Raw genomic sequence first — 115,343 nt, forward strand, 5'->3', positions numbered from 1 at the left:
TTTCATTAGGGCAATAATGAATATATTTAGAGCGGTCGCTAATCATCCAATCAGACATATCAAGAACACATTTTTTTTTGTTTTTCATCCTTATTACATCTATTATATTTGTTTTTGAATATTTTCTCGCTTCATAAGCAGCATGAGATGACCAATACCCAGTATTTATATAATCTGTCTCTTCATAAAAATTTTTTAATAAGTTCATAGGTATTGCTGAAAATTGACCTCTAGCTCCACCATGTAAAAACAAAATCTTATAATCATTTGAAATAGATAACAATTTTCTAATATTTTTTTCTATAATTTCAGTCATTTTCATAAATATTGTACTTCTATGACTAATTTCTAAAACTGACACTCCAGAATTTTTCCAATTTAAAAATTCATTTTTTGCTATTTTCATTACATCTTTTGGTAACATTGATGGACCTGCACTAAAATTATAAATTTCACGCATTTTTTAACAATATAGATTTATATATAAAAACTTTTTATTAATTTTTTTTATTATACAAATTCTAATCCTCTCATATAATTGTTTCTTAAAATTTTAGGTACTTCTACTAAACCATCTTTATTCTGGTAATTTTCCATTATTGCAGCTAAAGTTCTTCCAATTGCTAATCCAGACCCATTCAATGTATGAACATATCTATTATTTTCTTTTTTATCTAAAAATTTTATATTTATTCTTCTAGATTGAAAATCTTTCATATTAGAACAAGAAGATACTTCTATATATTTTTTCTGCGAAGGAAACCATACTTCTAAATCATAAGTTTTAGAAGAAGAAAATCCTATATCATTAGTACATATAGACATTTTTCTATAAGGTAAGTTTAACAACTTTAAAATTTTTTCTGCATGATTTGTTATATTTTCCAATGCAACGTTTGAATTATTAGGATGAACAATTTGTATAATTTCTACTTTATCAAACTGTTTAGTTCTAATCAAACCTTGATTTTTTACTCCATAAGAAGTAGGCTCGTTTCTAAAGCATGGAGTATTTGCAGTAAGTAACAAAGGTAATGCATTATATTTTATTATGTTGTTTTTAAACAGATTGGTTAAAGGAACTTCTGAAGTTGGTATTAAAAAATGATTATTTTTTCTAATATCACCTTCCAAAAAATTTTTACACAATTTAGTAGAAATTAAATCTTTATAAAATTTAGGCAATTGTCCTGTTCCATATAAACATTTTTTATTCACTAAATAAGGAACATAAACTTCTGTATATCCATGATCATTAATATGTACATCTAACATAAATTGACCTAATGATCTATACAGTAATGCTAAATTACCTTTTAAAACAAAAAAGTTAGAACCAGAAATTTCTGAAGCTGAAAAAAAATCTAATTTTTTTTCGTATTTTCCTAATTCTATGTGATTTTTTATTTCAAAATTACTTCTCTTTATAACGCCCCATTTGCAAACTTCTACATTATCGTTATAATTTTTACCTATAGGGGTATTTAAATCAGGAATATTCGGTAAAGTTAAATAATATTTATAAATTTTTTTTTCTAAAGTTTTTAAAAATATTTTTTTTTTTATTATACTTTTATTATAACAAATTACTTTTTTTCTTAATTCTTGATAATCTATATTTTTTGATCTTAGTTCTCCAATTAACTTTGAGGTTTTATTCCTATAATATTCAAAATTTTCTTTTTCTAATTTTACTCTTTTTATTTCTTGACTTATTTCTTTAACATAGTCTATATTCAAAATAAAATTTCTTAACTTTAGTTTATTATAAACCATGTCAATATCATTTTTTAATAAATTTATATCTAGCATATTATATTTTTTTATATCAATGTTATATAATTATTTTATTCTTAAGTATATAATTTAATTTCTTTAAAAAATAAATTAAAATAATTATTAAAATTTAATTAATATAAAAAAATAAATTTTATATACTTATAAAATATAATTATAATATAATATTTTAAAAATATACGCAAAATTTATAACTTTATTTTAAAGATTTTTATATAAAAAAAATTTATGAAAAAAAAAATTATAAAAAGTGATTTAGCAATATTAGGATCAGGACCTGCTGGATATACTGCATCAATATATTCTTCTAGATCTAATTTATCTACAATATTAATTACAGGCAATCACATTGGAGGACAGTTAACTCAAACATATAAAGTAGAAAATTGGCCTACAGAATACAATGCTATACCTGGACAAACTCTAATGAATAATTTTTATAAACATTCTACGAAACTAGGGACAAAAATATATAAAGAAAATATAATAAAAACAATCTTAAAAAGAAATCCAATAAAATTATATAGTGAAGAATTAATATTTGAAACTAAAGCATTAATAATAGCAACTGGATCTAAACCTAAAAAATTAGGTATAGAATCAGAAAAAAAATTTGAAGGAAGAGGAATATCTACATGCGCCATTTGTGACGGTTTTTTTTACAAAAATAAAGAAGTAGCAATAGTAGGAGGGGGGAATTCTGCAATAGAAGAAGCACTACATTTATCAAAAATGGTTAAAAAGATATATCTAATACATAGAAGAAAAAAATGGAAAGCAGATAAAATATTAGTAAAAAGACTGTTAAAAAAATCTAAAACTCACAATATAAAAATACATTTAGACTGCGAAGTTATAGAAATATTTGGTAACTGTAGTGAAGTAACTGGAATAGTTATAATTTCAAAAAAAGATAGAAAAAAAATTAAAATTGCTGTTTCATGTTTGTTTATATCTATAGGTCACGTTCCTGAAACAAATTTATTTAAAAATGATTTAGAGATGGAAAATGGATATATTAAGATAAAATCAGGCAGACATGGAAATTTTACTACTACTAACGTGCCCGGAATATTTGCTGCTGGAGATGTTACAGATCATGTATATAAACAAGCTATTACAGCATCTGCGTCAGGATGTATGGCAGCCATAGATGCATCAAAATATTTAGAAACTATTAAATTAAAAAAATAAAATAAAAGGCTATTATGATAAAAGAAAAGCAAATAGAAACACAAGGAACTGTTATAGAAACTTTACCAAATACGATGTTTAGAGTAAAATTAGAAAATGGACATAAAATAATTGCTCATATATCTGGCAAAATGAGAAAAAATTATATAAGAATACTTACAGGTGATAAAGTTACTATAGAAATGACCCCTTATGATATAGATAAAGGAAGAATAATTTTTAGAAGTAGATAAAATTGATCAATTATATTTATAAAATATGTATATATCAGTTTTTTTAAAAAATGTAGAGAAAATTATGAGAACAGAATATTGTGGGAAAATTTCTAAAAAATATATAAATAAACAAGTATCTTTATGTGGATGGGTTACAAAAATAAAAAATTTTGGACATTTTTTGTTTTTTTATTTTGAAGACATAAAAGGAGAAATACAAATAATATTAAAAGAAAATTATAAAAAAAATGTTCATAAAATAAAAAATGGATTTTGCTTAAATATAGTAGGAATTGTAAAAAACAGATCTACAAAAAATATAAATAAAAACATCCCATTGGGAGATATAGAAATACACATAAAGAAAATAAAAATCTTAAGCAAGTCTAAAGAAATGCCTATAGATATATTACAAAGAAACAAAAGTAAAAGAACATTAAAATATAGATACCTAGATTTGCGAACAAAAAAAATACAAAAAAACTTACTTATTAGAAGTAAAGTTATTTTAATAATACATAAATTTATGCAAAAAAAAGATTTTATACATATAGAAACGCCTATAATAACAAAATCTACCCCAGAAGGAGCTAGAGATTATATAATTCCTAGTAGAAATCATATAGGAAAATTTTATGCTTTACCTCAATCACCTCAAATATTTAAACAACTAATAATGATATCTAGATTTGATAAATATTATCAAATCGCTAAATGCTTTAGAGACGAAGACTTAAGAACTAACAGACAACCAGAATTCACACAAATAGACATAGAACTATCATTTTCAAATGAAAAAAAAATAAAAAAAATTATAGAAAGCTTGATATATACAATTTGGAAAAAAGTTTGTAAAATAAAGCTAAAAAACTTCCCTGAAATTACATATAAAGAATCTATAAAAAAATATGGTACTGATAGTCCAGATATTAGAAATCCATTAGAAATTACAGATTTTACAAAATTTTTTACACACAGTAAAATTAAAGAAAAAATACTAAATAGAAAAATTTTAGGAATACATATATCTTATAAAATAAAATTAAACTTAAACTGTATAAAAAAATATATAGAATTAATAAAAAGTTATAATATAAAAAATGTATTGTATATTGTAGTATCTAAAAAAAAAATTAATAAAATTAAAATCAGCAAAAATATAACATTAGATAAAACAATTTTTAAAAATATTATTATACACATGAAACTTTTAGAAAATGATATAATAATATTATCAAATAGTAAAAATGATAAAATTTATAAAATATTTGGTATAATTCTTAAAAAAATTGCTACAGATTATAATTTAATAAACAAAAATTCTTATAAGCCTATATGGATTAAAGAATTTCCTATGTTTAAAAAAGATAAAAAAGGAAACCTTACTTCTGTACATCATCCATTTACATCACCAAAAGAAAACTCTATAAAAAAAATACAAAAAAATCCTGAAGCAATTTTTTCAAGATCTTATGATCTTGTAATTAATGGAAAGGAAATAGGAGGAGGGTCTGTTAGAATACATAATGTTAAAACACAAAAACTAATATTTAAAATACTAAATTTTTCTAAAAAAAATCAAAAAAGAAAGTTCGGTTTTTTTTTAGATGCATTACAATATGGGCCTCCTCCACACTCTGGAATAGCTTTGGGACTAGATAGAATAATAATGATGTTAACAAAAAGTTCTGATATAAAGGATGTAATTGCATTTCCAAAAACTGCATCAGCTGCATGCAAAACAACTAATGCACCAGATAAAATAAGTAACAAATTTTTAAAAGATCTACATATAAAAATAGAAAAATATAAATAAAAATAAAATTTCATATTTAAATAAAATAATATATAAATTAAACTTTTAAAATTTTAATTGAAAATCTTTGGTCTTCTTTCAATCCGAATCCTGATTTAAAAATTACAATTAAATCTCGTTTCTTAACAAACTTTTTTTTTAACAATATTTTTATAACTTTTTTTTCTAAGTGTACTTTATAATATTTTTTTTTTAAATAAATTGGAACGATACTTTTATAAAGAGAAATATAATTTAAAACTTTTTTATTATTAGAAAAAGAAAAAATAGGTGTTTTAGAAAAAGTTCTTGAACTAATTAAAAATGCATTTTCAGATTCAGATATTGTTGCTACTGCAGAAACATACTTAATATTATTTGCAATATATATTGCAGAAGAAGATATAGTCTCATTAATATCTTTTTCTTTTTTTAAAATTGCTTTAAAAAATTTTTGTTTAAATATTTTTTCTGTACCTATACATATTTTGTTCATTTGAAACACAGTTTCTAATGGATATTTACCTGATGCAGTCTCAGCTGAAAGCATCACTGCATCAGTACCATCTAAAATTGCATTAGAAATATCCATTACTTCTGCTCTAGTAGGATTTGGCTCAACAATCATAGACTCCATCATTTGTGTTGCAGTAATAATAACTTTATTTAACTTCATAGAATTTTTAATAATTTTTTTTTGGGCTATAGCTAATTCAGAGTTGCATATTTCTACACCTAAATCTCCTCTAGCGACCATAACAGCATCTGAAGAAGCAATTATTTTATTCATTACTACAGAATTGTTAACTACTTCAGCTCTTTCTATCTTAGCAATTATTTTTATTTTTGCACGATAAGCATTAACTAAATTTCTTACTATATTTATATCTTTATAAGATTTTGGAAAAGATACAGCTAAATAATCTAACTGCATTTTAGAAGAAAATATTATGTCTTGTTTATCTTTACTAGTTAACGACTGAGCAGAAAGCCCACCACCTAATTTATTTATACCTTTATTGTTAAGTAATAAACCTCCTGTTATTACTTTGGTAAATATTTTATATGGTCTAATAAACTTAACTTCTAAAGAAATTTTTCCATCATCTAACAATAAAGTATCTCCTATAGATACATCTTTATACAAATTTTTATAGTTAAATCCTACTTTGTGTTCATTTCCATGTTTGTTTTTTAAACTATAATCTAATGTAAAAATACTATTTTTTTTTAAAAAAACTTTGTGTTTAAAAAATTTTGATATTCTTATTTTAGGCCCTTGTAAATCACCTAAAATACCTATATTACAATTTGTTTTTCTTCTTAAGTAAAACAACATCTTTATTAATTTTAAATGTTCTGTGTTATTACCATGAGAAAAATTTAATCTAAAAACATTTACACCATTAATAATCATTTTTTCTAAAATTTGTATATTACTTGTAGCAGGACCCATAGTTGCTATTATTTTAGTTCTTTTCAACATATTAAACATATAATTCCTTTATATAAAATTAAAGTATATTATGTACTAATGTTATATTATATAAACAAAAAATTTAAAAATATTAAATAGGAAAGTTTAGATCTAATTTTTTCCATACTATTTAAAATATATTAAAATTATATTTTTTATAAAAACGATAAAACGTAAAAATATTACTATATTAAAATAAATAAAATTTTAAATTTATATTTAAAATAATATAATAGAAATAATTATAATTATATATTAATTATAATATTATTAAAGTATTTAAAAATTTGTTAATATAAAAAATAGGAAAAAATTACTTATGAATTATGAAAATTGCGATTTTGTAATTTTTGGAGCTAAAGGTGATTTATCACAAAGAAAGCTTATTCCCGCATTATATAAGTTGGATAAAAAAAAAATTTTACACAAGGAAACCAAAATTATTGGTGTTGGCAGAGCAGAATGGAGCCAAGAAAAATTTTCTAAAATTATAAAACAGTCTTTAAAAAAATTTTTAAAAGAAAACATAAAAAAAACTATTTGGAAAATATTTAAAAAAAGACTTTCTTTTTGTAATCTCGATGTAAATGATACTAAAAACTTTTTAAAGTTAAAAAAAAAATTAAATAATAATAAAATTATAATTAACTATTTTGCAATACCATCAGACTCATATACTAAAATTTGTAGAGGTTTATTTAAATTTAGTCTAAATTTAAAAAATTCTAGAATAGTTTTAGAAAAACCAATAGGAAATTCTTTAAAAACATCAAGAAAAATAAATAAAAAAATTGGAAAATATTTCAAAGAATCACAAATATTTAGAATAGATCATTACTTAGGAAAAGATACAATAATAAACTTATTATATTTCAGATTCGCAAATTCAATATTTTATAAATATTGGAACAATAAAGGTATAGATCATGTTCAGATTACTATAGCAGAAAATATAGGAATAGAAGGAAGATCAAAATACTTTGATAACACTGGACAGATGAAAGATATGGTTCAAAACCATATGTTACAAATACTTAGTATAATAACTATGAATGAGCCTAAAAAAATTGATTCTAATAGTATTAGGCAAGAAAAAATAAAAATATTAAAAAGTCTAAAATATATTAAAGAAAACGAAATAAATAAAAAAACCTCAATTGGTCAATATTCTAATGGTAAAATAAATAATATAAAAGTAAAGTCTTATAAAAAAGAAATTGTAGATAAACCAAATAGTAATACAGAAACTTTTGTAGCAATAAGAGCTGATATAAATAACAAAACTTGGAATGGAGTACCTTTCTACTTAAGAACTGGTAAGAGGCTCCCTAAAAAATGTTCTAAAATAGTAATAGTATTCAAAAACACAACAGCAAAAATTTTTAAAAATTTATCTAAATCTATGAATAATAAACTTATAATATATTTAGAGCCAAATGAAGGAATATGTTTGAAATTTATTAACAAAGTTCCTGATTTAAACAAAAAATGTATTTTAAAAAAATTAAAAATGAATTTTACATATTCAGAAAACTTTGAAAAAAAAACTATTCCTGATCCATATGAAAAGCTACTTTTAGAATGCATTATAGGTGACCAATCTTTATTTGTACACATAGATGAAGTGGAGCAATCATGGAAATGGATAGATAATATAACTAAAATTTGGAAAAAAAATTCTAAAATATCAGAATTATACGAATCAGGAACATGGGGTCCTAGTAAGTCAAAAAAAATTATTGAAAGAGATGGAAGAAAATGGATTTAAAAATATTAAAAATAATACAAAAAGTAATATTTTTTTTAATAATTAGTTATATTTATAAAACAATATTATTTTTACTTTAAAAAGACCATATGTAAAAATTAATATTTTATGTTATTCTAAATATTATATAAGTAAGCAATATAAATTTTTTTATTATTAGTATAATATTATACAAATAACTTTAAGTATAATATATTGTTAAATATTTAAAAAATTGTGTTATGAAAATGTTTTAGTTATAAAATGTAAAAAATTATTTAAACTTTTTTTATACAAATAATAGTTATAAACTATATTTAAGATCTTAAATAAATAGTAATAAAAATTATATTAATATACTAGTACAGAAGCTTTTATTTCTATAATAATATTTTTTTTAACACAAATATTCTACTAATATTAAAAAAATATATTATATAATTTTATATAATTAATAAAATGAATATTAAATTAATAATATTAAATTTTTTAAAACATAATACAATTAAAAAAATATAACATTTTTATGTAATTTTATATATAAACATTATTTTTTCTAATTATAAAAAAATATAAATAAAATATACAATTATAACATAATTTATGTTTTTTACATTTTTTATAAAAAATATAAAATTAAAATTTTATTTAATTTAAAATATACTTTTTAAATACAGTATAATTATTTTTTTTAAAAATATACATAAAATTATGTGTTAAAAAAAATATTTATGTAAAATAAAACTAAAAAATTAATATAATATAATATTAAAATAATATTTAAAACATAAAGCACTAAAAAAATAGTATTTTTATATTCAATTTTTATGTATAAATTTATATATAAAAAATATAAATAGTTTTAAAAATATTAATAATATATGTTTAAATATCGCTTTTTATGATATTATATAAAATAATTGTTATTATTTAAAAAAAATATAAAATTAAAAATATTATTTATATATTTTATGTATAAATATTTTATTTATATTTAAAATATGTTATTATTTATAAAAAATTATATTTTATTTAAAATAAATATTTATTTTTATATCGTGGTCGATACCACGTTAGGTAAGACAAGTTACAGTTCTGTTTATGTATGGCATTTTTAAATTAAAATTTTTAGAATAAAGTAGTTGCAATTACTTATCTTTTTTTGAATCTTAAATTCATGCCTCATGCAGTAATGTTTCTAGTTTATCTCAACGTTATATGTTCAGACCTATATAAATATATAAAAAGGAAAAGTTACAAAAATGGCAAAGATTAAAGGTCAAGTTAAGTGGTTCAACGAATCTAAAGGTTTTGGTTTCATTACACCGGAAGATGGAAGTAAAGATGTATTTGTGCATTTTTCTTCTATACAAAGTGAAGGATTTAAGACTTTATCAGAAGGACAAAATGTAGAGTTTGAAATTCAAGATGGTCAAAAAGGTCCAGCTGCTGTTAATGTGTCTTCGATATAAAGTAGAGATAAAACAAAATATATATATATTTTATATTTATGTTTTTTTAATTTCTTTAATTTCATATGTGCCTTTACAAAAAGTTGTAAAGGCGCTTTATTTATTTTTATATTTTTTTTGAAAATATAGCAAATTTTTTTAAAAATCATAATACTAAAAATTATAAAACTTTCAACTAAATATGTTTTTTTTTATTTTATGAGGTTATTTAATGGAGATAATTTTAGATCCGTCTAATTGGGCCGGTCTATTAACTTTAATTGTTTTAGAAATTACATTAGGTATAGATAATTTATTATTTATTACAATTATATCAAACAAATTACCTCCACAACAACGAGATAAAGCTAGAATAATAGGACTAAGTATAGCATTATGTATAAGATTAATGTTATTATGTTTAATATCCTGGATTACTACTTTAAGTCATACTATTATACAAATAAGAGGATATTGTTTTTCAAGTAAAGATATAATACTATTTTTAGGAGGAATTTTTTTACTTTTTAAAGCAATAACGGAGCTACATGAAAGATTGGATCACAAAAAAAATATTAAAATAGAAAATAAAACATACACTAGTTTTTGGTTTGTAATATTTCAAATAATTTTATTAGACGTAATATTTTCTTTAGATTCAGTTATTACATCTTTAGGAGTAGTAAATAAAATATCTATGATGATATTATCTATGATAATTGCAATGATAATAATGTTATATGCTGCTAAAGTGATAACAAAATTTATAAACAAACATCCAACAATAGTTCTGTTATGTATAAGCTTTCTGTTGATGATTGGATTAAGTCTAATAGCCGAATCTACTGGTTTCATTATACCTAAAGGTTACTTATATACTGCTGTATCTTTTTCTATGTTAATAGAATTATTTAATCAAATAGCTAGAAGAAATTTTTTAAAATATCAATCTAACTTACCAATGAGAAAAAGATTAGCTACAATAATAATTAAACTAATGACAAAAAAACAAAAAAATAAGTTTAATTTTACAGATAGTAAAAAACAAAATAATTATATCATTCAGAACAAAAAAGAAAACGAAGTATTTGAAGATGAAGAAAGATATATGATGCAAGGAGTATTAACTTTAGCAGGAAGATCAATAAGAAGCATAATGACTCCAAGAGGAGAAATTTCTTGGGTTAATTCGGAACAAAAAAATAGTAAAATTAGATCTAAATTATTAAAAAGCCCTCATAGTCTTTTTCCTGTATGTAAAGGAGAATTGGACAAAATTATTGGAGTTGTAAGAGCTAAAGAAATGTTAATAGCTTTAGAAAAAAAAAAAGACATATTAGAATTTTCTTCTAAAACTTCTCCTATAATAATACCAGACACTCTAGATCCAATAAATTTATTAAAAATATTAAGAAAATCTAAAGGAAATTTTGTAATAGTAACAAATGAATTCGGTGCAGTACAAGGATTAATTACTCCTTTAGATGTATTAGAAGCTATTGCTGGTGAGTTTCCAGATGCAGATGAAACACCAGATGTAATAGAAGAGAAAAATAGTTGGTTAGCTAAAGGCAATACTGATTTACATTCTTTAGAACAGCTTTTAAATGTGAACAAATTAGTAGATAAAGAAGCAAAATGTGCATCTTTAGCTGGACTATTAATATCAAATACAGGAAATATACCTAACCCAGGAAAAACCATTAAAATAAATGAGTTAAAATTTACTATTCTTAAATCAAACAGATATCAAATAAAATTAGTACGAATAAAAAAAATAAAATAAAAACAATATTTTTGAATAAAAATGTAAAAAAAATATGAAAAAAAAAACTATTTTATCATTAGATAGTTCTTATAATAGCTGTTCAGTCGCTTTACAAATTAATAAAAAGTTAGATTTTATATTTGATAAGTGCGAAAATAATTATGAAGAGAAAATATTTCCAATGATAAAAAAAATAATAAAAAGAAATTATATTACACCATATAATTTAGATATAATTGCATATTCAAATGGTCCAGGTAGCTTTTCTGGAATAAGATTATCTGCTAGCATATCGCAGAGTTTTTTTTTTAATAAAAAAGTACAATTAATATCTATATCTTCATTAAAAATTATAGCAGAAAATTGTTGGAAAAAATACAAAAAAAAAAAATTGATAATATTAATTAAAAAAAAAAATAAAAACTTTTTTTATGGAAAATATTATAGAAAAAAAAATGGTATTTGGAAAAAAAAAAACTCAGAAAAATTAATTAATATAAAAGAAGTTATAAGAAAAATTCTTAAATGTAAAAATATTACTATATCTGGAAATTTTTGTAAAAAAGAATTAAAAAAAGAATTATACAAAAAAAAATATAAAATAAAAATATGTTATTTTTTAATAAAATTTCCAAATGCAAAATATACAATTAGTATTGTAAAAAAAATTTTGAAAAATACAGTATATAGAAAAAATTTAGAAAAAAAATTATTATATCTATAAAAAATATAAATTATCTTTTTTTAAAAAATTTTACATTAAATTCTAGTATATAAAAACTTTTATTTTTTTTTTCGTTTACTTCTATATTACAAGTTTTAGAATCTACTTTCAGATATTTTCGTACAACTATTAAAATATCGTTTTTTAAATTATTTAAATAATTTATGTGTAAATTATTTTTTCCATCTTCAGAAATAACATAACTAAGTCTTTTTTTTGCAATATTAGCAGAGTTTTTTTTATTAGAATAAAAAAAATATAAAAATGACATAAAATTCTATCTCCAAAATAACCATTTTAAAAAACTTTTTTCTTCCTTATAAAATTTCATAGAAATTTTTTCTCCTAAAAATCTTCTTACGGTATCTTTATAAGATTTACCAGAAATAGATCCTTTATCTAAAATTACTGGAATACCTTTATTAGACGAATTTAATACAGAAATGTCTTCTGGTATTATTCCTATTAAAGGTATTTTTAAAATCTCTAATACATCTTCTATACTTAGCATCTGTCCTTTTTTTACTCTATCTCGATCATATCTAGTTAATATCAAATGTTCTAAAACCGGTTTTTCTCCAGATTCAGATCTTTTAGAAGTAGAGGAAATTATTCCCAACATTCTATCTGAATCTCTAACAGATGAAATCTCTGGATTAGTAATTATAATAGCATCATCAGCAAAATATATAGATATCATAGCTCCGTTTTCTATTCCTGCTGGAGAATCACAAATTACAAATTCAAAATTCATATTCGACAACTTTTTAAAAACTGTATACACAGATTTTTTTGTTAGAACACTTTTGTCTCTAGTTTGAGAGGCGGGTAATATATACAGATTATTTATTCTTTTATCTTTTATTAACGCTTGTTTTATAGAAATATCATTATTCAATACGTTTACAAAATCATATACTACCCTTCTTTCACAGCCCATAATCAAATCTAGATTTCTTAATCCTATGTCAAAATCTATAACTACAGTTTTATATCCAAATTGTGCTAATCCTACAGCAATAGAAGCACTAGAAGTTGTTTTTCCTACACCGCCTTTTCCTGAAGTAACTACTACTATTCTAGTCATCAAATAATTTCCAATATTGTAAAAAAACATTTTATAATTATAACTTTTTTGCACACAAACTATTATTTTTTAAAAAAAAATAAGAAGAACATCCTATAATTTCTTTAGGTATTTTATCATACAGCCAGTAATTACTATAAATAGCTATTAATTCAGGAAAACAAATTTTACAAAAAATTTTAGAAGATAAATCACCTAAAGATCCAGCTATAGCTTTTCCTCTCAATATTCCATATACATGTATATTACCATTAGATATTATTTCTGCTCCATGACTAACATTATTTATTATTACTAAATCAGAATTTTTTGAATAAATCTTTTGTCCAGATCTAATTGGATAACTTATTGTTATTGTTTTAACATATTTATCTTTACAAGAATTAACATATTTTTTATTACTATTTTTTCTTAAATCGTGAAAAAACCCTTTATTTTTAATATTTAAATAAGGTATTCCAGAATTAATTATATAATCTTTAAGATTGTTATTTTTGCAACCAGAAAATCCTATAATTTTAAACTTAAAAAATAATACTAAATCTTTTATTAATAACCAATCAGTAAGTTGTATGTTATAAATAATATTTATTACTATAGGAGATTTTTCAAGAATATTTGGAAACTCTTGAATTTTTTTTTTTAAATAATTTTTAAAATATTTTAAATTATATCGATATAGATTTAACACCAATAAAGTAAAATTTTTACCATAAAATTCCAAAATATGTTTATTCATATAAATTTTTTAAATACTACAATAAAAATGATTAATAACATTAAATATTAGTTTAATAAAAAATAAAATACACCCTTAACTAATACATAAAAAGTATATTACCCAGAGCGGGAATCGAACCCGCAAAGCTAAAAAAGCCGAGGGATTTTAAGTCCCTTGTGTTTACCTATTTCACCATCCGGGCATATAAAACAAATAGTATAACAAATATAAATTATTATAGACGTATCCCGGAATCGAACCGAGCTATTCGGATTTGCAATCCGATACATAACCACTCTGTCAATACGCCATTATTTAATAAATATTTTTTTTAAAAAAATAACTTATTTAAATATTATCATAAAAAAAAAATAAATCCAATTGTTATTTTTAAGAAAAAGTTTTACATTTTTTGTAACAAAATGTATAATAAAAATTTATTGATATTTTTCATAAAAATCCGGAGGAGTGGCCGAGTGGTTTAAGGCAGCGGTCTTGAAAACCGCCGATGAGAAATCATCCGAGAGTTCGAATCTCTCTTCCTCCGAAATGTATATTAGTATTCTAATCATATTCAATATTTTTTATAACTTTATAAAATTTATAAAAATTAAATCCAAATATAAATAAAGAAAAAAAATACGAAAAGAATGAAACCAAAAAAAAGAATAGTAAATACAATATTCTTATTAAAATATTATAATATAAGTATATATTGATAAAAAAAATTCTCATGAAGTACATAGACAACATCATAGAAATCATAGAAAACATTAAAATTAAAGAAAATTTATACCAACCTTTTTTTAAAGTAAATATTTTATTTTTTTTCAAATAAAAAAACAGAAGAAATAAATTTATCCAACATCCTATACTAAAAGATAATGCCAATCCTACATGCTGCAATTTACTAACTAAAAAAATGTTCATTATTTGAGATGCTATAATACTAAATACAGAAATTTTCATAGGTGTAGAAGCATCTTGTCTTGCGTAAAATGCTGAAACTAAAACTTTAGTCAATATCATAGGCACCAAGCCAAAAGCATATGCAATTAATGTTTTTTGAGTCATTAAAGTATCTATAAAACTAAAATTACCATATTGAAATAAAGTAAAAATTATATATTTTGCAAAAAAAACTGTAAATAAAAAACTAGGAATTGATATTATCAAACTTAATTTTATTCCCCAATCAAATAAATCATAAAATTTATTTGTAAGATTTTTATAAAAGAAGTTAGATAAATATGGTAAAAGTATAGTAGACAATGTGGCACCTAATAAACCTGCAGGAAACTCAATTACTCTGTCAGCATAATATATCCAAGACACTGATCCAGAAATTATTAAAGATGATATTATAGTATTAAATAATAATGAAATTTGATTAGCTGAAACTCCTAACATTGCCGGCATCATTTTCTTTAAAAATATAAGTATAGGTTTATTTCGTAAAGTAAAAGATGGTAAACATAATCTTTTAATTCTATATAAATTATAAATTTGTAAAACAATTTGTATAAATCCACCAAATAACACACTATATCCTAAAGATACTATACTAGGATTAAAATATTTAGATAAAAAAGCAGCAAACAATATCATACTAACATTTAAGAAGATAGGCATAAAAGATGCCGCTAAAAAATAATTCCAAGCATTAAGCACACAAGAAGATAATGAAACTAAGCAAATAAAAAAAATATATGGGAAAATTATTTGTAGTAAAAAAACCGTTATATTATATTTTTCATTATCTTTTAAAAAACCTGGAGCTATTAAACAAATAATTTTAGAAGCAAAAACTACTCCAATAAAAATTAACACAAATAATATTAAAATCATTAAACCAAATATGTTAGAAATAAATTTATTAACTTCTTTATCACCTTTAGTTTTTTTTAACTTAATTAACATCGGCAAAAAAACTTGCGAAAAAGCTCCTTCAGATAATATTTTTCTAAAAAAATTAGGTATTTTAAAAGCTATAAAAAAAGCATCTGTATACATAGAAACACCAAAAAATTTAGCAATATAAATATCTTTCATAAATCCTAGAAATCTAGAAAAAAAACTTATCAAACCAATAGACAATATAGATTTCAAAAAAGCCATGATATACTACCTTTAATTACTTATTTCAAAATAAAGTATTATTTTATTAAATTATTTAATTAAAAAATAAAATAATTAAAAATTATAAAAAATTTTTAATTATTTTATTAAATAAATAAAAAAATATTAAAAAACTAAAAGAATAAACTATTATTTAAAATTGTTTTTACTAAAAATAAATTATTTTATATTATGTAAGATAAAAATATTTTAACATAACATGTTAAAATTTATAAATTTTGTAAAATAAAATTATCTAAATTAGTATAAAAACAAAAAAACAAACAAAAAAACAATTAGCAACAAAAATATACTAATATCATTAAAAAATTTTTAATTACAAAAAGATCTTAAAAATTTAAATAAATTTTTATAAAAAATAATATATTTATGTATATTTTTTTTATAAAAAATGTTTATAATCCTAATTAATAAAATAATATTTTTTAAATTAGTATAAAAAATATATTATAAAATAATTATATAGATAATATGCTATGTTAAATAATATAAATGATTTTTTTGAATTTAATAAGATAATATTAAATTCTAGAATTTTTAAACAAGAGTCTATTGCATCAAATATTGCAAATTCTGAAACTCCCAATTATAATAGAAAAGATATAGATTTTAAAGATCTTTTGAACAATACAATATTAAGTAACAGAAAAAACGATCTTACAATTACTTGTAATTCACATATTAAAAAAAAAAATAAATATTTTAATATAAACAATTATATAAAGATCTTAGAAAAAAAGAACAAATTTAAAAAAAATAAAAGTGTAAATATAAACGAAGAAAAAATAAAATTTTTAAAAAATAGTCTAGAGTATGAAATAGATATTGCATTAATAAACAACAAAATAAAAAATATATACTTAGCGATACAAGGATAAAATCTACAATGTCTTTAACTAATATATTGAACATATGTAATACAGCTTTAAATGTAGAAGAAAAAAGAATTGAAATATCTGCTAATAATCTAGCAAACTCTGAAAGTACAGATTATAAAAATGGAAAATTCACTCCTTATACAGCCAAAATAGCAATATTATCAACTTATAAAAAAGATAAATATGGTTTAGAAGGAGTTAAAATAAAAGAGATAGTAAAAACAAAAGACCCTTATAAAAAAATTTATAATCCAAATCATCCTTTATCAGATTCTAAAGGATATTTAAAATTGTCTAATGTAAACGTATTGAATGAAACAGTTAATTATTTAAATGCATCCAGAAGATATGAAGCAAATTTAGAAATGATAAAAACTATAAAATATATGTTATTAAAAACTGTATCTATATGCAAATAATATAAATTTTTTTTGAAAATTATGTTAAAATATATTATAAAAATAACATAGTATCATAAAAAAAAGTTTAAAATATAATGTTTTTTAATGTTGTTAATATATAATAGTATAAAATTATATATTTGATATAAAAATTTGGAGATAATATGTTAATAAACACAGTAAATGGTTACACAAAAGATATAGAAAATAAAATAATATCCAAAAATAAAGAAAATAAAAAAGTTGATTTTACAAAAAGTAAAGAAATAAATACAATAACAAAAACTGATAAAGATCCAGTAGATATATATAAAGTAAAAAGTAAAAATTTAATTACAGAAATATTTTTTAATATACAAAACAAAAGACAAGCTCTAAATTATGGAGTATTTAGATTAGTAGACAAAAGTGGAAACGTATCGTTTAGTTCTAAAAGAGATTTTACTATGAACGATGAACTGAAAATAGTAAATTCAGAAGGAAAATACTTTACTGGTCATTTATGCGATGATAATAATATTTCCGGAAGTGCATCAAAACCTGAAATAATAGATTTTTCTAAAAAGTTTGTACCTATAATAACTAAAACAAAAGAAATAAAAATAGATGCAAATTTAAATGAAAATGAAGATATTAAAAGAGAAATTGATTTTGATCCTAAAGATCCGTTCACTTATACTAGAAAGCGCAGTATAAAAGTATATGATAAAACAGGTCATTATAATGATGTAGATATATATTTTCTAAAAAATGCACAAAATTCATGGAGAATAATATCAATAAATAGAAAAAACAACGAAAAATATGATCAAAATTACATATTTTATAATAGATATAATAAAAAAGTACATATAATGGGGTCTGGTATAATAGTACGTTCTGATTTTGATCAAAATTCTAGAATTAGAGTGTTATTTAAATGTAATGATATCACTACATACAAAAATGCTCCTACATCTTTTAAAAATGTTCAAGCTGACGGAGAACCTCTAAAAAGTTTAAATCATTATGATATATTGCCTAGTGGAGATATTATAGGAGTATTTTCAGATGATACAAGAGGAAAGTTAGGATCTGTGAGAATAATACCATTACCAGCAGATGTGATACAATGTTTTATAAACGGCTATATACGTAACGACAATAAGAGTTTAATAAATTTTATAAAAACAAATGAAGTAAAAAAGACATTTTAATAAAATTTTTAAAAAAAACATTTTTTCTTAAAAACCAAAAAATAAATATAATGTTATAAATAAATAATATGCAATCTAAAATTAATTCTTGTATAAATTTTGCAAATCAAATACTTGATAACCAAAGTATAATAAATAACAATTTATCTAATACATCTACTGTAGGGTTTAAATCTAAATTTAGTTATTTAGTACGAACATATAGTAAAAATAATAAAAATGTGACAAATAAATTTGTTACATATCGCGATAATTCATTAGGACAATTTAATACTACTAATCAACCATTAGATATAGCTATAATTCATAAAGATAGATGGCTAATTGTAAAAACTAATAAGAATAAAATCTATTTGACTAAAAATGGTAGTATTAAAATAAATAAAGAAAATTTTTTTACTATAAATGGTAACTTATTAATTGGAATAGATAAAAAACCAATAAAAATTCCAAAAAATAATGTTCCAAAAATACAAAATGATGGAACAGTAATAGTAAGAAATAGTGTAAATTTAACAAGTTATAAAAAGAAAATAGGACAAATAGGATGCAAAAAAATTTCAATAAATAAGTTATTAGAAACATCAAATGGACTATTTAAAATTAAAAAAGAATATTTAAACAAATATCGTAATAAAATAAATACTATAGAAATAAAAACAGGAGTATTAGAAGGAAGTAATGTAAATCCTATCACTAACATAACAAATATAATGTCTCAATCAAGAACATTTGAAATGTTAATGAAAATAATATATACAAAAAATGAAAACGAAAAAAGAACAAATCAAGTATTAAACATAAATAGTTAAATTGTAAAGGAGTAATATTTTATGATGCCGTCTATGTGGATTGCTAAAACAGGATTAGATGCTCAGCAAAACAATATGAATGTTATTTCTAATAATTTAGCAAACGTAAATACAAATGGATTTAAAAAATCTAGAGCTGTTTTTGAAGACTTAGTATATAAAGCAAATAATTGTAAAAATGAAGAATATAATGGAGAAGAAAATTTAGATAATTATTATGATGCTGGAGCTGGAGCCGGAGCAAAAACTATAGAAATACAAAAAAATTTTAGTCAGGGTAATTTACTAAAAACAGATTCTAGTCAAGACATTGCAATAAATGGAGATGGTTTTTTTCAAATACAAATGCCAGATGGAAGTTTAGCATATACTAGAAATGGATCTTTTCAAATTAATAAAAATAGACAATTAGTAAATCATAATGGGCTATTAGTTCAACCTAATATAACTTTGCCAGAAAATTTTACAGAAATTTATATAAATAAAAATGGAGAAGTTAGCGTAAAGTTAAAAGATTCTAAAGAAAAAGTATCAATAGGACAAATTGGCTTAGCTATATTTTCTAATAATTATGGTCTAAAAAGTATAGGGCAAAATCTGTATAAAGAAACTCAAATATCAGGCAAAGCAATCGAAGTAGAACCAGGAATATATGATGTAGGAGAGCTACAACAAGGATATTTAGAAACTTCAAACGTAAATATAGCAGAAGAATTGATTAATATGATACAAACACAAAGAGCATACGAAATAAACAGTAAATCTATAAATGCATCTGATAAAATGTTACAGAAAATATGTGAATTATAAACAATGTATAGAATAAATTTTATAAAATAACTTTTAAGAAACTAATAAAACATAATAAATTTTATTTGTATAATAAAACATGAAAAATACAAAATTTTTAATTCCTATATTAATATACATATTATTTAAAATGTATTCTCTAAATCATGCAGAAGTAAAGAAATTACCAGAAAAAAAAAATAGTATATTAAATATTATAAAAAAAGAAAATAATGGATCTGTATTTATAGATGATATAGATAAAGAAAAAAAATATATTTCTTTTTTTGATCAATATAAAAAATATAAGCCTGGAGATTTAATATCAGTTTTAATAGACGAAAATACTATAGCAAACAATAGAACTGCAGATCGGATGAAAAGATACGCATCAAGTTTATTAGAAGATCAAGAAAAAAAACCAGAGCCAAACAAAATTGCTAGGTTTATAAAAAAATTTTTTAAACTTAATCAGCAATCTGAAAATAATTTATTAGGATCAGGACAAAATTTTTCAGAAAACTTTTTAGCAGGAACGATTACTGTCACTGTAAAAAAAATTTTACAAAATAAAAATTTAGTAGTTTCAGGAGAAAAAAATATAATTATAAATCAGGGAAATGAACTCATTAAATTATCTGGTATAATTGATCCTAATGATGTTAATTCTGAGAATAAAATTTTTTCTACTAACATAGCAAATGTTAAAATAGAATGTTTAAGAAATGATTATATTAAAGATGTACAAAAAATTGGATGGTGGCAAAGATTTATTTTACACGTAATTCCAATATAAAAATTCGTGTAACTTTTTCTAATAAAACCTTAATATTAATAAAATAAAAAATTATTTGATATTATTAATATTGTTTTATATAAAAATATTTATATAAACATATAAAAAAATAAATGAAAAAAATATTAAATGTAAGCAAGCTTTTTATATTTTTGTTATTAATCTTTACTAATACTTTTACATTTGCTGAAAAAATTAAAGATATAACAAATATAGACGGAACCAGAGATAATCAATTAATTGGATATGGATTAGTTGTAGGATTAAATGGAACTGGAGATATATCTGAACAAGTTCCATTCACTACAACTACTTTAAAAAACATATTGTCAAAATTAGGAGTTACAATTACTCAAAATAAAAATATGCAACTAAATAATGTAGCTTCTGTCATGGTAACAGCAGAACTTCCTTTATTTTCTGAAATAGGAGAAAAAGTAGATGTAGTTGTTTCTTCGATAGGAAATTGTAAAAGTTTAGAAGGGGGAACTTTAATACTAACACCATTAATAGGTATAGACAATAAGATTTATGTAGTAGCACAAGGTAAAATATTGACAAAAAATAATAGTAATATGAATAATAAAAGTTTAAACGTGTATGCAAACAAATTTTATAATACCGGAAAAATATTAAATGGTGGAAATATAGAGAAAATAGTAAAAAATGACTTTAAGAACAAAAAAACAATAAATTTACAGCTAAAGAAAGAAAATTTTATATTGGCTAAAAAAATTAGCGACGAAATAAATAAACATTATCCTAATACTGCTGTACCTATAAATTCTAAAAAAATTACTATATTAAACAACAAAAAAAATGCAAGTAATATAGTAGACATAATATCCAATATACAAAATATAAATATAAAAGTTCCAACAGAACCTAAAATAGTAATAAACAAAAATAATGGATTAATAATTACAAATTATAAAATAGTATTAGAACCTTGTACTATAAACTATAAAAATTTATATATTAATTTGCAAAAAAATATAACAAAAACAAATAAACAAACTACAGAAAAACAAATAATAATACATAGTAATCTAATTTTAAATGATATGTTGCAAATATTAAAAAATTTAAATCTAGAAACTAATGAAATAATAGAAATATTAAAAATATTAAAAGAATCTAAATGTCTATCAGCGGAAATAAAAATTTCATCATGAAAATATTAAATATAGAAAAGAATATTACAGGTTATGAAAAGCTATATAAAACAAACACACAAAACAATAATATAATAAAAGAAAAAATGGAAGAAATATTTATAAAAATGTTATTAAAAAATATTAGATTAACATCTCCTAAAAATGAATTGTTTAACGAAAATAAAAATGATATTTATCATGAAATATATGATCAAACAATATCAGAAATTATAAGCAAAAGAGGAATAAATCTAATAAATATGATTAAAAACCAGAAAAAAATTGTACAATAAAACTATACTTACAAAATATAGCAGGAGAAAATGTATATATTGAAAATATAATACTCCTGCATGTTAAATAATATATCTATCTTATAAAAAGATAGTTTTTAAATTTATTAAAAAAAAATAATGTTTTTCTAAACAATACTATTAGCATTGTATTCTTTTATTAATTTTTTTAAAATAAGATTTTTTTTTTTATTTTTACATAGACTAAAAATTAAAAAATTTGGTGATTTAATTTTTTTACTAAAAAAAATAACAATTTTTTTATCTAGATATCTTTTTTTAATATTATTAATACAATCCATTTTTTTTTTATACAAATATGAACAAATTTTAACAGGCAAAATTATATTTACTTGATAAACATTATATTTAAACAGTTCTTCTTCTAATAATCTTAATATTGATCTAGATAAAGATTTTTTATCTACTAAAAACCCATGACCATCACATTTAGAACAAAAATAATAACTATGTTCTTTTAAAATAGAATTTATTCTTTGCCTCGACATTTCTAACAAACCAAATTTAGATATTTCACCAATCTCAATTCTCGCTCGATCCTGTTTAACAAGCTTGTTTAATCTATTTTTTAATATTTTTTTATTATTAGAAAATTCCATATCTATTAAATCTATTACTATTAGACCACCAACATCTCTAATTCTTATTTGACGAAATATTTCATTTATAGCTTCCATATTAGTGTTAAATGCAGTATCTTCTATACTATTACATTTTTTAGACTTAAAAGAATTTATATCAATAGCTGTTAATGCTTCTGTACTATCTATAGTAATAGATCCTCCAGATTGTAAAATTATCTTTCTATTAAACAAAGTACGAATTTGCGATTCGATTTTATAAAATGAAAATAATGGTATTTTTTTGTTATATATTTTAATTTTTTTAAAAAATGATATATCACTTGTGTAAAAAAAATAATTATAAATTTTATCTAATATTTTAGGGTTATCGACAACGATTTCATCTACATCTTTATATAAAAAATCTCTAAATGTATTTATTATAATATCACTTTCTTTATACACTAGTTTAGGATATTTTATTTTTTTATATTTATTTTTTATATATTTCCATAATTTTACTTTATCATCTATATCCTTTTGAATAGCTCGTATAGATGCTTTAATACTAGCCGTTCTAATAATAAACCCCATATTTTTAGGGATGTTAAGCAAAGAAACAAATTTTTTTATTTTAGCTCTATCAATCCCAGTAATTTTTTTTGATATACCTTCTTTATTGATATTGTAAGGCATTAATACCGAATATATTCCAGGTAAGCTTATATATGTAGTCAAAAAAGCCCCCTTATTAATAGTCTCTTCTTTAGAAATCTGAACTAATACACATATTCCAACTTTAATTTTTTTTTTTTTAACTTTCACACGATTTACATAATAACAATCATTCTTTGTATGAAAATTATATATTTCTTTTATAGGCAAAAACCCATTTCTTTCTACACCGTAGTTTACAAAAAAAGCAGCTAAACTTTTCTCAAATTTTACTATTTTACCTTTATATATATTAAATTTACTTTTTTTATTTATATTATTTTCTATATTTAACTCACAAAGTTTATTATTATCTAAAATAGCAATTCTTACTTCTTCTTTTATAATAGAGTTTATTAACATAATTTTCATAAAATTAAATCTTATACCTATATAAATTACAAAAAAATATTTTTTAACATAAATTTTCATATTCTGTAAAAAAAAATCTTTTTATATTAAAATTTATATAAATAGTATACAAAATTTAATGTATAATAAAAGTTTTAACTATAATAAAAAAAATGCAAAAACAGTATACTAAAGTAAAAAAAATATTAGTAGAAGAAAAATCTATCGGGCAAAGAATAGATAATTTTATTATAAACATGTTTAAAAAAATTTCAAAAAATACAGTATATACTATAATAAGAAAAGGAAGAATTAGGATAAACAAAAAAAGAATAAAAGCTAAATACAAATTAAAAAAAAAAGATATAATTAGAATACCTCCTATATATTTAGAAAATAAAAAAAAAAAAAAGATAAATGTAAAATATTATAAAAATCTAATACAAAAAAATATTTTATATGAAGACAAATACTTTATAATAATAAATAAACCTCAAAAAGTAGCGGTACATGGTGGAAGTGGAATTAGCTTTGGAATAATAGAAATAATAAGAAGATTATATTCTAAAGAAAAAAGTTTAGAATTAATACATAGATTAGATAAAGATACTTCTGGAGTATTACTAATATCAAAAAAAAAATTTATTTTGAAATCTTTGCATGATCAAATAAAAAATAGAAAAACAAAAAAAACATATATTGCTATAACACATGGAAAGTGGCCAGAAAAAATTAAAAAAATACAACTTCCATTATTAAACACTAAAAATATATATGGAAAAAAAATAGTATTAGTAAAAAAAAACGGAAAAAAATCAGAAACAAGATTTAAAGTTATAAAAATATATAAAAATGTAACATTATTAAAAATATATCCAATAACTGGTAGAACGCACCAAATAAGAGTTCATACGTCATCGGTTGGACATCCAATAATAAATGACACAAGATATGGAAATAAAATTTTGGACAAAAAAATTAACATAAATTATAAAAATTTATGTTTACATGCATTTAAATTTACATTTCAACATCCTAAAACAAATAAAAAAGTTAATATAGTTGCTGAAAACTTTAAATTTAAAAATTTTAATATAAAATCTATTAAATAAATAGGATAAAATCATGGCTGTACAAAAAAGCAAACATTCTAGATCAAAAAGAGATATGAGAAGATCTAATGACAAATGTAAGTTGATACAAATGTCTATAGACAAAAGCTCTAAAGAAGTACATATAAGACACCATATAACCAAAAAAAAATTTTATAGAGGCAAAAAATTTTTTTAAAAAAAAAGCGATATAAAGAAAATCTAAAAAATTCTATATATTAATATATATAGAATTTGTTTTAAAAAACGTAAACAAATAATTTAGAGAAATTAAATGAACTTTGCAATAATATTTCCTGGACAATATAAATATAGTATAAGAAAAATTGTTAATCTATATAAACACAATAATATAATAAAAAATATATTTGAAAAAGCTTCTGACATAATAAAATACGATATTTATCACAATATATGTAATATTCCAATAGAAAAAATAAAAAATAGATATTTGCAACCTATAATAGTAACTATTTCAATAGCTATATATAAAATGTGGAAAAAAAATGTAATATACACACCTAAAATTATAGCAGGTCATAGTTTAGGGGAATATACAGCATTAATATGTGCAAATTCTATAAATTTAGAAGAAGGATTACTCATAACAAAAAAAAGAGGAGAATTAATGGAAAAGTCTTCTAATAAAAGAAAAATTTCTACAGAAATAATATTTGGACTGACAGAACAAGAAATTTCAAAAATTTGTAAATGTTGTTCTACTAAAAGTATAGTAGAAATAGCTAGTATAACTTCACAAAATATAATTATAATATCTGGTGATGAAAGTGCAGTCAATATGGCAATAAAGTTATGTAAACAAAAAGGATCTACAAAAAATATATCGCTTCCAATATCTGTACCAATACATTGTAAAATTATTAAATCAGTAAGAAAAGAATATTTAAAAATGTTATCAGAAATAAATTTTCTTACACCAAAATATAATATAGTAAATAATATAGATGCAAAAGTTATATATACAAAACAAAATATTATAAAATATTTATATAAACAATTATATAAAACAGTAAGATGGAAAGAATGTATTGACTATATAATAAAAAAAAATGTAAAATTATTTTTAGAAATGAGCACTAACAAAATTTTTATCAATACATGCAAAAATTTTGCACAAACAATAACTATAAATAATATGAAAAATATACTATATTCAAAAAAAAAAATAAAGACTTTAAAAAAAAAGTAGCAATAGTTACAGGAGCATCTTCAGACATAGGTAAAGATATATCTAAAAAATTATATAAAAAAGGAATAGTAGTAGTAGGTACTACTACAACAGAAAAAGGATTAAAATATATGTCAAAATATATAACAAATTCTAATCAAAGAATACTTACAAATACTATAAAATACGAACAAATTAAAAAAAATATTTCAAAAATATATGAACAATTTGGTTCTATAGATATTTTAATAAATAATATAGGTCATAGACAAGACGATATAATATTGAATATGTCAGAAAAAAATTGGACAGATATAATTAAAATTAATTTAACATATACGTTTTTAATAACAAAAAGTGTAATAAAATATATGATGCAAAAAAGATATGGAAGAATAGTAAGTATAGGCTCTATAATAGGTAATATAGGAAACATAGGGCAGGCTAATTATTCTGCTTCTAAATATGGCATCATAGGATTTAATAAAACTTTAGCATTAGAAACAGCTAAATATGGAATAACAGCTAATGTAATTTCTCCCGGTTTTATAAAAACGAACATGACAAAATTTTTAACTTCTAAAATAAAAAATATGTATATAAAAAAAATACCAATAAATAGATTTGGAACAGTACAAGATATTACAAACGCCGTTGTATTCTTAATTTCTAGTAAATCTTCTTATATAACAGGGCAATCTATACATGTAAATGGTGGTATGTACATGTATTGATAATATTATAAATATTTATAAAGGAATAATGTGAAAAATATAAAATATAAAATAAAAAAAATACTATCTAAACAATTTAGAATAAAAATAAAAAATATTACAAAAAATTTTTCTTTAAAAAAAGATGTCCAAATAGATTCTTTAGAAAAAATAGAGTTAATAATGAGAATAGAAGAAAAATTTAATATAAAAATAAAAGACAATGAGATTGAACAATTAGAAACAGTAAACAACATAAAAAAGTATATATTAATAAAAAAAAATGAAAAAAAATAAATATAATAATTCTTTATACACAAAAAATAACTTTATTGTTTTAGAAGGAATAGAAGGGTCTGGAAAAACAGAAATAATTAGATATTTAAAATTAATATTAAAAAATCAAGGCATAAAAAAAATTATGTCTGTAAGACAGCCAGGAGGAACACCTATATGTGAAAAATTGAGATCAATTCTAAAAAAAGATATAATAAATGATCAAATACATAGCAAAACAGAAATACTATTATTCTATGCATCTAGGATGCAGCTATTGGAAAGTAAAATACTTCCAGCGTTAAATAAAGACACTTGGGTCATCTCTGATAGACACAATTTATCTACATTAGCATATCAGACTGCATTTAATAAAAATAATAAAAATTTAATAAAAAAGTTAACAAAAATATTATTAAAAAACATAGAACCAGACTTAACTATATATTTAGATACTATTCCAATATTAGGATTAAATAGAATAAATGAGAGAAATAAAATAGATAGAATAGAAAAAAAAGGGTTATCTTTTTTTAAGGAAGTAAGAAAAAATTATTTAAAAGAAATAAAAAAAATATCTAAAAAAATAATTATAAATTCTTCATTAGAAAAAAAGATTGTAATGAAATCTTTAAAAAAGAAAATTATATTATGGTTACAAAAATATGCAAAATAAATTATATCCATGGCTATTAAAATATTATGAAAAAATAATTACAATGTTAAAAAATAGAAGACACCATTCTATTTTAATAAACTCAAGCAAACATATTGGAATAAACAATCTAATATTTAAAATAAAGACATGGTTTTTTTGCAAAAATATAGTAAACAAATATTCTTGTAATACATGCAATACATGTGTTTTAATAAAAAAAAATAAATATTCTGACATATATAATTTAAACTTATATAAAAAAATCGGGGTACAACTTCTAAGAGAAACAATTGAAAAAATACTTCTAACATCTAAACATGGTCTAGAAAAAATAGTATTTATAAAAAATTCTGACCTATTAACAGATTTAGAAAGTAATATATTGTTAAAAATTATAGAAGAAACTCCAAAAAATACTATTTTTATTTTACAAACATACAAAGTTAAAAATCTTATGTTGACATTAAAAAGTAGAATGTATATTGTTAGAATATTTGATCCAGAAAAAAAAACTAGTGTTAAATGGTTATTAAAAACTACTAATTTTAGTTATAAAGATTGTAGTAACGCATTACAATTAAGTAATAACAGACCTATATATGCTAAAAAAATACTATTAAACAACTTATTAAAGATTAGAAAAAACTTTTATAAAATCCTATCTATATCAATAGAAAAAAATAATCTAATAATTCTTATAAATACAATAGAAAAAAACTCAATATGTTTTTTTTTAAATTTAATTTATACAATATTTTTAGATGCAATAAAATATAAAAATAATATAATGAAACATATAATTAACAACGATCAAAAGAAGTTAATAAAAAAAATTACAAAAAAAATAAAAAATAAAGAAATATATCATATTATAAAATCATGGATGCAGTTTGAAAATAATGTTACTAATATAAAAAGAATAAATTATGAATTAATACTTTTAGAACAAATTTTGAAATTTGAACAAATTCTTAAAAACAAAATTAAAAATTATCTACTACCAAAAACATAAAATATGATATTAATAGATTCTCACTGTCATTTAGACAAAATAAATTTTAAAAAAATTAACAAAACTATAGAAGATGTCATGGAAGAGTCTGAAAAAAAACATGTAAAATATTTTTTAAATGTCTCTACATCAATAAAAAATTTTGATAAAATGAAACTATTTTTAAAAAATAGAAAAAATATTTTTTATTCATGCGGTATACACCCATTTTATTATGAAAAAAATATACGATCAAATCAAATAATTAAAAGATTAAAAGATACAAAAGTAATAGCAGTAGGTGAAACGGGTTTAGATTACTCTCATAAAAATATAATAAGCAAACAAAAACAAGAGAAATTGTTTATACAACAAATAAAAATAAGTAAAAAAGTAGAAAAGCCTTTAATCATACACACTAGAAATTCTATTCAAGATGTTATAAAAATATTAAAGAATTTTAAAATAGATGAAAGTAAAGTAATTATACATTCTTTTAACGAAACTAATATAGAAATTGTAAAAAAAATAATTGAACTAAACTTTTATTTTTCAATATCCGGAATAGTTACATTCAAAAATGCTAAAAATCTAAGAAAAATTATAGAATATCTGCCATTAAATAGAATTCTTATAGAAACTGATTCCCCGTATCTCTCTCCAGAACCAAATAGAGGAAAAGTAAATACACCCTCTAATTTATATTATATAATTAAGTGTATTGCTAAAATAAAAAAAATAGATTTACTAGAAATTTCAAAAATAATGATAAAAAATTTTCAAAAATTATTTAATTTAAAAATAAAAATTTAACCATAATATAGACAAAAAGGTCTAATAATTGTTTTATAAAATAAAAAATAGAGATTAAATATGTTTAAAAATATTTTTTCTAATTTACAAAAGATAGGAAAATCTTTAATGCTACCTGTTTCGGTGCTACCAATAGCCGGAATATTACTAGGAATAGGATCAGCACAATTTTCTATTATACCAAAATTAATGTCTAACGTAATGATAGAGTCAGGGAGCTCAATATTTGAAAACATGCCATTAATTTTTGCTATTGGAATATCATTAGGTTTTACAAAAAATGATGGTGTAGCAGCATTAGCTTCTGTTATTTCATATGAAATAATGTCAAAAACTTTCTATGTAATGATTCCTATCTTTTCACATTTTAATTTTTTTTCTATACAAAGTTCTAATTTAATTGATACAGGAATTTTAGGAGGAATTTTATCAGGATCTATGTCAGCATATTTATTTAATATGTTTTATAAAATAAATCTTCCTGAATATTTAGGATTTTTTACAGGAAAAAGATTTATACCAATAATATCAGGACTGTTTTCAATAATATTAGGTATTTTTTTAGCATTAATATGGCCACCAATAGGAAAAATGATACAAAATTTTTCCATATGGGCAGCATATCAAAATCCTATATTAGCTTTTTTTATATATGGATCTGTAGAAAGATCTCTAATTCCACTAGGACTACATCATATCTGGAATGTTCCGTTTCAAATGCAAGTAGGAGAATATATAAATAGCTCAGGGCAAATTTTTCATGGAGATATAGCTAGATATATGGCTGGAGACCAAACAGCAGGAAAATTATCTGGTGGTTTTTTGTTCAAAATGTATGGATTACCAGGAGCAGCATTAGCAATATGGTACTGTGCTAAATCAGAAAATAAAAAAAAAATAGGAGGTTTAATAATATCAGCTATATTAACATCTTTCATAACAGGTATCACAGAACCGATAGAATTTTCATTTATGGTTGTAGCACCTATATTGTATGTAATACATTCTATTTTAGCAGGATTAGCATTTCCAATATGCATATTATTAAACATGAGAGCAGGAGCCAGCTTTTCCCATGGGTTTATTGATTTTATGATATTAAGTGGTAATAGTAATAATATTATTTTATTTCCTATAATAGGTACATTATATGGACTATTATATTTTCTAATTTTTTGTTTCACAATACGATTATTTAATTTAAAAACCCCTGGAAGAGAATTACAGAAACATAAATATTACAAAGAAAGACGCATTGCAAAATTATTAATAAAATATTTAGGAGGAAAAAATAATATTTCTAATTTAGATGCATGTATAACCAGACTTAGAATTACAGTTAATAATATATCTGAAGTAGATAAAAACGAAATAAAAAAATTAGGAGCATCTGCTGTCATAATCTCTGGCTTGGGTATACAAGCAATATTTGGAACAAAATCAGACAATCTAAAAAATAAAATGGAGAAATATTTAAAAAAATAATAAAATAATTTTTAAAATGTATTGTATAAAACCTAAAAAGTGGGTTTTACAACCCACATATATTAAAAAACAACAAATCATAACAAAATTAGTAGGCAAAATAATGAACTATGAAAATATTTTCATAAAAATAATAAAAAGAGAAATACCCTCAGAAATAATATATCAAGATAAACAAGTAACTGCATTTAAAGATATTAATCCACAATCTCCTATACATATATTAATAATTCCTAATAAAAAAATACGATCTACAAATAAAATAAATAAAAAAAATAAAAATATTATAGGAAATATGATTTATATAGCAGTAAAGATAGCAAAAAAATTTCACTTTCACAAAGATGGATACAGAATAGTAATAAACTGTAACAAAAATGGTGGACAAACAATACCACACTTACATATGCATTTACTGGCAGGAAAAATATTAGGAAAATTTAATTAAAGTTATAGTATTAAAAAAAAGATATTTTTTATAAAAATTAATATTTATCACTAAAAGTTTTAACAAAAAAATTTTTAATAATAAAATTTTCTCAGAGTTTTAGGAAATGGAGATGCATCTCTAATATTGTCTATGCCAGTAAAATAGCATAATAATCTTTCAAAACCAATTCCAAAACCTGAATGAATAACAGTACCATATTTTCTTAAATCTCTATACCACCAATACTTATCTTTTCCTAAATTAAATTTTTTTAACTTATTGTCTAATATTTTTAACCTCTCTTCTCTTTGAGAACCCCCTAAAACTTCACCAATGTTTGGCAAAAATATATCCATAGAAGCAACAGTAACATTATCTGGGTTGTCTCTCATATAAAAAGCTTTAAGATTTTTGGGAAAGTTTTTTACTATTAAAGGCTTACAAAAATGTTTATTTACAACATATTTTTCTTGTTCTAAAGATATATCTTCTCCAAATGAAATTGATTTTCCTAATACGTTTAATAATTTAATTAAATCTTTATATTCTATTTCTACATAATCCAAATTTATTAAATTTTTTAAATTTTTAATTATATTTTTACTAAAATATTTTTCTAAAAATTCTATTTCAAAAATACATTTTTCCAATGTATGTTCAGTTATATATTTTAAAAAAATTTTAGATAAATGTACTATTTTTTTTAAATTGAAAAAAGCAACTTCAACTTCTAACATCCAAAATTCAGATAAATGTCTTTTAGTATTAGAATCTTCAGATCTAAACGTTGGCCCAAAATTATATACTTTAGATAAAGCTAATGCGTAAGATTCCAAAGTTAACTGACCTGAAACTGTTAAAAAGTTCTTATTTTTAAATATATTTTTAAAATTAGATAACTTTTTAGCTTTATCATTGTTACTTGAAAACACGCTAAACATAGCTCCTGAGCCCTCAGTATTTAATCCTGTAATAATAGGAGTAGGAACCCAAGTAAAATTTTTTTTATACAAAAAATTATTTATAGTACTAAATAAAACATTACGAATTTTAGAAATAGCACAAAAAAATTTTGTTCGTACTCTTAAATGAGCAAATTTTCTTAAGTATTCAAATGTATGTTTTTTTAAAGAAATAGGATATTTATCAGGATTGTTAATCAACCCTAAAACTTTTAATTTAATTATTAATAACTCATACTTTTGTTCTTGTCTTCTAGAAAAAATTATATTGCCTGTTACAACTAAAGAACAACCACTTGTTAACTTTATAATTTCTTTTTCATAATTTTCTAAATTAGATTTAGCAACTGCCTGTAAAGTAAGTAAGCATGTACCATCAAATATATCTATAAAAGATATTCCTTTTTTAGAATCTCTTTTACTTCTTACCCACCCATAAACTTTTATTTTTTCATTTATTTTAACTTTATTAGAATATATGTCTTTTATAGAAAAATTTTTCATGTTTATTTAACCTATAAAATTTAAATATATTAAAAACTATAAATGTATACAAGAAAAAAATGATTACAAATAAATTTACCAAATTTATAAACTATTTTAAAGATAATTAATTAAGATTATATATTTTTAATTTTTTTAACAAATAAAATTCTTTCTTTTTCTAATTTTTTTATTTTACATTTTTCAAAATTTACAATATAATTTGGCGCTTTTTTTATAAAATTTTTATTAAAAAGCATATTTTTTGATATGTTTATTTTATTATTTAATTGTCTAATTTTTTTTATAAAATTTTTTATACTAGTGCAATTAATTTTTTTCTTTATAGAAAGAATTACTATATCTATCTCATCAAGAAATTCAATAAAAAAATTCTTGTAACTTTGTAAACTTTTAATAAAAATTATATTTTTTAAGTTAACCATTTTAATAAAAAAATTCAAATTTAAAACAAATATTTTTTTTAAATTTATATTATTAAACTTAACTGCTATAGAAATTTTTTTAGAAAAATTTATTTTTGTTCTATTTCTTATTGCTCTTATACTTACTAAAACCTTTTTTATAAAAGAAATATATTTTAACACTTTTATATCTATCAACTTCTTTCTATAAATAGGAAATTTTTTTAATAAAATACTATTACATTTATTTTTAGTAAAACATTTAATATTTTGCCATATTGATTCAGTAATAAATGGTATAATTGGATGAGCAGTTATTAAAATTAATTCAAACATTTTTATTAAATTATTTTTAGCACAAAAAACTAATTTCTTAGAAAAAGATTTAAATATTATTTTTAAAAATTCTAAATACCAACAACAAAAATCATTCCAAATAAACTTATACAAAATATTAGAAGCTTCATCAAATCTAAAATTATCTATACAATTTCTATATTTTTTTATCATAATATTGTATTTAGATATTATCCATATATCTACTATGTTCATGTTAGTCAAAAAAAGATTTTCTCTTATATCATTTATAGATATGTTAGTAAAAATAAAAATACTAATATTCCATATTTTATTACAAAAACTCTTATATCCCTTTAACCTTTTCATATCCCAATTTATATTTCTAGTTGGAGAAGCTAAAGAAGCTAATGTAAATCGTAAAGCATCAGTTCCATAAGCGCTAATACCTTTAGGAAAACTTTTTTTAGTAATAATACTAATGTACTCTATCATAGAATTTTTAAACATATTATTTGTTCTTTTTCTCAGCAGCCTTGGTAAAGAAATTCCATCAATTATATCAATTGGATCTATAACGTTTCCTTTTGACTTAGACATTTTATTACCAATCTCATCACGTATCAAACCAGTAATATAAACTTTTTTAAAAGGTATTTGTATTGGAAATTTTTTGTTTCCTTTTAATAAAATTGAAGTAAGCATTATCATTCTAGATATCCAGAAAAATATAATATCAAATCCACTAACTAGTACATCAGTAGGATGAAACATTTTTAGAACACTTTTTTTTTTAGGCCATCCTAATGATGAAAAGGACCAAATAGATGAAGAAAACCAAGTATCTAACACATCAGATTCTTTTTTTAAAAAGAAACTTTTAGGAAGATTATATTCTTCTCTGACTTTACTTTCACTCATTCCAACATATATATTTTTGTGATTGTCATACCACACAGGAATTCTATGTCCCCATAATAATTGTCTTGATATACACCAATCATCTAAATTATTCATCCAAGAAAAAAAAATATTTTTATATTTATCTGGAATAAATTGTATTGTTCCATTTTTAACTAGTTCCAATGATTTTTTAGAAATTTTCTTTACTTTTAAATACCATTGATTAGTTATTCTAGGTTCTATTATAGATCCAGTTCTATCACCTAAAAAAATGTTTATATTAACATTTAAAACTTTTTTTAACATGTCGTTTTCTTTTAAAAAGCTTAAAATTTTTTTTCTAGCATTTTTTCTATCCAAATTGTGCAAAAATTTAGGACATTTTTTTTTATAAATTTTATTATTATGATATATTGTAAGATTTTTGCAAATTTTACCAGACTTTGTCAAAATATTTATTAAAGGTAATTTATTCAGAATTGCAATTTTATAATCATTAAAATCATGTGCTGGAGTAATTTTGACGCAACCAGTACCTTTTTCTGGTTTAATATTTTTATCAAAAATTATTGGAATAATTCTATTAACAATTGGAACTAAAACACTTTTACCCATTAATTTTTTATATCTTTTATCATTTGGATGCACTGCAATTGCCACATCTCCTGGTATAGTTTCTGGTCTTGTGGTAGATACTACTATATAACTATTATTAGACTTATTTTTGTCTATTAAATAATATTTTATATTCCACATAAAACCTTTGTAAACTTTCCTTTCTAACTCTATATCTGAAACAACACTCTTACAACTAAAATCCCAGTTAACTAAAGTTTTTTTTCTATATATCATATTTTTTTTAAATAATGATATAAATGCAAATCTAACAGACTCAGACATATTGTCATCCAATGTAAAACAGTTTCTGCTCCAATTTACTGAACTTCCTAACCTTTTAATTTGATTGCAAATATTATTAAATCTTTTTTCTTTCCATTTCCATATTTCCTTAATAAAATGTTTTTTAGAATATTTTAACGTTTTTAAACCAGATTTAGAATTCAAATAATTTTTTACTACTATCTGTGTAGCTATACCAGCATGATCTACTCCTGGCTGCCATAGTACATTTTTACCATTCATTTTATTGTATCTTATCAAAATGTCCATAATAGTATGTTGAAACGCATGCCCCATATGTAAATCCCCTGTAACATTAGGAGGAGGCATTACTATACAAAAATTATTTCTAAAAACTTTTTTTTTATATTCAAAATATTTGTTTTTTTCCCAAAAATTATATAGTACTTTTTCTATTGTCTTATGATCATATTTTTTTTTCATGTTATATCTTCAAAAATGACAGTTAAATTTTAATAAAAAAAATTATACAACATTTATATTTAAACAATATGTTTTTGCCATAAATTTGTTGTCTAATATGTAAATAATATTTTTTTTTATAAATTTTAAATTAAAATATATTTTTTTTAAAATTTTAGTAGTTAAATATATTATATAACATATTCTATTCAACATATTAAAATCATAAAAAATAAATTTATAAAAAAATATATATTAAAATACTCAATATTATACAAAGTATTAAAAATAATATTTAAAAAAATAATAGTATATACTTTCACATATGTTGTATTTTTAAAATTTTTATATACATAGTTGTACAAATGTTTAAAAATATTTTTTTTACAAGTATATAAAAAAAAATTTTAAAATAACAACATTTTTAAAATATATTTTTTATAATAACCATTTTTTTAAATATTATTTTTTAATTTTTAATATTATATAAATACTGTAATAAAATTTATATAAAAATAATGTAAAATATTTGTATTTATAGTAATAAAAAATTATAATTCTTATATTTGTTACAATTATTAAAATATATTATGCAAAATTTTCTGTATCAAAGAAGCTTGTTATCTTTAAAAGATCTAAATAAATTTGAAATAGAAACAGTATTAAACACAGCAAAAAAATTAAAAAAATTAAAAAAAGAAAAAAAAGAAAAAAAATTTTTAAAAAACAAAAAAATAATTTCTATATTCGAATCGAATTCTACTAGAACTAGGTGTGCCTTTGAAACATCAGCATTTGATCAAGGTTTACATATTACGAATTTAGATATAAATAATACTCATATGAATGAAAAAGAATCTATAGAAGATACTGTAAAAGTTTTTAATATTATGTATGATGGTATACAATATAGAGGGCCTAAACATGAAATAATATTAGACATACAAAAATATGCAAAGATTCCTGTTTGGAATGGTCTAACTAATAAATTTCATCCAATTCAAATATTATCAGATTTGATGACTATTAAAGAAAACATAAAAAAAAACAACCACTTTAATGACATAACTCTAGCATATATTGGAGATTGTAAAAATAATATCGCTAATACAATTTTAGAGGCCTCTTATATTATTGGAATAAATATAAACATGATTTCTCATGAGAAGTTTTTACCAAATATAGAAAAAATAAAATTTTTATCTAACATATCAAATAAAGAAAACGGAAAAATATTATGTACAGAAAATGTGTATAAAGGACTAAATAATGTAGACTTCATATACACTGATACTTGGTTATCCATGCATGAAAACTATAAAAATTTAGGTATAAAAATAAAATTATTAGAAAAATATCAATTAAATGAAAAATTACTTACAAAAACAAACTCTTATTCAGCAAAAATATTACATTGCATGCCATCTATACATGATAATAATACTATAATATCTAAAAAAATTTTTAAAAAATACAAAATAAAAAATGGATTGGAAATTACAAATGATGTATTTAATTCAAAAAACAGTTTAGTGTTTAATCAAGTAGAAAATAAAGTACATATTATAAAAGCATTAATGCTGCTAAATTTAAAAAAAAATATAAATTTGTAATAACATAATTTGTTTAAAACATAGTAAATATAATAAATATGAAAAATAATAACATTCCGAAAGTAATAGGACCTTACAGTTATATTTATGAATCCAGAGGAATATTTATGATATCTGGACAAATAGCAATAAACCCTATAAATAACAAAATTCCAAAAAATATAGATGAACAAACAAAAATAGTTTTAAATAATATTAAAACCATTATAGAAAGCAAAAATTTAAAAATAAAAAATATAGTTAAAACAACAATTTTTACAACAAAATTACACTATATAAATAAAATTAATACTATTTATAAAAAATTTTTTGAAAAGTATACAAAAAATTTTCCAGCAAGAACATGTGTAGAAGTATCTAAATTACCAAAAAATTCCATTATAGAAATAGATGCAATAGCAATAAAATAAAAATATGCCACATAGTGGCATAATAATGTTAAAAATTTTATTTAAACCTATTTTTAATCCTGTTTTTTAATATTTTTTTTTTAAAAATCTTTTTTTTAATAAATCTTTTATTAATATTTTTATTAAATGGTTTATTTCTAACGACGGAAATAAATTTTATATTAATCAATTTATTTAAAATTCTAGTATTTTTAAAAATTTCATTAAAATTAATATTTCTTGTTACATGTTTAGATATTTCTATAGTAGAATAATAATCAAAAAGTTTTACATGTCCTATATTTTTACTATTTATATTTCCTTCATTTGCAATAGCTCCTACTATATGTCTTACTTCTACTCCATCTTTCTTACCTACTTCTATTCTATAAGTACATAAACCAAATATTTTTTTTTTATGCAATTTATACGAATTTTTAGAAAAAAAGTTTTCTTTAACTTTATTTTTAAAAAAATTTGTATTATTATGACTTTCTTTTATTATCAAAGGTCTGTCTTTTTGCGCTATTTTTAATAATACAGCAGACAATGTATCTGAATCAACTTTACTGGCATAATCCATTTTTTTTAATATATTTTTATATATATTAATATCTTTGCTCTGTAACTCTTTATCTACTTTATCACAAAACAATTGTAATCTTTTTTTAGCTAAAGATTCAACATTTGGTAATTCAATTTTAATTATTTTAGTTTTTATCACTCTTTCTATATTATATAGTAATCTAGTTTCTCTAGGTTCTATAAATAATAACGCATTTCCAGATCTTCCAGCCCTTCCTGTTCGTCCTATTCTATGTATATAAGATTCTACATCCATAGGGATATCATAATTGATTACAAGACTTATTCTATCTACATCTAGACCTCTTGCAGCAACATCTGTAGCTATTAAAATATCTAATTTGCCACTTTTTAATTTTTCTAGAGTTTTTTCTCTTACAGACTGATTCATATCTCCATTTAATGCTGAACTATTGTATCCACTTTTTTCTAATACTTCAGAAACTTCTACAGTCAAATTTTTAGTTTTTACAAATATGATTGCAGCGGAGAATTTTTCTGTTTCTAAAAATTTTATTAATGCATCAATTTTTTTTCCATATATTATACAGAATTTCTGCTGTATATTAGGTCTATTTTTTAAACTAGATTCAACTTTTATTTCTTTTGGATGCTTCATAAACCTTCTAGATATTCTTCTAATTTCTTCAGGCATTGTGGCAGAAAATAAAGCAGTTTGATGCTTTTTAGGAATATTAGACAGAATATTTTCAACATCCTCTATAAATCCCATCCTAAGCATTTCATCTGCTTCATCTAAAACTAAACTACTTAATTTAGATAAGTTTAAAGTTCTTCTTTTCAAATGATCTAATAATCTCCCAGGAGTTCCTACTATAATCTGAGGACCCAGCCTCAAGACTTTTAATTGTAGTTCGTATCTTTGCCCGCCATACAAAGCTAAAACATTTATTCCAAATATATATTTAGAAAATACAGAAAATGATTTAGATACCTGTATTGCTAATTCTCGAGTAGGTGTTAAAACTAAAATTTGAGGCATTTTCAAATTTAATTTAATATTATTTAATAAAGGTAAAGCAAAAGCAGCAGTTTTTCCACTTCCAGTTTGAGCCATACCTAATACATCCATTCCCTTTAGCAAAAAAGGTATACATAATTTTTGAATAGGAGATGGAATTAAATAATTTATTTCATTTAATGACTTTATTAAACAATCTTTAAGCCCCAAAGAAGAAAATGTAAATTTATTATGAGTCATGCAATTATATATGCCTCTTAATTTACAGATATTATTTATTTTAACTAAAAATAATAAATTGTATTAACAAATTATTTTTAAAAATATTAACAAAATTTAATTATTCAAGCACCAATAACAAAATAGCATACATCATTTGTTTAAGAAAACATATCCAATTTTTTATTGATTTTATTAATATATTATAATACATATATAAAATAAGTTTTGTAAAATAATATAAAATTTAAAAATTTTTAAAGTATTTAAAAAACATAATCACTAAAAAATAGTTTTATATAATTAATTAAATTTAGCATCTTTAATGCTCAGTCTTAATCTTCCATTCCTATCTATTTCTAAAACTTTTACTAAAACACTTTGATTTATATTTAATAAACTAGAAACTTTACCAATTCTTTTATTAGAAATTTGTGATATATGCACTAATCCCTCTTTTCCAGATCCTATTGAAACAAATGCGCCAAATTCTACTATTTTAGTAATACGGCCTGTATATATCTTCCCTACTTCTACTTCAGATGTTATATTTCTAATTTTCTTAATTGCATTTTGCGCTTGATCTTGTGCAGAAGATGATATCTTAACAGTTCCATCATCTTCTATTTCAATTGTAGTACCAGTTTCTTCAGTAAGCATCCTTATAACTGACCCTCCTTTTCCTATAACGTCTTTAATCTTTTCTGGATTAATTTTTATCACATGAATTCTTGGTGCAAATACAGATATTTCTTTTTTTGGAGTATTAATATGAATAGACATTTTTCTTAAAATTTCTAATCTAGCTTTTCTAGCTTGCTCTAATGCAACCTTTATAATATTTTTATTAATTCCTTTAATCTTTATATCCATTTGTAAAGAAGTTATACCAGAAAAACTACCTGATATTTTAAAGTCCATATCACCTAATTTATCCTCATCACCTGAAATATCAGACAAAATAACATATTCATTATCATTTTTTACTAAACCCATTGCAATTCCAGCTATAGCTGATTGTATAGGAACACCGGCATCCATTAATGCTAAAGAAGCCCCACATACAGATGCCATAGAAGAAGATCCATTAGATTCAGTAATCTCCGAAACTACTCTAATTGTATATGGAAACTTTTTTATATCAGGCATAGTTGCTATTAAACTTTTTTTTGCTAATTTCCCATGTCCTATTTCTCTACGTTTTGGAGACCTTGACAAACCTATTTCTCCTACGGAATAAGAAGGAAAGTTATAATGAAATAAAAAGTTATCTGTTTTATCACCTAATAAATCATCTAAATTTTGTGCATCTCTAGATGTACCTAAAGTCACAGAAACTAGAGATTGCGTTTGCCCTCTAGTAAACAAAGAAGATCCATGTGCTCTGGGTAATATACTGGTTTTTAAATGTATTTTCCTTATTTCATTAAAATTTCTATTATCTATTCTATTAAAATTATTTAATACTATACTTCTAAATATATCTTTTTCTACTAAATTTACAACACGTTCTATTTCTAATTTACTGTATTTAATATACTTTGAAGTAATAAAATTTACTATATCATCTTTTATTAAGTCCATCTTTTCTAATCTTTCTTTTCTAATTTTTGTAAAAAAAATTTTTAAAAATTTTTCTTTATATAGTTTATAAATTTTTTTAAACAATCTTTTACTGCTAAATAATATGTTACAACTTATTTTTGGCTTTGTTGCTTTTTTAGAAAATAAAACAATGTTTTTAATTAGATGTTTTTGATGATTATAACCTAATAAAATAGCATTTAATATTTCTTGTTCAGTTAACATATTTGCTTCTGCTTCAACCATTAATATAGCATTTTTTGTTCCAGAAACAATTAAATCTAATTCACTAAATTTCATTTCATCTACAGAAGGATTTAAACAATATTTTTTGTTTATTAAACCAACTCTAGAAACTCCTATCGGTCCTGCAAATGGTATTCCTGAAATATTTATAGCCGCAGATGCACCAATTATAGACACAAGATCAGGATTAATTTTAGGATTAACAGAAATTACAGTAGCAACAATTTGTATCTCATTTAATAAACCATCAGGAAATAAAGGTCTAATAGGTCTATCTATTAATCTTGCTGTTAATATTTCATTTTCACTAGGTCTTCCTTCTCTTCTAAAAAATCCTCCTGGAATTCTACCTGCTGCATATGTTCTTTCCTGGTAATTTACAGTTAAAGGGAAAAAACTATTTTCTTCTGTGGCTTGTTTGTTAAACACTACTGTAACTAAGACAACTGTATCATCCATATTAACAACGACAGAAGATGTAGCTTGTTTAGCAATAAGTCCTGTTTCTAAAATAACAGTATTATTACCATATTTAAATTTGTATTTTATATAATTTTGCACAACTGCTTCCTTAATATAATGTTATGAAAACTTTAATATAAACAAATATTACTATTAAACTCTTTTTAATATTATTTTCAATAAATAAATATCATAAAAAAAAAATTATGTGTATATTATAGAAATAGTAAAAAAAAAAAGAAAAGAAAATAAAAAAATAATAATATCTTAATTTTATAGGGTCCTTAAAAGACCCATAAAATTATTTTTTTTAAAAAAAAGTTATCTTCTTATAGAAAGTGTTGTAATAATATTTTTATATCTTGTTAATGATTTTTTTTTCAAATAATTCAACAATTTTCTTCTTTTAGATACCATACATAACAGTCCTCTTTTACTACTATGATCTTGTTTATTAAAATTAAAATGCTTTTGTAATTTTTTTATTCTAAAAGTTATTGTTGAAATTTGTGCTTCAGAACTACCACTATCTTTAGTATTATTATTAAGTTTTAAAAACATTTTTTCATTTTCATTTTTGATAAAAGCCATTTATATCTCCTAAAATAAGTTATAAAAATGTTTATTTAATTTTTTTTAGTAAATTAGATATCTTAATTCCTTTTAAAAATGAATTGTCATAATAAAAACACAAATCAGGAACTATCCTTAATATAATTTTTTTACACAAAATTCTTCTGATATGTTTTTTATAACTGTTTAATATCGTAATAATATTATTTATAGAATTCACGTTTCTATGAGCTAAAGTAGTAAAAAATATTTTTGCATATTTCAAATCTCTAGAAACCTTAACGTCTAAAATTGTTATTGCAAAGTTAATTCTTATGTCATTTATCGAATAATATAAAATATTAGATATTTCCTTTCTAATAATAGTAGATATTCTATTAGTTCTATTACATTCTATAGCCATATTATTTCCAAAATGTTAATTCATGTATTTATTTAAAATTTTATATATTAGATTAAAATATTTCTAAAACATCTCCAATTTTTATTTTATTAAAATTTTTTATAATAATTCCACATTCTAAACCTTCTTTAACTTCTTTTACATCCTTTTTAAAATGTTTTATAGAATCTATTTTACTTTGAAAAACAAATTTATTATTACGAATTATTTTTACGTTTAACCCACATTTTATAAATCCATTTGTTACTATACACCCAGCAACATAAATAGAATTTGAGAATTTAAAAACATTTTTTACTTTAGCTCTACCACGTGATATATTTTTATTACTAGATCTCATGAATCTTTTTTTAAGTGATTTTATTTCATGTAATAAGTTATATATTACAGAATAATATCTTACATCTAAATTGTTTGACAAAATAGATTTTTTAGCTGTAATATTAGGAAAAACATTAAAAGCTACAACTATGGCCTTAGAAGTAATCGCTAATGAAACGTCTGTCTCATTTATTGCTCCTACACTAGAACTAATTATTTTTATTAAAAAATTGTCACTAGAAATACGAGAAATTTCGTTGTGAATAGCTTCTAATGAACCTTGAGAATCTGCTTTTATTAATATGTTCATTTCATTAAAATTTTTTATTTTAACATTATCTAAAAATTTTTCTATTTCAAAAATCTTATCTGTAGCAAGTTTTCTTTCTTTATTTATATTTTTAATATTATAAACAAATTCTTTAGCTTTTTTTTCATCTTTTATAACAGTAAATTTACTTCCAGAAATAGGTATACCAGAAAGACCTAATATTCTTACGGGAATAGACGGAGTTACAGCCTTTAATAGATTTCCAAATTCGTCATTGATCGATTTTATTTTTCCATACTCAGTATCACATATAATAAAATCTCCTATTTTTAAGGTACCTTCTTGCACTATAATAATAGAAACAAATCCTTTATGTTTGTCTAGAAATGATTCTACAACTATTCCTTTAGCAATGCATTCATAAAAAGTTTTTAATTCTAAAATTTCTGATTGTAATATAATAGCTTCTAACAAATTGTTAATTCCTTTTTTAAATTTTGCAGAAACTAGCACAAACATATTTTCTCCACCTAGTTCTTCGGAAATTATTTCATATTTCATCAATTCATTTTTAATAAAATCTATATTTTTGCCCCTTTTATCTATTTTGTTTATTGCTATTATAATTGGAACATTAGAAGTTTTTGCATGTTCTATAGCTTCTATAGTTTGAGGCATAATTCCATCATCTGCAGCTACTACTAAAACAATTAAATCTGTTATTTGTGCTCCTCTAGATCGCATATTTGCAAATACTTTATGTCCTGGAGTGTCTAAAAAAGTTATATATTTATCTTTTATTTTCAGATAATGTGTAGATATGTTTTGTGTTATACCTCCAGATTCTACAGTTTTATAATTTTGTGATCTTATACAATCTAAAATAGAGGTTTTACCGTGATCTACATGCCCCATAATAGTAACAATAGGAGGCCTCTCTTTCAGTTTAGTGTCATTATTATGTTTTTTTTCTATTAAATCTTGTATTTTTATATTTTTTTTTTCTATTGCTTTATATCCAAAATATTTAGATATGCACTTTGCATCTTTAAAACTTAAAAAATTATTTTTTATTTTTATTCCTAATTCTAATAACTTTGTTAATATGTTTTTAACTTTTACTCCTAGCAATTTAGAAAGTTTTAATATAGAAGTATTATAATTCAATATTATATTTTTTTTTATAACATTTTTTGGCTTTACAAAATTTTGTTTTATAAAAATTATTTTTTTGTTTCTTAAAATAGCATTTTTGTTAATAAAGTTGTTCCTTTTATTAAATTCTAACATATTATTTTTTATATTTAATTTTCTATTTCTAATAGTAGAAACATTATTATTTAATATGCTTTTTGTAAAAAATTTTTTATTTTTACTTTCATGTTGCTTAGTTGTTTTATTATCTTTTATATTCTTATTTTTACTAAACAAAATATTTTTAAATTTATTAGTAAAATTATTTTTAGGAAAAATTTTTTTTTCTTTACTACTTTTATTATTTGAAACATTTTTTTTAACAACAGCTCTTTTATTATTATTTTTTTGAGGAGTTTTTAGAAAAGATGTATTATTATATTTTTTTAGCTTAGAAAGGTTATTTACTTTATTTTTTTTAATAGATTTTTTATAAGATATATTAGATCGTTTACCAATATTTTTATTTTTAAAAAATGGTTTATTCATGTTTTTTCCTATGAACATAATTAATTGTAGTTAACACTATAAAAAATATTTGAAAACATATATAAGATAGTACATAAAAATCACTTTTATAATATGCATATTGCAAATAATTTTTAATTTGTTGTTTCTTTAATTTTTTGTATAATAAATTTTTATTACTTATTATGTTTTTTTTTTAACTCAGACGTAGTCATAACATTTAAATCCCATCCACTTAATTGGGAAGCTAATTTTACATTTTGTCCATTTCTTCCTATTGCCTGAGCTAAATTTAATGATGCCACTGCAATGTCCATTGTATGTTTTTTTTTATTAACGATAATAGAAACAACATCTGCTGGAGACATAGAATTTATCACAAATTTTACTGGATCAGAATTCCATAAGACTATGTCTATTCTTTCACCACATAGTTCACTAGAAACTGCTTGCACTCTTGCTCCTCTCATTCCAACACAAGCTCCTACTGGATCAATATGATTATCATTAGACTGAACTGCAATTTTAGATCTTGATCCAGGATCTCTAGCAGTAGTTTTTATATTAATTAATCCCTCTCCTATTTCTGGCACTTCTATTTTAAAAAGCTCAATCAACATCTCAGGTTTAGACCTACTTACAAACAATTTAGCTACTTTAGACTCAGTATTAATATAATATAATAACCCTCTTACTCTATCACCTAATCTAAAGTTATCTCTTGGAAGAAGATCCTTTCTCATTATTATAGCATCTGCATTATTACCTAAATCTAAAAATATACAGTCCCTACTAATCTTTTTTACTATTCCTGTTATTATTTCATTAATATTTTTCTTAAATTTATTTATTATCATACATTTTTCTGCTTCTCTAACTTTTTGAACCATTATCTGCTTTGCAGTTTGTGTAGTTATCCTATCAAAAACTATAGAATTTATTTCATATTCTACATATTCTTTTAATTTAAAATTTTCATTTTCGAGCTTCGCAGCTTCTAAAGTAATCTCTTTAGTAGGAAATTTAACTTTTTTTACAATTATCCATCTTCTAAACGTTTTAAAATTTCCATGTTTTCTATCTATTTTTACTACAACATCAATTTTTTTATTACATTTTTTTTTTGTAGCAGCAGATATTGCAAATTCTAAAGCTTCAAATATTTTTTCTTTAGGAAGTTCTTTTTCGTTAGAAACAGATTCTACAACTGATAAAATTTCTTTATTCATAAGAAAAATCCTTTAATAAAAAAAATGTGTAAACTATTTTTTTTAGCAAAAATAAAATTTAAAAAAATATCTTAAAAAATGTATTTTATAAAATTTTTAAATATTACTAAAAAATAAAAAACCCCGAGAATTACGGGGTTTAAAAATTTTTATTAAAAAGTTAAAATTTATTGCTTTAAAAATACATCTAAAAATTTTTTTTTAATTTACACTAACAAATTTTATACCAAGAGCGGGATTTGAACCCGCATGCTAATAAAAAAGCACTATTCCCTCAAAATAGCGTGTATACCGTTTCACCATCTTGGCAATATAAAATATGTTTAATAAAAGTATTATATTTTTATACAATTTATAAAACAAAAATTTAAGTTAAACTTATAAAGTTTATTACTATTTAACATTCATAAAATTGCATAAAATTAAATTAATAAAAAAAAACAATAATGATAAAATTGATATACATTTATTTCTAAAATTATTTTTTAACACACTGAAAAAAAATAATGAACTTATATTTTTATATCTATAATAGTCATGTGTTTCTAATAATTTTCCTTCCTGCGTTAGAATTAAATAATTTAAAATAAACGAGACCACCATAAAAAACGAAAAAATGATAACATACATAATCACCTTAATAATATATTATTTTAAATTATATAGTACTAAATTACGATTTTTATCATTTTAAAACATACAAAATATCTACAATGTTTACTACAAAAAAAAATAAAAATATAAAGATAACTACACAAATAAACTATTTCACTACAATATAAAAAATATTACTAATAAAATATTAATATGTAAACTATTATGTAACATATATAAAATAATTCACTTTACATTATACATGTAAAATATATTGTTTGAAATAATGTAATTATCCTTTTGAATCTAAATGTATAAAATGTCTTGTATAAAAAAACATTGTAAAAAAGACTAATGTTAATTTTTAATATAAAATCATAATAATAGTATTATATAAAAAACATTATTTTTTTTCAGATTTCGAGTTTATATTACTTCTAACAGATTTTCTATTCATTAAATCATCTATTTGAAACAACTCTATAGTTTCATATTTAATTAAAGCATCTTTCATAGCATGTAAAATGTCAATATTGTCTTTCAAAATTTTAAACGCTCTATTATAATTAAATTCTATTAAAAATTTTATTTCTTTATCTATTATTCTAATAGTTTCATCAGATATATTAGATACTAAAGATACGCTTTTCCCTAAAAATATTTCTTCTTTTTCTTTAGTATATAATATAGGTCCTAACTTTTTAGAAAATCCCCATTTAGTAACCATGTTTCTAGCTATATTTGTTGCCATTTTTATATCATGAAAAGATCCAGTAGATATATTTTTAGATCCATATATTATTTCTTCTGCAAGTCTTCCACCATACAATGTAGATATTTTACTTTCTAATTTTTGCTTACTCATACTAATGTTATCATCTACAGGCAAGAAAAAAGTAGATCCTAAAGACATTCCTCTTGGAATTATAGTAACTTTATGAGCTGGATCATGTTCTGGAACTAACCTGCCTACTATAACATGTCCGGCTTCATGATATGCTGTACACTCTTTTTGTTCTCTAGTAATTAAAATAGATTTTCTTTCAGAACCCATAATAATTTTATCTTTAGATTTTTCTAGTTCAGACATAGATACATAGTCTTTCTTAAGCTTAGCAGATAAAAGAGCTGATTCGTTAACTAAATTTGCTAGATCTGCACCAGAAAATCCCGGAGTTCCTCTGGCTAAAATAGAAACAGATACATCTCTTCCTATAAGAATATTTTTAACATGTACTTTTAATATTTGTTTTCTTCCTTTCAGATCAGGCAAAGGAACTATTACTCTCCTATCAAATCTACCTGGTCTTAATAAAGCAGGATCTAAAACATCGGGTCTGTTAGTGGCAGCTATTAATATTATACCTTCATTTTCTTCAAAACCATCCATTTCTACTAGTATTTGATTAAGCGTTTGTTCTCGTTCGTCGTGCCCTCCTCCTAAACCAGCCCCTCTTTGCCTGCCTACAGCATCTATTTCATCTATAAATATTATACAAGGAGCAAATTTACGAGCATTATCAAACATGTCTCTAACTCTAGAAGCACCTACTCCAACAAACATTTCTACAAAATCAGAACCAGATATTGTAAAAAATGGAACTTTAGCCTCTCCAGCAACTGCTTTAGCTAATAAAGTTTTTCCTGTACCAGGAGGACCTACTAAAAGAACTCCTTTTGGAATTTTCCCACCAAGTTTTTTAAATCTTTTAGGTTTTTTTAAATATTCTACAAGTTCTTTAACTTCTTCTTTAGCTTCATCACAACCAGCAACATCAGAAAAAGTTACTTTTATCTTATTTTCTGTAAGCAATTTAGACTTATCTCTTCCAAAGTACATAGCTCCCTTGCCCCCAGATTGCAATTGCCTAATAAAAAAAATCCATATCCCTATTAACAAAAACATAGGCAGCCAAGACAAAACTAAAGAAGTAAAAAAACTAGGTGCAGCAGGCCCTTTGCCAAAAACTTTGACATTGTTTATTAACAAAATATCTAGTAATTTTTGGTCATTAACTGGTATAGTAGTATAATATTTATTTTTATCTTTGTTTAGTATTTCTATTTGTCTTCCATCAATTGTAACTTGTGATATTTTATTTTTATGAACTTCTGATAAAAAAGTAGTATAAGATACTCTATTATTAAAGGAGCTACGAGACACAAAATTTTGAAAAATAGACATAAATATAATAGATGCAAATAACCAAATAATTATATTTTTAGCTGAATCACGCAAAGACTTAACCTCATATAACAAACTTGTTATAAAAAAATTATTTTATTCCTCTTCCTACAACAAACAATTCTCTAGATTTATTATAAGAAGTTTTTAACTTATAAATTTTAAGTTTTTTAAAAAACTTTTTCAAAATTTTTATATATTTTTGTAATCCTTTACCTTCAAATACTTTTACTATATATATTCCTCTTTTTAAAAAAATCTTTTTACATATTGAAAAAGATAACTTTAACAAATTAATCGAATTAGAAATATCAACACACTTGTTTCCACTAAAATTAGGAGACATATCGGACATTAATACATCTGTACTCATTTTTATAACATTATTTAAAAAATATGATAAAAAATTTTTGTCTAATAAATCTCCTTTATAAAAAATCACATTATTAATAGCATGCATATTGCGTATGTCACATGAAATTATTCTACCACCAGGGCTTACATATCTAGAAACATATTTTGACCAACCGCCCGGGGAACAACCTAAATCTACAACATTCATATTCTTTTCAAATATTTTTTCTTTTAAATTTATTTCGTGTAATTTAAACCAAGATCTAGATATTAATTTTTTTTCTTTAGCTTCTAAAACATATTTATCTCTAAAATTTCTTTGTAACCAAATTGTAGAACTTTTAGAAAACCTTTTATAATTCATTTTTTTAAAATATTATATATGATTTACATTAATAATTTTGTACTCTATTATTCCATTAGGAGTTTTTATTTTTGCAATGTCTCCTACAAATTTTCCTATTAAACCTCTAGATATAGGAGATTTTATTGAAATTAATTTGTTTTTAAAATTAGATTCGTCTTCTCCAACAATTCTATATGTAAATTTTTTCTGAGATATTATATTTAGTATAGTAACAGTTACTCCAAAAACTACTTTTTTTTTATTTGGAATTTTAGTTATATCTATTATATTCATCTTAGATAACTTTATTTCTATTTCTTTAATTCTACTCTCGCAAAAACTTTGCTCTTCCCTTGCGGCATGATACTCTGCATTTTCTTTTAAATCTCCATGTGCTCTAGCCTTTTTAATGTCATTTACAATTTTTTTCCTCTTAAAATTTTTGAGACTATGCAACTCATTTTTAAGTTTTTTAAATCCTAAAACAGTTATAGGTATATAATTCACCAAGTCAGAACCTCAATAATATATTTAGTTTAAAAATTTTAAAAAAAATATTACTTTACTAACGTAAATTACATTATACAAAATTTTAAATTTTATATTACAAAAACAATTATATTAAATAATAAAACAAAATTTTTAGTATATATTTCTTTAAGCAAATATTTTTTAAAAAAATAATATAAAATATTTTATCAATTTTATATGTAAAATACAAAGATAAATTCCAAAATATGTAACTAAAAAATATAAAAAAATAATATTTTTAAAACAACTATTATTTAAATATTAAAAAACAATCATTATTTAAAAAAAATTGTTTTTTATTTAAACAAAATATTTTATAATTAAAATAATATTTATTAAATATTGTTTCTAAAAAATATGATTGAAAAAAAAATAAAAAATATATTAAAAAAAAAAATAAATTTATATAACATAAACGTCAAAAAAACAGATAACAATTTTGAAATTGTCGTAGTAAGCGACATTTTTCTAAATAAGACAGAACTACAAAAACAGCAAATAGTCTATTCTAATATACAAAAACTAATTTTTAAAAAAAAAATACATGCTGTTACTATTTATGCATATTCTATTAAAGAATGGAAAAAAAAATCCTTAAAACAAAAAACACAAAAAAACAAATAAAAAAAATAATTTTACATACTTTTCAGCATGAAGATTTTTAAAAAACAATAAAATTTATTGAAAATATATATAATATTGTTCTTTAAAAGTGTAAAAAAAATGCAGGTAACAAAAAAATGAAGGCAATATTTATTATTAAAAATAATCAATATTTAGCAAATACTGGTGATACTATTAATGTAAAAAAAATAGATTATAAAATTGGCAACATAATTTTTTTTAAAAAAGTTCTAGCAATATCAACTAAAAAAAAAATAATGATAGGAAAACCATTTTTAGATAAAGAATATGTAGAAGCAATAATAAAATCTCATAAAAAAAGTAAAAAAATTCACATCATAAAACATAAAAGAAGAAAACATTATAAAAAGAAACAAGGACATAGACAAGAATATACAGTGATAAAAATAACAAAAATAAGTAATAACAATAGGACTTAATAAATATGGCACATAAGAAGGCTGGAGGATCAACTAGAAACGGTCGAGATTCTAATCCTAAAAGACTAGGAATAAAAAAATTTGGTGGCGAAAAAGTACATCCAGGAAATATAATATTAACACAAAGAGGAACTAAATTTCACCCAGGGAAAAATGTAGCATGTGGCCGCGACCATACATTATATGCATTGGTATCAGGATCAATAAAATTCGAAACAAAAGGCATTAATAAAAGGAAATATGTGAAAATTATATAACATGTTATATTTTTTAAAAAAAGTGATATATTAAAATTTTTTTATAATACTTCAAACGAAAAAAAATTAAAATATAGTTTTATAAAGAGAAATAAATGAAATTTATTGATGAAATTTTAATTTTAGTAAAATCTGGAAACGGAGGAAATGGATGTACTAGTTTTAGAAGAGAAAAATTTATACCCAAAGGAGGCCCTGATGGAGGTGATGGTGGGAACGGAGGTGATGTATGGATTATATCAGATATAAATTTAAATACATTATCAAAATATAATTTTAAAAAAGTTTTTAAAGCAAAAAATGGACTAAATGGAAGTAAAAAAAAATGCTCTGGAAAAAGAGGAAAAGACATATATATAAATGTTCCTCTAGGAACCAAAATAATAGATGCAGATAGAAATATAATTATATATGACATAACAAAAAAAGAACAAAAAGTACTTATTGCAAAAGGCGGGAAAAGAGGATTAGGAAATTACAAATTTAAATCTTCTACAAACAGAACACCTTTCAAACATACTAAAGGAAAAGAAGGAAAAAAAGTAAGAATTAAGTTAAAGTTAACTATATTAGCTGATGTGGGAACATTAGGATTACCAAATTCTGGAAAATCTACATTAGTTAAAAATATATCAAATTCTCGAACAAAGATTGGATCGTATCCTTTTACTACATTATATCCAAAATTAGGTGCAGTATTCATAAAGAAAAAAAAATTTATAATAGCTGACATACCTGGAATAATTATGGGTGCTTCAAAAGGGACAGGATTAGGAATACAATTTTTAAAACATATAGAAAGATGTAGAATATTACTTCATATAATAGACTTTTCTATAAAAAATATATCATCTATTATAAAAAATATAGAAATAATAAAGAAAGAAATAATAAAATACAATAAAAATATATTAAAAAAACCTATATGGATGATTTTTAATAAAATAGATAAAATAAATTACAAGAAAAAGATAGAACAAATAAAAACAAAATATCTAAGTGTAGAAAAAATTTTTTTTATATCTGCTAAAAACAAAATAGGTACTACAAAATTATGTAAAAATATTTTTAGTTTTCTCAAAAGATATAAAATTTAATTGTGTTAAACTTTAAAACCCGAGTATATAGAAGATTATACCGGGTTATAAATTTGTATTTTAAAATTTAACGCTTAGAAAATTGCGGTTTTTTTCTAGCTTTTCTAAGTCCACACTTTTTTCTTTCCACTTTTCTAGAATCTCTAGTAACAAATCCAACTTTTTTTAATTTAGGTTTAAAAGATCCGTCATATTGTATTAATGATTTTGTAATTCCCTGTCTTATAGCGCTAGCTTGACTAGATATGCCCCCTCCTTTTACAGTAATAAAAAAATCAAATTTATTATGTAAATCTAATAATATTACTGGTTGTAAAACAATGTCGCATAAAGTTTTTCTTGTAAAATATTTGCTTAATTTTTTTTTGTTTATTATAATTTTACCAACTCCAATTTTTAAAAATACTCTAGCAGAAGAAGTTTTTCTCCTACCTGTTCCATAATTTTTTGTGTTCATAATTTATTTAAAAATTCCTAATCAAATTTCTAATAATGTTGGTTTTTGGGCAGAATGTTTAAAAACATTTCCTGAATATATTTTTAATTTTTTAATAATTTTTCTACCTAGTGTATTTTTTGGTAACATACCTTTAATAGCTCTTTTTATAACAAATTCAGGCTGTATTAATAATAAACTTTTCAAATTAATAGCCTTTAACCCACCAACATATCCAGTATGTCTAAAATAAATTTTTTTGTTTATTTTATTTCCAGTAAACGAAATTTTTTCCGCATTGAATATAACTATATAATCTCCATTATCTACACTACTAACATAATTAGATTTATGTTTACCAATTAAATATTTAGATACACTAGACGCTAATCTTCCTAATATTTTGTTTTCAGCATTTACATAAAACCATCTTTTTTTATTTATAATATTTTTGACAAAAAAAGTTTTCATTTTAAAAAAAACACCTATATAATAATATTATTAATAAGAATTTTAAAAAGTTTCATATAATAAAAATATATTTTTTATATAAATTATAACATTATATTAAAAAAAAGAAATTATTTAAAAAAAATAAAACTTTACGTTTTTATAATTAAAAATTTTTACATTTTTATTTTTTTTTAACATTTAGTATTAAAATTCTAATTTAATTTTTATAATATACAAGAGAACATATTTTTATGAATTTAGAAACGGATCTTTTAAAACTTAGGAACAAAATTGATAAAATAGATAATACTATAATTAAAAAAATTTTTGAAAGAAATTGTATTTCTAAGAAAATTGCTCAAACTAAAATTTATTTAAAAAAAAATGTAAAAGATAATAATAGAGAAAAAAAAATATTATCAAAAATATGTAACGAATCTAAAAAATATAATATTTCCAAAAAATGTTTAAAAAAAATTTTTGAAATTATAATATATTATTCAATTAAAATACAAAAAAAAGTATTTTTACATGGAAATATAAAAAAAATATCACTTTTAGGTCCTAAAGGTACATATTCATATTACGTTACAAAAAAATATTGTGATAAAAATAATATATTACACAAGATTTTATCATATAAAACATTTGAGGATGCGGCTAAATCTGTAGAAAATAACATATCAGATATATCAATATTGCCGTTAGAAAACAGTAATACTGGAAAGATCAAAGACGTTTATAACATTTTATTAAATACTAAGTTATTTATTACAGAAGTAATATATTTACAAATAAATCATTGTCTATTATCTAACAATGAAAATATAGAAGTTAAACAAATAAAAAAAATATATACTCATATTCAACCTTTTTTACAATGTGAAAAGTTTATAAAAAAATTTTGTACATCTAATATTAAATTCACTAAAAGTACATCAAGTGCAATAAGAATTATATTAAAAAAACGAGAAAAACATGTAGCCGCTATAGCTAGCTCAAAAAATGTGAAACTATTTAATTTAAAAATTTTAAAAAAAAATATACAAAATAATAAAAAAAATTTTACTAAATTTATAATGTTGAAAAAAAATATTATTAAAAAAATAGACAAAAACAAAAAAATAGTATTAATAAGATTTAAGTATACTAGAGACATATTTCCCTCTGACATATTACTAATAATGCACAAAGAAAACATAAATATACAATCGTTAAAAAAATACAAAAATAAATCATATACATATTTTATGGAAATATTAAATAGTAAAATACTTAAACTTAACATAAAACAGATATTAAAAAAAATTTCTAAAATTTCTGAAAATGTTAGAATAATAGGAAACTATAACTTTTTTTTAAAAAAAAATTTTTAAATACACTAAATATATTTTAAGAGAAAAAAATGTTTAAAAGTTTAAGAGAAAAATTCAATACTATAATAGAAAAAATATATGGAGTAGGAAGAATAACTAAAAAAGATATAAATAGCACTATACGAGAAATTAGAACATCTTTTTTAGAAGCAGACGTAGCTATAGAGGTAACAAAAAAATTTATTTACAAAATAAAAAAAAAAGCAATAGGAAAAAAAATAAACAAAAGCTTTACTCCTGGACAAGAGTTAATAAATATAATACAAAAAGAAATGTTATTAGAATTTGGAGAAGATCCTAGCCTTATAAATATATCTTCGAAGAATCCATCTATAATATTAGTAGTAGGATTACAGGGAATGGGTAAAACTACTAGTACTGTAAAAATAGCAAACTTTATAAAGAAAAAAAATAAGAAGAGAGTGTGCGTATTTTCATTAGATATAAATAGACCGGCTGGAATAGAACAACTAAAACTTTTATCAAATATGTCTAACATAGATTTTTTAGATATAGAAAATAAGACAAATCATATTAAAATATTAGAAATAGGATTAAAAAAAGCTAAAAAAAAATTATATGAATGTATTCTAATAGATACTGCTGGCAGGTTGCATGTAAACAAACATATGATGGAAGATTTAAAAAATATACAGCGATTTTCCAACCCAATAGAAACATTATTAGTTTGCGACGCCATGATAGGACAAGATTCTATAAAAATAATAGAAAGCTTTAATAATAATATTAATTTAACAGGCATAGTTTTGACCAAAACAGATAGTGATGCTAGATGTGGAATTGCATTATCTGCTAAGAGCATAACAAAACAACCGATAAAATTTTTATGTTTTGGAGAACAAATTCACCAAATAGAAATATTTAAACCAAAAAAAATGGTTAATAGAATAATAGGAATGGATGACATAACATCATTTATAGAAAAAATAAATAATAAAATAAACAAAAAAAATCTGTCTTTATCAAGAAATTATTTAAGAAGAAAAAATAGATTTAATTTAAATAATTTTTTAAATCAAATTGATAAATTAGATAAAATTGGAGGAGTTGATAAAATTATAGAAAGAATACCAGAACAATATGTTTTAAAAAATCAAACAATTTCGAGCTTAAATAATTCATTGGTAAAAAATTTTAAAACAATTATACAATCTATGACACATAAAGAAAGAAATAATCCAAAAATAATAAAAGGATCAAGAAAAAAAAGAATAGCATTAGGATCAGGATGTACTATACAACAAGTTAATATATTGTTACAAAAATTTTACCATGTAAAAAAAATTATGAACAGGATGAAAAAAGACGGAACAAAAAGTTTTTTTAAAAACTTATTTAACAAAAAAATTTTTTAACAAAAATCTTAGGAAAAATTAACAAATGGTTAAAATACGATTATCTAGAAAAGGATCAAAAAAAAGACCGTTTTATCAGATTTTAGTATCTGATGTAAGGTCTCCACAAAATGGAAAATTTATAGAAAAAGTGGGATACTATGATCCAATTAAAAAAAATGCTACAAAAAATTTTTTCATATCAATAGAAAGAGTTAACTTTTGGGTTAGTAAAGGTGCTATTTTATCTAAAAGAGTAAAAAATATTATGAAAATAAAAAAATTATGTTAGTAGTAGGAATTATAAAAAAATCTTTTGGAATATTTGGATGGTTAAAACTAGTTTCGTTTACTGAAAAACAAAAAAATATGTTTAACTATTTACCATTATATATATGTATAAAAAAAGAATATAAAAAAATAGAAATAAAAAAGTGGAAAATTTATAAAAAAAATATTTTAGTAAAAATTAAAAATGTAGAAAATAGAACAGAGTCTGAAAAATTTGTTAAAAAAAAAATATTTGCAAACAAATCTTCTATTCCTATATTAACACAAAATGAATATTATTATAAAGATATAATAAAATGTAAAGTATATGATAATAAAAATAATTTTTTAGGAATAGTTTTAAAAATAATAGACGCAAAAACATCTAGCATATTGTTAATAAAATTAAATGATACATTGAAAAATCTTAACAAAGAAATATTAATACCATTTATAATAAATGAATATATAAAAGAAATAAACATAAAAAAGAAACAAATTATAGTAAAAAATTATATTTACTTTATCTAAATAATATGAAAACAAAAAATAACTTTATAATAAACATAATAACTATATTTCCAGAAATGTTTAAAATCATATTAAAATATGGAATAATAAAAAAATCTATCGAAAAAAAAATATTAAAAATAAAATGCTGGAATCCTAGAAAATTTATAAATGACAAAAGTAAAAATATAGACGACAAACCATATGGTGGCGGCCCTGGAATGATTATAAAACCGTATCCACTATATAATACAATAGAACACATAAAAAATTTATGTAAAAAAAATAGTATACAAACTATTTATATGTCTCCCCAAGGAAAAAAAATAAGTAAAAAAGTAATATTAAATATTTTACAACATAAACAAATAATATTAGTGTGTGGAAGATATAAAGGAATAGATGAAAGAATAATAATAAAAGAAATAGATCAAGAAATATCAATAGGAGACTATGTATTAACTGGTGGTGAAATACCAGCAATGGTTTTAATAGAATGTATTATAAGATTTGTACCTGGAATTTTAAAAAAAAAATGTTCTATAGAAGATTCATTTTTTAATGGTCTATTAGACCATCCTAACTATACTAAACCTAAAATATTTAAAGGTATACAAGTTCCAAAAGTGTTATTGTCAGGTAATCATAAAAATATAAAGATATGGAAATCTAAAGAATCTTTAAAAGCGACATTATTAAAAAGACCAGATATGTTAAAAAAAAAAATTAAATATAATAAAAAAGAGATTTTAAAAATCTTAGGACAAGAGTACAAAAACTAATTTTATATAACAATTAAAATGATATTTATGAAAAAAATTATAGAAAAAATAGAAAATAACAATATATTAAAAAATATACCGACATTTCAGTCTGGAGATACAATTAACGTAAAAAGTTGGATAATAGAAGGAGAAAAAAAAAGAATACAAAATTTTACAGGAATTGTTATAGCAACTAGAAATAGAGGATTTAGATCATCATTCACAGTAAGAAAAATTTCTAATGGAGAGGGTGTCGAAAGAGTTTTTAAAAAATATTCCCCTATAATAAAAGAAATAGAAATAAAAAAAATTTCAAAAGTTAGAAAATCCAAATTATATTATATGAGAAAATTGCATGGAAAATCTTATAAAATAAAAGAAAAACAAAATAAAAAAAAAGTACATTAGCAAATTTATTTTATAAGAATATTATATTTACCATCATGCAGTATTATAAAACTGCATGATACAAAAATATTAAACTGACCCGCCAACAGTTATATGTTCTATTTTAATAGTAGGTTGACCCACTCCTACATGAACTTCTTGATTTTCTTTCACACATACTCCTAGTCCATCATCTATTCTAAAGTCGTTGCCAACCATAGAAATATTTTTCATTACATTTAATGCAGACCCAATAAATGCAATGTCCTTAATAGGATATGTTATTTTACCGTTTTGTATTAAGTATGCTCTTGAAGAATTAAAAACAAAATTTCCTGAAACAATATCTACTTGTCCTCCTGAAAAATTTACAGCATATATTCCGTATTTAACACTATTTATAATATCCTTAGGATCAGTGGTGCCATTAAGCATATAAGTATTTGTCATTCTAGGATATGGTATAAATTTATAAGATTCTCTTCTAGCGTTTCCTGTAAGATCTGATTTCGTTAACATAGAATTATACATATCTTGCAAATATTTACACAAAATACCATCTTTTATTAAAATATTAAATCTTGTATTAACACCCTCATCATCTATGTTGGAAGTTCCTGCTCCATGTAAAAAAGTTCCATTATCTACTATTGTACATAAGTTAGAAGCTATTTTTTGTCCTATTTTGTTACTATATATTGAAATATTTTTTCTACTAAAGTCACCTTCTAATCCATGTCCTATAGCTTCATGTAATAAAATACCAGGCAATCCAGATCCTAATATTACTGGAAAAGAACCAGAAGGAGCACATTTTGCTTTTAGATTTATTAAAGACGATTTTACTGCTTTTCTAGACCATTTTTTTATAATATTATTTTCACATTTTATAATATCTGAAAATAAATTATTAACATTATTTAACTTTCCACCACAACTTCCTGTAGAAACAATACTGTTCTCTTCAGAGAAAACTATTATTTTAATACATATAAAAGGTCTAACATCAGTAGAAATATTTTTATTTGTAGATGTCACCAAAACTTGTTCATATTTTATAAACATAGAAATTATGACGTTAAACACTCTTTTATCAATATTTCTAGCTAATTTATTTATCATATGTAATATTTCTAATTTTTCTAAAAAATAGCATTTTTGTAAATAATTTTTATATATAAAATTATTATTTTGATTTTTGTTATAAATTATATCTATACAACTAACATTTTTTTTAACAACATGCATATTAACAATACTTTTTACTAAATATCTTAATTTTTTTAAAGATATACCGTTAGAATAAATGAAATTAACTTTTTTATCTAATATAGATCTTGCGCTAATCCCAGAATCTTCAAAATAAGATATTTTTTTAACTATATTTCTAGAAAATGTTATATACTCACAAGATATTACTTGAAAATATAAATCTGCATAATCTATATACAAAACATTTAAATTATTAACTTCATAATTCATATCTTCATAAGAAATATTATGTTTTAAAATTAAATTATAAAATACCGAATCTAATTGCATATGTAATTATACTCATAATGAATAATTAAAAAAATATATAATAAAACTTCTAAAAAAAAATGTTTATATACTAAATATAAAAATTATTTTGCATAATATATATTATAAAAATTTAAAATATATGTTAATTACATAAAACTATTATAATAATAATTTATAAAATACTCAAAAAAAACATAAAAAAATACAATGAACAAAAATACTATTTTGTTAATAAACGGACCAAATTTAAATTTATTGGGTGTAAGAGAAAAAAAAATATATGGAAATATAACTTTAGAATTGCTAATAAAAAAGTTAAAAAAAAAATCTAAAAAATTAAAAATAAATTTAAAAACTTTTCAATCTAATTCTGAATCTAAATTAATAGATAAAGTACAACAATCTAAAAATTTAGTAAATTATATTATAATTAATCCAGCTGCATATACACATACAAGCATAGCATTAAGAGATGCAATTTTATCAGTAAAAATTCCATTTATAGAAGTACATATTTCTAATATATATTCTAGAGAAAATTTTCGAGCAAATTCTTGGTTTTCAGATATTGCTATAGGAACAATATGTGGTCTAGGTATACAAGGATATTTTTTAGCAATAGATGCAATATATGAAAAAATGTTAAATAATAATATAAAATAATTTATAATAATTAATAAATTTTGCGCTTTTATAAAAAGAAAGCGCAAAATAAAAATAAGAAAAAAAAATTTAAAGTAATTCGCAAAATTTTAAAAATATTCACATAATAAACAAAAAATTTTATAAAAAGAACTATAAAAATGTATATTAAAATATAATTCTAAACATTAAACTATAAGCTATCTAAATCATACGTACATTTCTATATACAATCGCACATTCTATTAAAAACCTCTATGCAATTTATATATTAAATCAACCATATCTTTTGGAAGAGCTGAGTGAAATTCTTTTTTTTCATTAGTTTTAGGATGATTAAATTTTATGTTAACTGCGTGTAAAGCTTGTCTTGGAAATTTTTTTATGTAATCTAAACACTTTTTTTCTAACAAATGAATGTTTCTATTATCAAAATATTTTTTATCTCCAATCAAAGGATGATTAATATACAAAAAATGTACCCTGATTTGATGTGTTCTTCCTGTTTTTAATTTTATTTTAACATGTGTACAACCTGAAAATCTGTTTATAACTTTATAATAAGTAATAGCTTCTTTACCAGATACATGTACTGACATTTTAGTTTTAAAATAATTATGTCTTTTTATAGGTTTAGATATATATCCATCTGAAAATATATTACCAACTACAATAGCTTCATATTCTCTAACTATATTTCTTTTTTTCATAAAACTAATTAATTTTTTATAAGAAAACAAATTTTTTGCTACAATTAATAAACCAGTCGTATCTTTATCTAATCTATGTATTATGCCAGCTCTCGGAACATGTTTAGACTCCTTAATATGATATAATATTGCGTTTAGCAAAGTTCCTGATAAATGACCATTTCCAGGATGCATAACAATTCCAGCATATTTATCTATTATGACTATATCTTTATCTTGATATAAAACATTTAAAGGAATATTTTCAGGAGATATAGAAGTTTTTTTAACAAGACTATCTATAAATGTTATTTTTGCACAAATAATTTTTTTACTTGGTTTTTTACATACAATTCCATCAACAAAAACTTTTTTATCAAATATAAAACTTTTAATTTTCGATCTAGAATATTTAAAAATTTTTTTTTTTAAAAAAATATCTAGTCTAGTTTTTTTTTTTAAGTTTGCAAAAAATATGTTTTTACTTCCTAATGTATAATCCATAAAATTCTTATAATAATAGTAAAGTGTTTTTTTTAAAACTTTATATATAGTTAAAAATAAAAATTTAAACATACAAAATTTATATTATATAATTTGCACATAAGCACATCAAAATACAGATATTAACTGTTAAAAATGTTTCAATTACATAAAAATATGATATACAGTTAATAATCTTATTCTATTAACATAAAATATATACTAAAATTAAATTTAGAAAACCAGATTTTAATATTATATACACACTAAAATATGAAAACAACTGATGAAATAAAAACAATGTTTTTAAATTTTTTTAAAAAACATGGTCACAAAGTAGTTAAAGAAAGTTCTATAGTACCAAAAAAAGACAAAACATTATTATTTACAAATGCTGGCATGAATCAGTTTAAAGATTATTTTTTAGAAAAAAAAAAGAGCAAATATAATAAAATTGTTACTTTACAAAAATGTATTCGAACAGGAGGAAAAGAAGATGATATAAATAAAGTAGGGGTCACTAACCACCATCACACTTTTTTTGAAATGCTAGGTAATTTTAGCTTTGGAGGTTATTCAAAAAAACAAGCTATTTTATATGCTTGGACATTGTTAACAAGCAAAAAATACTTCGCTTTAAATAAGAATAAAATTATAGTAACAGTAAATTACGAAGACATAGAAACTTATGAAATATGGCTTAAAGTAATAAAATTAAACAAAAAAAACATAATAATAACTGAGAAAAACAGCTCCAAAAACTTCTGGCAAATGGGAGAAACAGGTCCATGTGGGCCATCTACAGAAATTTTTTATAAAAAATATATTAATAAAAAAAATAATTTTGATAAAGAAATTTTAGAAATATGGAATATAGTTTTTGTACAGTATAATAATACTGGTATAAAAAAATTAACTAAACTAAAAAACATTTATGTAGATACAGGAATGGGCTTAGAGAGAATCGCATCAATATTACAAAAAGTCAATTCTACTTATGAAATAGACATATTTAAAAAAATAAAAAAAAAAATAATTCAAATTAGCAATTCAAAAAAAAAATTTAAAAAATCTATTAACATAATATTAGACCACATAAGAACAGTATCTTTTATAATTTCAGAAAACATAACACCTGCTAACGAATATCATGGGTATATATTAAAGAAAATCATTAGAAGAATTATATTACATGGCAAAAAACTATGTATTAAAAATCCATTTTTACATATTCTTGTCCCAGAAGTTATAAAAATTTATAAATCATATAAAAAATTAAAAATTTATCAGAATAAAATAGTAAAAATATTACAAGAAGAAGAAGAAATGTTCAAAATTACTTTGAACAAAGGTATAAAATATTTAAAAAAAAAAATAAAAAATAAAAAAATAGATGCTGAAACAGTATTTTATTTGTATGATACTTTAGGATTACCTATAGATATTACAAAAAACATATGCAAAAAAAACAATATAAAAATAAATGAAGATAAACTTTTTAAAATAATAAATAAAAAAAAAATATATAATAAAAGTATAAATATTTTTAAAAAAAAATATAACAGCTATATTTCTCCAATAAAAAAAACTAAATTTTTTGGATACAAATTTAAAAAAATAACTAGTACAATACTATATATATATAAAAATAAAAAACAAGAAAACAAAATATTTTATCCAGATGAAGCAATTATTATATTAAAAGAAACAACATTTTACGGAGAATCCGCGGGGCAAATTGGAGATTCAGGTATAATATATAATAAACATGCTACTTTTTTAGTAGAAAATACTACAAAAATACATAATATGACGTTACATCAAGGAAAAGTAATAAAAGGAAGTTTTAAAAAAAAAGAAAAAATTATTTCTAAAATAGACTATAAAAAAAGACTATCTATACAAGCAAATCATACTTCCACACATCTACTACACAAAACATTAAAAATATATTTAGATAACAAAATAACACAACAGGGATCCAACATTAAAGAAAAATATTTTACATTCGATTTTTCATATATAAAAAAAATATCAAATAATGAAATTTATAAAATAGAAAAAAAAATAAATAAAGAGATACAAAAAAATCATACAATTAAAACTGAAACAATTGAAGCAAATGAGTATAATAAAATACATAAAAAAAAGTTATTAATAGAAAAAGGTTATAAAAATATAAGGATAGTTAAAATAGGAAATTTTTCTTCAGAGCTGTGTTCTGGAACACATGTAAAATCTACTGGTGAAATAGGAATATTTAAAATTTTTAAAATATACAAGATATCAAGTAAAAAATATAGAATAAGAGCTGCTACAAGAAATTTTGCTTTTAAAAAAATGTATAAAAATGAAAAAATTATAAAAAAAATATCTAAATTAATAAAAATAAAAAACACAAAAATATTAAGTTATATAAATCTAATATTAGCAAGAAATAAATCTTTGAATAATACAATAACTTTATTAAAAGAAAAATTATTAAACAAAAAAGTTAAAAAAATGTTTTCTAACGTAATAAAAATAAAAAAATACAATATAGTAATAGAGACATTTCATAATGAAGAAAGAAAATTGTTGATAAAATATATAGACAAATTAAGAAATGAAAAACAAGAAATAATAATAATACTCGCAAATATAAAAAAAAATAATATATCTATATTAATAGGAGTAACAAAAAAACTTTCTGAAAAAATAAATGCTACCAAAATATTATATCAAATTAATAAAGTGACAGAAGGTAGAGGAGGAGGAAAAAATACTTTAGCAGAAGGAGGTAGTTCAAAAATAAAGTTAACAGAAAAAATGTTAAAAAATATAAAAGAGTGGTTTCCGTATAAATAAAAAACATTATTTTAAATAATTATATAAAAATATAAACTATACAAAAAAATAGGAAAAAATTATGCTTATACTAACTCGAAGAATAGGAGAAACATTAGTAATAGGTGATGAAATTACAGTAACTGTGTTAGGTATTAAAGGTAATCAAGTTAGAGTTGGTATTAATGCACCAAAAAATATTTCTGTGCATCGAGAAGAAATTTATGCAAGAATACAATCTGAAAAAAAAATAGTTAAATAAATACTTCGTCTTGCTTATTACTTAGCAAGACGAAATTATAACATATATAAATATTATTTGACTTATATATCAAAAAAAGTACAATCAAATTTGTAATAAAAATTTATTTGGTGAGATGACCGAGAGGATTAAGGTGCTCCCCTGCTAAGGGAGAATACATTTATAAAATGTATCGAGGGTTCGAATCCCTCTCTCACCTAACAATTATAAAAAAATTATTAAAAAATATTATTTTAAACAAAATATAATTATATTAAATATTAAAGCATCCGTAGCTTATATGGATAGAGCACTCGGCTACGAACCGAGAGGTTGAAGGTTCGAATCCTTCCGGATGNNCAAAAAAAAAAAAAAAAAAAAAAAAAAAGAAAAAAATATTAAGGAGATAAAATTGATTAAAAAAAAAAATTTTAATATCAGTTGGATAAAGAAAAATTCAACTATTTTTAAAAAAATTTATAGAGGAATAGAACGAGAAACTTTAAGAGTGGATAAATTTGGTAACTTATCTAAAAAAAAACACCCTAAACTATTAGGATCATCTTTAACACACAAATGGATAACAACAGACTTTGCAGAAAATTTAATAGAATTTATCACTCCAAAAACGAAAAATATATATAATTTAAAAAATGTTTTAACAGACTTATACATATACACACTAAAAAGTTTAGATAAAGAAACATTATGGCCTTTAAGTATACCCCCTAATTATCCCAAAAACAAAAAAACTATAAAAATAGCAAAATATGGAAATTCATATATAGGCAAAAAAAAAGAACTTTATAGAAAAGGATTACAAAATAGATATGGGAGTTATAAAAACATAATTTCTGGAATTCATTATAATTTTTCTTTACCAGAGGAGTTTTGGACAAAAAGAAATGCAAATAAACAAAGTAATAAAAATATTATTTCTAATGGATATATGAGCATCATAAGAAATTATTATAGATTTGGATTTTTAATACCATATTTATTTGGATCTTCACCGTATATATCTAAAAAAAGTATAAATAAAGAAAATATAAAAAAAAATAAAAATTTCATTAAAAAAGATGATATATTATACTCTCAATGGTCTACCTCATTAAGAATGAGCAAATTTGGACACACAAACAATATACAAAATAAAGTTAATATACAATTTAACTCTTTAAGAGAATATATTAAAAAAGTCAAAAAAGCATTAAAAACAAAAGATAAAAAATTTTCAAAAATAAAAAATAAAAATGAACAAATAAATTGTAATATTATTCAACTAGAAAATGAAATATATACGCATATTAGACCTAAACAAAATGTTAAGGAAGGAGAAACACAAATAAAAGCATTAGCAAGAAGAGGAATAAAATATATAGAAATAAGATCTATAGATATAAATCCATTTTCTTCTGTAGGAATAAAAAAATATCAAATATTTTTTTTAGATATATTTTTAATATGGTGTGCATCAATAAAATCTAAATATATAAAAAAAAAAGAAATGAAAGAGATAAATAAAAATTGGGAAAATATTTGTGTACATGGGAAAAAACCTGAACAAAAAATATATGTACAAAACAAAAAAAAAACATTTATAAAATTTGTTATGAAAATAATGAAACAACTACAACAAATTGCAAAAATTTTAGATTCAAATACACATTTTAAAGAATATGAAAAATCTTATGAAAAAATTAAAAAAATTTTACAAAACAAAAAATTAACTTATTCTTCTAGAATATTAGAAATTATAAAAAAATATGGTATGAAAAACACTGGCTTAAAATTGTCTAAAAAATATTTTAAAAATAATTTTAAAAAAAAGTTTAAAATAATTCACAAAATAGACTTTTTAAAAGAAATGTTAATATCTATAAAAAAAATAAGAATAATAGAAAAATATAATAAAAAAATATAAAACGAAAATATTATATTAAAATGTTTTTTTATTTAAAAACAGTAAGCTTTAACTTTTAATAATTTCTATACTATGTTCATTAGCAATTAAAGCAATATCTGCTTTTCTAACAGAAAATATTCCTACAGTTACTACCCCAGGTATACTATTTATTTTTCTTTCTAATTTAATAGGATCATTTATAATAATATTATAAACATCTATTATAATATTGTTATAATCAGTTAAGAAGTTTTTTCTTAACACAGGATAACCTCCTAATTCTATTATTTTTTTTTTAACAAAAGAATAAGCAATAGAAATTATTTCTATAGGAATTGGTTTACTAATACCAAGTAATTTAACCTTTTTAGTAAAATCAGCTATACAAATAAAAGTTTTTGACATACCAGCTAAAATTTTCTCTCCTGTCAACGCTCCCCCTCCACCTTTTATCATATGCATCTCACTATTTATTTCATCGGCTCCGTCTATGTAAACTTCTAATCTATCTATATCTCTAGCGTTAAATGTTTTAATATTATATTTTTTAAGATAAAAACTAGAAATATTAGAACTAGATACTACTCCTCTTATAATATGAGTATTTTTTTTTAATTCTTTAATAAAAGTTAACACTGTGCTTCCAGTTCCTATTCCTATTACTGAATCATAAGTAATATATTTTAATGCAGCTATAGATGACATTTTTTTCATTTTTTTTATATTCATAATAATAATATTAATATATAATATTCTCCAAAATATAAAAAATATAACCTAAAATAAAAAAATATATTTTTTAACATAAATAAAATAAAACTGGGACACCTGGATTCGAACCAGGGATGCCGGTATCAAAAACCGATGCCTTAACCACTTGGCTATGTCCCAACAAAATAAAATTTTCTTTCTATTATTATATAAAAAAAAATACGGAGAGCGAGATTTGAACTCGCATGCTTAACAAGCGTCAGAACCTAAATCTGATGCGTATACCTATTCCGCCATCTCCGCAAAATTAAAAAATATACTAAACTTTTATATACTTTTTATATAAACATAAAAAATTTAGCTATGATGGGAATTGAACCCATGACCTCAGCGTTATGAGTGCTGTGCTCTAACCATCTGAGCTACATAGCTATATTAATATAAAAAACCGTTCAAAACTAAAATATACTAAATTATAAAAAAATTATCAACAGATTTAAGAAATGTTTTATATAATTTCAGATAAAAAAATAGTTTTATATTATAATTACAATACAATATAAAAATTACCATAATAATTTAAATAAAAATATATTTATTATAAAAATAAAATATGCAAAATAATAAAAAAAAAAATTTTATAGATAAAATAATATTAAAAGACATTAAAAATGATAAACTTATAAAGATAAAAACTAGGTTTCCTCCTGAACCAAATGGTTATCTCCACATAGGACATGCAAAATCTATATTCACTAATTTTAATATAGCAAAAACATATAACGGAACATGTAACCTAAGATTTGACGATACAAATCCATATAAAGAAAAAAAAAAATATATAAACTTTATTAAAGAAGATATAAAATGGCTTGGTTATAAGTGGCATGGAAATGAAAAATATTGTTCAAACTATTTCGAAAAATTTTATAAGTATGCAATGATATTAATAAAAAAAGGATTAGCATATGTAGACAATTTAAACAATAAAGAAATTAAAATATATAGAGGTAGTTTAACAAAAAAAGGAATAAATAGTCCTTTTAGAAGTAGAAAAATAGAAGAAAACATAATGCTTTTTAAAAAAATGAAAAAAGGTGTTTTTAAAGAAGGATATTCATGTTTAAGAGCAAAAATAAACATGTCATCTAAAAGAATAATTTTAAGAGACCCTGTATTATATAGAATAATAAAATTAAAAAAACATTTTAAAACTATAAATAAATGGTGTATATATCCAACATATGACTTTTCTCATTGTATTTCAGATTATATAGAAAAAGTAACTCATTCCATTTGTACTCTTGAGTTTCAAGACAACAAAATATTATATAACTGGATATTAAAAAATATAGATGTTAAAAAAAAACCAAAACAATATGAATTTGCTAGATTAAATATAGAATATTCTGTACTTTCTAAAAGAAAAATTAAATTTTTAATAGAAAAAAAAATAATAAAAGAATGGTCAGATCCTAGATTATTAACAATATCTGGTTTAAGAAATAGAGGTTATACACCAAATTCAATAAAAAAATTTTGTTATAATGTTGGGCTTACTAAAAAAGAAAACTATATTCAATTTTCTTTTTTAGAACATTGTATAAGAAGTGATCTAGATAAAAAGGTTAACAGAGCTATGGCAATACTGTATCCAATAAAAGTTATAATATACAGTTTACCAAAAAATTATAAAAAAATAATAAAGATACCAAATCATCCTAAAATCAAAAAACTTGGAACACAAAAAATTATTTTAAGAAGAGAAATATATATAGATAAAAATGATTTTATTAATAATAATCACATAATAGAAAAAAATGTACATATAAAATGGAAAGCAAAATTACGATATTCATATGTTATAAAATCTAAAAAAATAATACTAAATTCATTAAATCAAACTCAGACAATTTATTGTAAACATTATCAAAACAAATGTTTCAAAAAAAACAGTAAAGTTAAAATAATACATTGGATTTCTAAAAAAGAATCTATAAAATCTAAATTCAAACTATACGAAAACTTATTTGTGACTAGAAGACCTGCAAATAAGAAAAATATGATACAATATATAAATAAAAATTCTTCTAAGACTATATGTGGGTTAGTACAAAAAGATATAATTTATAAAATGTTAAAAAATTATATACAATTTGAAAGAATTGGATATTTTTTTTTAAATAAAAACATAAAAGATAAAAATATAACTTTTACACGTATAACAAAATTAAAAAAAAATAAAAAATGTCAAAAATAAAACAAATATTTGCAAGAGAAATTATAGATTCTAGGGGATATCCTACAATAGAATCAGAAGTGTATTTAGCAGATGGATCTTATGGAAGATCAAGTGTTCCTTCAGGAGCTTCTACAGGAATGAAAGAAGCTTTAGAATTACGAGATGGAAATAAAGAATATTTTTTTAAGCAAGGAGTATTAAATGCAGTAAAAAACGTAAATAATATTATATTTAAAATTTTAAAAAATAAAGACGCGTCTGATCAAGAAAAACTTGACAATATTATGATAAAAGAAGATGGAACCAAAAATAAATCTTATCTTGGCGCTAACGCAATATTGTCTGTTTCATTATCTATAGCAAAAGCATATTCTAAATATAAGAAAATTAATTTATATGAATATATATATAAATTGTCTGGACAAAATAAAGATATAATAATGCCATCTCCTATGATAAATATAATTAATGGAGGAAAACATGCAAACAATAATTTAGATATACAAGAATTTATGATACAACCTAAAAAAAACATATCTATTAGAAAAGCTATAAGAATTGGATGCGAAATATTTCACTCACTAAAAAAAATATTAAGAAAAAATAATATAAATACATCAGTAGGCGATGAAGGTGGTTTTGCACCAAATTTAAACAATCATGAAGAAGCATTTAAATTAATACAAAAATCGATAAAACACACTAAATATAGATTAGGTAAGGACGTAACAATAGCTATAGATTGCGCAGCATCAGAATTATATAACAATAAAATTAAAAAATATAAATTAAATAGTGAAAACAAAATTTTTAACTACAAAGAATTTACAAAATATCTACAAAAAATGTCTATAAAATATTGTATAAAATCTATAGAAGATGGACTACATGAAAATGACTGGAAAGGTTTTATATACCAAACAAAAAAAATTGGGGAAAATATACAAATAGTAGGAGATGATCTTTTTGTAACAAATTATAAAATATTACAAAAGGGAATATTAAAAAAAGCTGCAAATGCAATTTTAATAAAATTAAACCAAATAGGAACTTTAACGGAAACATTAAAAACTATTGATATTGCGAAAAGATCAAAATATAAAACAATAATTTCACATAGATCAGGAGAAACTGAAGACACATTTATATCTGATTTGTGTGTTGGAACAGTATCTGATCAAATAAAAACAGGTTCAATGTCAAGATCAGAAAGAATAGCTAAATACAATAGATTAATAAGAATAGAAGAAAACATAAAAAAAATTAGTTTATAAAAATGCTACTATTTTTTTTTAAAACATAAAACTACATTTTTTAAATATATAAATATGAAAAAAAAAACTTTTATAATAGATGGCACGTATTATATGTATAAATACTATTTTGCTATACCAATGTTAAAAAATAAACTTGGAAATCCTGTAAATATAATATATGGATTTACAAAAATGATTAATATAATATGTAAAAAATATAAACCTGACAAAATAATTATGGTTTTTGATTCTAAAAAAAAAAATTTTAGACAAAAAATTTATAAAAAATATAAAAAAAACAGACCTAAAATGCCAAATAAAATTATAGAACAAATAATACCATTAAATTTTTTATTAAAAAATTTGGGAATACCAATAGTAAGTATTCCTTATATAGAAGCAGATGACACAATAGGAATTCTGTCAAAAATAGAAAATAAAAATAAAAATTTTGTATTTATACTTACTAATGACAAAGATATATATCAAATAATAAACTCATCTACATTTATATTAGAAAATTTATATAAAAAAATAGACAAATATGAGGTTCAAAGAAAGTATAAGATATTACCGAAAAATATTCCTGATTATTTATCATTAGTAGGAGATAAATCAGATAACATACCAGGAGTGCCTTGTATAGGAAAGAAAACTGCACAAATATTAATAAAAAAATATTGTAATATAAAAAATATTTATAACAATATAAATGAAATTAAAAGTTTAAAAATAAAAAATGTAAACAATATCATAAAAAATTTAACAAAACATAAAATACAAACTATACTTTCTTTAAAACTTACTACGCTACACTTAAATTTTAAAATAGAAAAAAAATTTAAAAATCTAAATTTGAAAAAACCTAATATAAATAATTTAAATAAATTTTTTAAAAAAAATAATTTTAATATATTTTATAAAAAAAATATAGAAATAAAAAAAAAAATATATAAAAACAATCTAAATAACAATTTTAAAAAAAACATGCTATAAATATAGTAAATAAGTTATTTTAAAAATTTTAAATATACTATAAAATATGAAAAAAATAAAAAATATAGCAATAATAGCCCATGTAGACCATGGAAAAACCACTTTAATAGATAAATTACTTAAAGAGTCAAAATATTACAAAGAAAAAAAAAATAAAGAAGAACGTATTATGGATTCTAACTTCTTAGAAAAAGAACGAGGTATTACAATATTGTCAAAACATGCATCTATATTTTGGAAAAATTATAAAATAAATATAGTAGATACTCCTGGGCATGCAGATTTCGGAGGAGAAGTTGAACGAATAATGTCTATGGTAGATTCTGTATTATTAATAGTAGATGCACTAGAAGGGCCTATGCCACAAACTAGATTTGTTACAAAAAAATCTTTTTTATACAATTTAAAACCAATAGTTGTAATAAACAAAATAGATAGAAAAAATTCTAGACCTAACTGGGTATTAGAAAAAATTTTTGACTTATTTATAAACTTAAATGCTACGGAAGAACAATTAGATTTCCCAATAGTATATACTTCTGCTGCATTAGGAACTTCTGGATTAGAAATAAATAATATAAAAAATAACATGATTCCACTAATAAAAACAATAATAAAATACACACCAGAAAAAATAAATTATTGTAATAAAAAATTAAAAATGCAAATATCACAAATACATTATGATAGTTATTTAGGACACATAGGAATAGGAAGAGTTAAATTCGGAACAATTAAAAAAAATCAGACTGTATTTGTAATAAATAATAAAAAAAAAAAATGTATTAGAAAAATAAATAAAATATTACATTATAAAGGGGTAGAAACGGTTGAAACAGATTCGTCTAGTGCTGGAGAAATAGTTTTAATATCTGGCATAGAAAACATTGAGATATCTGATACTATATGTGAAAAAAAAGATGAAATAGCTTTTCCTGACCTAATAATAGATAAACCTACAGTAAAAATATTTTTGTCAGTAAATACATCTCCTTTATCTGGAATTGAAGGAAAATATTTGACTTCTAGACAAATATTAAAAAGATTGAAAGAAGAAATCTCAAAAAATGTATCTTTAAAAATAGATTATAAAAACGACTCAAACACATTTTGCATATCTGGAAGAGGAGAACTGCATTTATCAATTTTAATTGAAACAATGAGAAGAGAAGGATTTGAAATGGAATTGTCAAGACCAAAAATAATTTTTAAAGATTATAAAAAAAAAATATATGAACCATATGAAAATTTGATAATAGACATAGAAAAAAAACACCAAGGAAACATAATGAAATTTATAGGAGAAAGAAAAGGAAGTTTAAAAAATATTATTGAAAGTAATGAAAAAAATAGAATATGCCTAGACTATTATATTTCAAGTAGAGCTTTAATAGGATTTCGATCAGAATTTAATAATATAACTTCTGGTACTGGCATATTTTATTCTTCTTTTAAAAAATATGATATAAAAAAATCGTATGAAATAGGGCAAAGGAAAAATGGAGTATTAATATCTAATAAAAGTGGAAAAGCACTAGGGTTTTCTTTATTTTCTTTACAAAACAGAGGGATATTATTTATAACACATGGAGAAAAAGTATACGAAGGACAAATCATAGGAATACATAATAGAGCAAACGATTTAACAGTTAATTGTTTAACTGGAAAAAAATTAACAAATATGAGAGCTTCAGGAAGCGATGAAGCAATAAATTTAAAAAAGCATACTATTATTACTTTAGAAAAAGCATTTAGTTTTATTAACGATGATGAACTAATAGAAATAACACCAAAAAAAATAAGATTAAGAAAAAAATATTTAAAAAGTAGTGAAAGAAAAAAATTTAAAAAAAATAAAATATAAAATTATTTTTTTAATAATATATTTATTAAATTAAAATATTTTTTTTTGTTATAAACTACTTTCAAATTTTCTGAATTTACTATGGTTCTAATTTTTTCTAAAGCATTATTAAAATTGTTATTTACAATCAAATAATCATAATCTTTATAACTTTTTATTTCTTCAGAAAATTTTTTCATTCTTTTTGAAATAATTTTATGACTATCTTGATTACGATGTTTTAATCTTCTAACTACTTCACTTTTAGATGGAGGGAGTATAAATATACTAGTAGAAAATAAAACTTTTTTTTTTATTTGCTTAGCACCATTATAATCAATATCCAAAAAAACATCTTTTCCTTTTTTTAACTGACGATTTATTTCAAAAAAACTAGTTCCATAATAATTATTAAAAATTTTTGCGTATTCTATAAATTTTTTTTTAATAATCATAGTTTTAAACATATTTCTGGAAACGAAATTATAATGTATCTTATCAATTTCATTACACCTTTTCTTTCTAGTTGTATAAGATATAGATAAAAAAATATTATTTGTAGTATCTTTTTCAAAAAATTTTTTTAATAAACTAGTTTTTCCTGTTCCGCTTGGTGCAGATAAGATAAAACATATACCAAAGTCTTTATTATTTTTCATAAAAATTATTTTAACAAACCTATCTTATCGTTAAGACACTCTTGTATATACTTTTTATTTTTAGAATAGTATTTTTTGTAACTATATTGTTTAATACACACTGTATAAATATATAGTCATCTATTTTAACTGAAAATACAACTATTCCAAAAATTATTTTACCATACTTTGTAATTTTTAAAATACGTTCTCCAATATTAGGAACATTTTTAGATATACTATATATTAAAAACAATTTTTTTTTGTTAGGATTTTTATATCTAATTCTAGATAAAATTTCTTGCCCCTTGTAACATCCTTTATGAAAACTCACTGCATTAAATTTTTCTAAGTTTAAAGAAGAAGGAAAAAATTTTTTGCAACTTTTTTTTTCTATTATAGGAAAGCCAATATCCATATCCCAAAAATCCCATTCTTGTAATGGTCTATAACAAAATTTTTTAAAATTATTTTCTATAAAAATTTGAATGTCTTTATAAGTAGAAATAATTATAAATCTTTTCATAACAGAATTTATTTTTAAAAATGTGAAATTATCCTTTTTTACAACTGACTTATTTAAAAAAGATATGCTAAAATATTTTTCTAAAAAAATAAGTGATTCTTTACCACAGATACCATATATAACAAAATTTTTAGACGTTAAAATATTAACTTTTGAAAAAACAGAATACTTTTTGATTTCATCAAATTGATATTTCAACACACTATTTCTATGTAAATATGCATAAGAACTACTAGAATAACGAAAAATTAAAAATACACTAATTACTCTACCGAATATATTACAACAAGAACCAACACCATATTCATGATTAGATAATAATGTTAAATCATTTGTAATCTGACTTTGTAAATATTTTTTACTATCTCTACCAGAAACTATAACTAAAGAAATATTACATAAATTATATAAAAAAAGTTTGTTACTATTAGAAACTTTTTTAAAATAACGAAAACAAAAACTGTGTTTCAAATATACCTCTGCAAAAAATTTATAAAATTTTAGTTTTAAAATTTAAAAAATACTTTTAAAATATATAAAAATAATTAACATAAATTAAAACAAATAAAATTTATTTTATCATATATATAAAATATATAATAGAGAAATATTATGAAACTTATGAAAATGAAAAAAAAATTAAAAGCCTTAAAAAAAAAAATGAAAACTTAAAAAAAACAACACACTATTATAAAAAAAGTAAAATATTAAACGAAATCAGAAAAACCTTATGTAAAAAAGATACATGGAAAAAAACTGATATAATACGAAAATTAAAAAAACATAAAAAACAGATAAAACAAGAAATATCTCCTATAAAAAAAAATTGCAGAAAAATAAAATATTTACTAGAATTAGTTGATTTATCTATAAAATTAAAAAATTATGAAATATTACAAGACATAAAGCATGAAACCAAAAAAATAAAAAAAAGCATAAAAGAAACTGAATTTTATAAAATGTTTTCTGGAAAAAATGATAAATTAAATTGTTATTTAGACATACAACCTGGATCAGGGGGTGTAGAATCACAAGATTGGGCAAATATGCTATTAAAAATGTACTTAAAATGGGCAAATAAAAAAAAATTTATAACAAAAATAATTTCTAAATATAAAGGAGAAATTGCAGGAATAAAATCAGCAACTATTTATATATCAGGAAATTTTGCATTAGGATGGTTTAGAACAGAGACAGGAATACACAGATTAGTTAGGAAAAGTCCATTTAATTCTACTGGTAAAAGACATACTTCTTTTGCATCAATATATGTTTATCCAGATATAAAGGAAAAAACTAAACTAAAAATGTTAAATTCAGATATTAAAATAGACGTATATAGATCTTCAGGAGCAGGCGGGCAACATGTAAACAAAACCGAGTCTGCAGTAAGAATAACACACATACCTACAAATTTAGTTACACAATGTCAAAACTATCGCTCTCAGCACAAAAACAAAGAACAAGCCATAAAACAAATGGAATCTAAATTATATAACTTAGAAATAAAAAAAAACAAAAATGCAAAAAAAGATTTAGAAAACTTAAAATCTAAAATAACATGGAGTAAACAAATTCGATCTTATATTCTAGACTTATCTATAGTAAAAGATACTAGAACTGGGGTAGAATCTAACAACATACAACATGTTTTAGAGGGTAACTTAGATACTTTCGTAAAAGCATCGTTAAAATTAGGAGTTTAAAAAAAATGAACAAAACAAACAAAATAATAAAAATATCTGAATCACATAAAATAAGAGAAGATAGTATAAAGTATATAAATAAACATAATTTTACTTATCCCAACAATTTTAATCCTAATACTACATGTAGAAAAATATTAAAAAAATATAAAAATTTATATGAAAAAAATGCAAATTTAATAAGTCAAGATATAAAAATAGCTGGCAGAATAACCAAAATTAGAACAATGGGAAAAGCTTCATTTTGTGAAATACAGGATATAAGTGGAAAAATACAATTATACATTTCACAAAAATATGTAAATAAAAACTTTTATAAAAAAATTTTTATGAAATGGAATTTAGGAGATATAATAGGAGTATACGGTAATGTATTTAAAACTAAAACAAATGAAATAACTGTAAAATGTAAAAAGTTAAAATTATTAACCAAAACATTCAGACTAATTCCAAACAACTATTACGGTTTAACAGACAGAGAAAAATGCTATAGAAAAAGACATCTAGATCTAATATCTAATAAAAAATCACTAAAAAAATTTATAACAAGATCTTATGTAATATTTTTTATAAGACAATTTTTTATAAAAAAAGAGTTTTTAGAAGTAGAAACACCTATATTGCAAGATATTCCAGGAGGAGCATTAGCTAAACCATTTATTACTCATCATAATTCATTAAATAAAACAATGTATTTAAGAATATCTCCTGAATTATATTTAAAAAAATTAATAGTAGGAGGCTTTGAAAAAATATTTGAAATTAGCAAGAACTTTCGAAATGAAGGAATATCCTCTAAACATAATCCAGAATTCACTATGATTGAAGCTTACATGGCATATTCTAACTATTTAGATATGATGAATCTTTTAGAAGAACTATTTAGATATGTCATTAAAAATATTAAAAAAAAAAGTTTCATAAAATATAATAAAATAAAAATAAATTTTAAAAAAAAATTTATTAAAATGACAATAGATGAAGCAATAGTAAAATTTAATGACAATATAAATATAAAAGATTTAAATAACATTGATTATATAAAAAAAATTTTAGTAAAAAAAAATATAAAAATCAAAAATTATTATAGTATAGAAAGAATAAAAATGAAATTGTTTGAACAAACTGTAGAAAAAAAAATTGTATACCCAACATTTATTACAAATTATCCTGTAGAAACTTCACCTCTCTCTAGAAGAATGAACGACAAAAAAAAATTGACCGAAAGGTTTGAATTGTTTATTGCGGGTATGGAAATCAGTAATGGATTTTCAGAACTAAATGATCCAATAGACCAGAAAAAAAGATTTAGAAATCAGATAAAAAATAATAAAGAAAATAATTTTTATGACAAAGAATATATTGAAGCTTTAGAATATGGTCTACCTCCAACTTCTGGTGTGGGAATAGGAATAGATAGAGTAATAATGTTATTAACAAATTCCAAAAATATTAGAGACATAATTTTATTTCCAACTTTAAGAAAAACAGATAAAAACGTATAAGAATAAAAAAAAATTATATACAAACATACAAGAGAAAATACATGAATAAACAAAAAAATAAAATATATTATGTAATAAGAAAAATTATAAAAAAAAATAATTCTCCGTTTTGGTTATATAAAGAACAAGATATTTTAAATCAAATCAAGAAGTTAAAAAAATTTGATGTAATACGATTTGCACAAAAATCTTGTTCCAACATAAATATATTAAAGATAATGAAAAGAAATAAATTAAAAGTAGACGCAGTTTCATCTGGAGAAATAGATAGAGCAATAGAAGCTGGATTTTCGTCACAAAATGATGAAATAGTTTATACTTCTGATATTTTTGATAAAGAAACTTTATCTAAAGTTGTTAATTTGAATATTACAGTAAATATTGGCTCTATAGACATGATAAAACAAATAGGAAAAATTTCTCCCGGGCATAACATATGGTTAAGAATTAATCCAAAATTTGGACATGGACATAGTAAAAAAACTAACACTGGTGGGAACAATAGTAAACATGGAATATGGAAAGTAAAACCTGCAATAAAAGAAATACAAAAATATGGTTTAAAATTATCTGGATTTCATGTTCATATAGGATCTGGATCAAACTTGCACAACTTAAAAAAGGTATGCAAGTATTTAAAAAATAAAATAATAAAAATGAATAAGAAAATCAAAATAATATCATCAGGAGGAGGCATACCTACACCATATAAAAATGATGAAAAAGTTTTTGATATAAAAAAATATTCTGAATACTGGATAAAGACTAAAAAAAGTCTAGAAAATTATTTTAACCAAAAAATCATACTAGAGACAGAGCCTGGAAGATTTATAGTATCAAAATCTGGATTTTTAATATCAGAAGTAAGAGCAATAAAAAAAACTGATAAGTACAAATTTGTAATAATAAATGTAGGATTTAACGATTTAATTAGACCGGTAATGTATGGAAGTTATCATAAAATTTCTATAATAAATATGACAAAAAAAGATGCAAAAACAAAATTAAAAAAAAAAGAAGATGTCGTAATATCTGGACCGCTGTGTGAATCAGGAGATATATTTACTATACATAATAACGGTAATATAATTACAAGAAAACTTAAAAAAATTTATGTTGGAGACTATTTAATTTTTCATGATGTTGGAGCATATGGATCCTCTATGTCATCTAATTATAATAGCAGACCATTAATACCAGAATTTTTATTAACATATGATAATAAAATAAAAAAAATAAGAAAAAAACAAAAAATTTTAGATTTAATAAAACTTGAAAAATAAAATGTTGTCATAAAAAATAAATTTATAAAAAAACATTTAATATATATAAAATGTATAAAAAAACCACTTAGTATAATGCAAATTTAAAAAATATTTTTTTCCATAAAAAAAAAATATATTTAAGTTGTATTTATTAAAACAAAAATATATTATTTTTTTTATTATATAAAACTATTTATACAAACATTTTATATTTTCAAATAAATCTAAAATATAATTATAAATATGATGTTTTATAAAATATAAACAAATATTGTTAATAAAACTAATTAAAAATGAAAAAAATATATATAAAAACTTGGGGATGTCAAATGAACGAAAATGATTCGTTCATAATAAAGAGAACATTAAAAAAAAAATTACAATGTACTTATGTAAATAATAGCAAAAAAGCAAATATACTTATATTAAATACATGCTCAATTAGAGAAAAAGCACAAGAAAAATTATTTCATCAATTAGGAAGATGGAAAAAAATTAAAAAAAAAAATTCAAAAATAATAATTGCCGTTGGTGGATGTGTAGCAAATCAAGAAGGAAAAAAAATTTATAAGAGAGCACCATATATAGATATCATATTTGGAACTCAAACAATACATCTCTTACCAAAAATGATAGAAGAAAAAAAAAATACAAAAAAAATATTAGTTGATGCTAAACTAAAGGGTATGCAAAAATTTAATATTATATTTACACCAAAATATACGCATTATAAAACATATGTAACTATAACAGAAGGATGTAATAAAAAATGTTCATTTTGTGTAGTTCCTACAACTAGAGGAAAAGAAATAAGTAGACCATATAAAGATATATTATTCGAAATAAAAAACATGGTAAGACAAAATATTAGAGAAGTTACATTATTAGGGCAAAATGTAAATTCATATTTATATATAGATAAAAATTCAAATAACATATGCAATTTTCAAGAACTATTATACAAAATTTCTAAAATAGAAGAAATAAAAAGAATAAGATTTATAACAAGTCATCCAAAAGATTTTAACAACAAAATTATAGATTCGTATAAAAAAATACCCAAGTTAGTAAATTTCTTACATCTACCTATACAAAGTGGCTCCGATAAAATATTAAAACTTATGAAAAGAGGATACACTGTAAAAAGATATAAAAAAATTATAACAAATATATTAAAAGCACGACCAAATATGCAAATAAGTTCAGACTTTATAATAGGATTTCCAGGAGAAACAGAAAAAGATTTTAACAGAACTATGAAAATTATATCCGAAATAAATTTTGACAATAGTTTTAGCTTTATATATTCTAAAAGACCTAATACTATTGCAAGCAAACTAATCGATAATACTACTTTACAAGAAAAAAAACATAGGTTACATAAAGTACAAAAACAAATTTTTTATCAATCTATGCAATGGAATAGAAGAATTATAGGTACGACGCAAAATATTCTAGTACATGGAACATACAAAAAAAATAAAAAAAAATTGATAGGAACTACAGATAGCAATAGAATTGTACGATTTTATGGCTGTGATAGTGAAATAGGAAAAATTGTTTCTGTTAAAATAAATGGTATGAAAAAAAAATATTTTTATGGAAATATAAAAAAATAATTATATGTAAAAAAAATTTTTATAAAATGTTAAAGTTCTAAAAAAAATGAAAAAAATTAAAATAAATCTTAAAAAAAAATATAAAGCACAACACTTTTATCCTAAAAAAAAAAAATATTAAGTTGGTTAAAACTAGTTATTAAAAAAGATATAGAAATAAGTATTATAATGATAAAAAAAAGTGAAATGAAAAAATTAAACTTTAAATATAAAAATAAAAAAAAAACTACAAATATATTATCATTTTCATATAATACTATAAATTTTTTAAAAAATAAATTTTTAGGCGAGATAGTAGTATGTAATGAAGTTATATATGAAGAGTCTATACAACAAAAAAAAATATTAATAGCTCACTGGGCTCATATTATAATACATGGAGTATTACATTTATTAGGATATAATCATAACAAAAAGATGGAAAAACTAGAAAAAAAAATTATGAAAAATTTAGGATATAAAAATCCATATTATATATAAAAACATTATAAAATTAATTATAACATTTTAAATTTTATTAATATATAATATATAAAATATTTTCTTATCAAACAAAAAATATAATATGAATTTGAAAAAAGAAAAAAAAAATAATAAAGAAGATAAGAAAGGATTTCTAAATATTTTTAAACAACAATTATTCCATAGCATTTCAAAGAGTAAAGATGATTTAACATCATTGATAAAAAATTCTAAAAAAAAATCTTCAATAAATAAAAATACTAGAAATATGTTAGGTAGAGTTATACAGACAACAAAAAAAAGAATAAAAGAAATCATGGTACCAAAAATTCATATGATAACTATAAAATCTACAAATAATTTGTTTCAATGTCTTAAAACTATAGAAAAATATTGTTATTCAAAATTTCCTATAATAAATAAAAAAAACAAAATACAAGGATTTATAACAATAAAAAATCTTATTCCATTTATAAGTAATAAGAAAAAAAATTTTTCTATAAAAAAAATATTACAGCCTATAATTATAATCCCTGAAAGTAAATATATAGATACCACACTATCTGAACTGAGTTCAAAAAAAAATAATATCGCAATAATAATTGATGAATTTGGTACAGTATCTGGATTAATTACTATAAAAGATATTATAAAATTTATAGTTGGAAAAACAGCATATAAATCAAACGATATAAATAAAAAAAATATTACTAAAGTACAAAAAAAAAAATTCATAGTAGAAGGATTAACAAAAATATTAGATTTTAATAAATATTTTAAGACTGATTTAAAAGATTTAGAAATAGATACTATTGGTGGATTAGTTTTAAACTATTTTGGAAAACTACCTAATTTAGGAGAAAAAATAAATATAAAAAATTGTTCTTTTGAAATAATTGAAACAAATAATATAAGAATAAAAAAAATGAAAGTTATAATTTTAAAAAATATAAGTTAAAATTAATAAAATAAAATTTTTTTAATTAATTTTTCAAGAGATATATTATGAATGAAGAATATAATCATAAAAAGATAGAGAAAGAAATACAACAATATTGGAAAAAAGAAAACACTTTTCAAGTTCATATTAATNNAAAAAAAAAAAAAAATACTACTGCTTATCTATGTTTCCATATCCATCAGGAAATTTACATATGGGGCATATTAGGAACTATACAATAAGTGATATAGTTGCTAGATATTATAGAATGTTAAATAGAAATGTATTACATCCTATGGGATGGGATGCATTCGGATTACCTGCTGAAGAAGCCGCAACAAAAAATAATATAGAACCATACAAATGGACATATAAAAACATAAAATACATGAAGAAACAACTTCAATCTATGGGTTTTAGTTATGATTGGACTAAGGAAATTAATACATCAGATCCAAAATATTATAAATGGGAACAATACGTATTTCTAAAATTATATAAAAAAAAGATAACATATAAAAAAAAATCTTTGGTAAATTGGTGTGAATATGACAATACAGTTTTAGCAAACGAACAGGTAATAAACGGAAAGTGTTGGAGATGCCATAATATAGTCACAAAAAAAAGAATTAAACAATGGTTTATTAAAACTAAAAAGTATGCAAAAAGATTACTAAAAGACATAAAATATTTGAAATACTGGCCTAAAAAAGTAATTTCAATGCAAAAAAAATGGATAGGTTATGAAAAAAAAATAAAATTCTTAATACAAATAAAAAATGAAAAAAAAATTTTTGTGTATACATCTAGAATAGATACATTATGTGGTGTAACATTCATAGCAATGTTTTATAAAAACAAATTTATAAAAAATAAAATTAAAACACACACAATAATAAAACAAATTTTTCAAAAATGTAAAGAAAATAGAAATAAAAAAATTAAAAAATCATATAAAACTCATTTCTGTGCGATAAATCCTATTACAAAAAAAAATATTCCAATATGGATATTAAACTATTCAATAAGAAAAAACTTTAAAAAAAAAACTATAATAGCTTGTCCAGCTCATAACATAGAAGATTGGAAGTTTGCTAAAGAAAATAAAATAGAAATAATATTTGTAATAAAAAATAAAAAATTACAAAAAAATAATATAATTAAAAAAAAACCTATTTTAAAAACTGGAATATTATATAATTCAACAAAAGAAATAAATGGATTAAATAGCAAAGATGCTATTAAAATAATTATAAAAAAAATAAATGAAAATACAAAAGTATATATAAAAGACACATTTAGAATAAAAGATTGGAATATATCTAGACAAAGACAGTGGGGATGCCCTATACCTATTGCCACTTTAGAAAATAAAAAAATAATATCTATACCACAAAAAAAATTACCAGTAGTATTAAATTATAAAATAGACAATAAAAAATTAAAAAAAGAAATTATAATAAATGGTAAAAAAGCAATGTTAGAAAATGATACTTTTGACACATTTATGGAATCTTCTTGGTATTATATAAGATACACAAATCCAAAATATAAAAACAGTATGGCTGACCCTAAAGCTACATCATATTGGCTTCCTATAGACTTTTATATAGGTGGTATAGAGCATGCAACTATGCATTTAATATATTTTAGATTATATTGTAAAATATTGAAAGATTTAAAAATAATTAATTTTAAAGAACCAGTAAAAAAATTGTTATGCCAAGGAATGGTACTATCTCACGCATTTTATAAATTTGTTAAAAAAGAAAAAGTGTGGATTTCTAGTGAAAAAGTTAAAATTATAAAAAATAATACTGGTAAAATTGTAAAAATAATAGATAGAAAAGATAAAACTAAAGTAAACTATTTTGGTCTGACCAAAATGTCAAAATCTAAAAATAATGGTGTAGAACCACTAAAAATAATAGAAAAATATGGAGCAGATTCACTAAGACTATTTATTACATTTGCCGCTCCTATTGAAGAATCTATGGAATGGAAAAATGAAGGTGTAAATGGTTCTTATAGATTTATAGTAAAAATATGGAACTTAAGCAATACATATTTAAAATATTATATAGATAAAATGTCAAAAATAAATAATAAAAAATTAAATGCAGAACAAAAAAAAGTCAGACAGAATGTTCACAAAACTATAGTAGTAGTATCAAATAATATGAAAGAAAAAAAATCTTTTCACACCTCTATAGCAAGTATAATGAAAATTACAAATATAATAGAAAAATTTTGTAAAAAAGAAAATTTATTAATAATAATTGAATCTATAGTCATAATACTAAAATTGCTTAATCCATTTATTCCACATATAATTTTTTACATTTTTAAAAAATTTCATCTATTACATGAAATTAGAAATAAATGCTGGCCAAAGCCAGACCAACAAGCTATTTTAGAAAATACATATAAAATTGTTACTCAAATAAATGGAAAAAAAAGATATGTTTTTAAAATTAAAAAAAACACTAATAAAGATACAATTTTTTCAAAAGTTAAAAATAATAAATATATAAAAAAATACATTATTAACAAAAAAATAAAAAAAATAATATTTATACAAAACAAAATAATTAATATTGTTACTAACTAAAAAAACAAAAAAAATAAAAGAAAATTACATTATATATTTTAAATTAAAACATGAAAAAAATATATTTAAAAAACGGTATTGACATAAAATTAGAGTCAAATACTTCTTTTTTTATAATAATAGAAAATGAAATATCTTTAGCAGAAGAAGCGACAAAAAAAATTTTAGAAGAAGCTAGAAAAAAAGAATTCGTATGCATAAAAAAAATTAATGTTAAAGAAAACAAAAAAAATTTTGAGTATTTTAACACTCAAAACTTTTTTTATAAAAAAAAAATTGTTTTAGTAAGCTTTTCTAATAAAGATATTTTTAACAATTTGACGAAACTAATAGAAAAAATAAAAAAAACAAAAAATCAAAAAATAGTAGTAATAATAAAACTAATAAAGATAAAAAATTTTAAATATGTAAATAAAATATTACAACTAATAAAAAAATATATATTAATAAATTGTACAGCTAACAGTAATAAAGATGTTATAAACTGGATAGATTATAATGCTAAAAAAAATAAAACAAAGATAACAAAAAATGCTAAAAACTTATTATACTATCATTATAAAAATAACATTACTAAATTAACTCAAATAATATTACAATTTAAATTTATATTTAAAAACAAAAAAATTAATACGAAAAAAATAGAAAAAATAATGTGTAATAATCAAAATTTTACATATAAAGAATTAGTACACATTTTTTTTACAAAAAATATAAAAAAAACTATACAAATAATAAACACAATATACAAAGAAAAATATAATATTGAAAAAATAATAAAACAAATACATATCAAACTTCTAACCATAATATACTTAAGAAAAGAAAAAAAATATGAAATGAAATCTAAAAAAAACATAAAAATAAATATTTCTATAGAAAGGATGTACAAAATAATTCGTTATATAACAATTATAGAAATTAAAATTAAAAAAAACATAAATATAAATTTTTGGAAACAGTTAAAAATTTTGTTATTAATAATAACAATGAAATAAAAATATGAAAATATATAAAAATATCTTAGATTTACGAAAATACAAATGTCCTGATTCAATATTTTTTTTAAGAAAAAAAATTAGAAACATGAAAAAAAAAGAACTTATACTATTAATAACAAACGATCCATCAACTAAATGGGACGTTCCTAATTTTTGCGTTTTTATGAATCATAAAATAATAGATAAATATATATTAGTAACACCGTTTAAATATCTATTAGAAAAATAAACTCAAACTTTTTTAAAAATTTCCTTTTATAATTTTATTAAGATATTTAACATCCTTCTTAAAGGCTCTGATGCCCCCCAAAGAAGCTGATCTCCTATAGAGAAAACTGTAATATAACTTTTTCCAAAAGAAGAGAATCTAATTCGACCTAAAAGTATCTTTAAAGTACCAGAAACCATAGATGGAGTTAAATATCTAATAGTACTATATTTATCATTATCAACAATTTCAGTCCACTTATTATGATTCAATAATATACTTTTAATTTCTGATAGATTAATTATTTTATTTAATTCTATTAAAAAAGACTGACTGTGACATCGAAAAGTACTTATTCGTACACACATACTATCTATAATAACCTCTTCGTCTGTTTTTAAATTTAATATTTTATTAGTTTCAAACTGTCCTTTAACTTCTTCTTTGCTCTTTCCATCATTATTATCTGAATCTATCCACGGTATCAAATTACCAGCTAAAGGCGTGTCATTAAATAATCTAAAACTATTTCTAGATTTTAATAAAGAAGTAATGACACTCTCTATTTTTAATATAGAAATATTATTTTTTTTAAGATCATCTTTTACACTATTATGCAATACCCCCATTTCTAACAACAATTTTTTAATATAACTAGATCCAGCTCCTGATACCGCTTGATATGTAGATACAAAAATTCTTTTAATTAAATTATTATCAAAAAGCCCGCCTAGAGCCATAAGCATTAAGCTAACTGTACAATTTCCACCAACAAAAGTTCTACATCCATTTTCTATACTTTGCATTATAAAATTATAGTTTACTGGATCCAATACTATTATAGCGCTTTTATGCATTCTTAGATAAGATGATGCATCTATCCAAAAACCAGTCCATCCTAATTTTTTTAAATTGAAATATACCTTTTTAGTATACTCACTTCCTTGACAAGTTAATATAATATCCATTTCTATTAACTTTTGTAAATCATATGCATTTTCTAAAATTCCAAACTTTGTGTTATTTATTTTAGGACCATTATGACCTACTTGTGAAGTAGTAAAAAATTTTATATTTAACTTAGATAAATCTTTTTTAAAAATCATTCTATTTAATAAAACTGATCCAACTAAACCTCTCCAACCCACAAAACCTACTTTTTTTTTCATATAATTCCTTATATTTTAAAACATTATATTAACAAAATATTACATAAAAAAAGTTAATACAACAAAAATAATAAAAAACAGTTTTTAAATAAATTTATTAATATAATAAACTAAATAACATAAAAAATATAATAAAAATTTTCTGTATATTAACCATATTATTAAATAATAAAAACATTTATAAAAATTTAATAAAAATGTTTAATTTTAAAAATAAATAATATATATTGTTTTGTAATAAAAAAATAATATATTCCTAATAAAATTATTTTTATAAATATATAAAAATTTTTATAAAAAAAAAGTCAAATATTTTTGTAAAATTCATAAGGAAAAAATGAACAAAATAATTTCTAATACAATATTGTTAATATTAATAATGGATCCATTAGGTAATCTCCCTGTCTTTATGTCAATTTTAAAAAAGTTTAAAACAAAAAGAAAGAAAAAAATATTAATAAGAGAAATGTTAATAGCTTTAGTTATAATGTTACTATTTTTATTTAGTGGAGGGAAAATACTATCTTATCTAAATTTAAAAACACAAATAGTGTCTATATCAGGTGGAATAATATTATTTCTTATAGCCATAAAAATGATTTTTCCCAATGTAAATAACAATTTAGAAAAAGACATCTTAAAAGATAATGAACCGTTTTTAGTTCCATTAGCAATACCATTAATTGCTGGCCCTTCTATATTAGCTACACTAATGCTTTTATCAAAACAATATCAAAATCAAAAAATAATGTTAATAATTCCTTTAATAATAGCGTGGAGTTTTAGTTTATTTATATTGTTGTCATCTGAAATTTTTATTAAATTATTTGGAGAAAATGTAGTGAATGCATTAGAAAAATTGATGGGAATAATATTAATAATGCTATCTACACAAATGTTTTTAGAAGGAATAAAATCATGGTTTAATATATAATTAAATTTATACAAATTTAGAAAAAAATGAATAAAAAACAAAATAACTATATAAAAAATTAAATAAAAAACAAATGAAAAAAATAACAGACATAAACATATATAAAAAAAAAATAATTATAAGAAATGATTTTAATGTTTCTATAATAAAAAATAAGATAATATCTAGTGAAAGAATAGACAGATCTATTCCAACAATAGAATATGCTATAAAAAATCAAGCAAAAATAATCTTAATGTCACATTTTGGAAGACCAAACGAAGGTAAATTTGAAAAAAAATATTCATTATTACCAATTTTTAAATATTTAAAAAAAAAGATACAACACACAAAAATAATATTTAAAAACAATATAAATGATCCTATAAAAATTAAATATGGTGAAATTTGTCTTTTGGAAAATGTAAGATTTAATATAGGAGAAACATCAAATTCTAAAACTCTTTCTAAAAAATATGCAACATTATGTGATATTTTTGTTATGGATGCTTTTGGAAGCGCTCATAGAATGCACTCTTCTACCTATGGAATAGCAAAATATGTTAAAAAATGTTGTTTTGGAAAACTATTAATATCAGAAGTAAATTCAATAAATAAAATATTAAAAAATCCAAATCGACCATTAGTATCTGTAATAGGAGGATCAAAAATTTCTACAAAGTTCGACCTTTTAAAAACTCTAGGAAAGATATCAGATAAAGTAATTTTAGGAGGGGGAATAGCTAACACATTTATAGCAATAAATCATAATGTAGGAAAATCTTTGCATGAAAAAAAATTTATAAAAGAAGCAAAAAAGCTATTAAAAAAATTTAACTTTTTTATTCCAATAGATTCACGAGTTGGAAAAAGCTTTTCTAATGAAACAAATGTTATTAACAAATCAGTTTCAAATATTAAAAATGATGAAGAAATTATGGACATAGGTATAGAATCAGAAAAAAAAATAAGTTATATATTAAAAAAAGCTAAAACTATTGTATGGAATGGACCAGTAGGTGTATTCGAATTTTCTAATTTTAGAAAAGGAACAGAATTAGTAGCTAAATCTATTTCTAAAAGTAATGCATTTTCTATAGCAGGAGGAGGAGATACTCTTGCAATAATAGATATTTTAAAAATAAAAAAAAATATTTCATATATTTCTACCGGAGGTGGAGCTTTTTTAAAATTTTTAGTAAACGGCACTTTACCAATAATAAATTTAATAAAAAAACTTAAAAAAAAAAAATAGGGGTACAACAATTTTGAAAAATTTATTTAAAAATATTAAACATGGTGTAATTTCTGCTTCAGAAACTAAAAAAATATTTAAAATTGCTAAAAAAAATCACTTTGCTATACCAGCAATAAACTGTTGTAGTTTTAACACTATAAATGCTTCTTTAGAAGCAGCACAAGTAATAAATTCTCCTATAATAATACAGTTTTCATATACAGGATCATCATTTTTTATAGGAAAAAATATTAAAATTAAAGATTTACATAAAAAATCTATTTTAGGAGCTACAATAGCTGCTAAATATGTTCATATAATTTCTAAATTTTATAAAATACCAGTAATATTACATACAGACCATTGTCATAAAAGCATATTACCATGGTTAGATGGTTTAATATTAGAAGATAAAAAATTTTTTAAAAAAAACGGAATCTCTTTGTTCACTTCTCATATGATAGATTTATCCAAAGAAAATATAAAAAGTAATATAAAAATATGTTCTAAATATCTAAAAAAAATTAAGGATATAAATATAATTCTAGAAATAGAGTTAGGATGTACCGGAGGCGAAGAAGACGGTATAGATAATACAAAAATATTAAAAAAACATCTGTATACAAAGCCAAAAGAAATATCATATGCATATAAAAAATTAAAAAAAATTAGTAACTTTTTTACAATTGCTGCATCTTTTGGAAATGTACACGGAGTGTATTATAGTAGTCACATAAAGTTAAAACCTAAAATTCTACAAGAATCTCAAAAATATATAAGTAAAAAATATAATTTAGATAAAAAACCTATAGATTTTGTTTTCCATGGAGGATCCGGGACAAAAAAAAATATAATAAAAGAATCTATATCATATGGTGTAGTAAAAATAAATGTAGATACTGATATACAATGGCACGCATGGAAGGGGATATTAGAATTCTATAAAAAAAATAAAAACTATTTAAAAAGTCAATTAGGAAACCACAAAAATAAAAAGAGCCCAAACAAAAAATATTATGATCCTAGAAATTGGATAAGATCATCAGAAATATGTATAGTAAAAAAAATTAAATCAATATTTAAAGATTTAAACGCAATTAATATATTAAAAAATAATATATATAAAAAAAATTATTCCAAAAACAAACAATAGGCATATATAAAAACAATGAATAATTTTAATGTAGTAAAAGATATTCATCATGCTGGAAATTGGATAATAAGAAACCAAGAACTAGTTCTAAGTTATATAATAAATTTTATTTCATCTATAATAATATTTACAACAGGAACTTTTATTGCTGGAATAATATCAAAAGGAATAAATAAAGTGTTAACAGCAAGATCTATAGATGTTACAATTTCTAATTTTTTTTCTGCTGTAATTAGATACATAATAATAACATTTTCTTTAATAGCTGCTTTAGGTTGTATTGGGGTACAAACTACTTCTGTAATAGCAATATTAGGAGCAACTGGTATGGCAATTGGTCTTGCGCTACAAGGATCTTTATCAAATTTTGCAGCAGGAGTACTGTTAGTTACGTTAAGACCATTAAAAACAGGAGAATATGTAGATTTAGGAAGCGCTTCTGGAACAGTTTTGAACATACATATATTTTATACAACACTAAGAACACTAGATGGGAAAATTGCTATAGTTCCAAATGGTAAAATAGTGTCTGGGAACATAATAAACTATTCTAGAGAACCAGCTAGAAGAAACGAATTTAACATTAGTGTTTCATATAAAACAGATATAGACTTTGCAATAAAAGTATTAAGAGAAGTTATAAATAATGAAGAAAGAGTTTTAAAAGATAGAGATATCATTGTAGGATTATCAGAACTCGCTCCGTCTTCTATAAACTTTATAATAAGATGTTGGAGTAATACAAGCGAATTAAACTCAGTATATTGGGATCTTATGGCAAAGTTTAAAAAATCTTTAGATAAAAACAAAATTTCAATACCATATCCACAGATTGATATAAATATTTATAAAAAATATGAAACTAAAAAATAATAAAGTTATGTTAAAAAATATGAAAATATATACAGCAGATAAAATCTGTACATTAATGGAAAAAGTGTGTGAAATAATTAAAAATAAAAAAAAAAATATATTCTATCTGAAGAAATTTTTATTATAAAAAATTACAAAATAGAAAAATGGATAAGAACATTTATTTCTAAAAAAATAGGAATATGCGCAAATATAAAATTTTATACTCCAGAATGTTTTTTTTGGAAAATAATTAAAAAAAAAAATCATTTTAAAGACCCAGCTCTATTTTGGAGAATCTTATCATTACAAAGACATATAGATGTAAAAAATATACTTCATAATAATTTTAATAAAAATGAACTAATTTTATTATCTATAAAAACAAGTAAAATTTTTCAAAAATATTTGTTAAATTCTAAATATATAATATCGAGTTGCATAAATGAAAAAGAAAAATGTATAAACAAGAAATTTCAAAAAAAAATATGGGAGTTATTGAATAATATTAAAAAAAACAAAAATAATTTCTTTAATGTATCATACAATTTAAAAAAATATAAAAAAAAATGTAAAACAAAAAGAATATTTGTAATTAATTCAAATAATCTACCAGATTATTTTATGTCATTTTTAGAAAAATTGAAAAAATTTTTTTCTATAACAATTTTAAATATAACTCCACTAGGTATGTTAATAAAAGAAAAAAATAATTTTATTAAAACAAAATGTTTCGATTCTATTAAAAAATTAAAAAAAATTATTATAAATCCGTTATTAATATACTTAGCAAAATATTCTATACATTTAATAAAAAATTTGTCTAATAAAAAAAATAAAAATATTACTAAAAAATTAGAAAATAATAATACACTTCTTGGAAACATACAAAAAGATATAATTTTAAATAAATTAAATACTAATAAAATTTTTAAACATGATAACTCTTTTTTAATACATGCATGTTGTAGTAAATATAAAGAAGTAGAAGTTTTACATAAAAATTTAATAAAAATTTTAAAAAAAGACCAAGATATAAAATTACATGAAATAGCTATAGTTTCAACTAATATAAAAAAATATTTACCTTACATAAAAAGTGTATTTAATAGCCCAAAACAAAAAAACCACATATTGTATACTACAATGGTAAATTATAAAAGTATAGAAAATATATATTTAAAATTTTTTTATAAAATATTTAAATTAAAAGAAAAAGAAATAACAAAAAACGAAATATTTGACCTATTAAACTCTAATATTATAAAAAAAAGATACAAAATAACTAACAAAGAAATAGAATTATTAAAAATATGGACAGAAGAAGTATCTATAAGATTTGGTATTGATGAAAAAACTATAAAAAAAAAATATAAACATATAAGTGCAGAAAATACTTGGTGGCATGGACTAAAAAAAATGATATTAGGAAATACTACCTATAGCAAAAAAATAATTTATGAAAATTATGTTCCGTATACTAAAGTAAACTATTCTCGTTCAAGTGTTTTGACAAAACTAATAAATGTTATACATGTAGTTAGTAAATGGAAGAAAACGTTTTCTAAACCTCACAAATTAATTCAATGGAAAAAATTATTTAAAGATATAACAATAGATTTCTTTCCATATAAAAAAAGTTATAAAATAAAAAATATAGAAAATCTATTTATTAGAATCATAGAATCAGGAATAAAAGAAAATTATAATAAAAAAATTTATATAAATGAATTGTCAGTAATATTTAAAAAACATATAAAAATTTTACAAATAAATAAAAACATATTCTTAGGATCAATAATATTATGCAATAATAGTGATATAGAAAATATAAATTTCAAATTAATATATTTTTTAGGTATACATAGACATAAAGAAAAAAATATAACAATGTGCAAACAGTTTGATATAACATATAAGAAAAAAGAGTATACATATTATGAAAAAACAAATTATATAGTTGGATCAATAATTTTACTAATAATTGCAGCAGAAAAGTATTTTTATATAAGTTACATAAAAAACTTTAATAAAAATAAAAAAACAATAAAAATAATAGAAACTTTGATAAATTATATATCTAAAAGTTATTACTTTAACAAAATATATTTGAAAAATATAACATTAAACAAAAAAAATATTTTATCAAAACTATTACAAAAACATAAATCAGATATATCATATAAAAATTATATTAATAATAACAAAAAAAAAATAGTAACATATAAAAATAATAATAAAAATCATAATATTATAAACCATACAAATACAAACACAAAAATAAATATTAAAAACTTAATAGAATTTTGGAATAGTCCAATAAAATATTTTTTAAAAAAAGTAATAAAAATTAATTTATATAAACACAATATAAATAACATAAATACAGAACCATTTTTATTAAATGAAAGTACAAAATTACAAATTAGTAAAAAAATATTTTTACTCGTGTTAAAAAATAAAAATACTAGAAATGTATTTAAATATTATTGCTCTTTAGGAATATTACCTAAAAAAAATTTTGGGAAAATAGTTTTCAAAAAACTTGTTATATATTCTATTTTTTTAAAAAAAAAAATAGAAAAAATTTGTAATAAAATAAAAATACAAGTTATAAATGTAAAAATAAAAATAAGAAACTTCATAATATATACAAAAATACAAACTATCTCATCAAAAAGACTAGTAAATTACAAATTAAAAAAACTCAGTATAAACGATAAAATAGAGTTCTGGTTCTATCACTTATTTTTTTGTCTTACCAAACAATGTAAACACAGTAGTATACTGTTAGGATACAAAAACTCTAAAATAATATTTTCTAAAATTAGTTATGAAGAATCGTATAACTATATAGTAAAATATTTTGAAGGATATTTACAAGGTCAAAAAAAACCTATTTTCCTTACAATGTCTGGAATGATATGGATATTTAATATGATGAAAAGTAAAAATAAAAAAAAATCCAAAAAAAAATTTCTAAAATTTTGGGAAGGAAATTACTATTTCTATGGAGAAAAAAATAATATTTATATAAAGAAAGTAATAAAAAATTCTTCAAAAAAAAATATAAAAAAAATATATAATTCTTCATTAAAATGGCACTATCCTATTCTAAAAAATATAAAAAAATATAATAAATAAAAGAATAAAAAAAAAATATAAAAAACATATGAAAAAATTAGACTTATTAACACTAGACTTTACACAAAATTATCTAATAGAATCTTCAGCTGGGACAGGAAAAACTTTTAGTATAATAATACTATATTTAAGATTGATGTTAAATATCAATATAAAAAATTATTACATGAAAAATTTAAGTGCAAAAAAAATATTAATATTAACTTTTACAAATTATACTAAAAAAGACATATATATAAAAATAAAATTAGTTATATCACAGTTAAAAAAAGATTGTATAAAAAAAACCAGTAATAACGATATATATAAAAAAATAATAAAAAATACAACATGTCCTAATTCGTTATATAAAAAACTCTCTAAATTAGAAAAAAAAATTGATAAATTTAATATAATGACAATACATCAATTTTGCAACACAATAATTGAAGAAAACAAGTTGTATTTTAATATACCTTTTAATAAAAAAATTGTAAAAGATGAAAACAAAATGTTGTTATGTGCAATTCAAAAATTTTGGAGAAAAAATTTTTATCCATTACAAATAGAAGTTGTTTCAATAATATATAATATATGGAAAACACCAGAAAATATTTTTAAAGAAATAAAACATCTCTTTAAAAATAATATACAAGTTAAGTTTAATAAAAAATTTGAGAAATCAACAATATTATCGTTCCATTTTTCATTAATCAAAGAAATAATAATATTTAAAAAAATATGGAAAAGTAATAAAAATATATTTAAAAGAATTATTATACATTTAAAAAAAGAAAAAAAGGGATATATTAGAATATTAAATTATAGTAATAAAGTTGATATCTGGTCTAAAAAAAAAACTAAAAATTATTATATACCAAACGAAATAGAAAAAATTATAAAGTTAAAAAGTATAAAAAAATATGTAAACACTGAAAAAAAAACATTGTTTTTCTTCAAATATATAAAATTATTTTATAAAAAAAAATTTTCTATAAAAGAATTTTTAATTTATAAAATTTATAACAAAATACATAATTTAATTAATATAGATAAAAAAAAGACATCAAAAATAAGTTTTGATGATTTAGTAAAAGAAGTAGAAAAAAAATTAAGAAAAAATAAAAAATTTTTAGTTTTAATTAAAAAAAAATATCCTGTAGCTATTATAGATGAGTTTCAAGACACAGATATATGTCAACAAAAAATATTTACAAAAATATATAATACAAACAAAAATAGAAACATAATGATATTATTAGCAGACCCTAAACAATGTATATACAGTTTTAGGGGGTCAAATATATTATTATATAATAGAATTAAAAAAAAAATTAAAAAACATTATTTTCTAGATATTAATTGGAGATCTTCACCAAACTTAGTAAAATCTATAAACAAAATTTTTTCACAAATTAAATATCCATTTGCTACAAAAAAAATTATTTTTAAAAAAATAAAATATACAAAAAAAAATAACAATATTAGACTTACAATTAAAAATTCTATAAAAAAAAATTTTAAAATAATATTTTATAAAAAGTCCGTAATGAATTTTGAAGAATATTTTTTATGGTCATCAAAGCAATGTGCGAAACAAATATCCAATATGTTGTATTTAGGAAATACTAAACAAGCACAAATAAAATATCATAAAAAAAATAATTTTGTTAAAAAAGAAGATATAGTAATATTGGTAAAAAACAAATTAGAATTTTTTTACATAAAAAAGGCATTAAAAAAATATAAAATAGAATCTTACTATCAATCAGAAAAAACAAATATATACAAGACAGAAGAAACAAGAGAAATATTACTTTTATTACAAGCTATTTCGGAAATAACAAATAAACAAAATTTAATTAATGCTAACAGTACAAGAATTATTTCAAGTAGTATAAATGAAATTTATATGATTCAAAATAATAAAAATAAATTTTTTCACGAAATAAAAAAGTTCAAAAAATACAAACAAATTTTAGAAAAATATGGAATACTAAATTTAATAAAATATGTTATTAAAAATAACATTATAGAAAAAAAATGTTTTAAAAAAGAAAAATATGAAAAACTTATAAAAAGATATTTTTACATATCAAAGTGCTTAGAAAAAAAACTATATGAAATTAAAGAAATTTACTTACTAATACAATGGTTAGAAGAAAAAATAAACCAAAAAAAATTTGTTAAAAAGAAATATTTTAATAAAAATGAAAAGTATGAAGGAATAAAAGTTACTACTATACATAAGTCTAAAGGATTAGAATATCCTATTGTAATAATACCTTTTATAATGCATTTTAAAAAAGAAAATTATACTTCATATTATGATACAAACACACTAACTAGAATATTAAATTTAAAAAATAAAAAAACAAATGATATTATAAAAGAAAACTTTTTGGAAAGTATAAGATTATTGTACGTATCTTTAACTAGAGCCATAGTACATTGTACAATAATTATAGCCGCAATAAAAAAAAATAACAAATTTGAAAAAACTACTGTACATAAAAGTGGTATAGGATATATATTACAAAAAAAAAAATGTATAAATTTTATAAATTTTAAAAAAATATTAAATAAATTAAAAAAAACAAAATTATTTCAAATAACAAATAATATAAAAAAGATACAAGAATATAAATGTATTACTGAAAAAACATATAAAAACTATAAAAAAAAATTTAAAGAAAAAAAATATAAAAAACATAACATAAATAGTTTTACAAAAATTATAGAAGATATAGAAAAAATAAAAAAAAAATACAAAATAAATAATGTATTTTCAAAAAAAACTACATTAAAAAGTAAAAGCAAAATATTAAATACGTATAACTTCCCACAAGGAAAAAATTCCGGAAGAATGTTACACAAAATATTAAAAGAATTTATAAAAAAAAAAAGAAAAAAAACAATATTTATAAAACAAGAATTAAAAAGATATAATTTTAATATAAAATATTATAAATTTATATATTCATGGATGAACAACATAATTAGATCTAAAATTAATAAAATAGGAATAAGACTTAGCAAAATAAAAAGAAATGAATTTATACAAGATATGAAATTTGACATTTTTATAAAAGAAAAAATGCACAAAAAAATACAAGACATTTTTTCCAGTAAAGAAAAACACAAAATTAAAATTTATCCAGGTATTTTAACTGGTGTTATAGACATAGTATTTTTATGGAAAAATAAATATTATTTCATCGATTTCAAATTTAATCATTTAGGAAATAAAATAAAAAATTATACAAAAGAAAACATTAAAAATTATATTATAAAAATGAACTACGATATACAATATAAAATATATTTGTTAGGAATACATAAATATTTAAAAACAAATATACAAAATTATAGTTCTAAAAAACACTTTGGTGGAATATTTTACTTATTTTTAAGAGCATTTAAAAATAAAAATAATAGTAAAAAATATGGAAAGTTTTTTATATCACCTAAAGAAAATATTATAAAACATATAGAAAATATAATTATATAAAAAAAAATATGAAAAATAAAATTATACTAAAAAATTTATTAAAAAAAAATATTATAAACGAAGTAGATATAAACTTATACAAAATTTTACAAAAAAATGAAAATAAAATTATAAAAATAATAATTTTATTACTTATATATACATATAAAATTGGAAATATAAGTTTAAACACAAAAAAAATATACAAACAAACACTAATTCTAAAAAATATATGGAAAAAATTTTTTAGCATAAAAAACTATTATAAGATAATAAAAAATAGTATAGTTATATCAGATAAAGTAAAATCTCACACTCCAATAATATTTTATAAAAAAAAATTTTATTTTCATAAAATGCTACATTTAAAGAAAAACATTGACAAAAATATTTTTACAAAAATTAATGCTAACCAAAATATTAATTATATAAAAAAACTATTAAAAAAAAATAAAATTAACAAATTAAACAAATTTCAAAAAATATCTTTAATACTATCTGTTTTAAATAAAAAAATGTTTATATTAGGTGGAGCTGGTACAGGAAAAACTACAGTTATTTCTTATATAATTTTTTTTATTTTAAAAATATTTCGAAAAATAAAAAAAATAAAAATAGCGGCAGCTACCGGAAAAGCTGCAACCAACATATTATTCTCTATAAAAAAACATTTATCTAAGTTAAAAATCAAAAAATCAGACAAAAAAAAAATTCCGAAAAGATCATATACAATACATGATTTATTAAAAATAAGTCCAGGAAAAACATATCCAAAATTTTGTAAAAAAAAAAAGTTAAATATAGACTTATTAATAATAGATGAAATATCTATGATAAGTACTATATTATTCAAAAATTTAATAGATGCAACTAAAAAAACTACTAAAATAATTTTTTTAGGAGATTTTAATCAAATATCATCTATGAGTAGAATAAATATTCTAAGACATATATGTAAAAAAGAAAATAATAGTTTTAGTAAAAAAATATCTAAAATATTAGAATATATTACAAACTATAAAATTTTAAAAAAAAAAAAATCTAAAGATAATATCTGCATATTAAAAAAAAACTATAGAGTTAAAAAAACATCTGGAATATATAAAATTTCACAAATGATATTGAAAAGTCAAACGAAAATCTTAACAGCAGAGATAACAAAAAAACGATTTAAAGATATAATATTCAAAGAAATACATAAACAATATGAATATATATGTATGATAAAAATGATAGTAAAAAAATATAAAAGATATTGGAGTTTAATCAAAAAAAACAGTAACCCATTAAATATATTAAAAGAATTTAATAAAATAAGAATATTATGTGCTATAAAAAAAGGCCCATTTGGTACAAAACAAATAAACAAAAATATAAAAAAAATAATAATAGATAAAAAAATTATAAAAAAAAAAGAAAAATGGTACATAGGCAAACCAATAATGATTACAGAAAATCAAAAAGATTTAAATATATTTAATGGATACATAGGAATACTGCTATATGACAAAAAAAAAAAGAAAAGAATATTTTTTAAAACATATGAAAACAGTTTATTAAAAATACCTAAATATGCTATAAAAAAGTATGACGTATCATGGGCTTCCACAATACATAAATCTCAAGGATTAGAATTTAAAGAAACAATAATAATACTACCGGAAAAACAGAAAAAAATTTTTAATAAAGAATTAATATATACAGGAATAACAAGAACCATAAAAAAAACTACTATTTTTGTAAAAAATAAAATATTAATAAAATCAATAAAATAAAATAAATTTGGTTGCGGAGGTTGGATTTGAACCAACGACCTTCGGGTTATGAGCCCGACGAGCTACCGAACTGCTCCACTCCGCTAAATAAAGATAAAATTCTAAAATATATACTATAATTAGTATACATTTTTTTTAAATATTATGCAATACTTGAAATAAACAAATTTTAAATTTAAAAATATAGGAACTTCATATGAAATCAAGAAGCAAAGCAAGAGCATGTGCAGTACAATTACTATATTCATGGCAAATATCAAAAAATTATATAAAAGATATAGAAAACCAATTTTTAAAAGAAAAAAAAACAAAAGGAATAGATTTGATCTATTTTCATGAAATAATATCTGGAATTTCAAAACATTATATACATTTAGACAATTTGATAAAACAATATATTTCTAAAAAAAATCATAAGATAGGACAAATTGAAAAAGCCATATTGAGGATTTCATTTTATGAATTAACTAAAAGATATGATATACCATATAAAGTAGCAATAAATGAAGGTATAGAGCTTGCAAAACATTTTGGATCAGCAAAAAGTCATAAATTTATCAATGGTATTTTAGACAAAGCAGCTCATTATATAAGAACAAAAAAATATAAATTAAATAAAATATAAAATAGTAATATTACTATTAACAAAAATTTATAAAGAATCTTCTTTAAAATTTTGTTTATATATATTTATACAAAAGAATATTAAAATTATACAAATAAAAAATAGTATTTTAAAATTTAAAAATGTACATAATATTCCACTAAAAACACTACCTAAAGACATACCTAATAATTGCATAGTGGTATATATTGAAATAGGAACGTCTCTACAACCATATATATTATAAAAAACTTTTCTAAATAATATTGGTAAAAATGAAGACAATAAATTAAATATTAAGAAAAAAATTTGCAATCCTAAAAAAAACAATTTTTCATATTTGTTATTAAATAGAAAAATTGTTTCAGAAAATAAAAAAAACACAAATAAAAAAATGTACATTCTATTATTTTCTATATTACTTCTCAAAAAACATGCTAGTATTAAAGAAATTAATGAAGAAAAAAAAAACGTATAAAAATATATTTTAAAACAAGTGTTATAATTTATAAAAAAGCTAGAAAAAATTTTAGGAAAAATATAAAAATTAGACGAAAAAATAAAGTTAGATATAAAAGTATATTTTAACACACACACATAATTTTTGTTTTTGAAATATTCTAACAACAAGTTTATTTTAATAAATGTTTTTTTTTTATGCAAATCTTGTTTTTTATCCTTAGGTATATAAAAATATGAAAAAAATATTAAAAATAATGACAAAGTTAATATAATTAAAAAAATGTTTTTAAGTCCTATTTTGTTAAAAATAAATAAAGAAGAAGACATTGAAATAAAAAATGTAATTCCAAAAGTTATTCCAACTAAAAAAATAGAAAACACGTAACTTTTTTTGCTAGTATGATCAATTAAAACATCAATTAATATAGAAGATACAGAACCTATTCCTTGTAATGATCTTCCAAGTAAAACTCCAAAAACAGAATTAGAAAAAAAACATATTAAATTTCCAATAAAAAATATAAATAAACTAATAATAATAGTATTTTTTTTGCCAAAACTGTTTGATAAAAAACCAAAAGGTATTTGAAAAATTATTTGAAATATTCCATATATACTTAAACATAAACTATTTAAAAATTTTGTACTACCATATAAATTAATATTACAAAAGTTAAATATAGGAAAAATAAAAAATAGTCCTATGTTTCTTAAGAAAAAAATTGTTAATATTACTAATATTACTTTTACATTACTTTTATTGTTATAAATATTATTTTTCATAACACTCTCTCTTACATGATGTAAATTATATAATTAATGTAATTATATAACAAACAAAAAAATGTAATTATAAAAATATAATAGTTACAAAAATCATAATATTAAAAAAAGAGCATAAAAAATGTTAGACGAGCATGGGTATCTAAAAAATTATGAAAAATGGACTGAAGAAATTGCTATAAAAATAGCGTTAAAAGAAAAAATAAAATTAAAAAACAAACATTGGAAAATAATTTATATAATTAGAAAATTTTATATAAAATTTAATAGAATGCCTTCTATGTTAGAAATACATATTATTTTTAAAAAAAAAAATAAAAAAACTATAAACCTAAATGAACTTTTTAATCAAAAATTTATTAAAATATCTAGTAAAATAGCAGGTATACCAAAAACTAATATATGTATATAATTCTATTTAAAGTTTATGTAATCTATAGCTATGAAAAAACTTGTTATACAATTAGACAATATAGAAATAATAAAAACATAATAGAAAAATATATTTTTATTATAAAAACATCCAAAAACTATAGAACAAACCCAAATAAAATTTATTAGAATAGAAAAAATGCAATACTTTTTATCTAAAAAATTATATAAATATAAAGATTCAGATACACATGTAAACAATATTACAAAAAATAAAATTACTATACTAGTAAAAAATATACTTTTTGTTGAAGGCAAAATAGGAACTTTTGCATTTTTATAATCTTTAGCCCTAAATATAGATATAGAAAAAAAATGAGGTACTTGCCATAGAAAAAACATAAAAAAAAATATAAAAAATGCTAAGTCTACTTTATTAGAAACTATATAATAACCTATTATAGGAGGCATTGCACCAGAAATGCTTCCTATAAATATAGAAAAAACAGTTGTTCTTTTAAAAATCATACTATATAAAAATATATAAACAAAAAAACCAAAAAAAGATAAAAGCAAAGAAAAAAAATTTGAAAAAAATAATATTATTAAAAAACCCAAAAATAATAAAAAAAATGCAAAAAATAAAGCTTTTATAACAGATATTTTGTTTCTTACCAAAACTCTATTTTTAGTTCTTAACATTATATTATCAATTTTTATATCAATAATATTGTTAAGAACACAACTTCCTGAAATTATTAAAAACATACCTATAAATGTAACTAAAAATAAGTTGTAATTAATATTACCTTTAGATGCAAATAAAAAACAGGCAGAAAATGGTATTAAATTTCCTAATACTATACCAGGCTTTATTATTTGTAAATAATATTTCACGTTTTTTAATTTCATATTTCACTGATCATAATTTTATTATGTAAACTTAACATGATAGATCTAGACCCAAAAAATATTATAAAAATTATTATTAAAGAAAACATAACAACAAATATATTATAATACTCACTAGATTTTGCATCTTTTATATGTAAAAATATACTAAAATGTATTATTAATTGTACTATAGAAAAAAATATAATCAAAAAATAACTCAAATTTTTATTAAAAATTTTTAATTTAATTAAAAAAACTGAAAAAAACAAAATTATAAAAGAAAAAAATAGTCCTATAAAATAATTAATATATTCTTTTTTACTTATAAATTTTTTCATTTAATTAATCCAAATAAGTATATAAAATTAAATATAAAAATCCAGATAATATCTAAAAAATGCCAAAACAACCCTAAACAACAAAATTGAGTATAAATTTTTTTGTTAATTTTACTTGTAAAAACTCTAACTATCATAAAAATTATCCAAATTAAACCAAAAAAAATGTGTATAGCGTGTAAAATTAACAATGAAAAAAATGATGAAATAATACCATTTTTAACCAAAAAATAATTAGTTCTACTAAAATTCACTAATTCATATAATTCCATTAGAATAAAAAAAAAACCTAAAATAAAAGTCAAAAATATATACACATAAAAATAAAAGTTCTCTTTATTATTTAATAACACCATGGAAATACTATAAAAAAAAGAACTACATAATAATATAATAGTTTCTATAAAAACATAATATATATTAATTACATGACAATTGAAAATTGTAAAATCAGAATTACTAGAAAGAACGAAATATACTGAAAAAAATACCGAAAAAAGTATACAGTCGCTCATCAAATAAATCAAAAAACCAAATACTGTATTAATATCATATTTTATAAAATTATTTTTTTTACTTACAACTATATGTGTATTTTTTTTAAAGAAATTATTACGCATAATAAAATTCCTATATAATATATCTTATTTTTTTTACTTCTTTTTAAAATTTATAAAAATTGTTTTATCTTTATGAAAAAAAATTTTAAATAAAAAAAATGAAATTAATATACTAGACAATATAAATAACCATAAAATTCTCCATACTGCCGAAAAACCTACAAAAATAGAAAATACACCGACAAAAAAACCTACATGAGTATTTTTAGGCATAATAAATCCAATATTGTTAACCACATGACCACAATCTTTTATATTTTTGTTTTTCCAAAATTGATCTATACTATCAACTTTAGGTAATAACATAAAGTTATAATGTTTAGGAGGAGAAGATACAGACCACTCCAAAGTTCTACCATTCCATGGGTCTGAAGAGTTGTTTTTATTAAAATTACAATTCTTAATTGATACAACAAATTGTATAATTTGAAATATAATTCCTATAAAAATTAAAATAGATCCAATAAATGACATCAACAAAAAGTTGTGAAATTCATAATCAATGTTTTGACTAACTCGTCTAGTCATTCCTAAAAAGCCCAAAAAATATATAGGAGAAAATGTTATAAAAAATCCTACTATCCAAAAATAGAAAGATATTTTACCTAAAACTTCATGTAAAGTGAAACCAAACATTTTTGGAAACCAGTAATTTATTCCAGCAAAGCAACCAAAAACTACTCCACCTATAATAACATTATGAAAATGTGCTACTAAAAACAAACTATTATGTAATATAAAATCAGCAGCAGGCAATGATAACAATATTCCAGACATACCACCTATAGAAAATGTAATTATAAAACCAATAGTCCATAACATAGAGGAGTGCATATATATATCACCTCTATACATAGTAAATATCCAATTAAAAACTTTTACACCTGTAGGTATCGCAATTATCATAGTTGCTATTCCAAAAAATGTGTTTACATTATATCCAGCTCCCATAGTAAAAAAATGATGCGCCCAAACTAAAAAAGATAATATTGTTATTGATAAACTTGCCCACACTAATGAATGATATCCAAATAAACGCTTTCTAGAAAAAGTAGAAACTATTTCTGAAAATATTCCAAAAGATGGTAAAATTAAAATATAAACTTCAGGATGCCCCCAAATCCAAATTAAATTTATATACATCATAGAATTTCCACCAAAATCATTTGTAAATATGTGGAAATTAAAATATCTATCTAAAGTAAGCAGTAATATTGTAGCAGTTAATACTGGAAATGATGCTATTATTAAAATACTAGAACACAAAGATGTCCACGTAAATATTGGCATTCTAAACAAGGTCATACCATTAGTACGCATTTTTAAAATGGTAACTAAAAAATTAATTCCAGTTAAAATGGTTCCTATACCAGAAATTTGTAAACTCCATATCCAATAATCTACTCCTACGCCTGGACTATACTTTATTTCTGATAATGGTGGATATGAGAGCCATCCTGATGATGCAAACCTTCCTACAAATAAAGAAATATTAACTAATATTGCTCCACTCGCCGTAATCCAAAAACTTAAATTATTTAAAAAAGGAAAAGCTACATCTCTTGCTCCTATTTGTAGAGGTATAACAAAATTCATCAAACCTATTATAACAGGCATAGCAACAAAAAAAATCATTATTACTCCATGAACAGTAAATATTTGATCATAATGCTCTGGAGGAAGAAAACCATTATTATTTTGTGTGCTTGGGTAAGAAGCTAAAAATTGCTGTGCCTTCATCATAAGTGCATCAATAAATCCTCTAAAAAACATTAACGTTCCTAACATTATGTACATAATACCAATTTTCTTATGATCTACTGAAGTAATCCAATTGTTCCAAATATATTTCCATTTTTTAAAATATGTTATAAAAAATATAGAACATATAAAAAATATAGATAATACAAAAAATGTTAAAACTATTATTGGTTCATTGAAAGGTATATCTCTAAAGGTTAATTTTCCAAACATTTTCACTCCTATATAAACAAAAAGAATTTATTAACAAAAAACTACTTACAATGAAATTTATTAATAATGTTTTCAAATAAGTCAGGATAAACATGAGAAAAGTATTCTTTTTTTCTATTTATTTTAGGTATTTGTAAATTTTCAAACTTCTTTCTATTATCTAAAAAAGTTTTAGAGCTTTTTAATATATTGATCCAACTTAAAAATTTACTATCACTGTCAAAAGCCAAAAGAGTAAACTTCATATTAGAAAACCCATAACCACTATAATTTGATGACATACCTTTATATATACCAGAATGTTTAGTAATTAAATATAATTTTGTTTTAGTACCAGGCATAGCATAAATTTGACTTCCAAGATTAGGAACAAAAAAAGAATTCATAACAGAACTAGATGTAATGTTAAATTTCACTGTTGTATTTGTAGGAATAGCCACTTCATTTATAGAGGCTATTTTATAATCTGGATAAATAAATAACCAACACCAATCTAAAGAAATAACATTAATTTCTATAGTTTTTCTATTACTTTGTATATATTTGCTAGGATCCAAGCTTTTTGTAGTATTGAAAGATATAACAGAAAAAATTGTAACTATTATTATAGGTATGATCCATATTATAGATTCTATTATATATGAGCTATTCCAATTAGGACAATATTTTTTGTTCTTATTGTTTTCATTATATTTAAACATAAAATACATTGTCATAATAATTACAGGAACTACCACTAATAACATTATCAAAAATAAAATTAAAATTAAATGATTTTCCTTATCTCTAATATAACCATAAGTAGAAAACATAATTTTTCTTCTAATTTCTAGAAAAATAAACGTAAAAAATGAAATACAACAGAATAATATAACATAAATATTTTTTATCATAAAATTCCCTAAACTAAATTTAAAAATCTAAATTATCTTTGAAAATATAATAAACATAAAATATAAAATATAAAGCTATGATATAAAATTTTAACTTTAGAATAACTTATAAAAAAATATTTTATACAGAACATTTATAAAAAAAAATAAAATATAATTTTATTTTATTAACTAATATACGAAATCTTATTTTTTATTTATAAAATTATATTTTAATATAAGCTATATAATTTTTTATTACTTTTGATATAAACAAAAAATAATTGTATATTAAAAATTAACAAAAATATTTTTTAACAAGAGCACAATAAAAAATGTTTAAAAAACATAATACAAATTATTCTACAATAATACCGATGATTGTTGAAAAAACAAGTAGAGGCGATAGATCATATGACATTTATTCCAAATTGTTAAAAGAAAGAATAATTTTTTTATCTGGTGTTATAGATGATAATTTATCAAATAGTATAATATCACAACTTTTGTTTCTAGAATCTAAAAGTCAAAAAAATGATATCTATTTATATATAAATTCACCAGGAGGTTTAATAACTTCAGGAATATCTATATACGATACTATGCAATTTATACAACCAGATATAAGTACAATATGCATAGGACAAGCATGCTCAATGGCGGCTTTATTATTAACAACTGGAACTAAAGGAAAAAGATTCTCTTTGCCTAATTCTAGAATTATGATTCATCAACCTCTTGGTCAATATAAAGGACAAGCAACAGACATAGAAATACATGCTAATGAAATAATATTAATAAAAAAAAAAATAAATAAAATTATGTCTCTACATACAGGTAAAGACATAAAAAAAATAGAACAAGATACAGAAAGAGACTATTTTCTTTCTTCCTCACAAGCTTTAAAATATGGAATTATAGATTCCATACTAAAAAGTAGAAAATGATTTTAAATTATATATTAACAATTAATTTTTAAATTATGAAGAATATTTCTTAAAAATAGGAACAACAAAAATATGATAGAAAGTTCAATAAAAAACAAGTATCACAAATTAAATTGTTCGTTTTGCAATAAGAAACCAAAAAATTCTAATAAACTTGTCATTAGTAAATATTCTTGCATATGTTATGTATGTATAAATTCATTTGCAAAAATTATTAAAACAGATTTAGAAAATATTAAAAAAAAAACACATGAAAAACATAAATATATTCCTATAAAAATAAAAAAAAAACTAGACAAATATGTTGTTGGACAAAAAACAGCCAAAAAAGTATTATCTGTTGCTGTATACAATCATTATAAAAAAAAAACATATGAAAACAAAAATTATACAAACAATACAAATATAGAAAAAAATAACATCCTGTTAATAGGACCAACTGGTAGTGGTAAAACTTTATTAGCTAAAACGTTAGCTAATATTATAAAAGTTCCTTTTGTAATAGCTGACGCTACTAGTTTAACAGAAGCAGGATATGTAGGAGAAGATGTAGAAAGCATAATATATAGACTATTACAAAAATGTAATTTTAATATAAAAGAGGCGGAGTCCGGAATAATATATATTGATGAAATAGATAAAATAGCTAAAAAATCAGAAAATATATCTATTACTAGAGATGTATCAGGAGAAGGGGTCCAACAATCACTTTTAAAAATAATAGAAGGAACAGATACTTTTATATCTCCTACAGGAGGAAGAAAACATCCAGAACAAGAATTAATTAAAATAAATACATCAAAAATATTATTCATATTAGGTGGAACATTTATAGGACTTAAAAAAATTATTTCGAAAAGAATAGATGTAAAATCTAATCTAGGATTTCATAAAATACAAAATAATAAAAAACAAATTGAAAAAAATAATTTGTTAAGAAAAGTAATTGCACAAGATATAATAAAGTTTGGTTTTATACCAGAATTTATAGGAAGAATTTCAACAATAGCAACATTAAAAAGCTTAGAAGAAAAAGATCTTATAAAAGTATTATGTGAAACAAAAAATTCTTTATTAGAACAATATAAAATGCTATTTAAAATGGAAAATATAGTTTTAGAATTTTCTAAAAGATCTATTGAAGAAATTGTAAAAAAATCTATTTTAATCAAGACTGGTTCAAGAGGATTGAAAACAATATTAGAAAAAATTTTATTAGATTTAATGTATGAAACACCATCTAAAAAAAATATAAAAAAAATAATAGTTAATAAATCATTTGTAAAAAAAAAATTCTTACCAAAATAAATACATAAAAAAAAGTATAAAAAATTTTATTAAAAATTAAAATGTTAGACTGATCTATTAATAAAATTTTACTATAATAAAATAAAATTCATACTATAATTCTCAAATTATTATATTAAAACTAATTTTTATAAAAAAATAGTATATATAATCAATACTATAAGATAGTAACTAAAACTAAGAGAGAAACATATGAATTCTGAGCACACTAAAAGTGCAAAAATGTCCCTTTTACCACTTCGTGATATTGTAGTATACCCAAATATGATAATTTCATTATTTATTGGAAGAAAAAAATCAATAAAGTGTATAAAAAAAATAGTTGACAAAAAAGAAAAAATATTTTTATTAACGCAAAGAAAATCACATACAGAAAAACCTAAAGAAAAAGATTTATTTAAAGTAGGAACTGTAGCTAAAATATTACAAATTTTAAAACTACCTAATGGAACAATAAAAATATTAGTAGAAGGAATACAAAGAGCTAAAATAAGCTCACTAAAAGAAAACACAGAATACTTTTTAGCAAATATAAAATATATAAAACTAGATAAAAAATCAAACCAAGAAACTAAAATACTAATAAATACATCAATAAAAAAATTTGAAGAATATGTAAAATTAAATAAAACTATACAACTAGAAGTTATAGAAAATGTAAAAAAAATAAAAAATGTAGAAAAATTGTCAGATACTCTTGCGTCTTATATACATTTAAAAGTTAAAGATAAACAAAATATATTAGAAATGACAGATGCTAATAAAAGACTAGAACATATAATGGTAATAATGGAATCAGAAATAAACATATTAAAAATAGAAAAGAATATAAGAAACAGAGTAAAAAAGCAAATGGAAAATAGTCAAAAGGAATATTATTTAAATGAACAAATGAAAGCAATACAAAAAGAGTTAAACAAAATAGAAGATACTGAAGACGAAAATAAAATTTTATTAAGAAAAATATCTTCTCTAAAAGCACCTAAAGAAATAAAAAATAAAATAAAATTAGAATTAAAAAAACTAAAAACAATGCCATATATGTCATCTGAATCATCTGTAATAAAAAATTATATAGATTGGGTAATACAAGTTCCATGGAGTAAAAGAGGAAAAATAAAGAAAAATTTAACATTAGCAAAAAAAATATTAGACAAAGATCACTATGGTCTTAAAATGATCAAAGAAAGAGTTATAGAATATTTAGCTGTACAAACTAGGTCAAAAAAAATACATGGACCTATTCTATGTTTAGTAGGGCCTCCTGGAGTAGGAAAGACATCTTTAGGTCAATCTATAGCTAAAGCTACAGGAAGAAAATATATAAAAATGTCTTTAGGAGGAATAAGAGATGAAGCAGAAATTAGAGGACATAGAAAAACTTATGTAGGATCTATGCCAGGTAAAATAATTCAAAAAATGTCTAGAATAGGAGTAAAAAACCCACTATTTTTATTAGATGAAATAGACAAAATTTCATATGATACTAGAACAGATCCATATTCTGCATTGTTAGAAGTTTTAGACCCTGAACAAAACTTTGCATTTAATGACCATTATATAGAAATAGATTATGATTTATCTGAAGTAATGTTCATAGCTACTGCTAATACATTAGATATACCATATGCATTGTTAGATAGAATGGAAATAATAAGACTATCTGGATATACAGAAGAAGAAAAACTACATATAACAACAAAATATTTAATACCAAAGCAAATCAAAAAGAACGTATTAAAAGAAAATGAAATAGAGATAGATACAAATATATTACCTAAAATAATAAGAAACTATACACGGGAAGCTGGCATAAGAAATTTAGAAAGAAAAATATCTAAAATATGTAGAAAAGTAGTAAAAGACTTATCATTAAATAAAAAAATAAAAAAGATAAAAATAAACAAAAAAAATATCAAAAAATATTTAGGAATAAAAAAATTTGATTATAGAAAAAGCTCTAAAAAAGAAAAAATAGGACAAGTTTCAGGACTAGCGTGGACAGAAGTTGGTGGAGAACTATTAAATATAGAAGCAGCATGTGTACCTGGCAAAGGAAAACTGACTTATACTGGATCATTAGGAAAAATAATGAAAGAATCCATACAGGCAGCTCTTATAATAATAAGATCACAATCAAAAAAATTAGGTATTAAAACTAGCTTCTATGAAGATCATGACATACATGTGCATGTACCAGATGGAGCAACGCCAAAAGATGGTCCTAGTGCTGGAATTTCTATGTGTACTGCAATAACATCTTGTTTAACAAAAAATCCTGTAAAATCTAACATTGCTATGACTGGTGAAATAACATTACAAGGAAAAATCTTGAATATAGGGGGATTAAAAGAAAAATTATTAGCTGCTCATAGAGGCGGAATAAAAAACGTATTAATACCATATGCAAACAAAAGAGAATTAGAACAAATACCAAGAAATATTTTGTTGGGCTTAAAAATACATAAACTAAAAAAGGTAGAAGAAGCATTGATCTTGTCTCTAAAGCGCTTCCCATATAAAAAATCTAAAAATATTAAAAAGATATAAAAAAATTAAGCTGGCAAATTATATAAAATTGCCAGCTAAAAATTTTTGTATAATAATATATATGATAAAGTATAAAAAAAATAAAAAACATGCTAAACATTTAAAATATTACAAATTTTATGAAATATTTTACATAAAAATAATAATAATAATTACAATTATATAATCTATAGTTAATTTTCTTTTACAAAAAAAAATAGTTTAAAAAATAAAAACTTTATATAAACAACATAAATAAAAAAAAAAAGGATATTTTGTGCAATTATTTTATAAATTAAATTGGTATTTCTTAAAAGAATGGAAAAAATATGTTAGCGCGATAGTTCTTTTAATAACAATATCATTATTACAGCTTATACCCCCTAAATTAATGGGTATTCTAATAGATACCATAATAAAAAAAAACAATTCAAACAATAAAATATTTTTTATAGTTTTCTCAATATTTATTATATCTATGACAGTATATATACTTAGATATCTATGGAGAGTGTTACTGTTCGGGGCATCTTATAAGCTAGCTATTAATCTTAGAAGTAAAATATATAAATGTCTAAGTAAAAAAAATTCTATATTTTACTCTAAAAACAAAACTGGAGATTTAATGGCTAAATCTACTAATGATGTAGATAGAGTAGTATCAGCTGCTGGTGAAGGTGTTCTAACATTGGTAGATTCTATAGTAATAGGATCACTAGTATTAATAGTAATGATATTTCAAATAAATTTTTATCTTACAATAATATCATTATTTCCAATGCCAATCATGGCTTATATAGTAAAAAAATATGGAGAAAAGTTACATACAAAATTCAAGGAATCGCAAAAATCATTCTCAATACTAAATAGTAATACACAAGAAAGTTTAACTAGTATAAGAATGATAAGATCATATGGTTTAGAAAATATAAAATTAAAAAGATTTAAAGAAGTAATAAAAAATGCAGCAGACAAAAATATAGAAGTATCAAAAGTAGATGCATTATTTGATCCTATTATACATGTTGCAATATCAATTTCTAACTTATTAGCAATTATACTAGGAGGAATATTGGTAATAAAAAATAAAATTACATTAGGAGAATTAACTAGTTTTATGATGTATTTAGGACTTATGATGTGGCCTATGTTAGCACTAGCATGGATGTTCAACATAGCAGAAAGAGGAAAAGTTTCTTTATTAAGAATAGAAAAAATTTTAAAAGAAAAAAAAGAAAAAAAACATAAATTTGTTAAATTTCCAAAATGTTATAAAAATTTAGAAATAAAAATATACAAATTTTGTCACTATAAATCTAATAACATAGCTTTAAAAAACATTTATTTTAAAATAAAACTCGGAGAAATAATAGGAATATGTGGGCCAATAGGATCAGGAAAAACTACTTTATTAAATATAATACAAAAAAATTTAAATATAACCAAAGGAAAAATTCTTTATAACAATGTTCCTATAGACCAAATAAAAAAAAAAGAATGGAGACATAATTTATCAGTAGTTAACCAAAATAATTTTTTATTTTCTGACACAATTGAAAATAACATATCTATAAGTAATCCTAAATCTTCTATAAAAGAAATAGTAAAAGTAGCAAAATTGTCCTGTATACACAAAGATATACTCTCATTCCCAAAAAAGTATCAAACTAAAATAGGAGAAAAAGGCATAATGTTGTCAGGAGGGCAAAGACAGCGATTATCTATTGCAAGAGCACTATTAACTAATGCTTCAATAATAATATTAGATGACTCTTTATCAGCAGTAGATGGTAAAACTGAAAATAAAATATTAAAAAATTTAAAAAAAAATAAAAACATAAATAAAACTATAATAATAGTATCACATAAACTATCTACTATAATGTATTCAAATAAAATAATAGTATTAAACAAAGGTACAATAGAACAAATAGGAAGTCATGATTCTTTAATAAAAAAAAAGAAATGGTATTATAAAATGTTTAAATATCAGCAACTTAAAAAAAGATTTAAAAAATAAATAAATTAAAGAGATAAAACTAATTCATGCATAAAATCAAATTTAATTTTTCACCAATTTTAATAAGATTATTAAAATATGGCGTTTTTTATAAAAAAAAAATATTATATGTTTTCATATTATTATTTTCTTCATCAATTTGTGAGGTTTTATGTCCTATATTAATAAGTTTTTTTATAAAAACTATTATAGAAACTAACACAGTACAAGTTAATACTTTTATATTAGTAATATCTAGTTTTGTAATGTTACAAATTATATCTGCATTATGTAACTATTTTGAAATAATAATTTTTAGTAATATTTCTGCTGAAATAATAAAAAAAATTAGATTCAATGTTATGAAATCTTCTCTAAACCAACCAATGGAAATATTTGATAAACAACCTATTGGGCAAATTGTTTCAAAGGTAACAAATGATACAGAAACTATAAAAGAGCTTTATGAAAGAGTTATTCCTTCTACCATAAGAAACATAATGTTAATTACTATAATACTAATTACTATGTTCTTATTGGAATGGAAAATGGCATGCATTTCTATTATAATGTTTCCAGTAATAACAACAATAATGATAATATACCAAAAACTTAGTACTCCTATAATAAGAAAAGTAAAATCTTATATAGCAGAAATAAATAATATATTTAATGAAACAATTAATGGAATGCAAATAATACAACAATTTAATCAAGAACATAGATTTTTTAAAAAAATAAAAAAAATTAGTAATCTACATTATTTATATAGAATGAAAATATTAAAACTAGACGGTTTTTTGCTTAGACCATTATTTAGCTTTTGCACAAACATAATATTATGTGGTTTAATATTACTATTTAACTATTTTCCAAAAGAAATGTTTCAGGTTAGTACATTGTATGTATTTATAAATTATTTAAACAGATTAAATGAACCAATGCTATCAATAATAAATCAGCAATCTACATTGCAGCAATCAATAGTATCTGGCGAAAGAATATTTAATTTAATAGATTCTGAAACAAAATTATATGGAGAACATGACTACTCAATAAAATACGGAAAAATAGAAATAAAAAAATTAAATTTTGCTTACTCTAAAACTGGACAAAAGGTATTAAAAGATATAAATATTAAAATTAGAAAGAAAAGTTTTGTAGCTTTTGTAGGACATACTGGGAGCGGAAAAAGTACATTGGCTAATTTAATAATAGGAAATTATAAAATAAAAAATGGATACATAAAAATAGATGATAAAAAAATAGAACATATTAGTAAAAAAATTATTACAAAAGAAATAGCAGTTGTACAACAAGAACCATTTATGTTTACAGATACACTATTTAACAACATATCTTTAAAAAGAAATATACCAAAAAGTAAAATACTTAAAATTATAAAGAAAGTAAAATTAGAAGACC

General features: G+C 21.1%; 100 protein-coding genes, 9 tRNA genes and 2 pseudogenes (2 of these 111 running past the window's edge). 71 read left to right on the top strand and 40 right to left on the bottom strand.

Annotated elements, in window-relative coordinates; all coding sequences use genetic code 11:
* Together serC and serS are read right to left on the bottom strand one after the other, a co-directional pair.
* On the bottom strand, positions 1 to 460 hold the 5' end (the start) of the coding sequence (gene serC / locus RJI84_RS01040) for a 3-phosphoserine/phosphohydroxythreonine transaminase (protein WP_343188916.1). It extends 629 nt beyond the left edge of the window; only the first 460 of its 1,089 coding nucleotides appear in the window; it begins with the start codon at positions 458 to 460; the stop codon falls past the left edge of the window.
* Positions 461 to 510: 50 nt separating this feature from the next.
* Positions 511 to 1,812, bottom strand: a complete 1,302-nt coding sequence (gene serS / locus RJI84_RS01045; protein WP_343188917.1) for a serine--tRNA ligase — start codon at positions 1,810 to 1,812, stop codon at positions 511 to 513.
* Between the two features lie 213 nt (positions 1,813 to 2,025).
* Between serS and trxB the strand changes: the two genes are divergently transcribed.
* The 3 genes from trxB (at position 2,026) to aspS (ending at position 5,022) form a co-directional block, all read left to right on the top strand.
* A complete protein-coding gene (trxB, locus tag RJI84_RS01050; RefSeq protein WP_343188918.1) occupies positions 2,026 to 2,991 on the top strand; it encodes a thioredoxin-disulfide reductase in 966 nt (321 codons plus the stop codon).
* A gap of 14 nt (positions 2,992 to 3,005) precedes the next feature.
* Positions 3,006 to 3,224: a translation initiation factor IF-1 gene (gene infA / locus RJI84_RS01055; protein WP_343188919.1), complete on the top strand. Its 219-nt coding sequence runs from the start codon at positions 3,006 to 3,008 to the stop codon at positions 3,222 to 3,224.
* 64 nt (positions 3,225 to 3,288) lie between these two features.
* Positions 3,289 to 5,022, top strand: coding sequence for an aspartate--tRNA ligase (gene aspS, locus RJI84_RS01060; protein ID WP_343188920.1), 1,734 nt, complete (start codon positions 3,289 to 3,291; stop codon positions 5,020 to 5,022).
* 37 nt (positions 5,023 to 5,059) lie between these two features.
* Here aspS and pyk read toward each other — a convergent pair whose 3' ends face one another.
* Complete coding sequence (gene pyk, locus RJI84_RS01065; protein ID WP_343188921.1) at positions 5,060 to 6,496, bottom strand: pyruvate kinase; 1,437 nt, start codon at positions 6,494 to 6,496, stop codon at positions 5,060 to 5,062.
* 301 nt (positions 6,497 to 6,797) lie between these two features.
* Here pyk and zwf point away from each other — a divergent pair, with 301 nt between their 5' ends.
* The 4 genes from zwf (at position 6,798) to tsaB (ending at position 12,168) form a co-directional block, all read left to right on the top strand.
* Positions 6,798 to 8,246: a glucose-6-phosphate dehydrogenase gene (gene zwf, locus RJI84_RS01070; RefSeq protein ID WP_343188922.1), complete on the top strand. Its 1,449-nt coding sequence runs from the start codon at positions 6,798 to 6,800 to the stop codon at positions 8,244 to 8,246.
* 1,241 nt (positions 8,247 to 9,487) lie between these two features.
* Positions 9,488 to 9,697: a transcription antiterminator/RNA stability regulator CspE gene (cspE, locus tag RJI84_RS01075; protein ID WP_343154594.1), complete on the top strand. Its 210-nt coding sequence runs from the start codon at positions 9,488 to 9,490 to the stop codon at positions 9,695 to 9,697.
* A 211-nt stretch (positions 9,698 to 9,908) separates the two neighbouring features.
* The gene (locus RJI84_RS01080; RefSeq protein ID WP_343188923.1) at positions 9,909 to 11,462 is read left to right on the top strand and encodes a TerC family protein; all 1,554 of its coding nucleotides are present in this window, start codon (positions 9,909 to 9,911) and stop codon (positions 11,460 to 11,462) included.
* Positions 11,463 to 11,496: 34 nt separating this feature from the next.
* Positions 11,497 to 12,168 (top strand): tRNA (adenosine(37)-N6)-threonylcarbamoyltransferase complex dimerization subunit type 1 TsaB, encoded by a 672-nt coding sequence (gene tsaB, locus RJI84_RS01085; protein ID WP_343188924.1) that lies wholly within the window; start codon positions 11,497 to 11,499, stop codon positions 12,166 to 12,168.
* A 10-nt stretch (positions 12,169 to 12,178) separates the two neighbouring features.
* Here tsaB and minE read toward each other — a convergent pair whose 3' ends face one another.
* From minE to RJI84_RS01110, 5 genes are all read right to left on the bottom strand, one after another.
* Positions 12,179 to 12,439, bottom strand: a complete 261-nt coding sequence (minE, locus tag RJI84_RS01090) for a cell division topological specificity factor MinE (RefSeq protein WP_343188925.1) — start codon at positions 12,437 to 12,439, stop codon at positions 12,179 to 12,181.
* Positions 12,440 to 12,445: 6 nt separating this feature from the next.
* Positions 12,446 to 13,255 (bottom strand): septum site-determining protein MinD, encoded by an 810-nt coding sequence (gene minD / locus RJI84_RS01095; protein ID WP_343188926.1) that lies wholly within the window; start codon positions 13,253 to 13,255, stop codon positions 12,446 to 12,448.
* 37 nt (positions 13,256 to 13,292) lie between these two features.
* The gene (gene minC, locus RJI84_RS01100) at positions 13,293 to 13,994 is read right to left on the bottom strand and encodes a septum site-determining protein MinC (protein WP_343188927.1); all 702 of its coding nucleotides are present in this window, start codon (positions 13,992 to 13,994) and stop codon (positions 13,293 to 13,295) included.
* A 99-nt stretch (positions 13,995 to 14,093) separates the two neighbouring features.
* Positions 14,094 to 14,178, bottom strand: a tRNA-Leu gene (locus RJI84_RS01105).
* 37 nt (positions 14,179 to 14,215) lie between these two features.
* A tRNA-Cys gene (locus tag RJI84_RS01110) sits at positions 14,216 to 14,286 on the bottom strand.
* A gap of 152 nt (positions 14,287 to 14,438) precedes the next feature.
* On the opposite strand from RJI84_RS01110, the gene RJI84_RS01115 reads away from it, so the two are divergent.
* Positions 14,439 to 14,523, top strand: a tRNA-Ser gene (locus RJI84_RS01115).
* Positions 14,524 to 14,540: 17 nt separating this feature from the next.
* Here RJI84_RS01115 and murJ read toward each other — a convergent pair.
* On the bottom strand, positions 14,541 to 16,094 hold the full coding sequence (gene murJ / locus RJI84_RS01120) for a murein biosynthesis integral membrane protein MurJ (RefSeq protein WP_343188928.1): 1,554 nt from the start codon (positions 16,092 to 16,094) through the stop codon (positions 14,541 to 14,543).
* 497 nt (positions 16,095 to 16,591) lie between these two features.
* Between murJ and flgB the strand changes: the two genes are divergently transcribed.
* From flgB to RJI84_RS01160, 8 genes are all read left to right on the top strand, one after another.
* Entirely contained in the window at positions 16,592 to 16,993 is a 402-nt protein-coding gene (flgB, locus tag RJI84_RS01125; RefSeq protein WP_343188929.1) for a flagellar basal body rod protein FlgB, read from the top strand.
* Positions 16,994 to 17,001: 8 nt separating this feature from the next.
* On the top strand, positions 17,002 to 17,412 hold the full coding sequence (gene flgC, locus RJI84_RS01130; protein ID WP_343188930.1) for a flagellar basal body rod protein FlgC: 411 nt from the start codon (positions 17,002 to 17,004) through the stop codon (positions 17,410 to 17,412).
* A 146-nt stretch (positions 17,413 to 17,558) separates the two neighbouring features.
* Positions 17,559 to 18,590, top strand: a complete 1,032-nt coding sequence (locus RJI84_RS01135; RefSeq protein ID WP_343188931.1) for a flagellar basal body FlgE domain-containing protein — start codon at positions 17,559 to 17,561, stop codon at positions 18,588 to 18,590.
* A gap of 68 nt (positions 18,591 to 18,658) precedes the next feature.
* Positions 18,659 to 19,402, top strand: a complete 744-nt coding sequence (locus tag RJI84_RS01140) for a flagellar basal body rod C-terminal domain-containing protein (RefSeq protein WP_343188932.1) — start codon at positions 18,659 to 18,661, stop codon at positions 19,400 to 19,402.
* Between the two features lie 21 nt (positions 19,403 to 19,423).
* Complete coding sequence (gene flgG, locus RJI84_RS01145) at positions 19,424 to 20,212, top strand: flagellar basal-body rod protein FlgG (protein ID WP_343188933.1); 789 nt, start codon at positions 19,424 to 19,426, stop codon at positions 20,210 to 20,212.
* Between the two features lie 79 nt (positions 20,213 to 20,291).
* Positions 20,292 to 20,987, top strand: a complete 696-nt coding sequence (locus RJI84_RS01150) for a flagellar basal body L-ring protein FlgH (RefSeq protein ID WP_343188934.1) — start codon at positions 20,292 to 20,294, stop codon at positions 20,985 to 20,987.
* Positions 20,988 to 21,100: 113 nt separating this feature from the next.
* Complete coding sequence (gene flgI, locus RJI84_RS01155) at positions 21,101 to 22,162, top strand: flagellar basal body P-ring protein FlgI (protein WP_343188935.1); 1,062 nt, start codon at positions 21,101 to 21,103, stop codon at positions 22,160 to 22,162.
* The gene (locus RJI84_RS01160; protein WP_343188936.1) at positions 22,159 to 22,437 is read left to right on the top strand and encodes a rod-binding protein; all 279 of its coding nucleotides are present in this window, start codon (positions 22,159 to 22,161) and stop codon (positions 22,435 to 22,437) included. Before flgI ends, RJI84_RS01160 begins: the two co-directional genes overlap by 4 nt.
* Before the next feature lie 128 nt (positions 22,438 to 22,565).
* Here RJI84_RS01160 and RJI84_RS01165 read toward each other — a convergent pair whose 3' ends face one another.
* Entirely contained in the window at positions 22,566 to 24,107 is a 1,542-nt protein-coding gene (locus tag RJI84_RS01165; RefSeq protein ID WP_343188937.1) for an Rne/Rng family ribonuclease, read from the bottom strand.
* A 152-nt stretch (positions 24,108 to 24,259) separates the two neighbouring features.
* Between RJI84_RS01165 and RJI84_RS01170 the strand changes: the two genes are divergently transcribed.
* The 10 genes from RJI84_RS01170 to RJI84_RS01215 all read left to right on the top strand — a co-directional run bounded on the left by RJI84_RS01170 (position 24,260) and on the right by RJI84_RS01215 (position 31,771).
* Positions 24,260 to 25,198: an RluA family pseudouridine synthase gene (locus RJI84_RS01170; protein ID WP_343188938.1), complete on the top strand. Its 939-nt coding sequence runs from the start codon at positions 24,260 to 24,262 to the stop codon at positions 25,196 to 25,198.
* A gap of 13 nt (positions 25,199 to 25,211) precedes the next feature.
* Positions 25,212 to 25,376, top strand: coding sequence for a 50S ribosomal protein L32 (gene rpmF, locus RJI84_RS01175; RefSeq protein WP_343188939.1), 165 nt, complete (start codon positions 25,212 to 25,214; stop codon positions 25,374 to 25,376).
* A gap of 96 nt (positions 25,377 to 25,472) precedes the next feature.
* Entirely contained in the window at positions 25,473 to 26,408 is a 936-nt protein-coding gene (locus RJI84_RS01180) for an ACP S-malonyltransferase (protein WP_343188940.1), read from the top strand.
* A gap of 2 nt (positions 26,409 to 26,410) precedes the next feature.
* Positions 26,411 to 27,121 carry a 3-oxoacyl-ACP reductase FabG gene (gene fabG / locus RJI84_RS01185; protein ID WP_343189265.1) on the top strand — a complete coding sequence of 237 codons (711 nt, stop codon included), beginning with the start codon at positions 26,411 to 26,413 and terminating at the stop codon, positions 27,119 to 27,121.
* Between the two features lie 30 nt (positions 27,122 to 27,151).
* Positions 27,152 to 27,397 (top strand): acyl carrier protein, encoded by a 246-nt coding sequence (locus RJI84_RS01190; RefSeq protein ID WP_343188941.1) that lies wholly within the window; start codon positions 27,152 to 27,154, stop codon positions 27,395 to 27,397.
* The gene (gene tmk, locus RJI84_RS01195) at positions 27,384 to 28,052 is read left to right on the top strand and encodes a dTMP kinase (RefSeq protein WP_343188942.1); all 669 of its coding nucleotides are present in this window, start codon (positions 27,384 to 27,386) and stop codon (positions 28,050 to 28,052) included. Before RJI84_RS01190 ends, tmk begins: the two co-directional genes overlap by 14 nt.
* Positions 28,042 to 29,046 (top strand): DNA polymerase III subunit delta' C-terminal domain-containing protein, encoded by a 1,005-nt coding sequence (locus RJI84_RS01200; RefSeq protein ID WP_343188943.1) that lies wholly within the window; start codon positions 28,042 to 28,044, stop codon positions 29,044 to 29,046. Before tmk ends, RJI84_RS01200 begins: the two co-directional genes overlap by 11 nt.
* Before the next feature lie 3 nt (positions 29,047 to 29,049).
* Positions 29,050 to 29,838, top strand: a complete 789-nt coding sequence (locus tag RJI84_RS01205; RefSeq protein ID WP_343188944.1) for a TatD family hydrolase — start codon at positions 29,050 to 29,052, stop codon at positions 29,836 to 29,838.
* Between the two features lie 60 nt (positions 29,839 to 29,898).
* Complete coding sequence (gene ptsG, locus RJI84_RS01210; protein WP_343188945.1) at positions 29,899 to 31,323, top strand: PTS glucose transporter subunit IIBC; 1,425 nt, start codon at positions 29,899 to 29,901, stop codon at positions 31,321 to 31,323.
* A 103-nt stretch (positions 31,324 to 31,426) separates the two neighbouring features.
* On the top strand, positions 31,427 to 31,771 hold the full coding sequence (locus RJI84_RS01215) for a histidine triad nucleotide-binding protein (RefSeq protein WP_343188946.1): 345 nt from the start codon (positions 31,427 to 31,429) through the stop codon (positions 31,769 to 31,771).
* A gap of 74 nt (positions 31,772 to 31,845) precedes the next feature.
* Here RJI84_RS01215 and asnS read toward each other — a convergent pair whose 3' ends face one another.
* The gene (gene asnS / locus RJI84_RS01220; RefSeq protein ID WP_343188947.1) at positions 31,846 to 33,219 is read right to left on the bottom strand and encodes an asparagine--tRNA ligase; all 1,374 of its coding nucleotides are present in this window, start codon (positions 33,217 to 33,219) and stop codon (positions 31,846 to 31,848) included.
* A gap of 116 nt (positions 33,220 to 33,335) precedes the next feature.
* Positions 33,336 to 36,167, bottom strand: coding sequence for a valine--tRNA ligase (locus RJI84_RS01225; protein WP_343188948.1), 2,832 nt, complete (start codon positions 36,165 to 36,167; stop codon positions 33,336 to 33,338).
* 569 nt (positions 36,168 to 36,736) lie between these two features.
* Here RJI84_RS01225 and argF point away from each other — a divergent pair.
* Together argF and RJI84_RS01235 are read left to right on the top strand one after the other, a co-directional pair.
* Complete coding sequence (argF, locus tag RJI84_RS01230; protein WP_343188949.1) at positions 36,737 to 37,759, top strand: ornithine carbamoyltransferase; 1,023 nt, start codon at positions 36,737 to 36,739, stop codon at positions 37,757 to 37,759.
* A 38-nt stretch (positions 37,760 to 37,797) separates the two neighbouring features.
* Positions 37,798 to 38,169, top strand: coding sequence for a RidA family protein (locus RJI84_RS01235; RefSeq protein WP_343188950.1), 372 nt, complete (start codon positions 37,798 to 37,800; stop codon positions 38,167 to 38,169).
* A gap of 37 nt (positions 38,170 to 38,206) precedes the next feature.
* On the opposite strand, the gene RJI84_RS01240 is transcribed toward RJI84_RS01235, so the two are convergent.
* From RJI84_RS01240 to greA, 10 genes and pseudogenes are all read right to left on the bottom strand, one after another.
* Complete coding sequence (locus RJI84_RS01240) at positions 38,207 to 39,955, bottom strand: DEAD/DEAH box helicase (protein WP_343188951.1); 1,749 nt, start codon at positions 39,953 to 39,955, stop codon at positions 38,207 to 38,209.
* A 282-nt stretch (positions 39,956 to 40,237) separates the two neighbouring features.
* Positions 40,238 to 42,325: a polyribonucleotide nucleotidyltransferase gene (gene pnp / locus RJI84_RS01245; protein WP_343188952.1), complete on the bottom strand. Its 2,088-nt coding sequence runs from the start codon at positions 42,323 to 42,325 to the stop codon at positions 40,238 to 40,240.
* A gap of 222 nt (positions 42,326 to 42,547) precedes the next feature.
* Entirely contained in the window at positions 42,548 to 42,817 is a 270-nt protein-coding gene (gene rpsO / locus RJI84_RS01250; protein WP_343188953.1) for a 30S ribosomal protein S15, read from the bottom strand.
* Positions 42,818 to 42,848: 31 nt separating this feature from the next.
* A complete protein-coding gene (gene rbfA / locus RJI84_RS01255; protein WP_343188954.1) occupies positions 42,849 to 43,202 on the bottom strand; it encodes a 30S ribosome-binding factor RbfA in 354 nt (117 codons plus the stop codon).
* Positions 43,203 to 43,254: 52 nt separating this feature from the next.
* On the bottom strand, positions 43,255 to 45,477 hold the full coding sequence (gene infB / locus RJI84_RS01260; protein ID WP_343188955.1) for a translation initiation factor IF-2: 2,223 nt from the start codon (positions 45,475 to 45,477) through the stop codon (positions 43,255 to 43,257).
* Positions 45,478 to 45,641: 164 nt separating this feature from the next.
* A pseudogene (nusA, locus tag RJI84_RS01265) lies at positions 45,642 to 46,685 on the bottom strand (transcription termination factor NusA); the annotation flags it as partial.
* A 224-nt stretch (positions 46,686 to 46,909) separates the two neighbouring features.
* Positions 46,910 to 46,994, bottom strand: a pseudogene (locus RJI84_RS01270).
* 688 nt (positions 46,995 to 47,682) lie between these two features.
* On the bottom strand, positions 47,683 to 49,518 hold the full coding sequence (gene ftsH, locus RJI84_RS01275) for an ATP-dependent zinc metalloprotease FtsH (RefSeq protein ID WP_343188956.1): 1,836 nt from the start codon (positions 49,516 to 49,518) through the stop codon (positions 47,683 to 47,685).
* A 37-nt stretch (positions 49,519 to 49,555) separates the two neighbouring features.
* Positions 49,556 to 50,182 (bottom strand): SAM-dependent methyltransferase, encoded by a 627-nt coding sequence (locus RJI84_RS01280; RefSeq protein ID WP_343188957.1) that lies wholly within the window; start codon positions 50,180 to 50,182, stop codon positions 49,556 to 49,558.
* 12 nt (positions 50,183 to 50,194) lie between these two features.
* Entirely contained in the window at positions 50,195 to 50,674 is a 480-nt protein-coding gene (gene greA / locus RJI84_RS01285) for a transcription elongation factor GreA (protein ID WP_343188958.1), read from the bottom strand.
* Between the two features lie 378 nt (positions 50,675 to 51,052).
* Between greA and RJI84_RS01290 the strand changes: the two genes are divergently transcribed.
* From RJI84_RS01290 to cgtA, 4 genes are all read left to right on the top strand, one after another.
* Positions 51,053 to 51,319 carry a BolA/IbaG family iron-sulfur metabolism protein gene (locus RJI84_RS01290; RefSeq protein WP_343188959.1) on the top strand — a complete coding sequence of 89 codons (267 nt, stop codon included), beginning with the start codon at positions 51,053 to 51,055 and terminating at the stop codon, positions 51,317 to 51,319.
* A 116-nt stretch (positions 51,320 to 51,435) separates the two neighbouring features.
* The gene (gene rplU, locus RJI84_RS01295) at positions 51,436 to 51,759 is read left to right on the top strand and encodes a 50S ribosomal protein L21 (RefSeq protein ID WP_343188960.1); all 324 of its coding nucleotides are present in this window, start codon (positions 51,436 to 51,438) and stop codon (positions 51,757 to 51,759) included.
* Positions 51,760 to 51,764: 5 nt separating this feature from the next.
* Positions 51,765 to 52,016 carry a 50S ribosomal protein L27 gene (gene rpmA, locus RJI84_RS01300; RefSeq protein WP_343188961.1) on the top strand — a complete coding sequence of 84 codons (252 nt, stop codon included), beginning with the start codon at positions 51,765 to 51,767 and terminating at the stop codon, positions 52,014 to 52,016.
* 95 nt (positions 52,017 to 52,111) lie between these two features.
* On the top strand, positions 52,112 to 53,113 hold the full coding sequence (gene cgtA, locus RJI84_RS01305; RefSeq protein WP_343188962.1) for an Obg family GTPase CgtA: 1,002 nt from the start codon (positions 52,112 to 52,114) through the stop codon (positions 53,111 to 53,113).
* 67 nt (positions 53,114 to 53,180) lie between these two features.
* On the opposite strand, the gene rpsI is transcribed toward cgtA, so the two are convergent.
* Positions 53,181 to 53,573: a 30S ribosomal protein S9 gene (gene rpsI, locus RJI84_RS01310; protein WP_343189266.1), complete on the bottom strand. Its 393-nt coding sequence runs from the start codon at positions 53,571 to 53,573 to the stop codon at positions 53,181 to 53,183.
* An 18-nt stretch (positions 53,574 to 53,591) separates the two neighbouring features.
* The gene (gene rplM, locus RJI84_RS01315) at positions 53,592 to 54,020 is read right to left on the bottom strand and encodes a 50S ribosomal protein L13 (protein ID WP_343188963.1); all 429 of its coding nucleotides are present in this window, start codon (positions 54,018 to 54,020) and stop codon (positions 53,592 to 53,594) included.
* Positions 54,021 to 54,253: 233 nt separating this feature from the next.
* Here rplM and RJI84_RS01320 point away from each other — a divergent pair, with 233 nt between their 5' ends.
* The 6 genes from RJI84_RS01320 to rplS are packed head-to-tail and all read left to right on the top strand — an operon-like array spanning position 54,254 to position 58,685.
* Positions 54,254 to 55,378, top strand: coding sequence for a prephenate dehydratase domain-containing protein (locus RJI84_RS01320; protein WP_343188964.1), 1,125 nt, complete (start codon positions 54,254 to 54,256; stop codon positions 55,376 to 55,378).
* Positions 55,379 to 55,407: 29 nt separating this feature from the next.
* Positions 55,408 to 56,754 carry a signal recognition particle receptor subunit alpha gene (locus tag RJI84_RS01325; protein WP_343188965.1) on the top strand — a complete coding sequence of 449 codons (1,347 nt, stop codon included), beginning with the start codon at positions 55,408 to 55,410 and terminating at the stop codon, positions 56,752 to 56,754.
* 25 nt (positions 56,755 to 56,779) lie between these two features.
* Complete coding sequence (gene rpsP, locus RJI84_RS01330; RefSeq protein ID WP_343188966.1) at positions 56,780 to 57,025, top strand: 30S ribosomal protein S16; 246 nt, start codon at positions 56,780 to 56,782, stop codon at positions 57,023 to 57,025.
* Positions 57,019 to 57,534 carry a ribosome maturation factor RimM gene (rimM, locus tag RJI84_RS01335; RefSeq protein ID WP_343188967.1) on the top strand — a complete coding sequence of 172 codons (516 nt, stop codon included), beginning with the start codon at positions 57,019 to 57,021 and terminating at the stop codon, positions 57,532 to 57,534. Before rpsP ends, rimM begins: the two co-directional genes overlap by 7 nt.
* A gap of 5 nt (positions 57,535 to 57,539) precedes the next feature.
* Positions 57,540 to 58,295, top strand: coding sequence for a tRNA (guanosine(37)-N1)-methyltransferase TrmD (gene trmD, locus RJI84_RS01340; RefSeq protein ID WP_343188968.1), 756 nt, complete (start codon positions 57,540 to 57,542; stop codon positions 58,293 to 58,295).
* A gap of 27 nt (positions 58,296 to 58,322) precedes the next feature.
* A complete protein-coding gene (gene rplS, locus RJI84_RS01345; protein ID WP_343188969.1) occupies positions 58,323 to 58,685 on the top strand; it encodes a 50S ribosomal protein L19 in 363 nt (120 codons plus the stop codon).
* Positions 58,686 to 58,754: 69 nt separating this feature from the next.
* Here the strand turns inward: rplS and RJI84_RS01350 are convergent, their stop codons facing one another.
* Positions 58,755 to 60,206 carry a metallopeptidase TldD-related protein gene (locus RJI84_RS01350; protein ID WP_343188970.1) on the bottom strand — a complete coding sequence of 484 codons (1,452 nt, stop codon included), beginning with the start codon at positions 60,204 to 60,206 and terminating at the stop codon, positions 58,755 to 58,757.
* Between the two features lie 189 nt (positions 60,207 to 60,395).
* Between RJI84_RS01350 and aroQ the strand changes: the two genes are divergently transcribed.
* The gene (aroQ, locus tag RJI84_RS01355) at positions 60,396 to 60,851 is read left to right on the top strand and encodes a type II 3-dehydroquinate dehydratase (RefSeq protein ID WP_343188971.1); all 456 of its coding nucleotides are present in this window, start codon (positions 60,396 to 60,398) and stop codon (positions 60,849 to 60,851) included.
* A gap of 224 nt (positions 60,852 to 61,075) precedes the next feature.
* Here the strand turns inward: aroQ and RJI84_RS01360 are convergent, their stop codons facing one another.
* The gene (locus RJI84_RS01360) at positions 61,076 to 62,023 is read right to left on the bottom strand and encodes an RluA family pseudouridine synthase (protein WP_343188972.1); all 948 of its coding nucleotides are present in this window, start codon (positions 62,021 to 62,023) and stop codon (positions 61,076 to 61,078) included.
* 252 nt (positions 62,024 to 62,275) lie between these two features.
* Here RJI84_RS01360 and alaS point away from each other — a divergent pair, with 252 nt between their 5' ends.
* From alaS to gshA, 5 genes are all read left to right on the top strand, one after another.
* Entirely contained in the window at positions 62,276 to 64,849 is a 2,574-nt protein-coding gene (gene alaS / locus RJI84_RS01365; protein WP_343188973.1) for an alanine--tRNA ligase, read from the top strand.
* A 61-nt stretch (positions 64,850 to 64,910) separates the two neighbouring features.
* Positions 64,911 to 65,090: a carbon storage regulator CsrA gene (csrA, locus tag RJI84_RS01370; protein WP_343188974.1), complete on the top strand. Its 180-nt coding sequence runs from the start codon at positions 64,911 to 64,913 to the stop codon at positions 65,088 to 65,090.
* Between the two features lie 109 nt (positions 65,091 to 65,199).
* Positions 65,200 to 65,289: transfer RNA gene (locus RJI84_RS01375), tRNA-Ser, on the top strand.
* A 66-nt stretch (positions 65,290 to 65,355) separates the two neighbouring features.
* A tRNA-Arg gene (locus tag RJI84_RS01380) sits at positions 65,356 to 65,427 on the top strand.
* Between the two features lie 54 nt (positions 65,428 to 65,481).
* On the top strand, positions 65,482 to 66,993 hold the full coding sequence (gene gshA / locus RJI84_RS01385) for a glutamate--cysteine ligase (protein WP_343188975.1): 1,512 nt from the start codon (positions 65,482 to 65,484) through the stop codon (positions 66,991 to 66,993).
* Positions 66,994 to 67,041: 48 nt separating this feature from the next.
* Here the strand turns inward: gshA and rpiA are convergent, their stop codons facing one another.
* From rpiA to RJI84_RS01405, 4 genes are all read right to left on the bottom strand, one after another.
* A complete protein-coding gene (gene rpiA / locus RJI84_RS01390) occupies positions 67,042 to 67,704 on the bottom strand; it encodes a ribose-5-phosphate isomerase RpiA (RefSeq protein WP_343188976.1) in 663 nt (220 codons plus the stop codon).
* 90 nt (positions 67,705 to 67,794) lie between these two features.
* Positions 67,795 to 67,866 (bottom strand) — tRNA-Gln (locus RJI84_RS01395).
* 40 nt (positions 67,867 to 67,906) lie between these two features.
* A tRNA-Leu gene (locus tag RJI84_RS01400) sits at positions 67,907 to 67,989 on the bottom strand.
* 55 nt (positions 67,990 to 68,044) lie between these two features.
* Positions 68,045 to 68,118 (bottom strand) — tRNA-Met (locus tag RJI84_RS01405).
* Between the two features lie 181 nt (positions 68,119 to 68,299).
* Between RJI84_RS01405 and glnS the strand changes: the two genes are divergently transcribed.
* The 4 genes from glnS to typA are packed head-to-tail and all read left to right on the top strand — an operon-like array spanning position 68,300 to position 74,044.
* Positions 68,300 to 69,946, top strand: a complete 1,647-nt coding sequence (glnS, locus tag RJI84_RS01410) for a glutamine--tRNA ligase (protein WP_343188977.1) — start codon at positions 68,300 to 68,302, stop codon at positions 69,944 to 69,946.
* Positions 69,934 to 71,202, top strand: coding sequence for a phosphopyruvate hydratase (gene eno / locus RJI84_RS01415; protein WP_343188978.1), 1,269 nt, complete (start codon positions 69,934 to 69,936; stop codon positions 71,200 to 71,202). Before glnS ends, eno begins: the two co-directional genes overlap by 13 nt.
* A gap of 54 nt (positions 71,203 to 71,256) precedes the next feature.
* Complete coding sequence (locus RJI84_RS01420) at positions 71,257 to 72,180, top strand: 5'-3' exonuclease (protein ID WP_343188979.1); 924 nt, start codon at positions 71,257 to 71,259, stop codon at positions 72,178 to 72,180.
* Positions 72,181 to 72,226: 46 nt separating this feature from the next.
* The gene (typA, locus tag RJI84_RS01425; protein ID WP_343188980.1) at positions 72,227 to 74,044 is read left to right on the top strand and encodes a translational GTPase TypA; all 1,818 of its coding nucleotides are present in this window, start codon (positions 72,227 to 72,229) and stop codon (positions 74,042 to 74,044) included.
* Between the two features lie 2 nt (positions 74,045 to 74,046).
* Here the strand turns inward: typA and gmk are convergent, their stop codons facing one another.
* Positions 74,047 to 74,682 (bottom strand): guanylate kinase, encoded by a 636-nt coding sequence (gene gmk, locus RJI84_RS01430; RefSeq protein ID WP_343188981.1) that lies wholly within the window; start codon positions 74,680 to 74,682, stop codon positions 74,047 to 74,049.
* 19 nt (positions 74,683 to 74,701) lie between these two features.
* A complete protein-coding gene (locus RJI84_RS01435; RefSeq protein WP_343188982.1) occupies positions 74,702 to 75,658 on the bottom strand; it encodes a hypothetical protein in 957 nt (318 codons plus the stop codon).
* Between the two features lie 128 nt (positions 75,659 to 75,786).
* Here RJI84_RS01435 and prfB point away from each other — a divergent pair, with 128 nt between their 5' ends.
* From prfB to tusA, 9 genes are all read left to right on the top strand, one after another.
* Entirely contained in the window at positions 75,787 to 76,893 is a 1,107-nt protein-coding gene (gene prfB / locus RJI84_RS01440) for a peptide chain release factor 2 (RefSeq protein WP_343189267.1), read from the top strand.
* Positions 76,894 to 76,898: 5 nt separating this feature from the next.
* Positions 76,899 to 78,398 (top strand): lysine--tRNA ligase, encoded by a 1,500-nt coding sequence (gene lysS, locus RJI84_RS01445; RefSeq protein WP_343188983.1) that lies wholly within the window; start codon positions 76,899 to 76,901, stop codon positions 78,396 to 78,398.
* Positions 78,399 to 78,439: 41 nt separating this feature from the next.
* The gene (gene lysA, locus RJI84_RS01450) at positions 78,440 to 79,681 is read left to right on the top strand and encodes a diaminopimelate decarboxylase (RefSeq protein ID WP_343188984.1); all 1,242 of its coding nucleotides are present in this window, start codon (positions 78,440 to 78,442) and stop codon (positions 79,679 to 79,681) included.
* Between the two features lie 275 nt (positions 79,682 to 79,956).
* Positions 79,957 to 81,282: a tRNA (N6-isopentenyl adenosine(37)-C2)-methylthiotransferase MiaB gene (miaB, locus tag RJI84_RS01455; RefSeq protein WP_343188985.1), complete on the top strand. Its 1,326-nt coding sequence runs from the start codon at positions 79,957 to 79,959 to the stop codon at positions 81,280 to 81,282.
* A 138-nt stretch (positions 81,283 to 81,420) separates the two neighbouring features.
* Entirely contained in the window at positions 81,421 to 81,762 is a 342-nt protein-coding gene (gene ybeY / locus RJI84_RS01460; protein WP_343189268.1) for an rRNA maturation RNase YbeY, read from the top strand.
* An 85-nt stretch (positions 81,763 to 81,847) separates the two neighbouring features.
* Complete coding sequence (locus tag RJI84_RS01465; protein ID WP_343188986.1) at positions 81,848 to 82,702, top strand: transporter associated domain-containing protein; 855 nt, start codon at positions 81,848 to 81,850, stop codon at positions 82,700 to 82,702.
* A gap of 196 nt (positions 82,703 to 82,898) precedes the next feature.
* Positions 82,899 to 85,295 (top strand): leucine--tRNA ligase, encoded by a 2,397-nt coding sequence (gene leuS, locus RJI84_RS01470; RefSeq protein WP_343188987.1) that lies wholly within the window; start codon positions 82,899 to 82,901, stop codon positions 85,293 to 85,295.
* A gap of 50 nt (positions 85,296 to 85,345) precedes the next feature.
* Positions 85,346 to 86,293: a hypothetical protein gene (locus RJI84_RS01475; protein ID WP_343188988.1), complete on the top strand. Its 948-nt coding sequence runs from the start codon at positions 85,346 to 85,348 to the stop codon at positions 86,291 to 86,293.
* A 4-nt stretch (positions 86,294 to 86,297) separates the two neighbouring features.
* Positions 86,298 to 86,525: a sulfurtransferase TusA gene (tusA, locus tag RJI84_RS01480; protein WP_428994300.1), complete on the top strand. Its 228-nt coding sequence runs from the start codon at positions 86,298 to 86,300 to the stop codon at positions 86,523 to 86,525.
* A gap of 26 nt (positions 86,526 to 86,551) precedes the next feature.
* On the opposite strand, the gene asd is transcribed toward tusA, so the two are convergent.
* On the bottom strand, positions 86,552 to 87,673 hold the full coding sequence (gene asd, locus RJI84_RS01485) for an aspartate-semialdehyde dehydrogenase (protein WP_343188989.1): 1,122 nt from the start codon (positions 87,671 to 87,673) through the stop codon (positions 86,552 to 86,554).
* Between the two features lie 337 nt (positions 87,674 to 88,010).
* Here asd and RJI84_RS01490 point away from each other — a divergent pair, with 337 nt between their 5' ends.
* From RJI84_RS01490 to recD, 7 genes are all read left to right on the top strand, one after another.
* Positions 88,011 to 88,607, top strand: coding sequence for a YhgN family NAAT transporter (locus RJI84_RS01490; RefSeq protein ID WP_343188990.1), 597 nt, complete (start codon positions 88,011 to 88,013; stop codon positions 88,605 to 88,607).
* Positions 88,608 to 88,680: 73 nt separating this feature from the next.
* Positions 88,681 to 89,841 (top strand): phosphoglycerate kinase, encoded by a 1,161-nt coding sequence (locus RJI84_RS01495; RefSeq protein WP_343188991.1) that lies wholly within the window; start codon positions 88,681 to 88,683, stop codon positions 89,839 to 89,841.
* Between the two features lie 13 nt (positions 89,842 to 89,854).
* A complete protein-coding gene (fbaA, locus tag RJI84_RS01500) occupies positions 89,855 to 90,976 on the top strand; it encodes a class II fructose-bisphosphate aldolase (RefSeq protein ID WP_343188992.1) in 1,122 nt (373 codons plus the stop codon).
* Between the two features lie 15 nt (positions 90,977 to 90,991).
* Positions 90,992 to 91,849 (top strand): small-conductance mechanosensitive channel MscS, encoded by an 858-nt coding sequence (gene mscS / locus RJI84_RS01505; RefSeq protein WP_343188993.1) that lies wholly within the window; start codon positions 90,992 to 90,994, stop codon positions 91,847 to 91,849.
* Positions 91,850 to 91,948: 99 nt separating this feature from the next.
* Positions 91,949 to 94,972 (top strand): exodeoxyribonuclease V subunit gamma, encoded by a 3,024-nt coding sequence (locus tag RJI84_RS01510; protein WP_343189270.1) that lies wholly within the window; start codon positions 91,949 to 91,951, stop codon positions 94,970 to 94,972.
* 28 nt (positions 94,973 to 95,000) lie between these two features.
* On the top strand, positions 95,001 to 98,462 hold the full coding sequence (recB, locus tag RJI84_RS01515; RefSeq protein WP_343188994.1) for an exodeoxyribonuclease V subunit beta: 3,462 nt from the start codon (positions 95,001 to 95,003) through the stop codon (positions 98,460 to 98,462).
* 8 nt (positions 98,463 to 98,470) lie between these two features.
* Positions 98,471 to 100,216 carry an exodeoxyribonuclease V subunit alpha gene (recD, locus tag RJI84_RS01520; RefSeq protein WP_343188995.1) on the top strand — a complete coding sequence of 582 codons (1,746 nt, stop codon included), beginning with the start codon at positions 98,471 to 98,473 and terminating at the stop codon, positions 100,214 to 100,216.
* Positions 100,217 to 100,224: 8 nt separating this feature from the next.
* On the opposite strand, the gene RJI84_RS01525 is transcribed toward recD, so the two are convergent.
* Positions 100,225 to 100,301 (bottom strand) — tRNA-Met (locus RJI84_RS01525).
* Between the two features lie 111 nt (positions 100,302 to 100,412).
* Between RJI84_RS01525 and nusB the strand changes: the two genes are divergently transcribed.
* A complete protein-coding gene (gene nusB / locus RJI84_RS01530) occupies positions 100,413 to 100,841 on the top strand; it encodes a transcription antitermination factor NusB (protein ID WP_343188996.1) in 429 nt (142 codons plus the stop codon).
* Positions 100,842 to 100,868: 27 nt separating this feature from the next.
* Here the strand turns inward: nusB and RJI84_RS01535 are convergent, their stop codons facing one another.
* Entirely contained in the window at positions 100,869 to 102,065 is a 1,197-nt protein-coding gene (locus tag RJI84_RS01535; RefSeq protein ID WP_343188997.1) for an MFS transporter, read from the bottom strand.
* Between the two features lie 121 nt (positions 102,066 to 102,186).
* On the opposite strand from RJI84_RS01535, the gene RJI84_RS01540 reads away from it, so the two are divergent.
* Positions 102,187 to 102,477 carry a TusE/DsrC/DsvC family sulfur relay protein gene (locus RJI84_RS01540; RefSeq protein WP_343188998.1) on the top strand — a complete coding sequence of 97 codons (291 nt, stop codon included), beginning with the start codon at positions 102,187 to 102,189 and terminating at the stop codon, positions 102,475 to 102,477.
* Between the two features lie 2 nt (positions 102,478 to 102,479).
* Here RJI84_RS01540 and cyoE read toward each other — a convergent pair whose 3' ends face one another.
* The 5 genes from cyoE to cyoA all read right to left on the bottom strand — a co-directional run bounded on the left by cyoE (position 102,480) and on the right by cyoA (position 107,156).
* On the bottom strand, positions 102,480 to 103,349 hold the full coding sequence (cyoE, locus tag RJI84_RS01545) for a heme o synthase (RefSeq protein ID WP_343188999.1): 870 nt from the start codon (positions 103,347 to 103,349) through the stop codon (positions 102,480 to 102,482).
* Positions 103,346 to 103,540, bottom strand: coding sequence for a hypothetical protein (locus tag RJI84_RS01550; RefSeq protein ID WP_343189000.1), 195 nt, complete (start codon positions 103,538 to 103,540; stop codon positions 103,346 to 103,348). Before RJI84_RS01550 ends, cyoE begins: the two co-directional genes overlap by 4 nt.
* Before the next feature lie 125 nt (positions 103,541 to 103,665).
* Positions 103,666 to 104,289: a cytochrome c oxidase subunit 3 gene (locus RJI84_RS02100; RefSeq protein ID WP_428994301.1), complete on the bottom strand. Its 624-nt coding sequence runs from the start codon at positions 104,287 to 104,289 to the stop codon at positions 103,666 to 103,668.
* A gap of 33 nt (positions 104,290 to 104,322) precedes the next feature.
* Complete coding sequence (locus RJI84_RS01555) at positions 104,323 to 106,263, bottom strand: cbb3-type cytochrome c oxidase subunit I (RefSeq protein WP_343189001.1); 1,941 nt, start codon at positions 106,261 to 106,263, stop codon at positions 104,323 to 104,325.
* Positions 106,264 to 106,304: 41 nt separating this feature from the next.
* A complete protein-coding gene (cyoA, locus tag RJI84_RS01560) occupies positions 106,305 to 107,156 on the bottom strand; it encodes a ubiquinol oxidase subunit II (protein ID WP_343189002.1) in 852 nt (283 codons plus the stop codon).
* Between the two features lie 314 nt (positions 107,157 to 107,470).
* Between cyoA and clpP the strand changes: the two genes are divergently transcribed.
* From clpP to RJI84_RS01585, 5 genes are all read left to right on the top strand, one after another.
* Positions 107,471 to 108,082, top strand: a complete 612-nt coding sequence (gene clpP, locus RJI84_RS01565) for an ATP-dependent Clp endopeptidase proteolytic subunit ClpP (RefSeq protein ID WP_343189003.1) — start codon at positions 107,471 to 107,473, stop codon at positions 108,080 to 108,082.
* Between the two features lie 72 nt (positions 108,083 to 108,154).
* Positions 108,155 to 109,390 (top strand): ATP-dependent Clp protease ATP-binding subunit ClpX, encoded by a 1,236-nt coding sequence (clpX, locus tag RJI84_RS01570; RefSeq protein WP_343189004.1) that lies wholly within the window; start codon positions 108,155 to 108,157, stop codon positions 109,388 to 109,390.
* Between the two features lie 192 nt (positions 109,391 to 109,582).
* The gene (gene lon / locus RJI84_RS01575; RefSeq protein WP_343189005.1) at positions 109,583 to 111,940 is read left to right on the top strand and encodes an endopeptidase La; all 2,358 of its coding nucleotides are present in this window, start codon (positions 109,583 to 109,585) and stop codon (positions 111,938 to 111,940) included.
* Positions 111,941 to 112,196: 256 nt separating this feature from the next.
* Complete coding sequence (locus RJI84_RS01580; RefSeq protein WP_343189006.1) at positions 112,197 to 113,939, top strand: ABC transporter transmembrane domain-containing protein; 1,743 nt, start codon at positions 112,197 to 112,199, stop codon at positions 113,937 to 113,939.
* Positions 113,940 to 113,965: 26 nt separating this feature from the next.
* Positions 113,966 to 115,343, top strand: the 5' portion of a protein-coding gene (locus RJI84_RS01585) for an ABC transporter transmembrane domain-containing protein (protein WP_343189007.1). 383 nt of this gene lie beyond the right edge of the window; 1,378 of the gene's 1,761 nt are visible here — the first part of the coding sequence; its start codon is at positions 113,966 to 113,968; its stop codon lies beyond the right edge, outside the window.

The organism is Buchnera aphidicola (Chaitoregma tattakana) (assembly GCF_039370165.1).
GTDB classification, from domain to species: Bacteria; Pseudomonadota; Gammaproteobacteria; order Enterobacterales; family Enterobacteriaceae; genus Buchnera_G; species Buchnera_G aphidicola_F.

What these genes read in the sequence shown, in the direction of transcription:
- serS (WP_343188917.1), bottom strand. Translation starts at nt 1,812, where the DNA reads ATGCTAGATATAAATTTATTAAAAAATGATATTGACATGGTTTATAAT.
- trxB (WP_343188918.1), top strand. Translation starts at nt 2,026, where the DNA reads ATGAAAAAAAAAATTATAAAAAGTGATTTAGCAATATTAGGATCAGGA.
- infA (WP_343188919.1), top strand. Translation starts at nt 3,006, where the DNA reads ATGATAAAAGAAAAGCAAATAGAAACACAAGGAACTGTTATAGAAACT.
- aspS (WP_343188920.1), top strand. Translation starts at nt 3,289, where the DNA reads ATGAGAACAGAATATTGTGGGAAAATTTCTAAAAAATATATAAATAAA.
- pyk (WP_343188921.1), bottom strand. Translation starts at nt 6,496, where the DNA reads ATGTTTAATATGTTGAAAAGAACTAAAATAATAGCAACTATGGGTCCT.
- zwf (WP_343188922.1), top strand. Translation starts at nt 6,798, where the DNA reads ATGAATTATGAAAATTGCGATTTTGTAATTTTTGGAGCTAAAGGTGAT.
- cspE (WP_343154594.1), top strand. Translation starts at nt 9,488, where the DNA reads ATGGCAAAGATTAAAGGTCAAGTTAAGTGGTTCAACGAATCTAAAGGT.
- RJI84_RS01080 (WP_343188923.1), top strand. Translation starts at nt 9,909, where the DNA reads ATGGAGATAATTTTAGATCCGTCTAATTGGGCCGGTCTATTAACTTTA.
- tsaB (WP_343188924.1), top strand. Translation starts at nt 11,497, where the DNA reads ATGAAAAAAAAAACTATTTTATCATTAGATAGTTCTTATAATAGCTGT.
- minE (WP_343188925.1), bottom strand. Translation starts at nt 12,439, where the DNA reads ATGTCATTTTTATATTTTTTTTATTCTAATAAAAAAAACTCTGCTAAT.
- minD (WP_343188926.1), bottom strand. Translation starts at nt 13,255, where the DNA reads ATGACTAGAATAGTAGTAGTTACTTCAGGAAAAGGCGGTGTAGGAAAA.
- minC (WP_343188927.1), bottom strand. Translation starts at nt 13,994, where the DNA reads ATGAATAAACATATTTTGGAATTTTATGGTAAAAATTTTACTTTATTG.
- murJ (WP_343188928.1), bottom strand. Translation starts at nt 16,094, where the DNA reads ATGGCTTTTTTGAAATCTATATTGTCTATTGGTTTGATAAGTTTTTTT.
- flgB (WP_343188929.1), top strand. Translation starts at nt 16,592, where the DNA reads ATGTTAAATAATATAAATGATTTTTTTGAATTTAATAAGATAATATTA.
- flgC (WP_343188930.1), top strand. Translation starts at nt 17,002, where the DNA reads ATGTCTTTAACTAATATATTGAACATATGTAATACAGCTTTAAATGTA.
- RJI84_RS01135 (WP_343188931.1), top strand. Translation starts at nt 17,559, where the DNA reads ATGTTAATAAACACAGTAAATGGTTACACAAAAGATATAGAAAATAAA.
- RJI84_RS01140 (WP_343188932.1), top strand. Translation starts at nt 18,659, where the DNA reads ATGCAATCTAAAATTAATTCTTGTATAAATTTTGCAAATCAAATACTT.
- flgG (WP_343188933.1), top strand. Translation starts at nt 19,424, where the DNA reads ATGATGCCGTCTATGTGGATTGCTAAAACAGGATTAGATGCTCAGCAA.
- RJI84_RS01150 (WP_343188934.1), top strand. Translation starts at nt 20,292, where the DNA reads ATGAAAAATACAAAATTTTTAATTCCTATATTAATATACATATTATTT.
- flgI (WP_343188935.1), top strand. Translation starts at nt 21,101, where the DNA reads ATGAAAAAAATATTAAATGTAAGCAAGCTTTTTATATTTTTGTTATTA.
- RJI84_RS01160 (WP_343188936.1), top strand. Translation starts at nt 22,159, where the DNA reads ATGAAAATATTAAATATAGAAAAGAATATTACAGGTTATGAAAAGCTA.
- RJI84_RS01165 (WP_343188937.1), bottom strand. Translation starts at nt 24,107, where the DNA reads ATGAAAATTATGTTAATAAACTCTATTATAAAAGAAGAAGTAAGAATT.
- RJI84_RS01170 (WP_343188938.1), top strand. Translation starts at nt 24,260, where the DNA reads ATGCAAAAACAGTATACTAAAGTAAAAAAAATATTAGTAGAAGAAAAA.
- rpmF (WP_343188939.1), top strand. Translation starts at nt 25,212, where the DNA reads ATGGCTGTACAAAAAAGCAAACATTCTAGATCAAAAAGAGATATGAGA.
- RJI84_RS01180 (WP_343188940.1), top strand. Translation starts at nt 25,473, where the DNA reads ATGAACTTTGCAATAATATTTCCTGGACAATATAAATATAGTATAAGA.
- tmk (WP_343188942.1), top strand. Translation starts at nt 27,384, where the DNA reads ATGAAAAAAAATAAATATAATAATTCTTTATACACAAAAAATAACTTT.
- RJI84_RS01200 (WP_343188943.1), top strand. Translation starts at nt 28,042, where the DNA reads ATGCAAAATAAATTATATCCATGGCTATTAAAATATTATGAAAAAATA.
- RJI84_RS01205 (WP_343188944.1), top strand. Translation starts at nt 29,050, where the DNA reads ATGATATTAATAGATTCTCACTGTCATTTAGACAAAATAAATTTTAAA.
- ptsG (WP_343188945.1), top strand. Translation starts at nt 29,899, where the DNA reads ATGTTTAAAAATATTTTTTCTAATTTACAAAAGATAGGAAAATCTTTA.
- RJI84_RS01215 (WP_343188946.1), top strand. Translation starts at nt 31,427, where the DNA reads ATGAACTATGAAAATATTTTCATAAAAATAATAAAAAGAGAAATACCC.
- asnS (WP_343188947.1), bottom strand. Translation starts at nt 33,219, where the DNA reads ATGAAAAATTTTTCTATAAAAGACATATATTCTAATAAAGTTAAAATA.
- RJI84_RS01225 (WP_343188948.1), bottom strand. Translation starts at nt 36,167, where the DNA reads ATGAAAAAAAAATATGATCATAAGACAATAGAAAAAGTACTATATAAT.
- argF (WP_343188949.1), top strand. Translation starts at nt 36,737, where the DNA reads ATGCAAAATTTTCTGTATCAAAGAAGCTTGTTATCTTTAAAAGATCTA.
- RJI84_RS01235 (WP_343188950.1), top strand. Translation starts at nt 37,798, where the DNA reads ATGAAAAATAATAACATTCCGAAAGTAATAGGACCTTACAGTTATATT.
- RJI84_RS01240 (WP_343188951.1), bottom strand. Translation starts at nt 39,955, where the DNA reads ATGACTCATAATAAATTTACATTTTCTTCTTTGGGGCTTAAAGATTGT.
- rpsO (WP_343188953.1), bottom strand. Translation starts at nt 42,817, where the DNA reads ATGGCTTTTATCAAAAATGAAAATGAAAAAATGTTTTTAAAACTTAAT.
- rbfA (WP_343188954.1), bottom strand. Translation starts at nt 43,202, where the DNA reads ATGGCTATAGAATGTAATAGAACTAATAGAATATCTACTATTATTAGA.
- infB (WP_343188955.1), bottom strand. Translation starts at nt 45,477, where the DNA reads ATGAATAAACCATTTTTTAAAAATAAAAATATTGGTAAACGATCTAAT.
- RJI84_RS01280 (WP_343188957.1), bottom strand. Translation starts at nt 50,182, where the DNA reads ATGAATTATAAAAGGTTTTCTAAAAGTTCTACAATTTGGTTACAAAGA.
- RJI84_RS01290 (WP_343188959.1), top strand. Translation starts at nt 51,053, where the DNA reads ATGATTGAAAAAAAAATAAAAAATATATTAAAAAAAAAAATAAATTTA.
- rplU (WP_343188960.1), top strand. Translation starts at nt 51,436, where the DNA reads ATGAAGGCAATATTTATTATTAAAAATAATCAATATTTAGCAAATACT.
- rpmA (WP_343188961.1), top strand. Translation starts at nt 51,765, where the DNA reads ATGGCACATAAGAAGGCTGGAGGATCAACTAGAAACGGTCGAGATTCT.
- cgtA (WP_343188962.1), top strand. Translation starts at nt 52,112, where the DNA reads ATGAAATTTATTGATGAAATTTTAATTTTAGTAAAATCTGGAAACGGA.
- rplM (WP_343188963.1), bottom strand. Translation starts at nt 54,020, where the DNA reads ATGAAAACTTTTTTTGTCAAAAATATTATAAATAAAAAAAGATGGTTT.
- RJI84_RS01320 (WP_343188964.1), top strand. Translation starts at nt 54,254, where the DNA reads ATGAATTTAGAAACGGATCTTTTAAAACTTAGGAACAAAATTGATAAA.
- RJI84_RS01325 (WP_343188965.1), top strand. Translation starts at nt 55,408, where the DNA reads ATGTTTAAAAGTTTAAGAGAAAAATTCAATACTATAATAGAAAAAATA.
- rpsP (WP_343188966.1), top strand. Translation starts at nt 56,780, where the DNA reads ATGGTTAAAATACGATTATCTAGAAAAGGATCAAAAAAAAGACCGTTT.
- rimM (WP_343188967.1), top strand. Translation starts at nt 57,019, where the DNA reads ATGTTAGTAGTAGGAATTATAAAAAAATCTTTTGGAATATTTGGATGG.
- trmD (WP_343188968.1), top strand. Translation starts at nt 57,540, where the DNA reads ATGAAAACAAAAAATAACTTTATAATAAACATAATAACTATATTTCCA.
- rplS (WP_343188969.1), top strand. Translation starts at nt 58,323, where the DNA reads ATGAAAAAAATTATAGAAAAAATAGAAAATAACAATATATTAAAAAAT.
- RJI84_RS01350 (WP_343188970.1), bottom strand. Translation starts at nt 60,206, where the DNA reads ATGCAATTAGATTCGGTATTTTATAATTTAATTTTAAAACATAATATT.
- aroQ (WP_343188971.1), top strand. Translation starts at nt 60,396, where the DNA reads ATGAACAAAAATACTATTTTGTTAATAAACGGACCAAATTTAAATTTA.
- RJI84_RS01360 (WP_343188972.1), bottom strand. Translation starts at nt 62,023, where the DNA reads ATGGATTATACATTAGGAAGTAAAAACATATTTTTTGCAAACTTAAAA.
- alaS (WP_343188973.1), top strand. Translation starts at nt 62,276, where the DNA reads ATGAAAACAACTGATGAAATAAAAACAATGTTTTTAAATTTTTTTAAA.
- csrA (WP_343188974.1), top strand. Translation starts at nt 64,911, where the DNA reads ATGCTTATACTAACTCGAAGAATAGGAGAAACATTAGTAATAGGTGAT.
- rpiA (WP_343188976.1), bottom strand. Translation starts at nt 67,704, where the DNA reads ATGAATATAAAAAAAATGAAAAAAATGTCATCTATAGCTGCATTAAAA.
- glnS (WP_343188977.1), top strand. Translation starts at nt 68,300, where the DNA reads ATGCAAAATAATAAAAAAAAAAATTTTATAGATAAAATAATATTAAAA.
- eno (WP_343188978.1), top strand. Translation starts at nt 69,934, where the DNA reads ATGTCAAAAATAAAACAAATATTTGCAAGAGAAATTATAGATTCTAGG.
- RJI84_RS01420 (WP_343188979.1), top strand. Translation starts at nt 71,257, where the DNA reads ATGAAAAAAAAAACTTTTATAATAGATGGCACGTATTATATGTATAAA.
- typA (WP_343188980.1), top strand. Translation starts at nt 72,227, where the DNA reads ATGAAAAAAATAAAAAATATAGCAATAATAGCCCATGTAGACCATGGA.
- gmk (WP_343188981.1), bottom strand. Translation starts at nt 74,682, where the DNA reads ATGAAAAATAATAAAGACTTTGGTATATGTTTTATCTTATCTGCACCA.
- lysS (WP_343188983.1), top strand. Translation starts at nt 76,899, where the DNA reads ATGAACAAAACAAACAAAATAATAAAAATATCTGAATCACATAAAATA.
- lysA (WP_343188984.1), top strand. Translation starts at nt 78,440, where the DNA reads ATGAATAAACAAAAAAATAAAATATATTATGTAATAAGAAAAATTATA.
- miaB (WP_343188985.1), top strand. Translation starts at nt 79,957, where the DNA reads ATGAAAAAAATATATATAAAAACTTGGGGATGTCAAATGAACGAAAAT.
- RJI84_RS01465 (WP_343188986.1), top strand. Translation starts at nt 81,848, where the DNA reads ATGAATTTGAAAAAAGAAAAAAAAAATAATAAAGAAGATAAGAAAGGA.
- leuS (WP_343188987.1), top strand. Translation starts at nt 82,899, where the DNA reads ATGGGGCATATTAGGAACTATACAATAAGTGATATAGTTGCTAGATAT.
- RJI84_RS01475 (WP_343188988.1), top strand. Translation starts at nt 85,346, where the DNA reads ATGAAAAAAATATATTTAAAAAACGGTATTGACATAAAATTAGAGTCA.
- tusA (WP_428994300.1), top strand. Translation starts at nt 86,298, where the DNA reads ATGAAAATATATAAAAATATCTTAGATTTACGAAAATACAAATGTCCT.
- asd (WP_343188989.1), bottom strand. Translation starts at nt 87,673, where the DNA reads ATGAAAAAAAAAGTAGGTTTTGTGGGTTGGAGAGGTTTAGTTGGATCA.
- RJI84_RS01490 (WP_343188990.1), top strand. Translation starts at nt 88,011, where the DNA reads ATGAACAAAATAATTTCTAATACAATATTGTTAATATTAATAATGGAT.
- RJI84_RS01495 (WP_343188991.1), top strand. Translation starts at nt 88,681, where the DNA reads ATGAAAAAAATAACAGACATAAACATATATAAAAAAAAAATAATTATA.
- mscS (WP_343188993.1), top strand. Translation starts at nt 90,992, where the DNA reads ATGAATAATTTTAATGTAGTAAAAGATATTCATCATGCTGGAAATTGG.
- recB (WP_343188994.1), top strand. Translation starts at nt 95,001, where the DNA reads ATGAAAAAATTAGACTTATTAACACTAGACTTTACACAAAATTATCTA.
- recD (WP_343188995.1), top strand. Translation starts at nt 98,471, where the DNA reads ATGAAAAATAAAATTATACTAAAAAATTTATTAAAAAAAAATATTATA.
- nusB (WP_343188996.1), top strand. Translation starts at nt 100,413, where the DNA reads ATGAAATCAAGAAGCAAAGCAAGAGCATGTGCAGTACAATTACTATAT.
- RJI84_RS01535 (WP_343188997.1), bottom strand. Translation starts at nt 102,065, where the DNA reads ATGAAAAATAATATTTATAACAATAAAAGTAATGTAAAAGTAATATTA.
- RJI84_RS01540 (WP_343188998.1), top strand. Translation starts at nt 102,187, where the DNA reads ATGTTAGACGAGCATGGGTATCTAAAAAATTATGAAAAATGGACTGAA.
- cyoE (WP_343188999.1), bottom strand. Translation starts at nt 103,349, where the DNA reads ATGAAATTAAAAAACGTGAAATATTATTTACAAATAATAAAGCCTGGT.
- RJI84_RS02100 (WP_428994301.1), bottom strand. Translation starts at nt 104,289, where the DNA reads ATGCGTAATAATTTCTTTAAAAAAAATACACATATAGTTGTAAGTAAA.
- RJI84_RS01555 (WP_343189001.1), bottom strand. Translation starts at nt 106,263, where the DNA reads ATGTTTGGAAAATTAACCTTTAGAGATATACCTTTCAATGAACCAATA.
- cyoA (WP_343189002.1), bottom strand. Translation starts at nt 107,156, where the DNA reads ATGATAAAAAATATTTATGTTATATTATTCTGTTGTATTTCATTTTTT.
- clpP (WP_343189003.1), top strand. Translation starts at nt 107,471, where the DNA reads ATGTTTAAAAAACATAATACAAATTATTCTACAATAATACCGATGATT.
- clpX (WP_343189004.1), top strand. Translation starts at nt 108,155, where the DNA reads ATGATAGAAAGTTCAATAAAAAACAAGTATCACAAATTAAATTGTTCG.
- lon (WP_343189005.1), top strand. Translation starts at nt 109,583, where the DNA reads ATGAATTCTGAGCACACTAAAAGTGCAAAAATGTCCCTTTTACCACTT.